Consider the following 114,326-nt stretch of genomic DNA (forward strand, 5'->3'; position numbering starts at 1 on the left):
AACCGGTCGACGTTATCACACCGATGCGAATCACGTGCATGAGCTCGCGCAAATCCGCATGATTCCAGATGATTCCGAGCGATTTTCGAGATGGATCCGGGCGGGTACCCTCGCACCGTCCTCGCCTTGGCGCGCGGCGACGCCGCAGGCCGCGCGGCACGGGCAGGAACGTCGAGGCTGTCGGGAAGCCCCTGAACGCCCCGGAAGACCTCCGAGGCTGCTTGACGCTGCTTGACGCTTTCGGAGCACCGAGCGCGCGCCCGAGGGCGCTTCGCGTCAGGCCCCGTCAGGGCGCGTCTGAAGCCAGAACGTGACGGGCCCGTCGTTCACGAGCGACACGCGCATGTGAGCGCCGAACTCGCCCGTCTCCACAATGGGATGACGCGCTCGCGCCTGTGCCACGAAATGATCGAAAAGCCGCTGGCCGTCGGCCGGGCTGGCCGCCGGCGTGAAGCTCGGACGGGTCCCGCTGTTGGTGTCGGCCGCCAGCGTGAACTGCGAAACGAGCAGCAACCCGCCGGCCGCACCGTTGCCGTCGAGATTCGACACGCTGCGGTTCATCTTGCCCGCGTCGTCGGAGAAGACGCGGTAGCCGAGCAGCTTCGCGAGCAGTTTGTCGGCGCTCGCTTCGGTGTCGCCGCGCTCGGCGCACACCAGCGCGAGCAACCCCGGGCCAATCGCGCCGACGGTGCGCCCGTCGACCGTCACCGCGGCTTCGAGCACACGTTGAATCAACGCGATCATGATTGCGGCCGCAAAGGCAAAGACAACGGCCGAATCGGTGCGGTGCCCACGCTCAGGCGAGCGTCACGCGGGCAAAGCGGCGCTTGCCGACCTGCACGACGTAAGTCCCGGCGTCGATCTTCGCGCCCTTGTCGGAAACGGCTTCGCCGTCGATACGCACGCCGCCCTGCTCGATGTTGCGGTTGGCTTCCGACGTCGAGGGCACCAGACCCGCCTGCTTGAGCAACTGGGCAATGCCCAGGGGGGCGCCTTGCAGGGAAACTTCCGGAATATCGTCCGGCACGCCGCCCTTGGCACGCGCGTTGAAGTCCTCGAGCGCGCGCTCGGCGTCGGCCTGCGAATGGAAGCGCGCCACGATTTCCTGCGCGAGCAGCACCTTCACGTCGCGCGGATTGCGGCCGCCGTCCACGTCGCGGCGCAGTTGCGCGATCTCGTCGAGCGAACGGAACGACAGCAGCTCGTAGTAGCGCCACATCAGCTCGTCCGAGATGCTCATGAGTTTGCCGAACATCTCGCTCGGCTTCTCGCTGATGCCCACGTAGTTGCCCTTGGACTTCGACATCTTCTCGACGCCGTCGAGTCCCTCGAGCAGCGGCATCGTGAGAATGCACTGCGGCTCCTGGCCGTACTGCTTCTGCAATTCGCGACCGACCAGCAGGTTGAACTTCTGGTCGGTGCCGCCGAGCTCGAGATCCGACTCCAGCGCGACCGAGTCGTAGCCCTGCATGAGCGGGTAGAGGAATTCGTGGATGGCGATGGGCACGCCGCTCTGGAAGCGCTTGGTGAAGTCTTCGCGCTCGAGCATGCGCGCCATGGTGTAGCGCGAGGCAAGCTTGATCATGCCGTCGGCGCCCAGCTTCATCGACCATTCGCTGTTGTAGCGAATCTCGGTCTTGCTGCGGTCGAGCACCAGCGCGGCCTGCTCGAAATAGGTCTTGGCATTCGATTCGATCTGCTCGCGCGTGAGCGGCGGACGCGTGCTGTTGCGCCCCGACGGATCGCCGATCAGCGACGTGAAATCGCCAATCAGGAAAATGACCGTATGCCCCAGGTCCTGCAACTGGCGCATCTTGTTGAGCACCACGGTGTGGCCGATGTGAATGTCCGGCGCCGTGGGGTCCAGACCCAGCTTGATGCGCAACGGCTTGCCGGTGGCTTCGCTGCGCGCCAGCTTCTGCAGGAACTCCTCTTCCACGAGCAGCTCGTCGCAACCGCGCTTGGCGATCGCCAGAGCGGCCCGCGTGGCATCGGTGACGGGGTACTTCATTTCCGAGGTGAGTGCGTGTTCACTTGTCATAACATCATTGTCCAGACTGCTTCAGGGGATTCCCTTATTCAGTCAGTAGAGGCGGAGGCCGCGGCGGGTCTGCTATAATCGCCGCTCAATTCTCGGCTCGGGCCGAAGCGACGCCGGGTTGCCCCGGAATTCCGGCAGGCAATCTCGAAGCGTGTCGCTCCGCCCGGGCTTTTTCGTAAGTTGCGCAGAATTTTACGTGATGTGGCCTAAACTCCGTGATTTTTTTGCGCGTGAACTGCTGACCCTGATCGATCCCACGCAGCCCAAGCACCGTCGCAGAAAGGTGCAAATCGTGGCAACGGTCGGTTCGGCCCTGACGTTGGGAATGGTGACTGCATTCGGCGTGGCGCCCATGGTGCCCGAAGCGGCCCGCAACGGTGCGAGCGTGACGCTGCCGCTGACCTTCCCCGACCTGGCCCGGCAAATCCAGCAGCTCGACGCGCAATCCCAGACATTCATCCACCAGGTGGCGCTTCGGCGTGGCGAAACGCTGGGCGACATGCTCTCGCGCCTGTCGATCCAGGACCCCGCCGCCGAGCGCTTCATTCGCGACAATGCCGTCGCCCGACGCCTGATCGGCGTGCCCGCCGGGCAGGTCGTGCAGGCCGAAACCGACGACGACGGCAAGCTGGTCTCGCTCTCCACCGTGCTCTCGAGCGGCGCCACCGCCGCCCAGCAACTGGTGATCGAGCGCGACGACAAGGGCACGCTGCGCGCGCGCATGGAGCAACTGGCCAACGACACCGAATGGGCCATGCGCTCAGGGGCGATCGCCGGCAACTTCTTCACCGCCATGGACGACGCGGGCGTGCCCGATGCCGTCGTCGCGCAGATGGTCAGGATCTTCTCCGGCGTGATCAACTTCCAGCGCGACGTGCGCCGCGGCGATCGTTTCCGCCTCGTGTACGAAGTGATCAAGCAGCAGGACCGGACCGTTCGCACGGGACGCGTGCTCGCCATCGAGTTCATCAACCAGGGCAAGACACATCAGGCCATCTGGTACGCGGACCCGCAGGGCTCGCCCGAGGGGGCGTACTACGGCTTCGACGGCCGTAACCTCAAGCAGGCGTTCCTGCGCACGCCGGTCGAGTTCTCGCGGATTTCGTCGGCTTTCGGCGGACGCGAGCATCCGTTCCAACACCAGTGGAAAAAGCACCAGGGCGTGGATCTGGCCGCACCCATCGGCACCCGCGTGTTCGCCGCGGGCGATGGCGTGGTCACGTTCGTCGGCAAGCAGAACGGCTACGGCAACCTGATCGAGATCGATCACTCCGGCAACTTCCAGACGCGCTACGCCCACCTGTCCGGCTTCGGCCAGGGTGTGAAGGCCGGCATGCGCGTCACGCAGGGCCAGGTCATCGGATTCGTGGGCCAGACGGGCTGGGCAACCGGCCCGCACCTGCATTACGAATTGCGCCTCAAGGGGGTGCCGCTCAACCCGTTCTCGACGGACGTGGCTGCTGTAGCGCCGCTCACGGGCGCTCGCCTGAAGCTGTTCGACATGTACGCGGAGAACCTGCTCAAGCGCATCGACCTGATGCGCACCGTACAGGTCGCCGAGCGCGATTGAGGTATGCTGGAGACCGCACTGTGCGGGTAACGCGACGGGCTGCCGGATAGCCCGCGCGTCGCCCGCTCGGTGCGGCACCGATTTCCCCGGCTCCCATCCGCCCGCGCTTTCCCATGACCGACACCGCTCGTTCCATCGCCGCTTCGGCATCCTCCGGGTCAACGTCCCAATCGCCCTGTTTCATCGGCCTGATGTCCGGCACCAGCCTCGACGGCGTCGACGGCGTGCTCGTCGACGCGTCTGACGGCCGCGTGCTTGCGGAATCGTACCTCCCGTTCCCCCGCGACCTCCGGGAGACGCTGATGGTGCTGCAGGCGCCATCGGAAAACGAGTTGCACCGCGAAGCCCTGGCCGCGAATGCGCTGGTACGCATCTATGCCGACTGTGTCAACGAACTGCTCTCCCGCTCGGGGGTACGCGCCGAGGCTGTCGCCGCGATCGGCGCCCATGGGCAGACGATCCGGCATCGTCCGGGAGAATTCGACGGCGTGGGGTACACGCGCCAGCTCAACGCGCCCGCCCTGCTCGCCGAGCTCACGGGCATCGACGTGGTGGCCGATATTCGCGGCCGCGATGTCGCCGCCGGCGGCCAGGGCGCTCCGCTCGTGCCCGCCTACCACCAGGCCATGTTCGCCCATGCGAGCGAGACGCGCGTCGTCTGCAATCTCGGCGGCATCAGCAATGTGACGATTTTGCCGGCACTGGCGTCTGCGCAGCCGGTCTCGGGCTTCGACTGCGGACCGGGCAATGCGCTGCTCGACGGCTGGGCGGCGCGTCATTTGGGCACGGCCTACGACGATGGCGGCGCGTGGGGTGCGGGCGGACAGGTCGACCCTGCCCTGCTCGCCGCGCTGCTCAACGAGCCTTACTTCGCCCAAAGCCCGCCCAAGAGTACCGGCCGCGACCTGTTCCACGCCAAGTGGCTCGACGCGCATCTGGCGGCCTTCCCCGGCGTCGCGCCGGTCGACGTACAGGCCACGCTCGTTGCGCTCACGGCGCAGTGCGTGGCGAGCGACGTACTCCGCCACGCACCCGACTGCCGGGGCTTCTACGCCTGCGGCGGCGGGACGCGCAATCGCGCGCTCATGCATGCCATTGCGGCCCGACTTCCCGGCATCACGGTCGCGACGACCGAGGCGCTGGGCGTGCCGCCGCAGCAGGTGGAGGCACGCGCGTTCGCGTGGCTCGCGCAGCGCTGCGTGGCGCGGGAGCCCGGCAACCTTCCGTCCGTCACCGGCGCGAAGGGTCCGCGCATTCTTGGCGCGATTTATCCGCGCTGAACCACGGGTCGAACACTGCGTCCGTCATCCGCGGCGGACCGCTTCGCCCGCCCCCGCCCTTGTGAGACGCAGCCCAAACGCCGAAGGACGGCACCCAAATGCGGTGCCGATTTTCGGGGTTCGTGATTCCATGTGCCACTCTTGAAGCGTCATTTCGACATCTTTTTCGATGTCGTCCAGGACGTTCAACCTCAGTGGGCACCCATCATGGCCGAACCCGGTTGGCTTTACCCTTTCGAGGGGCTGAAGGACGGTTACCCCTCGAGCCGACAGTTCGAGGTCTGTCGAACTGCCGGCGGCGAAGGCAACGGCGTGCGAACGCTGGTTCCCTTCGCACGCGGACAACGCATCAGTCGCATGGCAGGACTGCTGTCCAGTCAGCGCAAACTGCACACCCTGCAGGTGAGCGAAACGACGCACCTCTACGATCCCCATTTTTCCGGGTTGCTGCTTCACTCGTGCGCACCGTCGTCCGTGCTGGACATGAAACGACTCGAGATCTTCGCGCTCCGGGATATTTCGGCTGGCGAGTTCCTCACCATCGATTACGCCTGCACCGAGGAGGTACTGGCGCGGCAGTTTTCGTGCGAGTGCGGCGCGCCGAACTGCCGGCGATGGATCACCGGGTTTCGGGAACTGCCCGATCAGGAAGGACAGAAGCGACTGGCGGCGCCTGCGGTAGAGCCCGCCCGGCAGATTTTGCCGTGAACCGCCCACTGTCCACGATGCTGCACGTCGACACCACGGCGGTGATGGGCGACCGCGGCACCACGGACGAATCCGGTGTCGTCCCCGCCATCCACTACAGCGCGGTTTTTGCCGCGGCCGACGAATCCGCCTTTGCGCGGATGTCGAGCACCCCACGGCATCCGAGGAACTACACCCGATACGGGAACCCGGTCCATGAGCGGATCATGGCGATCATGGCCGAGCTCGAAGGGACTGAAACCGCCCTCGTGACGGGCTCCGGCATGGGCGCCATGACCACCACGCTGCTCGCCTTGCTCGGCGCGGGCGACCACGTGGTGGCCCAAACGCAGCACTACATGAGCACGTCGCGAGTACTCGACACGCTGCTCGGCAAGCTCGGCGTGAAACTCACCCTCGTCGACGCGACGGATCCCGCCGCCATGGCCGCCGCACTGCGGGAGAACACGCGTGTGATCGTCATGGAATCGCCCGCCAATCCAACACTCGCGCTCACCGATATCGGGGCGGTCACGGCGCTGGCGCGAGCTAACGGCATTCTGACCGTTGCCGACAACACGTTTGCCACCCCTCTCAATCAGCGCCCCGCCGAGCTGGGGGTCGACGTGGTTGTGCACAGCGCCACCAAATACCTGGGCGGACACCACGATCTCACCGGCGGCGTGATCTGTACCAGCCACGCGCTGGCCGAGCGGATCTGGTTGACGCATTTGAGCGTCGGCTCGGTGCTCTCGCCCATGGACGCCTGGTTGTTGCTACGCGGCCTGCGCACCCTTCCATTGCGCATGGAGCGCGTCAATGCGAATGCACTGGCGCTGGCACAGTGGCTTTGCGATCAGGCGAAGGTGCGCGACGTGGTCTACCCCGGGCTCGAGTCCCATCCGCAATTCGCACTGGCCAGCCAGCAGATGAACGGCTTCGGCGGCGTGCTGACGTTCCGGGTCCGTCGCGGCGAGGCGGCGGCCAAACGCGCGTTGTCGGCACTTCGCATTCCCCTCATCGCGGCAAGTCTCGGAGGCGTCAACTCGCTCGCCATCCACGTGGCGACGCTTTGGCATGGCACCCTGAAAGATGCCGCATCGTCGGAGCGCATGCCGTCCGATCTCATCCGGTATGCGGTCGGCATCGAACATATCGACGATCTGAAGCGCGATCTGATGAACGCGTTACGCAGTGCCTGACGGTCGAGCGTCGCACCGGCAATCCGCGATGAACCAAAAAAAAGCCCCCTCGTGGAGGGGGCTTCCGTCTTGCCGCCCCGATGGGGCAGCCAACGCGTCTGTATCGCTCAGACCGAGAACGACGAGCCGCAGCCACACGTGGTGGTTGCATTCGGGTTCTTGATCACGAACTGCGCGCCGTTGATATCTTCCTTGTAGTCGATCTCGGCGCCCACCAGATACTGGTAGCTCATCGAGTCGATCAGCAGCGACACGCCGTTCTTGTCGAGTACGGTGTCGTCTTCGTTCACGTCTTCGTCGAAGGTGAAACCATACTGAAAGCCGGAGCAACCGCCGCCCTGCACGAAAACGCGCAGTTTCAGCTCAGGGTTGCCTTCCTCGTCGATCAGTTGCTTGACCTTGTCCGCGGCGCTGTCGGTAAAGACCAGGAACGCGGGCATTTCCGTGACGGCGGCCTCAAGCGGTGCGTTCATCGCAAATCTCCATAAATCGGTTCGGTATCATTCTATTCCTAATCCCCAATTTGTGCCGACGCTCGGAAAATCAAGGGGTTAGGGGCGATAAATACCGTTACGGCAGTACGGGAATATGGGTCAGGCCCATGTTTTCCGGCAAGCCGAACATCAGGTTCATACACTGCACGCCCTGACCGGACGCGCCCTTGACCAGATTGTCTTCGACGACGAGGATCACCAGCGTGTCTTCGTTGCCGGGACGGTGGACCGCCATGCGCACATAGTTCGACGCCCGCACCCAGCGCGTCTCCGGCATCGAGCCGGCCGGCAGCACGTCCACGAACGGCTCGCCCGCGTAATACGTCTCGAACAGCGCCTGGAAATCCGTGTCGCGGGCTTCCGGCAGGATCGTCGCGTAAAGCGTCGAATGAATGCCGCGAATCGTCGGCAGCAGATGCGGCACGAACGTCAGGCCCACCTCGTAACCGGCGATGGCTTCAAGCCCTTGCTTGATTTCCGGGTGATGGCGGTGGCCCTTCACACCGTAAGCCTTGAAGTTGTCGGCCGTCTCCGCGAGGATCAGCGACGTCTCGCCCTTACGACCCGCGCCGCTCGCGCCCGACTTGGCGTCGGCGATCAGATGCTTCGGATCCACCAGCTTGCGCCCGCCGGCGAACAACGGCGCATAACCGAGCTGTACGGATGTCGGGTAGCAGCCCGGCAGACCGATCACACGGGCGCGCTTGATTTGCTCTCGGTTGACCTCCGGCAGTCCGTAGACCGCCTCCTCGAGGATGTCCGGGCAAGCGTGCGGCATGCCGTACCACTTCTCGAATGTCGCGATGTCCTTCAGACGGAAATCCGCCGCCAGATCGATCACGCGCACGCCGGCGGCGAGCAACTCGCGCGCCTGCGCCATGGCCACACCGTGCGGCGTGGCAAAGAAGACGACGTCGCATTCGGTCAGGCGGGCGTCGTCGGGTGTGCAAAAGGCCAGGTCGACACGGCCTCGCAGGTTCGGATACATGTCGGCGACCGGCGTACCCGCTTCCTTGCGCGAGGTGATCGCCGTCAACTTCACTTCCGGATGCTGCGCCAGCAAACGGAGCAGCTCCACACCGGTGTAGCCGGTGCCGCCTACGATACCTACCTTGACCATGTCCTACCCCTTTCAATCGGAATCGCGATTCTATCAAGCTTCCACGACGCATGTGGGCCGGTGACGCATCGCACGCAATGCCTTCGCACCGGCGGAAACGCGCCGCACAATGAAAAAAGGCCGCGCGAGGCGGCCTTCTTTTGCACCTGCCGGCAGCAGATGCGAACAAGCACTCGTGCGATTAACGCTTCGAGAATTGCTTGCGACGGCGGGCCTTGTGCAGACCAACCTTCTTACGTTCGACTTCACGGGCATCGCGGGTCACGAAGCCTGCGGTCGACAGCGTCGGCTTGAGCGTCGCGTCGTAGTCGATCAGTGCGCGGGTGATACCGTGGCGAACCGCACCGGCCTGACCCGTTTCACCGCCGCCCGAGACGTTGACCTTGATGTCGAACGTTTCAGCGTGGTTGGTCAGCTCGAGCGGCTGACGGACGATCATCAGCGACGTTTCGCGAGCGAAGTACTCTTTGATCGGCTTGCCATTGACGACGATGTCGCCCTTGCCAGCCTTGATGAACACACGAGCAACAGCGCTCTTGCGACGGCCGGTGCCGTAATTCCAATCGTTTTTGAACATGGCGTGGCCCTTAGATCTCGAGCGACTTCGGTTGCTGCGCTTCGTGCGGATGATTGCCGTCGGCGTACACCTTCAGCTTCTTGATCATCGCATAGCCCAGCGGACCCTTCGGCAGCATGCCCTTCACGGCCTTCTCGAGCGCACGGCCCGGGAAACGCTCTTGCATCTTGCCGAACGTGGTTTCGTAAATACCGCCCGGGTAACCCGAGTGACGGTAGTACTTCTTGTCAGTTTGCTTCGCGCCCGTAACTTTCAGCTTGGCAGCATTGACGATGATGATGTAGTCACCAGTATCAACGTGCGGCGTAAATTCAGGTTTGTGCTTGCCGCGCAGACGGCGTGCCACTTCGCTGGCGACACGGCCGAGGACTTTGTCCGTCGCGTCAATCACAAACCATTCGCGCGTCACCTCTGCCGGCTTAGCGGAAAACGTCTTCATGATCGATCCAAATAAAATGCGTTTGCCCCATTAACACCAACTTCCTGCTTGTCTGCCGGCCGCGTCCTGGCGAATCGAGTCGCATGGCGCAGTCCTGTGCTTGCAGGCTCTCCCTGATGCTTTTTCCGTGGGCATTTCCGGAAAAGCCGTTGATTATACAGAAAAATCCACTCCCCGGTAAACGGCGTTTCCGGGCGCACAAAAAAAAACCCGAACCTCAATGGGTCCGGGTTAAATCCACCAAAGGAGGAGGGTGGAGGAGACACTTGCAGGATTGCTGTGAAGCACAACAACCAATGACTGAAGTGTAGCAAAGGCGATGGTGCAACGCAAGAAAATTTATAGTGCGAAATCAAACACCATAATGTGAAAAGAGAGGCACGGCCGAAGGATTACATAATTTCCATTAAAATCAATTATTTACACCAATTCTCGCCTTTCACCTCACCGTCCTGCGTAGCACCAAGCTTCTAAATTTAGGGTTTATCCCCCTGAAAAGCCGATCAAAAAAGCGCCAATATTGCGACGCAGCATCCCGGGACGCGAAGGTTGGCATTTCAGGGGCGCGAGCGGCGTCGTACGCGCGTCGGCGGAAGCCGCTACAATTTTCAGCTTGAATGAGATATCGGGGTTTCGAATGATGGAATGCAAGGTGAGCTGGATGGGCCAGGACGGCATGGCCTTTGTTGCGCAGACGGGCAGCGGGCACATTGTCGCGATGGACGGCGCACCGGAGGGCGGCGGCCACAATCTTGCGGCGCGCCCGATGGAGATGCTGCTCGTGGGCACCGGGGGATGCACCGCGTATGACGTGGTTCTGATCCTGAAGAAGAGTCGTGCCGAAGTGAAGGGTTGCAGCGTCACGCTCAAGGCCGAGCGCGCCAGCGAAGATCCGAAGGTGTTCACCAAGATTCACTTCCACTTCACGGTAACCGGCCGCAATCTGAATCCGGCAACGGTGGAGCGTGCCGTGACGCTCTCGCACGACAAGTATTGCTCGGCGTCGATCATGCTGGCCAAGACGGCGGAGCTCACGCACAGCGTCGAGATCGTCGAAGGCTGAATCGCCTGAGCAAACGCCGATCTTCGGAAAGACAAAAGGCTCCCTCGGGAGCCTTTTGCATTTGGTTCGGATGCAGAGCCGGCCGATAAGCCGGATTCTGTGAACGCGACTCGCGCCGCGCCTGACAATCATTCCTCTAGGCGACGCATCACTGCGCCGCTCAAGCTTCCTACCCGCAGGCTCCCGGGGGCCCCGTTGCCGGCACACGCACGAGGCGCATGCCGCTCACCTGCCTATTTGGAATTGCTCCGGGTGGAGGTTACCGTGCCGTGTGCGTTGCCGCACGCCGCGGTGCGCTCTTACCGCACCGTTTCACCCTTACCTGATCCACCTGACTTTCGTCAGGGGCCATCGGCGGTCTGTTCTCTGTTGCCCTGTTCCGCGTCTCGCGACGGATGGCCGTTAGCCATCACCCTGCCCTGTGGAGTCCGGACTTTCCTCCCCCTCCCGAAGGGAGGCGGCGATTGTCTGGCCGACTCTGCGGGGCGAAGTGTATCACGCATGCCCGCGCGACTGCCCGGGCGGACCATCGGGAACCGCTTGCGGACGCGCGGCCCGGCGGCGTTGCGCATGCCGTCCCTTTGGGACCTGGATGTGAGGAAAAGTGCCAGGCACGATACCGGGCGGCCCCGGACCTCAGGCAGACGCCTTCGGTCGCCGTCCCGGACGGAACACGACGGTATCGCGATAGAAATCCGGCGCCTCGTTCTCCGGCCACCAGCCCGGAATGCCCAGGACGGGCAGCGGCGCGAAGTCGCGGGTCGACAGCGGCACGTCGGCGAGCACCGGTGCGATCCGGGTGTCGAGCCACGCCCTGCGCGCACCCGGCGCCCACGCGAAATAGGCGGCCGGGACGTTCACGATCCACGCATGCGCCGTGACCGATTTATAGGGCGTGACGAGCTTTTCCAGCAGCGCATGACCGAACGGCTGGACCTCGCAGGCACGCCCCCAGTCGGCGCGACGCGCGACGAACAGCGTTTGCCAGTCGAACCCGCGCAAGGCGGCGGCCAGTGCCGGATCGCTACAGGCGAAGAGCACGGCATTCTCGTCGAAAAGCGTGGCGGCGTCGCGCGTGGCGCCCCGGACAGCCCTCACCCCGTCGCGCGCGATGGCGGCGGCCTGACGACCGTTGAGCGCCGCCTTGCCCTTCGGGTAGGTCAGCCAGATCAATGCATTGAAGAAATCGTGCAGATTCCGACGCGTTGGCACGCCCCCGGTGGCGGCAATGAACGCCTCGTACGCGATGTCCGTCGGCAAGTTCTCCTGCGCGACGAACCGCAGCGCGCGCCCGTGTCCGCTCACCAGTCCGGCGGCGGCGGCCTGCGACGAGACCGCTTCACGCCAATCCCCGCGCGCCAGCGCATCGTATGCACGCTGCGCCACGGACTCGAACCAGGGTTGCCGCCAGTCGATCTCCGGCAACCCCGCGACCGGCATCGACGCGCCCACCGATGCCGTGGCGCCTGACATCACCCCTTGAGCTTCCAGCCGATGGTCTCGCCGCCGCGCAACGGCACCACCGTCGCGTCGCCCATCGGCAGTTCTGCCGGCAGTTCCCAGTCCTCACGCACGAGCGTGATCTTGTCGGCGTTACGCGGCAGTTCGTAGAAGTCCGGGCCGTGCAAGCTGGCGAAACCCTCGAGCTTGTCGAGTGCGCCCGCCTTGTCGAACGCTTCGGCGTAAAGCTCCACCGCATGCAGCGCCGTGTAGCACCCGGCGCAACCGCAGGCGGCCTCCTTCACGCCACGCGCGTGCGGCGCACTGTCGGTGCCCAGGAAGAAGCGTGCGCTGCCCGACGTTGCCGCCTTCACGAGCGCTTCGCGGTGCGTTTCCCGCTTGAGTACGGGCAGGCAGTAGTAATGCGGACGAATCCCGCCGGTAAAGATCGCGTTGCGGTTGTATAGCAGGTGATGCGCGGTGATGGTGGCGGCGATCGGACCTTCGGCACTGGCGACGTAATCGGCGGCGTCCTTCGTGGTGATGTGCTCGAACACGACCTTGAGGCCCGGGAAATCGCGGCGCAGCGGCGACATCACCTTGTCGATGAACACCTTTTCACGATCGAAGATATCGATGTCGGCGCTCGTGACTTCACCGTGAACCAGCAACGGCATGCCGACTTCCTGCATGGCTTCCAGGGCGCCGCGGCATTTGGCCAGATCGGTCACGCCGGCATCCGAATTCGTCGTTGCGCCCGCGGGGTAGAGCTTCACGCCATGCACCAACCCCGACGCCTTGGCGCGACGAATCTCTTCGGCCGGCGTGTTGTCGGTCAGGTACAGCGTCATGAGCGGCTCGAACGTATTGCCGGCCGGACGCGCCGCCAGAATGCGTTCCCGATACGCCGAGGCAAGCTCCAGCGTGGTGACCGGCGGCTTGAGGTTCGGCATGATGATCGCGCGGCCGAACTGGCGGGCGCTGTCGGGCAGCACGCTCTTGAGCACGGCGCCATCGCGCACATGCAGGTGCCAGTCATCGGGACGAGTGATAGTCAGTTCGGTGGTCATGGACGTTTTCCGGGGGCTGGGAAGGCTCCTCGCCGCGGCGGACGGCGCGACCGGGCTCGCGTGGTGACGCGTCGGCGCGACGGACCCGATGGGCGGGAATGTACGTGCACAAGGGCCGGTGCTATGCTTGTGCAACCCCATATTGTAACGGCTGCGGCGCTCCGACACGACGTGCGAAGCCAATCATCGATTTCCCCGTACCATGTGCCAACTTCTCGCGATGAATTGCGCGGAACCGACCGACATCACGTTCTCATTTACCGGTTTCGCGGCACGTGGCGGGGGCACCGACAGCCACGCCGACGGGTGGGGCATTGCATTTTTCGAGGACAAGGCGTGCCGCCTGTTCATCGATCACCTGGCGGCGGCCAACTCGCCCATTGCCGAGTTGGTGAAGAAGTATCCGATCAAGTCCAAGAACGTCATCGCGCACATTCGCAAAGCCACGCAAGGGGTCGTTGAGCTGGAGAACTGCCACCCGTTCCAGCGCGAACTCTGGGGACGGCACTGGATCTTCGCCCACAACGGCGACCTGCACGACTACGACCCGTTCCTCTCCGGCGTCTACCAGCCGGTCGGCACGACCGACAGCGAGCGCGCCTTTTGCGACATCATGCAGGGATTGCGCAAGCGTTTCCCCGGTTCGCAGCCACCGCTCGACGAGCTGTTCCATGCCGTGGAGGACATTGCCCGCACGATCACGCGCCACGGCGTGTTCAACTTCGTGCTCTCGAACGGCCAGGCCCTGATCGCCCACTGCTCCACGCGCCTGCACTTCATCGCGCGTCAGTGGCCGTTCACCAAGGCGCACCTGATCGACGCCGACTGGGAAATCGATTTCGCCAAGTTCACCACGCCGGCCGACCGCGTGGCCGTGATCGCCACGGCGCCGCTCACCGACAACGAGGTCTGGACCACTTTCGAGCCCGGCGAACTGATTCTCTTCGAGAAGGGCGCGCCCACGCTTCGCACGATCGTGCCGATTCCGGAAGCCGTGCGGCTGCGCAACGCGCAGAACACGGCCTGCCTGTAACCGGGGCGCTCGCCGCCCTGGACGGCTTTCGCGGGCCCGCAAACCTCACCTCTGCCGCGCGCATAAAAAAGCGTGCCCGAAGACACGCTTTTTCCTTTGCGACGGCGGCGATCAGTGCAGGATCTTGGCCAGGAAGTCCTTGGCGCGGTCCGACTTCGGATTCGCGAAGAACTCATCCTTCTTGTCGTCTTCGACGATGATGCCCTGGTCCATGAAGATCACGCGGTTCGCAACCTTCTTGGCGAAGCCCATTTCGTGCGTGACCACCATCATGGTCATGCCTTCCTGAGCCAGTTCGACCATCACGTCGAGCACTTCGTTGATCATTTCCGGGTCGAGCGCCGAGGTCGGCTCGTCGAACAGCATGGCGATCGGGTCCATGCACAGCGCACGGGCGATGGCCACGCGCTGCTGCTGGCCGCCCGAGAGCTGGCCCGGGAACTTGTGCGCATGCGCCTTCAGGCCCACACGCTCGAGCAGCTTGAGGCCCTTGTCGCGAGCGGCTTCCTTGCTGCGGCCGAGCACCTTGACCTGCGCGAGCGTCAGGTTTTCCGTGATCGACAGATGCGGGAACAGTTCGAAGTGCTGGAACACCATGCCGACGCGCGAGCGAAGCTTGGCCAGGTTCGTCTTGGGGTCTGCCACCGAGGTGCCGTCGACGATGATCTCGCCTTGCTGGATCGGCTCCAGACCGTTGACGGTCTTGATGAGCGTGGACTTGCCCGAACCCGACGGGCCGCACACCACCACGACTTCACCCTTCTTGACTTCAGTGGAGCAGTCCGTGAGCACCTGGAACTGGCCGTACCACTTGGAGACGTTTTTCAGGGTAATCATTTCGCCAACCTCTTTTGAAGACGTTTAACCAACATCGAAACCGTGAAGCAGATCACAAAGTAGACCGCTCCGGCAAACACAATCATGGCAGGCAGCGTACCGTCGCGCTGACCCACCTGATACGCCATGCCGAAGAAGTCGGCCAAGGCGATCGCGTACACGAGCGAGGTGTCCTGGAACAGGATGATGCCCTGCGTGAGCAGCAGCGGCACCATGTTGCGAAACGCCTGCGGCAGCACCACGAGGCCCATTGCCTGCCAGTACGACATCCCCAGCGCGAACGCGGCGGACATCTGGCCGCGCGACACGCTCTGGATACCCGCGCGGATGATTTCCGAATAATACGCCGCCTCGAACAACGAGAAGGCGACCAGGGCGGAGACCATGCGGATGTCCCACGTCGGCGGCACGTCGAGCAGCGAACGCAGCACCTGCGGCACGATCAGGAAGAACCACAGCAGCACCATCAGCAGCGGGATCGAGCGGAACACGTTCACGTACAGGTCCGCGAACCACTTCAGAACGGTCACGCCCGACAGGCGCATCATCGCGAGCAGGGTGCCCCAGACGATGCCGACGATCACGGCAAGCACCGTGATCTGCAACGTCGTGACCATGCCCTTGATGAGCAGCGGCGCTGCGTCGATGGCGCCGCCCCATGCAAAGATCTCACCCATTATTTGCCCCCGATGTAGCCCGGCAGGCGGGTCTTGGCTTCGATGAAGCGCATGAGCACCAGCACCGCGATATTGATGATCATGTACGCGATCGTCACGGCGATGAACGATTCGTAGCTATGTGCCGTGTAGTCGATGAGCTGCTTGCCCTGACCGGTCAGTTCGAGCAGGTTCACCGTGGAGATCACGGCCGAGTTCTTGAAGATGTTGACGAATTCCGAAGTGATCGGCGGGATCACCACGCGAAAGGCCACCGGCAGCAGCACGAAGCGATACGTCTGCGGCAGCGTGAGGCCCATGGCCAGCCCGGCGTTCTTCTGGCCCTTGGGCAGCGAATTGATACCGGAGCGCACCTGCTCGCACACGCGGGCGGCCGTGAACAGGCCCAGGCCGATCACACCGGTGAGCAGCGAGACATTCGCCGGATTGAGCGAGAACAGCCACTGGCGAACCCCTTCCGGCAGGAAGTCAGGCGCGACGTAATACCAGAAGAACAACTGCACCAGCAGCGGGATGTTACGGAACAACTCGACGTATGCCGTCGCGAAGCCGGAAATCCATTTGTTTGGGATGGTGCGCATGACGCCGAGCACGGAGCCGACGATGAGCGCGATGATCCAGCCGCCGAGGCCCACCTCGAGCGTGAGCTTGAGGCCCGAGAGCAGCCACCCGAAGTAGGTGGTGTCCTCACCGGTCGCCACCGGCTGGAAGAAAAAACTGAAATCGAGACCGAGAGCCATGATCTCCCCTCTTCTACTTGTCTTGCTTAAAAAGAAGCGGAAGGATTGACTCCTTCCGCTTCAGCATTACGCAGATGCAGCGCTGTGAACGTTCAGCGAACGACCTGGCTGGTCCGGCTTACTTGGCGCCCTGAACGTCAGCATTGTCGTTCGGCGCCTTCCACAGGGCGGCCATCTCGGCCGACGGCGGGAAGTCCATGTTCACGCCGTTGAGCGCCGGGATCGGCTTCTGGAACCACTTGGCGTAGTCCTTCTGGGCCTGGCCCGACTTCTGGTAGTCGGCGACAGCCTTGTCCACCACCTTCTTGAAGGCCGGGTCGTCCTTGCGCATCATGCAGCCGTAGGCTTCGTACGATTGCGGCTTGCCGACGATGCTGTAGTCCTTGGCGTCCTTGAACTTGGCGCGCTCGCCCGCGAGCAGGGCGTCATCCATCATGAACGCGACGGCACGGCCCGAATGCAGCGTGATCGCCGCTTCGCCGTGGTCCTTCGCGCTGATGATGTTCATGCCCATGTTGTCTTTCTGGTTCATCTCGCGCAGCAGACGCTCGGAGGTCGTGCCCGCCGTGGTCACGACGTTCTTGCCCTTGAGGTCGGCGAAATCCTTCACGCCCGAGCTGTTCTTCGTCAGCAGGCGCGTGCCGATGATGAAGAACGTGTTCGAGAACGCGGCCTGCTTCTGGCGCTCGGCGTTGTTCGTGGTCGAACCGCACTCGAGATCGATCGTGCCGTTCTGAACCAGCGGAATGCGGTTCTGCGACGTGATCGGGGTCTGCTTGACGTCCAGCTTCGCCAGCTTCAGGTCCTTCTTGACTTCGGCCACGATGGCCATCGCCACGTCGTTGGCATAGCCCACGACATTGTGCTGGTTGTCATAGAACGAGAACGGAATGGACGACTCGCGGTTTCCCAGCGAGATGATGCCCGTGTCCTTGATTTTCTTGAGGGTACCGCTTTCCTGAGCTTGGGCGGCGCCCGCCATCAGGCCCACACAGCACATCGCCAATGCAATTTTCGAGAGGGTCATTCCTTGGTCTCCTTGGCACAAAACGAATGCATTTTAGCACTGCCTTTGCCCATTTTATTATTCCCGAATGTCCGGAACGCACGTCTTTTTTGACGCAATTCGCCCCGAACATTCGGTTTTTACGCATTAATGCGTATTACTACTTAGTTGGGCGGCACTGCCTGATCAGGGGTACAGACCGCGCATCTCACGGGCTTGCAGAATGCGGGTACACGCGACGATGAAGGCCGCCGTGCGCAGCGACACCTTGTGCTCCTGCGCCACGTGCCACACGCCGTCGAAGGCTTCACGCATGATGCGCTCCAGGCGGTGATTGATCTCTTCCTCGGTCCAGAAGAAGCTCGAGAAATCCTGCACCCATTCGAAATACGAGACGGTCACGCCACCGGCGTTGGCCACCACGTCGGGCACCACGAGGATGTTCTTGCTGCGCAGGATGTCGTCGGCGGCGGTCGTCGTCGGACCGTTGGCGCCCTCGACCACGACCTTGGCGCGGATCTTGTCGGCGTTCTTCTCGGTGATCTGGTTTTCCAGGGCTGCCGGGACCAGGAATTCGCAGTCCAGCGACCAGAATTCGTCGTCCTGGATCGTCTCGGCTGCCGGGAAACCGCCCACGCCGCCGGTCTCGGCCACGTGCTTGAGCAGGTTCGGCACATCGAGGCCGTCGGACTTGAAAATGGTGCCGGTATGATCCTGCACGCCGATGACATGCGCGCCGGCCTCATGGAACAGACGCGCGGCGATTCCGCCCACGTTGCCGAAGCCCTGCACGATCACGCGCGCGCCGCGCACGTCCATGCCCAGGCGGCGGGCCGCTTCGCAGCTCACCACGAACACGCCGCGGCCGGTCGCTTCGCGACGGCCGAGCGAGCCGCCCAGCGAGATCGGCTTGCCGGTCACCACGCCGGTGGCGGTGGAACCCTCGTTCATCGAGTAGGTGTCCATCATCCACGCCATGATCTGCTCATTCGTGTTGACGTCCGGCGCCGGAATGTCCTTCGTCGGCCCGATGATGATGTTGATCTCGCTGGTGTAACGGCGCGTGAGGCGCTCCAGCTCGCCACGCGAGAGCTTGCGCGGATCGACGCGGATACCCCCCTTGGCGCCGCCGTACGGCACGTTCACCGCGGCGTTCTTGACCGACATCCAGGCCGACAGGGCCATGACTTCGGACAGGGTCACGTCCTGGTGGAAACGCACACCGCCCTTGCCGGGGCCGCGCGACGTGTTGTGCTGGACACGATAGCCCTCGAAATGGGCGATGGTGCCGTTGTCGAGTTCGATCGGGCAGTCGACGATCAGAATCCGCTTCGGGCGCTTGAGGGTTTCGACCCAGCGCGAGAGCGTGCCCAGATAGGGCGTGACGCGATCGACCTGTTGGAGATAGTTACCCCACGGACCGAGGTGCTCGGCGTCGAGGTAAGAGGGCAAGGCATGTGACGTTTGAGACATCTTTGGATTCTCCGGCTTCAATCGGCGCCGCACGCACATACCGTGCTTGCGACACGAATGGCTCGCACTTTACAAAGAACCGCAGAGAACAATCCAATGCCGAATAAACATGCATCTATGCAAATCGTGCATAGTTTTGTCATCCACCCGGCCGGGCGGTGACGTCTACCCCTTGCACTGATCGCGCACCGCCTGCCAGAACGCCTCGACGGCATCACGCTTGGCCCGCTCGCGACGGTTGCCGGCATCCGCATGGGCGAGCCGGTCGCGGTAAAGCCGGATTTCCATGTCCAGGTGCCACGGGGCGGCCGCCTTGCCCGGCGGCGCGAGATCGATGAGTTCGCCGCGCGCCACGGAGTCGACCACGGCGCTCTCCGGCAGAAACGCCACGCCGTGCCCCGCGAGCACCATCGCCTTGAGCGCTTCGGCCATGTCCGTCTCGTAGACCTTGTCCAGATGCAGCCCGCTCGACGTGTCGCCCGCCAGCAGATCGGCCATGCGCCCGAGATAGGCGTTCGACGTGTAGGCCAGGTAGGGCACCTGCACCTCGCGCGTGCCGGGCAGCCTGAAGCGGGCGCGCTTTTGCGGCGTGGGCGCGCTGTAGGGGCTGAAGCGCTCGCTGCCCAGCACGATCATCTCGTAGCGCGCCGCGTCGAGTTGCAGCGGCTGGCTCGGATGGTAGTAGCACATCAGGAGATCGCAGCCACCGTCGGTGAGCGACATGGCCGCATCGTGGACATTGAGGGCGCGCAAGCGGCTGCGCAGCAGGCCGAGCCGCTTTTCCAGCGTCTTGAGCCAACGCGGGAAGAATGTCATCGACAGCGTGTGCGGCACGGCGAAATCGAGCACCGAGTGATCGGCGGAGCGCTGCTCACGCAGCAGCGCCCGCGCCTCCTGTGCCTGGGAGAGCAACGCCAGCGCCTGCTCGTAGAAGACTTCGCCGGCGGGGGTGAGCCGCGTGGGATAGCTCGAACGGTCGATCAGTTCGCTGCCGAGCCACGCTTCGAGCGACTGGATGCGACGCGAAAACGCCGGCTGCGTCACGTGACGCAACTCGGCCGAACGGCTGAAACTGTTCGTCTTGGCGAGCGACACGAAGTCCTCGAGCCATTTGATTTCCATGCGGCGCTCCCGCGGCTGCCATCCCAGCGCGCTAGTCTACTCAATCGTTCGCCTGGCGCACAGGGCCGGGCGTGGGCGGCCGCGCCCCCTGCGTCCCCCCGCCTCCGCCCGGCAACGACATCCGCCCCGAGCGAGTCGACCTACGACACGACCGTAGCGAAGTGAGACGCCTCGGCATCCCCCTCGTCACCGCGCCGTTGCTGCTGCAACGCCCACATTTGCGCGTAGAGGCCCTCGGCGCGCAGCAGTTCGTCGTGCGTGCCGCGCTCCACGATGCGTCCCTTGTCGAGCACGATGATTTGCGCGGCGTGCACGACTGTCGAGAGTCGGTGGGCGATCACGAGCGTGGTGCGCGAGCGCGCGATATTGCGCAGCTCGGACTGGATCGCCTGCTCGGAGCGTGAGTCCAGCGCCGACGTCGCCTCGTCGAAAATCAGGATGTGCGGATTCTTGAGGATGGTCCGCGCGATCGCCACGCGCTGCTTTTCCCCGCCGGAGAGCTTCAGGCCGCGCTCGCCGACCATCGACTCGTAACCGGCGGGCAGGCTTTCAATGAAATCGTGAATGTGCGCGGCGCGCGCGGCCGCGATCACCTGCTCGCGCGATGCGGACGGATTGCCGTACGCGATGTTGTAGTAAATGGTGTCGTTGAACAGCACCGTGTCCTGCGGCACGATGCCGATCGCCGCGCGCAGCGAATCCTGCGTGACTTCGCGAATGTCCTGGCCGTCGATGGTGATGCGTCCGGCCGACGCGCCCGCAAAGCCGACGTCGTAGAAGCGGAACAGCAGGCGCGAGAGCGTCGATTTGCCCGAGCCGCTATGGCCGACGACTGCGGTGGTCGTGCCCGCCGCGATGCTGAAGTCCACGTCGTGAAGAATCTGGCGCGACGCTTCATAGCCGAAATTCACGTGCTCGAAACGCACCAGACCGCCCTGGCACACGAGCGGTTGGGCGCCGGGCGGATCGGCCACTTCGCGATTGACGTCGAGCAGCGTGAACATGCGATCCATGTCCGTCATCGCCTGCTTGAGTTCCCGGTAGATCACGCCGAGGAAATTCAGCGGAATGTAGAGCTGCAGCATGAACGTGTTGACGAGCACCAGGTCGCCGAGCGTCATCGTGCCGTTCATCACGCCGCGCGTGGCATGCCAGAGGATCAGGATCAACCCGGTAGCGATGATCACCTGCTGACCGAAGTTCAGCACCGAGAGCGAATTCTGCGACCGGATCGCCGCCGCGCGGTAGCGCCGGAGGTTCTCGTCGTAGCGCTGCGTCTCGAACGCCTCGTTGCCGAAATACTTCACCGTCTCGTAGTTGATGAGCGAGTCGATCGCGCGCGCATTGGCTTTCGAGTCGAGCTCGTTCATCGTGCGGCGAAAGTGCGTACGCCACTCCGTCACCTTCACCGTGAAGACGATGTAGCAGGCGAGCGCGACGAGCGTGACGATGGCGTAGAACGCGTCGTAGCGCACGACAAAGAACCCGAGCACGAGCGCCACCTCGATGAGCGTGGGCAGAATGCTGTAGAGCGAATACGAGATCATCGACTGGATGCCGCGCGTCCCCCGCTCGATGTCGCGGCTCATGCCGCCCGTCTGACGCTCCAGGTGAAAGCGCAACGACAACGCGTGAAGATGACGAAACACCCTGAGCGCGATCTGCCGCACGGCGCTTTCCGTGACCTTGGAGAACAGGATTTCCCGAAGTTCGGTGAAAAGCGACGTGGACAGGCGTACCAGGCCGTAAGCGACCACGAGCAGTCCAAGCCCGCCCACCACGATGAGACTGGGATCGTTCGCGGCGCGCGCGGTGCTCGACAGCGTGGCCACCGGGCCGAGCGCGTCGACGATGTGCTTCATGATGATCGGCACGCCGAGGTTCGCCACCTTGGCCAGGATCAGGCACGACAGGGCCAGGGTGACCCGTCCACGGAACTCGAGCAGGTAGGGCAACAGCGATTTGATCACCTGCCAGTCGCCGCGCGGCGACCGGGGCGCATTGGCAGCCGCCGGCGCGGGCTCGGCCGGAGTGAAACGTCTCATGATGGCGTGGGGCGGCGTCCGGCTCGCGCGAGGGCTTTCCGCTAGAATCGTTGATGACGTATTTTCGCAGAACCCGGCGTCTCATGCTGAGCCGACGCCGGGCAGCCTCACCGGCTCACGCAAGGAATCTCATGAGTACCCCGACCCCCGCCCTCACGGCCCTGCCCGACGAAAAAGAACTGGCCCTGCGCGTCATGCCGATGCCCGCCGACGCAAACGCCCATGGCGATGTGTTCGGCGGCTGGATCATGTCGCAGGTCGACATCGCCGGGTCGATCCCTGCCGCCCAGCGGGCCAATGGCCGCGTCGCGACGATTGCCGTCAACTCGTTCCTGTTCAAGGAACCCGTGTTCGTGGGCGACCTCCTCAGCTTTTACGCCACCATCGTGAAGACAGGCAACACATCGATCACCGTCTACGTCGAGGCCTACGCACAGCGCATGCGCCTGTCGCACGAGATCGTGAAAGTCACCGAGGCGATGGTCACGTACGTGGCAACCGACGAAGACCGCCGTCCCCGACAGTTGCCGAAGCTCGACGCAGCGAGCTGAGCGTCACGCCACATCGCGGGCCTCCGGCGGCCGGCGGTCGCCGCCGCCCCCAAAAAGAAACGCCGCACGCCCCGGGCAACGGGACGTGCGGCGTTCGCACATTGCCGGGCGGGCGCCCCGGCAATGCGTGCCTTACGAAAACTGCGTGAAATCCGGTTTGCGCTTCTCGAAGAACGCGGTGAAGGCTTCGCGGGCTTCCGGCGACACCAGGCGCTTGCCGAACTCCAGGGCTTCTTCGCCGATGCGCTCCCTGACGTTGCGCGCGCTGTCGCCCTTCATCAGTTGCTTGGTTACACGCAGCGACCCCGCCGGCATGGCGGCCAGCTGCGCGGCGCGTCTGGCCGCGTATTCCGAGAGCTCCGCCACAGGCACGACACGATTGACGAAGCCCATCGCCACGGCCTCGTTCACGTCGAACGGCTCGCCGAAGAGCAATTTCTCCGCGGCGCGCTGATAACCCGCCACGCGCGGCAGCAACCAGCTCGACGCCGCTTCCGGACACAGCGCCAGTTGCGAAAACGGCAACGAAAACCGCGCCGTCTCGGCCGCGTAGACCACGTCGCAGTGCAGAAGCATCGTCGTGCCCACGCCCACGGCGTTGCCCGACACGGCGGCGACGATCGGCTTGGTGGCCTCGCTGATGGCGTACAGGAACCGAAAGACAGGGGCGTCGCCGTCCGTCGGGGGATGCTTCAGGAAGTCCTCGAGATCGTTGCCCGCCGAGAAGGCTTCGGGGTGCCCCTGGATGAGGATCACGCGCAATGTCGGATCGGCTTCCGCCGCCAGGATGCCCTCGGCCAGTTGGGCGTACATCGCGGCCGTGATCGCGTTCTTCTTGTGAGCGCGATTGAAGCTCAGCACCTGCACGGCGCCCTGACGCTGCACCAATACGTCTTCCATCTCGTCTGTCTCCTTGCGTTGCAAGCGCCCGGGCCGGAGCACCGGGGGCATCGTCCCCTGCCCCGCCGTCGTCAAAAACGCCGGGGTGCGGCCGCGCTCCCGCGAACCCGCACCCCGGCGCCACGAGCCGACGTCGATCCGGCGAGGCGTCTTGCCGGCGACCTTGCGATCACCTGCGACGGACTCGCCGCGCGCGAGCGGCGGCCCACCCGATTACATGCGCTCGAGAATCCCTGCGGCGCCCATACCCGTGCCCACGCACATCGTCACCATGCCGTACTTCAGGTTGTGACGACGCAGCGCATGCACCACGGTCGCGGCGCGAATCGCACCGGTGGCGCCCAGCGGGTGCCCCAGCGCGATGGCGCCGCCCATCGGATTGACCTTGCTCGTATCCAGATCCAGATCCTTGATGACGGCCAGCGCCTGCGCGGCAAACGCTTCGTTGAGTTCGATCCAGTCCATGTCCTGCTGAGACAGGCCGGCGGCACGCAGCGCCGCGGGAATCGCTTCCTTCGGGCCGATGCCCATGATCTCTGGCGGCACGCCGCGCACGGCGAACGAGACGAAACGCGCGAGCGGAGTGAGGTTAAACTGCTTGAGCACCGTCTCGCTCACGACAAGCAGCGCACCGGCGCCGTCCGACGTCTGCGAGCTGTTGCCGGCCGTGACCGAGCCCTTGTTGGCGAACACCGGGCGCAGCTTGGCGAGGCCTTCGAGCGACGTGTCCGGGCGTGGTCCCTCGTCGAGCGAGAGCGTGCGCGTCTTGACCGCCACTTCGCCTGTCGCGAGGTTCGGGAAGCGCTCGACGATCTCGATCGGGGTGATTTCCTGGGTAAATTCGCCGGCCTGCTGGGCCTTGATGGCCTTCTGGTGCGACGCCAGCGCGAAGGCGTCCTGCGCGTCGCGCGTCACGCCCCACTGCTGCGCGACCTTCTCCGCCGTGAGCCCCATGCCGTAGGCGATGCCCACGTTCTCGTCGCGCTCGAAAATCGACGGGGAGAGCGACGGCGTATTGCCCATCATCGGCACCATGCTCATGCTCTCGATGCCCCCGGCGATCATGGCGTCGGCCTCGCCCACGCGGATACGGTCGGCGGCCATGGCCAGCGCCGTCAGGCCCGAGGCGCAAAAACGGTTGACGGTCACACCGCCTACCGTGTTCGGCAGCCCGGAGAGCAGCGCACCGATACGCGCCACGTTCAGCCCCTGCTGGGCTTCGGGAATCGCACAGCCGATGATGGCGTCCTCGATCACCTTCGGATCGAGATCCGGCACCTGGGCGAGCGTGCTCTTGAGGATGGTCGCGAGCAGGTCGTCCGGACGGGTGTTCTTGTAGCTGCCCTTGGGCGCCTTGCCGATCGGCGCGCGCGTGGCGGCAACGATATAGGCGTCTTGCAGTTGTTTGCTCATGTCAGTCTCCGATCGGCTTAGTTGCGCACCGGCTTGCCGGTTTGCAGCATGCCCATGATGCGTTCCTGGGTCTTCGACGTGCCCAGCAGTTCGATGAAGGCGCGACGCTCGAGTGCGAGCAGCCATTCTTCGTTCACGAGGCTGCCGGCTTCCACGTCGCCGCCGCACACGGCCTCGGCAATGCGTGAGGCAATCAGGAAGTCGTGCGCCGAGATGAAGTTGCCGTCGCGCATGTTCACGAGCGAGGCCTTGATCGTCGAGATGCCCGAGCGGCCGGCAACCGGAATGCCCGCCGGCTTGAGCGGCGGACGGTAGCCGGAGATCGCGAGCGCACGCGCTTCGTTGCGGGCAACCGAGAGCAGTTCGTGCACGTTGTAGACGATCGTGTCCGACGGCTTCAGGTAGCCCATGTCGCGCGCGTCGAGCGCCGAGGCCGAGACTTTCGCCATGGCCGCGTTGGTGAACGACTTGGTCAAGAACTGCAGGTACTGCACGCTGCCCGCGGCAGTGGCGGCCTCGGCCGCGCGAATCGCCGCTTCCTTCAGACCGCCGCCGCCGGGCACGAGACCCACGCCGACTTCGACCAGCCCGATGTAGCTCTCTAGCGCCGCCACGCGCCGGGCGCTGTGGAGCAGCAGTTCGCAGCCGCCACCCAGCGCAATGCCCGAGACGGCCGAGACGACCGGCACCTGCGCATACTTCACGCGCATCATGCCGTCCTGGAATTTCTTGATGAAAGGCTCGATGCCCTTCGCGCCGCCCATCATGAACGCCGGCATGGCGGCCTCCAGATCGGCGCCGGCGGAGAACGGACCGCCCGGCGCGCCGAGCTTGAGCGACGTGGGCTGCCACACGACGACACCGCGATACTGCTGCTCGGCGAGATCGATTGCGCGGGTCAGACCGTCGATGACGGCCGGCCCGATCGTGTTCATCTTGGTCTTGAACGAGACGATGAGCACATCGTCCTGGCCCGGCGTCTCGTCGACCCACAGACGCACCGCGTCGTTCTCCTCGATGGTCCTGCCGAACTTGCGCGGATCGGCGCTGGCGTCGCCCACGAGCGAGGCCGGGAATACCTGGCGCTGATACACCGGCAGCGTGCTGCGCGGCACGAAGGCGTCCTTGGCCGGGTTGTACGAACCCTCTGCCGTATGGACACCACCGGCGTCGGCCACCTTGCCGCTCGTGACCCACTTGGGCAGCGGCGCGCTCGACAGGGCCTTGCCCGCGTCGATATCTTCCTGCACCCACTGCGCGATGTCCTTCCACCCGGCGGCCTGCCAGTCCTCGAACGGACCGGTGGTCCAGCCGAAGCCCCAGCGAATCGCGAAGTCCACGTCGCGAGCGTTATCGGCGATCTGCTCGAGATACACGCCGATGTAGTGGAACACGTCGCGGAACACCGCCCACAGGAATTGCGCCTGCGGATGGGTCGATTCGCGCAACAGGCGCAAGCGTTCGGCAGGCGCCTTCTTCAGAATGCGCACGACCATCTCGTCGGCCTTCTTGCCCGACTCCACGTACTCGCCCGACTGCGGGTCGAGCACCTTGATGGCCTTGCCCTCCTTCCGGTAGAAGCCGGCGCCGGACTTCTGGCCCAGCGCGCCCTTGTCCACCAGCGCCTTGAGCACCGGCGGCGTGGCGTACACCGGCGCGAACGGGTCGTCCTTGAGGCCGTCCTGCATCGTCTTGATGACGTGCGCCATGGTGTCCAGACCGACCACGTCGGCCGTGCGGAACGTGGCGGACTTGGCCCGGCCGAGCTTGCTGCCCGTGAGATCGTCGACGACGTCGAAGGCGATGCCGTACTTCTGGGCTTCGGCGAACACCGCGAGAATCGAAAACACGCCCACGCGGTTGGCGATGAAGTTCGGCGTGTCCTTCGCGCGCACCACACCCTTGCCGAGCGTGGACGTGAGGAACGTTTCGAGCTGGTCGAGGATCGCGGGCTCGGTCGTGGCGGTCGGGATCAGCTCGACCAGATGCATGTAGCGCGGCGGATTGAAGAAGTGCACGCCACAGAAGCGCGCCTTCAGATCGGCGTCGAAGCCTTCCGAGAGTTCGGTGATCGACAGGCCCGACGTGTTCGACGCGAAAATGGCGTGCTTGGCCAGGTGCGGCGCGACCTTCTTGTACAGATCGTGCTTCCAGTCCATGCGCTCGGCGATCGCCTCGATCACCACGTCGCAGCTCGCCAGCTTCTCGAGATCGTCCTCATAGTTGGCGACCTCGATGTACTGCGCGTCCGCCTTGTCGGCGAACGGCGCCGGGCTCAGCTTCTTCAGGCCGTCGATGGCACGCGTGACGATGCCGTTCTTCGGGCCTTCCTTGGCTGGCAGGTCGAACAGCACGACGGGCACTTTCGCGTTGACGAGGTGAGCGGCAATCTGCGCGCCCATCACGCCGGCGCCGAGCACGGCGACCTTGCGCACGACCAGGGGTTTGTTGGTTTGACTCACGGTGATCTCCTCCGCTCTCAGAACAGGTCGACGTCGATGTCCATCAGCGTCTTCGCGCCGGCACGGGCCATGCGGATTTGCGACGCGGTCTCGGGCAGCAGCTTGGCGAAGTAGAAACGCGCGGTGGCGAGCTTCGATGCGTAAAACTTGTCGCCGCTGCCTTGCTTGTCCAGCGCAATGCGCGCCATGCGCGCCCAGAAGTACGCGAACACGAGATGACCGACCACGCGCTGGTACGGCACCGAAGCGGCGCCGACTTCATCCGGATTGGCCATCGCCTTCATGCCGATTTCCATCGTCAGCTTCTGCACCTTGTCGCCGATGTCCGCGAGCGGATTGACGAACTCCTGCATCTCTTCCTTCGTGCCTTCGGCTTCGACGAAATCCTGCACGAGCTTGCCGAACTTCTTGAGCTTGGCGCCCATGTCGCCGAGGACCTTGCGACCGAGCAGGTCGAGGGCCTGAATCGAATTGGTGCCCTCATAGATCATGTTGATACGCGCGTCGCGCACGTACTGCTCCATGCCCCACTCGGAAATGAAGCCGTGCCCGCCGTAGATCTGCAGAGCGTGGTTCGTGCACTCGAAGGCGTTGTCCGTGAGAAATGCCTTGATGATCGGCGTGAGCAATGCGACCAGGTCGGCAGCTTCCTTGCGCTCGGCTTCGTCGCCGTGCGAGAGTTCCTTGTCGATGTGCAGTGCCGTCCAGTACGAGAAGGCGCGACCGCCCTCGACGTAGGCCTTCTGCGTGAGCAGCATACGACGCACGTCCGGATGCACGATGATCGGGTCGGCCGGCTTGTCCGGCGCCTTCGGGCCGGTGAGCGAGCGCATCTGGATGCGCTCTTTCGCGTACACGAGCGAGTTCTGGTAGGCAACTTCGGTCAGGCCGAGGCCTTGCATGCCCACGCCTTGGCGCGCGGCGTTCATCATCACGAACATGGCGTTCAGGCCCTTGTTCGGTTCGCCCACGAGCCAGCCCCTGGCGCCGTCGAGGTTCATCACGCAGGTCGCATTGCCGTGAATGCCCATCTTGTGTTCGATGGATCCGCACTTGATGCCGTTGCGCTCGCCCGGAGCGCCGTGGGCGTCAGGGATGAACTTCGGCACGACGAACAGCGAAATGCCCTTGGTGCCCGGAGGTGCATCAGGCAGGCGCGCCAGCACGAGGTGGACGATGTTGGCGGCCATGTCGTGCTCGCCCGCCGAGATGAAGATCTTGGTGCCCGAGATGGCGTACGAACCGTCGCCGTTCGGCTCTGCCTTCGTGCGCAGCATGCCGAGATCGGTGCCGCAGTGCGGCTCGGTCAGGCACATCGTGCCGGTCCACTCGCCCGACACGATCTTCGGCAGATAGGTGGCCTGTTGTTCGGGGGTGCCGTGCGCATGCAGGCATTCGTAGGCGCCATGCGACAGCCCCGGATACATCGTCCAGGCCTGGTTGGCGGAGTTGAGCATTTCGTACAGGGCGTTGTTCACGACCTGCGGCAGCCCCTGGCCGCCGAATTCGGGATCGCACGCCAGCGCGGGCCAGCCGGCCTCGACGTACTGTTGGTAGGCCTGCTTGAAGCCGGTCGGCGTGGTGACCACGCCGTCGCCTTCGTACTTGCACCCTTCGCGATCGCCCACCTGGTTCAGGGGGAAGACCACTTCGCTACAGAACTTGCCGGCTTCCTCGAGCACCTGATTGATGGTGTCTGCATCGATGTCCGCGTGCTTCGGCATTGCCTTCAATTCGTTTTCCACGCCCAGCAGTTCGTGCAGAACGAATTGCATGTCGCGCAGCGGCGCGTTGTACTGTCCCATGACCTACTCCTCCGAACAAATCGACTCGAATCGCGGACGGCTCGCGCCTCACCCGCGCTGATAAGACGAAATCAGCTTTTCCAGTGCCACCCGGGTCATCTCGACGGCGCCCGGCTCCCGAAGGAAGCGCGCGTCGTGATGCAGGCCGAGTGTCAGGCTGTACATTTCGAAGAGCATCAGTCGCGGATCGGTGTCCGCACGCAGATGTCCCTCCTCCTTCGCTTGCGTGATCGCGCGCAGCAGGGCGGCACGCCACAGTCGCACACTCTTCACCAAGGCTTCGCGCACCGGACTGGCCGCGCGGTCGTCGTACTCGACGGCGCCGCTGATGTAGATGCAGCCCGTCGTGACTTCACGAATACGCTTGTCCATCCAGCGATCCACCAGCGCTCTGAGTCGCGGCAAACCGCGCGGTGCTTCCATGCTCGGTGCGAACACCTCGGCTTCGAAGCGCCGGTGGTATTCCATCAGCACCTCGATCTGCAAGTCCTCGCGCGAACCGAAATGCGCGAAAACACCGCTCTTGCTCATGTGCATGCGATCGGCCAGCAAGCCGATCGTCAGCCCCTCGAGTCCATCCCGCCCCGCCAGTTCCAGCGCGGCATTCAGAATGGCGGCACGTGTCTGTTCACCCTTTCGCATGTGTATGGCATCGCTTTGGTTATCCGTTCTCCGATGCTAACCAAAAAATCGAACGGCCGTCCTATTATTGAGGGACGTCCATGGGCGAACAAGGAATTTATTAGATCGGAATACCTAATCGGTATCGTTGCCGAGAGGGGCATCCGGCGGCGCGGCGCAAGGCCCGACGAGTGCGGGCGACGGTGCGGGATCAGTCGTATTTGCCGCGCGTGAGCAGCTTCATCACGAGGCGATAGAGCCGATAGGCGGCCCATTGGCGCAGGCGTCGCCAGCGCGAGCGCCCACCGTAGCGATCGGGGTCGATGCGGCGGGCCTCGCCGAACGCGCGCCGGATATGATCGCGCAGCTGGATCACCAGCGGGTCGTCGAGCACGACCACATTGGCTTCGTGGTTCACGAACAGGGATAGCGCGTCGAGATTCGAGGAGCCGACTGTCGCCCAGACATCGTCGACGACCGCCACCTTGCCGTGCAACTGCCGCATGTCGTACTCGCCGATGTGCACACCGGCGTCGAGCAGCTTCGCGTAAAGCCATGGCACGGCGGCGTCGAGCAGGCGGAACTCCTTGCGCCCGATGAGCAGATGCACGGCCACGCCGCGCGCTGCCGCCTTCGAGAGCGCGCGGCGCAGCCGCCGTCCCGGCACGAAATACGGGTTCGCCAGCCAGACCTCGTGACGGGCGCGCCCCAGGGCGCGCAGATAAGCCTTCTCGACCGCGCGGCGATTATGCAGATTGTCGCGCGCGACGAAGGCCGCCTGTCCAGCGTAAGGGGCGTGGAGGCGCCCTCGCTGCCCCCGGCGCCGATGCCGGAACGGCGTGCCGAGATACCCCGGCGCAAGACGCATCCACTGGATATGGAACGCAATGCCGACCTCGGCCACGAGGGGGCCGCGGCATTGCACGGCAAAGTCCCAGCGCGGATGCTCCATGCGAAGGCCGCCGCCACCGTTGTAGTCGTCGATGACGTTGATCCCGCCCACGAACGCCACTTCGTGATCGACGACGGCGAGCTTGCGATGCGTGCGCGAAAAGCCGAACTTGCCGAACAGGCTGGGGTTGTAGATGCGGTGCTGCACGCCGGCTTCACGCCACTCGGCGAAGCAAGGCAGACGTCGGCTCGTGCCCACGCCGTCGGTAATTACGCGCACATTCACGCCACGCCGTGCCGCCCGTTGCAATGCCGCCGAAACGTTCTGCCCCGCGTCGTCGGCCTCGAAGATGTAGGTCTCGAGCGCGACATCGCGCGTGGCCTTGTCGATCGCGTCGACCAGTGCGGTGAAGTAGTTCTGACCGAGATAGAGCAGCGTCAGATCGTTATCGCGGGAGAACGGCAGATACTTGCTCATTGGCGCGACGTGGCGTGTGCGGCTACCGCACGCGCCGCGGCAATTGCCGGATGGCGTCGCCGTTCGATGGCGAAAAACACCGCGCAGCGGCCTCCTCCCACGGCAGCCACGCATACGCCACATGCTCACGCGGGGCGAGCGTCACGGGTGTGTTCTCGGGCACGCACAGGCCAAACCAGTGCTCCGTATTGCGCGTGACGCCCGGGGCGTACCGATGCGCCCATCGCGGATAGATGTTGTACTGGATTTCGTGCTGCCAATCGATCAGCGCGTCTTCCGGGACCGCTGTACCGTTTGCCACGCGAATGCCCGTCTCCTCGAAGACTTCGCGCGCGGCGGTCTCGAAAAGCGGTTCGTCGAGCCGGTCCTTGCTGCCGGTGACCGACTGCCAGAAATTCTCGGCGTCGGCGCGTTCGATGAGCAGGACGTCGAGCGCTGGCGTGTAGATCACGACGAGGACCGATTCGGGAATCTTGAAAGGCTTCATGCAGGCTGCGGTTGTCGATGGCGGCGCCGACGGCCGGCGCCGATGATGCATTGTATAGGGCACGCACGACATTGCGATACCGACAGGTCGCCCATCGGATAGCCGTGACCGTGCGACGGTCCGACTGTCAGCGCACATCCCGGTCCGTCCCGTCGCGCACGGCCAACTCCAGCGGGATCCGTGTCGATGTCCGCATCGGCACCTGAAAAAAACAAACCCCCTCGCCTTGACGGCAGAGGGGGTTCGAAACGTCGCACCGGGCCGGTGAGCGGCCCCCGGCGCAGGCGTCAGGCCTTCGGAGCTTCGGGCTGGCGCAGACGGATGTGCAGTTCGCGCAGTTGACGCTCGTCGACCGGCGACGGTGCTTGCGTGAGCAGATCCTGCGCGCGTTGCGTCTTCGGGAAGGCGATCACGTCGCGGATCGAATCGGCGCCGGCCATCATCGTGATGATGCGGTCCAGGCCGAACGCGATACCACCGTGCGGCGGCGCGCCGTACTGGAGCGCGTCGAGCAGGAAGCCGAACTTCGCGCGGGCTTCTTCCTCACCGAGCTTGAGCGCACGGAACACCTTGCTCTGCACGTCTTCCTGGAAGATACGAACCGAACCGCCGCCGATTTCCCAGCCGTTGAGCACCATGTCGTAGGCCTTCGCCAGGCACTTGCCCGGGTCGGTCTCGAGGTAGTCGATGTGCTCGTCCTTCGGGCTCGTGAACGGGTGGTGGCAGGCGACCCAGCGGGCGTCGTCCTCGTCGTACTCGAACATCGGGAAGTCGACGACCCACAGCGGGCGCCAGCCGGCTTCGAACAGACCGTGGCTCTTGCCGAACTCCGAGTGGCCGATCTTCAGGCGCAGTGCGCCGATGCCGTCGTTGACGACCTTGGCCTTGTCCGCGCCGAAGAAGATGATGTCGCCGTCCTGTGCACCGGTGCGCTCGAGAATCGAGGCAATGGCGGCGTCGTGCAGGTTCTTCACGATCGGGCTTTGCAGACCGTCGCGGCCCTTGGCCACTTCGTTGACCTTGATCCAGGCCAGGCCCTTCGCGCCATAGATCTTCACGAATTCCGTATACGCGTCGATTTCGCTACGCGAGATCTCGGCACCGCCCGGCACGCGCAACGCCACCACGCGGCCGCCTTCGGTCGTGGCAGGCACCGAGAACACCTTGAAGTCGACGTCGCCCATCACGTCGGTCAGCTCGGTGAATTCAAGCTTCACGCGCAGGTCCGGCTTGTCCGAACCGAAGCGGCGCATCGCTTCCGAGTACTCCATGACGGGAACCTTGGCGTCGAGCTCGACGCCGATGGCTTCCTTGAACACGTGACGGATCATGTTCTCGAACAGATCGCGGATTTCCTGCTCCGAGAGGAACGAGGTCTCGCAGTCGATCTGGGTGAACTCCGGCTGGCGGTCGGCGCGCAGGTCCTCGTCGCGGAAGCACTTGGTGATCTGGTAGTAGCGGTCGAAGCCGGCCACCATCAGCAGCTGCTTGAAGAGCTGCGGCGATTGCGGCAGTGCAAAGAACTGGCCGGCGTTCACGCGGGAGGGCACCAGATAGTCGCGGGCGCCTTCCGGGGTGCTCTTGGTGAGCATCGGCGTTTCGATATCGATGAAACCCTGCGCGTCGAGATACTTGCGCACTTCCATCGCCACCTTGTAGCGCAGGCGCAGGTTGTACTGCATTTGCGGACGGCGCAGGTCCAGCACGCGATGCGTGAGGCGCGTGGTTTCCGAGAGGTTTTCGTCGTCGAGCTGGAACGGGGGCGTGACCGAGGCGTTGAGCACCTGCAGTTCGTGGCACAGCACTTCGATCTTGCCGCTCGTGAGGTTGGCGTTCTCGGTGCCGGCCGGACGGCTGCGCACCAGGCCCGTGATCTGCACGCAGAACTCGTTGCGCAGGCCTTCGGCGACCTTGAACATCTCCGCGCGGTCCGGATCGCACACGACCTGCACCAGACCTTCGCGATCGCGCAGGTCGATGAAGATGACCCCGCCGTGATCACGGCGGCGATTGACCCAGCCACAAAGCTTGACCGTTTGGCCCAGTTGTTGCTCGGTCACCAGACCGCAGTAGGAGGTACGCATGGACATTTTGCTGTTCCGATTTTCAAAAATATGACGCCGACGGATCCCGGTGGCTCACAGGAGCGGACCGGGACGTTGCTGGCGCGGGTTGTGGGCGGGCGCCACCACGCCCATCGATACGATGTACTTGAGGGCGGCGTCGACCGTCATGTCGAGCTCGATCACGTCGCTCGCCCGCATCATCAGGAAGAAGCCCGAGGTCGGGTTCGGCGTCGTCGGGACATAGACGCTCACGTACTCGCCCTGCAAGTGATTGACGACATCGCCGCCCGGCGCGCCGGTCAGGAAGGCGATGGTCCAGGAGTCCGCGTGCGGATACCGCACGAGCAATGCCTTGCGAAACGCGTTACCGTTGCTCGAGAGCAATGTATCGGACACCTGCTTGACGCTGCCGTACAGCGGTCCGACCACGGGAATGCGCGTCAGAATGGCTTCCCACCAGCCGACCAGCTTCTGGCCAATGAAATTATGCGCCAGAAGGCCGACGACGAACACGAATGCCAGCGTGACCACCACCCCGAAGCCGGGCACCCGCATGCCGATGAGGCGCGAGGGCTGCCACTCGTCCGGCAGCAGCAGCAGGGTCTGGTCCATCGTGCCGATGATCAGCCCGAGCACCCACAGGGTGATGGCCAGCGGCACGAGCACGAGCAGGCCGGTCAGGAAAATCGTCTTCAACGCGGGTTTTTTGACGCTCATGGCAGGACTCGTGAATGTGGGCCGGGGGTGTCAGCGGCGGATTCGGATCAGTGGCAGGCGCAGCCGCCACCGCAGGCAGCCGGTGCGCTCGACGATTCGCCGCCCGAAGACGACGACGCGCTGCTCTCGCCCGATGCGGCTGCCGGGGACGACGAAGCGGACGAAGCGGACGAAGCGGCCGAAGCCGACGACGGCGCGCCCGAAGCCGGGGCACTGGCGCCGCCCGATCCGCCACGGAAATCGGTCACATACCATCCCGAGCCCTTGAGCTGGAACCCGGCCGCCGTTACCTGCTTGCGAAACGAGTCCTTGCCGCATTCCGGGCACTGGGTGAGCGGTGCATCGCTCATTTTTTGCAGCACATCCTTGGCGAAACCGCATGTTTCGCAACGATAGGCATAGATTGGCATGATTCTTTCTGACGGAAAAAGGCGCGCAAAGCCTTGAATTATAACCGCTTCACAAGGCTTTCGGGATGAGTCCGCAGATATATGGGGCCGCACCGGGCCAAGATCAAGAGGCGGCGCGCCTCGCCTCGAGTACGGCCGTCCCGCCCGGTGGCACAAGCCCTGCCATCGCGGGAAGTCCGCGGGCCTGCGGACGATGCCGCGGCCCTGCCGACGCCAGATCGGTCAGATCGTCGAGATCTGCTGTTCCGGCGGCTGCCGACGCGCCGAGGCCGGCTGCAGCAACGAACCGACGACCATGCCCGCGATCGAGGCGATCAGGCCGGCCAGTTGCGGCGGCACCATCGCATCCGGGGCAAACGCTTCGCAGGCGAGCCACACGATCAGGCCGCCGAACACGGACAGCGTGCCGCCCAGCGAGCTCGAACGCTTCCAGTAGACACCGAAGGCCAGCGGCACAAAGCAGCACACGAGCGTGACCTTGTAGGCGCTTTCCACCATCTGGAAGATCGACGCGGTCGAATTGAGCGCGTACACCAGCACGAGCGCCGTGAAGCAAAGCACGACGATACGCATCAGGCGCAGCAGGTGCTTGTCGTCGATCCGGCCCTTGAGCATCGGGCGCACGATGTTCTCCGCGAACGTCACCGACGGGGCGAGCAGCGTGGCGGACGCGCAACTCTTGATGGCCGACAGCAGCGCACCGAAGAACATCACCTGCGCCACGATCGGCACGCTGGTGAGCACCAGCTGCGGCAGGATCTGCTGTGGATCGGTGCCGATGTACTTCTGCACCATCGACGGCGCGATCAGCAGCGCGGAGTAGGCCAGGAAAATCGGGATGAACGTGAAGAAGAAGTACAGCACGCCGCCGGTCACCGAACCGGCCACCGCCACGTTTTCGGACTTCGACGACATCACGCGCTGGAACACGTCCTGCTGCGGTATCGAGCCGAACATCATGGTGATGCCCGCCGCGATGAACGCGAGCACGTCGGCGGGGTTCATCTCTGGCAGGAACACGAACTTGCCGGCTTCCGAGGCGTGGGCGATCACGGCGCTCGCGCCGCCCGGCACCATGCCCGAGACGACGACCGCGATGTAGATCAGCCCAACGACGATGATGATCATCTGGATGAAGTCGGTCACGGCCACCGAGATCATGCCGCCCAGCAGCGTGTAGGCCAGCACGGAGATGGCACCGATGATCATGCCGGTGGGTTCCGACATGGCACCGCCCGATACCGTATGGAACACGAGGCCGAGCGCCTTGATCTGCGCGCCCACCCAGCCGAGGTACGAGATCACGATGGCGATGCTCGTCACCACCTCGACCGTGCGGTTGTATTTGAGCTTGTAGAAGTCGCCGATCGTCATGAGGTTCATGCGATACAGCTTGCGGGCGAAGAACATGCCGACGAGCACCAGGCACATCGACGAGCCGAACGGGTCCGAGACCACGCCGCGCAATCCCTCGCCGAGGAACGTGGCCGGAATGCCGAGCACCGCTTCCGAGCCGAACCAGGTGGCGAACACCACGGCGATGACCATGCCATACGGCAGGCGACGGCCGGCGACGGTGAAATCCTTGGTATTGCGGACCTTGAGGGCGGCCAGCAGCCCGATGGCCACCGAAATGACCCAGTACAGAATGACAAACCAAATCAGCATAACGCGGCCCCAGCCAAGCCCCAGGGCGACAGCTCCCGGCAGGCAGCGCCGCGCCGGGGCATGATCCGGCCGCATGTGGCCGCCCGCGCGCTAACGATACCTTGCCATGGGCCGCAGCCTTCCGGGCAACAGAAAATCAGGTCGGTGCATGACGGGGCTGATGCGATTCAGCACTCGGGGGCGCCCGTTTTGCCACCTGGCGAAAAAATTTTCGGCCGATTATAGCGGCGGTGAAGACGCGCGGGGAAAAAATCACAATTCCCGCGGGCAATCGTGGCAAATATCGGGAAATACCTAGTGTCTGGGATGGCGTTGGCCACAGATGACGCTTAACAGAGGGCTTCCGCGTCCCTGCGCTCGCGCGGCCGCTTCAGCGCCGGCGCCAGACCATCCAGTATTCGGCGCCGGCGAAGACCGGTACGGAGTCCTCCACGAGCTGCTTCGTCTCACAGACGAAATCCCGACCCAGCAGTGCATCGAGGGCTTCGGGCGCGATGCCGAACGGCGGGCCTTTCGGCGTCTCGCGCAAAAAGAAATAGCCGGCCAGACGCGCCCCCGGCGCCAGCAACTGCGCCATCCGGTGGGCATAGTCCGGCCAGAGGTGGCGCGGCAATGCGCAGAGAAACGCCCGTTCGTAGATCAAGTCGGGCGCGAACGGGGGCATATAGGTGAAGAAGTCGGCTTGCTCGACGAGCGCGGCGCGCGGGCCGAGTTGCGCCCGGGCCGACTCGACGGCAACCGGTGAGAAGTCGATGGCTCGCACCGGCCAGCCCTGCGCGTCGAGCCACGCGGCTTCGTACGCCGAGCCGCACCCCGGAATCAGCGTGGCGCACGGCGCCGCTTCCTGTGCCACGAACTCCCGAAGCGCACGAGGCGCGCCGGCGGCGTCCCACGGCATGAACGCGTTGGCGAACCGCTCGTCCCAGAACGCGGCACTCGACGGATCGCGATGGGCGAAGGCGGGTACCGCCGGCGCGCCACTGTCCCGCGCACGCGTTTCGCCCGTGCCAGTCGCGGCCTCGGTGTGATCCGCCCCGCCCATGCCGGCCATCTCCGGGCCGTCGCCATCGCGCGGTGCGTGCAGCGGCCAGACCTTGGGGGACCACGACGGGAAGACGGACATGTTCGATTCCTTGGCAGGCGGCTCAGCTGTAGAGCCAGATGAATGCCGCCAGTATTCCGATGGAGATGCCGCCGACCAGGCAGAAGGCGCCGGTCAGCAAGCGATTCGTGCGACGTTGCTCCTGCAACAGCGCGAGCAGCAGCGTATCGTCCTGCGGTCGCGCATGCGCCGCAAGCGCCTGATGGATCAGGCGCGGCAACTGCGGCATCGTCTTGCTCCACTGGGGCGCTTCCGCCTTCAGGCGCTCGAGCCAGCCGCGCGGGCCGATCTGTTCGGCCATCCAGCGCTCGAGGAACGGTTTGGCTGTCTTCCAGAGGTCCAGATCCGGGTCGAGCTGGCGCCCGAGCCCCTCGATATTGAGCAGTGTCTTCTGGAGCAGCACGAGTTGCGGCTGAATCTCGACATTGAAGCGGCGCGACGTCTGGAACAGGCGCATGAGCACCAGGCCGAGCGAGATTTCCTTGAGGGGACGGTCGAAATACGGTTCGCAAACGGCACGGATCGCGCCCTCGAGTTCCTCCACACGGGTATCCGGCGGCACCCAGCCGGACTCCAGGTGCAGCGACGCCACCCGGTGGTAGTCGCGCCGGAAGAACGCCAGAAAGTTCTGCGCGAGATAATTCTTGTCGAATTCGGACAAGGCGCCCACGATGCCGCAATCGAGCGCGATGTAGCGCCCCAGCGTCGATGGCTCGAGGCTCACGAGAATATTGCCCGGGTGCATGTCGGCGTGGAAGAAGCCGTCGCGCAGGAACTGCGTGAAGAAGATCTCCACGCCCTCGCGCGCGAGCTTCTTCAGATCGACGCCGGCATCGCGCAGCACCTCGATCTGGCTGATGGGCACGCCGCGCATGCGCTCCATCACGAGTACCGAGCTCGAGCTGAATTCCCAGTAGATCTCGGGCACCATCAGCATGCCTGAGTCGATGAAGTTGCGGCGCAGTTGCGCGGCGTTGGCGGCTTCACGCATCAGGTCGAGTTCGTCGTGCAGGTACTTGTCGAACTCCGCGACCACCTCGCGCGGCTTGAGGCGCTTGCCGTCTGGCCACAGTCGCTCCACCCAGCCGGCGAGATCGCGCATGAGCGCCAGATCGCTGTCGATCACGACGAGCATGTTCGGTCGCAGCACCTTGACCGCGACCTCCTTGCCGGCGTGCTCGCCCTCGCGAACGCGTGCGAAGTGCACCTGGGCGATCGACGCACTGGCCACTGGCGTGCGCTCGAACTCCACGAACACTTCCTCGAGCGGACGGCCCAGAGACTTCTCGATGCTTGCACGCGCCACGTCCGGATCGAAAGGCGGTACCTGGTCCTGCAGGCGCGCCAGTTCCTGGGCGATGTCGGGCGGCATCAGGTCACGTCGCGTCGACAACACCTGGCCGAACTTCACGAAGATCGGGCCGAGCGATTCGAGGGCAAGTCGCAAACGCTCGCCGCGCGGCGCCTTGAGCCCCGAGCGGCCCAACGTCGCCACGCGCAGCAGCGCGCGCGTGACCGGATGCGGAATACTCGAGAGCACGAGCTCGTCGAGCCCATACCGATAGCAGACGATGAAAATCTTGATCAGACGCAGAAGACGCATTGGTCAGCGGCCTCCGTTGGTGCGCGGGACCGACGGCGCTGCGGCCCCGGGCGCGCCCTTGCGGCGCTCGATCTTCTCGATGCGCTTCTCGAGCCGGGCGAGGTCGTCGCGCAGCGTGCCGATCTCGGTGCGCATGGCATCCAGGCGCGGTCGCGCCACCAGCATCGGATGCTCTTCCACGAGAAAGTCGGCGAGCGAGCGTGCGAGCGTGCCTCCGGTGCGCCGTGCACCGGCGACGGCCGCCTTGCCCGTCTCGGTCACGCGGTGCGCGGCGGCGTCGCCAATCACCTTGCTCAGGTCTTCGGCGACTTCCCAGCGCAGATGTTGAGCGAGATAGGACACGGTGTTGGCGAACTCGGCGTCGCCCTCGATCTTGACGTGACGCATGACGGCGGCCTGTCCACCGCCCGCGAAATCGGCCAGCGCCGCAGGCGGCACCGAGATGCCGACGTCGCAGGCGTGATCCGGTTCGGCGGCGGCGAGATAGCCGTCCTCGCCCACGCGCAGGCGCAGGTCGATCGCGGACATCGCCAGCCGGGCAGACGCGCCGACGTGATGACGCAAACGCTCGCGAGCCCAGGGTTCGCGGGCAAGCAGATGGTTCACGGTGGCGGCAAAGGCTTTGGCGGCTACGGTCATGAGCTTGGCGGCCGGCCGGCGCTGAACACCGGCCGTACCGAAAGACGCCGCCCGGCATGAAACGTTCGGACGGCAAAAACAAAAGAGCCCGCGTGGTGCGCGGGCTCTCATTGTAAGGCAGGTTACGCCAAAATCGTCGCGAGCTTAGCTGAGCTGCTGAATCCCGGCGAGCACCCAGCCGCCGCTGCCGGTCACCGGCTTGGTCAGGTTCCACACCTCGTTGAACGGCTCGGCCGGGGCGCCTTCGGCTTCACGGATCAGACCGGAGAAGCGAACGCTCGCCATGTACTCGGTGGCCGTCTGCTCGATGCCGAGGAGCTCGGCGTCCAGTTGGACCACATCCGTACGGTTGTTCGCCTTGCCGCGCTCTTCGAGATCCATCTTGATTTCCGCGAACATCTGCGGCGTGGTGAACTCGTTGATGTCGGCCTGATCGCCCTTGTCCCAGGCGGCTTGCAGACGGTTGAAGTACACCTTCGCGCTGCGCAGGAAGCCCTCGGTATCGAAACCGGCGGGCACGCCAAACGGCTCGGCGGCGGCAGCGGCGCCAACGGACCCGGCGGCCCCGGCGGCGGCCGGCACGGCCGACAGCGACGGTTGGGTCGAGGACGAACCCGCCTGCGGCGCTTGCTGGCTGTCCCACGACTGGCGCAGCGAAGTGTTCGAGGCGTTCGACGCATCGGCGCCCGCGCCGGCGTAGGCCGGCGTCTGCTGCTGCGACTTGTTGCCGCGCAGACGGCGGATCAGCCAGATCACGGCAAACGCGATCAGCGCGATCACGATGGCATTGGCCATCATGCTGGCGAACGCACCGCCCAGGCCAAAGTGCGAGAGCAGCGCGGCAATGCCGAGGCCAGCGGCCAGACCGGCGATCGGGCCCAGCCAGCGGTTGGCCGGCTTGGCAGCTGCGGCGGCGCCCGCGGCACCTGCACCGGCGGCGGCCGGCGCGGCCTGGTTCGGCGCGGCGCCCGGGGTCGTCTGTGCCGGTTGCTGCGGGGTCGCCTGGCGTTGCGTGACGGTGTTGGACTGCTTGCCGATGCTCCGGCCGCCGCCAACGCGCTTGGCGTCAGCATCGGCGATCGTCATGCCGACCGCGATGACGCCGGCCACTACGCCCAACAACAGCTTGTTTTTCAGGAACTGGAACATCGTTCTGGTCTCTCCGTGGAGTTATCGGTTGCTGTCTACTGACAGGCGTCGACCCGAATGGTTCAGGGCAATTTCATGCACCGAAACCAGGGGACGCGTGAGGGGATCCTGACACAGCAAAATTAGTCAGAAATTAGCGAAGCGCCCCGGTGCGGGAATTTTCCGCGGACCGGGGCGCTTCGGCAACTTCATCGACTTCAGCGCAGCTCAGCGTAAGTGAGCGCTTATCCTCGAGGTATCAGAACTTGCGTCCGATGTGCAGTGCGACCACGCCGGCGGTCATGTTGTGGTATTCCACGCGCTCCAGTCCGGCGTCTTCCATGAGCGTCTTGAGCGTTTCCTGGTCCGGGTGCATGCGGATCGATTCGGCCAGATAGCGATAGCTGTCGGCGTCGCCCGCGATGCGCGAACCGAGCCACGGCAGCACCTTGAACGAGTAGGTGTCGTAGGCCTTCTCGAGCGGCTGCCACACCTTCGAGAACTCCAGCACCATGACCTTGCCGCCCGGCTTGATCACGCGCCGCATCTCCGCGAGCGCGGCATCCTTGTGGGTCATGTTGCGCAGACCGAACGCCACGGTCACCACGTCGAAATAGTTCGACGGGAACGGCAGCTTCTCGGCGTCGCAGAGCAGCGACGGGGTGACGATGCCGGCGTCGAGCAGCCGATCGCGGCCCACGCGCAGCATCGATTCGTTGATGTCGGTGAGCCAGACTTCGCCGGTCGGCCCGGCCGCGCGCGCGAACGCCTTCGAGAGGTCGCCCGTGCCGCCCGCGATGTCGAGCACCTTGAAGCCGGGCCGCACCGCGGCGCGCCCGATCGTGAATGCCTTCCAGACGCGATGCAGGCCGCCCGACATCAGATCGTTCATGATGTCGTACTTGTTCGCGACCGAATGGAACACCTCGGCCACCTTGCCGGCCTTGTCCTTCTCGTCGACGGTTTCATAACCGAAGTGGGTCTGTTGGCCCATTGCACATCTCCCTAATCATATAAGCAGGCGCACACTCGCAGCGCGCGCCCCGCCGGGGCCTCAGTGGTGGTGGCAGCCACCGGCGGCCGGCGACGGCATCGGCGTGTCGCGCTCGACACCTGCCGCCGCGAGCTTGTCCAGGTATTCCTGCCACAGGGCGTCCTGACGCACGCACAGCTCGTAGAGGTAGTCCCACGAATAGATGCCGGTGTCGTGCCCGTCGGAGAAGACGGGGCGCACCGCATAGTTTCCGATCGGCTCCAGGCCGGTGAGTTCGACGTCGCGCTTGCCGGTCTGGAGCGTCTCCTGCCCCGGGCCGTGACCGCGGACTTCCGCCGACGGCGAGAGCACGCGCAGGAATTCGAATGGCAGGCGGTAATGCTTGCCGTCCTCGTAACCGAGTTCCAGCACCTTCGAAGTGCGATGCAGCGTCAGGGAAACGGGAATCGGCGTGTCTTTCTCCAGCCCAGCCATGATCTTGCTCCAGAAGAATCGGTCGGCAGTATAGCCGCTCAGGCGCCGGCGGTCATGCCGGCCATGCGGCAACGCGCTTCAATTCTGCCACGATGGCCTCGCGCAGGGCCGGCAGCCGGGCGATGCGCGGCGCGAGCGCCGCCTCGGGCAGCGCGCGCTGCGGCGCGCTCCAGACCGAGCCGGGGAAATGCACGTCGTCGCGATAGCGGGGAATGACGTGCCAGTGCACATGCGGCACCATGTTACCCAGGCTCGCCACGTTGACCTTGTGCGGCGACAGCACGGCGCGCTGAGCCGTCTCCACGGCAAACACGGCGCGCATCACATGCTCGCGCGCCGCCTCGGGCAGATCGCTCATTTCGGCGACATGCGCGTGCCAGATCACCCTGGCGAACCCCGGGTAGCCGGCTTCGTCGGCCAGCACCACGCGCAGCACCGGATCGCGCCACACGACTTCACCGCCGTCGCCGGCGCAAAACGGACATTCCATGTTCGGTCTCCCTTCGTTGCGCTTCGTTGCGCTTCGGTGCACTTCGTTACGCTTCGTTGCGCTTCATCCCATTGCGTGACGCCAGGCGACGCCACGTGACACGCCGTCGTCCTTCGCCGCCCCTGGTCGCGCGGCGGTGTCCTTCAATGGCGCGCATAACGCCTCAATGCTTCCTGCCCTTCTTGCGCTTGCCGGTCGCCGGATCCACCGGACCGAGCGCCAGTTCGGCGAAATCGATCTCGCTGAGCATCTCGCGCAGCGTCTCGTCGTTGATGCGATGCGTGATGCGCAAGCGCGACAGTTCCACGCGTTCGGCCTGCAGCGCGGCTGCGCGCAAACGCCGCTCCACTTCCACATCGCGCACGGCGCGCGCGCGCATCTCTTCGGTCGCGCTTGCCGCGTTGAGCGCACGCCGGTAGCGCCCCATGACCCGGGCGGCCGCTTCCGCGCACACGGCGGTGTCCAGTTCGTCGCCCGACCTGGCGATCACCTTCTGCAACGACTCGATGGCGCGAATCGCCGCCTCGGACGCCGCCAGCCGAGCTTCGGCCATCTCCCGGTTGCGCGGGTCCTCGACCGGCCAGCGCACACCACGCAGCAGGATCGGCAGGCCGATGCTTCCTCCGATGAGCGACAGCAGGATGACCCCGGCGGCCAGAAAGATCAGCAGATCGCGCCCCGGGAAAGGGGCGCCGCCCGGCAGCGCGAGCGGCACCGACAGGGCGCCGGCCAGCGTCACCGCGCCGCGCACGCCCGAGAGCGCCGTCACGCCGGTAAAACGCATGCCGGGCTTCATCGTGATTTCCCCGCGACGCATGCCGAGGAAGTACATCACTCGCCACGCCGACCACACCCAGCAAAAGCGCAGCACGATGAGCACCGCCGAAATCGCGCCCACATAAGCCATCAACTCGCCGAGATTGAGCAACGTGCCCCACAGATGCTGGTTCGGTCGCAGCGCCGCGCGCACGATATCGGGCAATTGCAGGCCGAGCAGCACGAACACCGCGCCGTTGAACACGAATTCGAGCATCGACCACACGCCGTTGCCGAGAATGCGCGTGGCCGTGCGGCTGTTGAGCAGATCGGTCGAGCTCACGGTCATGCCCGCGGCCACGGCCGCGAGAATGCCCGAGAAGCCGAAATGCTCCGCCAGCAGATAGGCGGCAAACGGCATGAGCAGGAGCAGCAGCACGACCGTGGCCGGTTCCTCGTTGGAGACGTCGAGCACCCGGCGGTGAAATTGCGTGAAGAGCCAAGTCACCGCCCAGCCGGCGAGCAGGCCGCCGAGCGCGATGACGAAGAAGGAAAACGTGGCGTTGCCGATCGAGAACAGGCCGGTGGTGGCCGCCACGATGGCGAACTTGAACGCGACGAGGCCCGACGCATCGTTCATCATCGCTTCGCCTTCGAGCACGTGCATGAGACGCGTGGGCATGCGCAGGCGCCCGGTGAGCGCGGATACGGCCACCGCGTCGGTCGGCGAGAGCACGCCGCCGAGCGCAAACGCCACGGCCAGCGGTATCGACGGAATCATCCAGTGGATGAAGTACCCCACGCCGAGCACCGTGAAGATCACCAGACCGAGCGCCATGGCGATGATCGGCACGCGCAGGTGCCAGAACTCGCGCTTGGGCATGCGCCAGCCGTCGGCGAAGAGCAGCGGGGGAATGAACAGCAGGAAGAAGATCTCGGGGTCGAGATCGATGTGCAGCCCCGCGCCCGGCCAGGCGAGCGCGGCGCCCACGGCGATCTGCACCAGCGGCACCGGCAGGAATCGGACGAAGCTGACCAGCACGCCGGTCAGCGCCACCACGAACAGCAGGATCAGTGCTGTATAGACTACCTCCATGCCACCTCCGTGGTCCGTCGGTCAGGCCTCGGCCGCGTCCCGCGCAGGAGCATCACACCAGCACGCGTTCGATGCCGCCGTTGTTCGCGTCCTTCACGTAGTCCACCAGCCACTCGTCGCCCAGCACGTGCCTGGCGATTTCCACGACGATGTAGTCGGCCGTGACATTGGCGTCCTCGTTATAGCGCGACAGCCCTTGCAGGCACGACGGGCAGCTCGTGAGAATCTTCACGTCATCGACCTTGCCGTCGGCGCGCAGCTTCGCGGCGCCCTTGCGCATCTCCTCCTCCTTGCGGAAGCGGATCTGCGTCGAGATGTCGGGCCGCGTGACGGCCAGCGTGCCCGATTCGCCGCAGCAGCGATCGTTCTTCTCGATCTTGTACCCGTCGTTCTCGCTGCCCATCAGCTGGTTCACGAGCTTGACCGGGTCCATCGTCTTGATCGGCGTGTGGCACGGATCGTGATACATGTAGCGCGTACCGCCCACGCCGTCGAGCTTGACGCCCTTCTCGAGCAGGTATTCGTGAATGTCGACAATGCGGCAGCCCGGGAAGATCTTCTCGAACTCGTAGCCGGCGAGCTGATCGTAGCAAGTCCCGCACGACACCACCACGGTCTTGATGTCGAGGTAGTTCAGCGTATTCGCCATGCGATGGAACAGCACGCGGTTGTCCGTCACGATCTTCTCGGCCTTCTCGCCCTGCCCCGAGCCGCGCTGCGGATAGCCGCAACACAGGTAGCCCGGCGGCAGCACCGTCTGCACGCCCACGTGCCAGAGCATGGCCTGCGTGGCCAGACCGACCTGCGAGAACAGACGCTCCGAACCGCAGCCCGGGAAGTAGAACACCGCTTCCGAGTCCACCGTGGTGGCCTTCGGATCGCGAATGATCGGCACGACCTTGTTGTCTTCGATGTCGAGTAGCGCGCGCGCCGTCTTCTTGGGCAGATTGCCCGGCATCTTCTTGTTGACGAAGTGGATCACTTCCTCGCGCAGCGGCGGCTTGCCGACCGTGGCCGGCGGATGCGCCGTCTGCTTCTTCGCGAGCTTCTTGAAGATGTCGGCGCCGAAACGCTGCGCCTTGTAGCCCCAGTCGATCATCACTTTGCGGGTGATGTTGATCGTCTCGGGGTTGGTCGCGTTCAGGAAGAACATGCCGGCGGCCGAGCCCGGATTGAATTTCTTCTTGCCCATCTTGCGCAACAGGTTGCGCATGTTCATCGTCACGTCGCCGAAGTCGATCTTCACCGGGCACGGCGTCACGCACTTGTGACAGACGGTGCAGTGATCGGCCACGTCGTTGAACTCGTCCCAGTGCTTGATCGACACGCCCCGACGCGTCTGTTCCTCATAGAGGAACGCCTCGATGAGCAGCGACGTGGCGAGAATCTTGTTGCGCGGGCTGTAGAGCAGGTTCGCGCGCGGCACGTGCGTGGCGCACACCGGCTTGCACTTGCCGCAGCGCAGGCAGTCCTTCACGCTGTCGGCAATGGCGCCGATGTCCGACTGCTGCATGATGATCGACTCGTAGCCCATCAGCCCGAAGCTCGGCGTATAGGCATTGCGCAGGTCGGCAGGCAGGTCGGGCATGTCCAGCAGCTTGCCCTTGTTGAAGCGCCCCTCCGGATCCACGCGCATCTTGTAGGCGCGGAACTCGCCGATCTCGGCTTCCGTCAGGAACTCCAGCTTGGTAATGCCGATGCCGTGTTCGCCCGAGATCACGCCGTCGAGCGAGCGGGCGATGTCCATGATGCGGGCCACGGCCTTGTGCGCATCCTGGAGCATCTCGTAGTTATCCGAGTTCACCGGGATGTTGGTGTGCACGTTGCCGTCGCCGGCGTGCATGTGCAGCGCCACGAACACACGGCCATGCAGCACGCGCTTGTGAATCGCCTGCGCCTCGTCGAGGATCGGCTTGAACTCGGCGCCCGAGAAGATCTGGCGCAGTTCGGCGCGGATCTCCTGCTTCCACGACACCCGGACCGTGCGATCTTGCAGCAGGTCGATCAGACGCGTTTCCGGCTGCTTCGTCAGGCGATCGTTGAGCGCCACATTGATGTCGCGAATGCCATGACGATTGAGCAGCGGAATCGCCTCGGCGAGCGGCATCTCGAAGTGATCGCGCAGGAAGACCCAGCGCTCGCGCACATCGCGCAGCAGCGTGAGTGCGGTTTGCACGCGGTCTTCGAGCAGTTCGGCCGACGGGATTTCGTTCGCGTCGTCGGTCTTGCCCAGCGGCAGGTTGCCGGCTTCGAAGAACGCCTCGAGGGCGTCGACCAGCTGGAGCTTGTTCTTGAGCGAGAGCTCGATGTTGATGCGCTCGATGTGGTCGGTGTACTCGCCCATGCGCGGCAGCGGAATCACCACGTCTTCGTTGATCTTGAAGGCGTTGGTGTGGCGCGCGATGGCGGCCGTGCGCGAGCGGTCGAGCCAGAACTTCTTGCGGGCCTCCGCCGACACCGCGACGAAACCCTCGCCGCTCTTGCCGTTGGCCATGCGAATGACTTCCGAGGTCGCCTGGGCGACCGCGTTGTCGTCGTCGCCGACGATGTCGCCGATGAGCACCATCTTCGGGAACGCGTTGCGCTTCGACTTCGTGGCGTAGCCCACAGCGCGCAGATAGCGTTCGTCCAGATGCTCGAGGCCGGCGAGAATCGCGCCGCCCGCGGCCGTCTGCGCGAACATGTAGTCCTTGATCTCGACGATGCTCGGAATCGCTTCCTTGGCCTGGCCGAAGAATTCCAGGCACACCGTGCGGGTGTGCGCGGGCATCTTGTGCAGAATCCAGCGCGCGCTCGTGATGAGACCGTCGCAGCCTTCCTTCTGAATGCCCGGCAGGCCGGCGAGGAACTTGTCCGTCACGTCCTTGCCGAGGCCTTCCTTGCGAAAGCGCTTGCCCTCGATGTCCAGCCGTTCGGTCTTGAGCAGTGCGGCGCCGGGCGCCTGATTGCCGTCGTACCACTTGAGCTCGAAGCGGGCGACCGGAATGTCGTGAATCTTGCCGAGGTTGTGATCGAGGCGCGTGACTTCCAGCCAGTTGCCCTGCGGATCGACCATGCGCCACCAGGCCAGGTTATCGAGCGCGGTGCCCCACAGCACGGCCTTCTTGCCGCCGGCGTTCATCGCCACGTTGCCCCCGATGCACGAGGCATCGATCGACGTGGGGTCCACCGCGAACACCAGACCGGCGCGCTCGGCGGCCTCGGCCACGCGGCGCGTGACCACGCCCGCGCCCGAGAAGATCGTCGGTACCGGTTTGTCCACGCCGGGCAACTGCGAATATTCGACATCGCCGAGCTGCTCGAGCTTTTCCGTGTTGATGACGGCCGAGAACGGCGTGAGCGGAATCGCGCCGCCCGTATAGCCGGTGCCGCCGCCGCGCGGGATCACCGTCAGCCCGAGCTCGAAGCAGCCTTTGACCAGCGACGCCATTTCGGCTTCCGTGTCCGGCGTGAGCACCACGAACGGATATTCCACACGCCAGTCGGTGGCGTCGGTCACGTGCGACACGCGCGACAGGCCGTCGAACTTGATGTTGTCGTGGGCGGTCGTGCGGCCAAGCACCTTCTTCGCGCGACGGCGCAGTTCCGCCATCTTGTCGAACTCCGCGGCGAAGTCGGCCACGGCGCGGCGCGCCGCCGATTCCAGCTGTTCCACGCGCGCGGCGCGCTCGCGGCCGCTCTCGTCGGCGTGTTGCGCCATGTCGGCGCGACGGCGCTTGTCGATCTCGTTGAGCCGGTGCTCGAGGGCATCGATCAGCAGCTTGCGGCGCTTCGGATTGTCGAGCAGGTCGTCCTGCAGATACGGATTACGGCGAACCACCCAGATGTCGCCTAGCACTTCGTACAGCATGCGTGCCGAGCGGCCGGTGCGGCGTTCCGCGCGGAGTTCGTCGAGGATCGCCCAGGCGTCGGCGCCGAGCAGGCGCATGACGATTTCGCGGTCCGAAAACGACGTGTAGTTATAGGGGATCTCGCGCAGTCGCGGCGGTTGGGCGGCTACGGCATGCTTTGCGTCGTGCGGCTCGAAGGCGGGCAAGGGTGCGTTCATCTTGTCGGGCTCGTCATTGCGGCGGTGCGTCCGCCGTCGGCGTTCGTCTCGCGGGACGCGCCGAAAGTCAAAATCGGGTATGCGCTGGGATTGCCGGCGGCGAGCGCGCTGGGGATCAAGGGTGCGCGCTGGCCGACAACGGACGATCTGCGATCAGCGAGATCGACGACTGCCGTGCGAAGACGCCGATGACGAATCGTGTCCGGTCATCGAGCAGAAGCACAGGGGGGTGAGGCAGTTGGTGCGCATGCCCAGATCTTTCTTCCGGCTTGGGAAAGTGTTGGTAGGGGAATGTAGGCCGAATTGTACTTCATTGCACCGCAACACGTCGGCGGCGCACCGAATTCCTCGCTCTGGCGCGTCATTCCCCTCCCTCCCCCCAACTTCCCCCGACCGATTCGCCGTCCGTCGTTGCCGACATCGGCCTCATCGCTGCGTTGACGGCACCTTAACGACCAACCCGGTACCGCTCGCCCCCGACACCTTCCAGTGATTTCCCCGGCCGCTGTATCCGTTTATATACAACGAGTTGCGGCCCACTCCTGCTGTGAAATTTTCAGCGAACCAGAGTATGTTTTGCCGATCCCCGCTCCATCCACCCGACAAGAGGTGTCTCTATGGCTTCGTTTCAACTGAACGGCAAGCCGGTCAAGGTCGACGTCGACCCGGCCACTCCCCTGCTCTGGACCCTGCGCGACGCGCTCAACATGACCGGCACCAAATTCGGATGCGGCATGGCGTTGTGCGGCGCGTGCACCGTCCATATGGACGGCGCGGCCATCCGCAGTTGCATCACCCCCGTCTCCGCCGTGGAAGGCAAGAAGATCACGACCATCGAAAACGTCGGCGCCGACCCGGTCGGCCGTGCCGTGCAGGACGCCTGGGTCAAGCACGACGTGCCTCAGTGTGGCTACTGCCAGAGCGGCCAGATCATGTCCGCCACCGCGCTGCTGCGCGAGAACAAGCAGCCCAACGACGAGCAGATCGACGCCGCGATGTCGGGCAACATCTGCCGTTGCGGCACCTACGCCCGCATTCGCGCGGCCATCAAGGACGCCGCGGCGTCGCTGGCCTGAGGCGAGGAGACACCGACATGCGCGAACTTCGCTTTTCCCAGTATCCCGGCGTCGCCGTGGGCGACTACACCGGCCTGAGCCGCCGCGGATTCCTCAAGACCTCCGCCCTTGCGGCCGGCGGCCTGATGCTTGAAATGTCGCTGCCCGGCGCCATGCGCGGCGCCGCCGCACAGGGCGCCGCGCCGGCGCCCGTCGTGCCGTCCGCGTTCGTGCGCATCGCGCCCGACGACACCGTCACCATCCAGGTCAACCGCCTCGACTTCGGCCAGGGCGTGCAGACCGCGCTGCCCATGCTGGTTGCCGAGGAACTCGACTGCGACTGGGCGAAGGTGCGCAGCGAGCTGGCGCCGGCGGCCGACGTCTACAAAGACCCCTTGTTCGGCATTCAGATGACCGGTGGTTCCGGCTCCGTGGCGCACTCGTGGTTGCAGTACCGTCGCATCGGGGCGTCGGCGCGCGCCATGCTCATTGCGGCGGCGGCGCAGCAATGGAAAGTGCCCGCCGCACAGTTGAAAACCGAAAACGGCGTCGTCCTCGGCCCCAACGGCCAGCGCGCCACCTACGGCAGCCTCGCAGCCAGGGCGCAGGCCATGCCGGTGCCGGCCGATGTCCCGCTCAAATCGCCGTCGGCGTTCCGCCTGCTGGGCAAGCCGACCGGCCGCCTCGACGCGCGGGCCAAGTCGACCGGCGTGCCGATGTACGGCATGGATTTCAAGCTGCCCAACCTCAAGGTGGCGGTCGTGGCGCGCCCGCCGGTGTTCGGCGCCAAAGTGAAACGCTTCGACGCCAAGGCCGCGAAGGCCGTCAAGGGCGTGCGCGACGTGCTGGAGATTCCCGACGATCGGGGCGGCACCGCCGTAGCCGTCATCGCCGACGGCTACTGGCAGGCGAAGACCGGACGTGACGCGCTCAAACCCGAGTGGGACACCAGCGGGGTCGAACACGTCGACACCACGGCGCAGTTGGCCAAATACAAGGAAATGGCCAGGACGCCCGGGACCGTGGCCATCGACGCCGACGTCAGCAAGCTCAAGGGCGCGCCCAAAACGCTCGTGGCGGAATACAGCTTCCCGTATCTCGCGCACGCGCCCATGGAGCCGTTGAACTGCACCGTGCAGCTCTCCGACAAAGGGGCCGAAGTCTGGACCGGCACCCAATTCCAGACCGTCGATCAGGCGGCCATTGCACGCACGCTCGAACTCAAGCCCGAGCAAGTCAAGCTGCACACGCTCATGGCGGGCGGGGGCTTCGGGCGACGCGCGGTCCCCACGTCCGACTATGGTGTCGAGGCGGCGCAGGTCGCCAAGGCATGGCGCAAGGCCGGCCATCGCGAGCCGGTCAAGGTCATCTGGAGCCGCGAAGACGACATCCACGGCGGCTACTACCGTCCCATGTACGTGCACCGCGCCGAAATCGGCCTCGACGACAAGGGCAACATCCTCGCGTGGAATCACACCATCGTCGGTCAGTCCATTCTGGCGGGTACGCCGTTCGAGAAGATGATGGTCAAGAACGGCATCGACGGCACCAGTGTGGAGGGCGTGTCCGGCACGCCGTACGCCGTGCCGCTGCGTCTGACGTTGCACAGTCCCAAGGTCAACGTGCCGGTGTTGTGGTGGCGGTCGGTGGGCAACACGCACACCGCGTACGTCATGGAAACCTTGATCGATGAGTTGGCGAAGCAGGCCGGTCAGGACCCGGTGGCGTATCGCTATGCATTGATGGGTGACAAACATCCGCGACACAAGGAGGCGCTCGCGTTGGCGGTCGAGCGATCCGGCTACGGGAAGACACGGTTGCCGGAGGGGCAGGCGTGGGGCGTGGCGGTGCATGAGTCGTTCGACTCCGTGGTGGCGTACGTTGTCGTGGCCGAGATGCGCAATGGAACCCCGAGGTTGGTGAGTGCGACGGCGGGGGTGCATTGCAACTTCGCGGTCAATCCGCTGACGGTAGCTGCGCAGGTCGAGGGGGCGGCGTTGATGGGATTGGGAACGACGTTGCCGGGTGCGGCGATCACCATGAAGGATGGGGAAGTCGAGCAGAGCAACTTCCATCAGTACATGGTGGCGCGCCTGCCGGACATGCCGGCGATCAGTGTGCACATCGCGAGTTCTGGCGATGCGCCGACGGGGATGGGCGAGCCGGGATTGCCGGCGTTGGCACCGGCGTACGCGAACGCGCTGTTCACGTTGACGGGAAAGCGCCTGCGTTCCTTGCCGTTCGACGTGGCAAAGGCGTGACCTGCGCGCAACGATAAGCAGGAAAACAGGAGGAGGCGCTCTGGACAGCCTGCGGCGGGGCAGGACCGGGGCGCCTTTCCGATGGGGGAATCAGGAACCGGAATGTGTCCATGGGTGCGCCGGTCCGGCCGACCCGGACGTTGCGCGCCGCCGTTGGCGGCAGGGCATCGAGCCTCGACGTCGGGCCATCGAACCTACCCGACCAGTAAATGTTTGAAAGGCGCGAAGATGCCGTGCCAGAACGATTCGGGCACCCGCATCATCAGGTAGGTCACGGCAATGTAGCGCAGCGCCTTGCCCACTGCGATATAGAGCAGGCAGGCGCGCCAGGGAAGGCGCAGCCATCCGGCGAGCGAGCAGAACGGGTCGCCGACCACGGGCAGCCACGAGAGCAGGAGCAGTGGCGGCCCGAAGCGGCGCATCCAGCGGTGATAGCGTTCGTTCATCGGCGCCTTGCCGTCGGCACGCTTGACGGACCGCGACGGCGCATCCCCGAAGGCGGCCGCCCGCTCACCGGCACGGCCCGCCGCCCGCGCATGGGTGCGGCGACGGACTTTGAGGCGAACGAACGCGCGGCGCGCGGCGAACCCCATCCACCAATTGAGCATTCCGCCGGCAGTGTTGCCTGCCGTGGCCACCGCAATGGCGGGCCAGAACATTTGCGGGTTGAGCGTCACATAGCCGAAGAGCGCGGGCTCGGAGCCCATTGGCAGCAGTGTGGCCGAGACAAACGACACCAGAAAAATGGCCGGCAGGCCAACGCCGGGCAGGGCCAGCACGCCGAGCAGCCAGGTGATGAACGACTCCATGCAACTCCGGAAATAGACAGAACAGATCCCGCACGGGCGGGCCACCGGACGACATGACCGACCGGACGGTCGGCGCATGCGTCATGCGCCAACCCGCGTTCGGGCATGCGAGTTTGGCAGAAACGAAAAGTCTGGCGCATAATGCATGTCCATGACCCGACCTTCGACGCCGCCCGTGGCCATTCTACTGGCAGGCGGACTCGGTACCCGCTTCGATGCGGCTGGGCGCCGGAACAAGCTGCTCGCGCCGCTGCCCGGAGATCCCCTGAACCGACCCGTTGCCCTTGCCAGCGCGCATGCGCTGCTGGCCGTATTGCCGCGCGTAATCGCGGTCGTGCGTCCGGATTCGGCCGAGCTCGAGAACGTGCTGCTGCAGGCGGGTTGCGAAGTCGTGATGAGCCACGCCACCAAGCGCGGCATGGGGGCCACGCTCGCGGCCGGCATCCAGTCCGGCGCCGACGAAGCGCCGCCGCCCGGGCTGGAACATCTCGACGGCTGGCTCGTTGCGCTGGCCGATATGCCCTACATCCATCCGCATACCATTCGCGCCGTCGCCGGTGGACTCACCTCGTCCGAGGCCATCGTCGCACCGAGTTATCAGGGACAGCGCGGCCACCCCGTGGCCTTCGGTTCTGCCTTCACGTCACGCCTGGCCGCCCTTGACGGCGACGCCGGCGCGCGCGACCTGTTGATTAGCGAGCACATTACGATCGTCGATGTCGACGACGCCGGAATCGTGCGCGACATCGACACCCCAGACGACCTACGCTAGGGCGCGCACTCCCCTTTCCCGATTTTTCCCGAGAGACCAAGCGCGACCGCCCCGGCGGACGTGCTGGTCTATCATTGTCCTTTTGTTCCTTGATGTGCCTAACCTGAAGAAGCCTTAAATCATGTCCGATGCAGCTCCCGATTATCTGAAGAAGATCCTCACCGCAAAAGTCTACGACGTCGCCAAGGAAAGCGAACTCGAATTGGCACGCACGCTCTCCATGCGGCTGCACAATCGAATTTATCTGAAGCGCGAAGACAATCAGACGGTGTTCTCCTTCAAGATTCGGGGCGCATACAACAAGATGGCCAACCTCAGCGAGGCCGAACGCGAACGCGGCGTGCTCACCGCCTCGGCCGGCAATCACGCGCAGGGCGTGGCATATTCCGCCGCGCGCCTGGGCTGCAAGGCCGTCATCGTCATGCCGGTCACCACCCCGCAGGTCAAGATCGACGCCGTGCGGACACACGGCGGGCGCGCCGTCGAAGTCGTGCTGGCCGGCGATTCCTACAGCGACGCCTACGCCCACGCCATGACCTTGCAGAGCGAACGCGGCCTGACCTTCGTGCCGCCGTTCGACGACCCCGACGTCATTGCCGGCCAGGGCACCATCGGCATGGAAATCCTGCGCCAGCACCAGGGCCCGCTGCACGCCATCTTCGTGCCCATCGGCGGTGGCGGGCTCGCCGCCGGCGTCGCCGCATACGTGAAGGCCGTGCGTCCCGAGATCAAGATCATCGGCGTGCAGTCCGTCGACTCCGACGCCATGGCGCAATCCATCCACGCCGGCGAGCGCGTGCTCCTGAACGATGTGGGCCTGTTCGCGGACGGCACCGCCGTCAAATACGTCGGCGCCGAGACGTTCCGGCTGTGCCAGGCCCACCTCGACGAAGTCGTTCGCGTGGACACCGACCAGCTCTGCGCGGCCATCAAGGACGTCTTCCAGGACACCCGCAGCGTGCTCGAGCCTTCCGGCGCGTTGTCCGTGGCGGGCGCCAAGCTGTACGCCGAGCGTGAAAAGCTCAAGGCCGAGACGCTCGTGGCGATCACCTCCGGCGCCAACATGAACTTCGACCGCCTGCGCTTCGTCGCCGAGCGCGCCGAAGTCGGCGAGGCGCGCGAAGCGGTGTTCGCCGTGACCATTCCCGAGGCGCGCGGCAGCTTCAAGCGCTTCACCGAAGTGGTGGGCAGCCGCAATGTGACGGAGTTCAATTACCGAATCAGCGAGGCGTCCAGCGCGCACATCTTCGTGGGCATCCAGATGCACAATCGCGACGAGGGCGAACGCATCAAGGCGGGCTTCGAGCGTCACGGGTTCCCCACGCTCGACCTGTCCAACGACGAACTCTCCAAGCAGCACATCCGCTACATGGTGGGCGGACGCTCCGCGCTCGCGAGCAACGAAGTGCTCTACCGCTTCGAGTTCCCGGAGCGTCCGGGCGCGCTGATGAAATTCCTCTCGGCCATGAGCCCGAACTGGAATATCAGCCTGTTCCACTACCGGAATCAGGGCGCCGATTACAGCAACATCCTCGTGGGCATTCAGGTGCCGGACGACGAGAAGGCCGCGTTCCGCGACTTCCTCGCCACGCTCGGCTATCCTTACTGGGACGAAAGCGACAACCCGGTCTACAAGCTGTTCCTCGGGTAAGCCGCCGGCTTTCACATCCGCAACGACTCAGGACATCACGCCACCGCCGCCATGCCCATCACGCTCGAGAACAAACTTGTCGTCGCGATATCCTCGCGCGCGCTGTTCGACTTCGAAGAAGAGAACCGCGTGTACGAGGCGGGCGTGGCAAGCGGCGACGACCAGTCCTACATGCGCTACCAGCTCGACCGCCTCGACGTGCCCGCGCGCATCGGCGTGGCGTTTCCGCTCGTGCAGAAGCTCCTCGCTTTCAATCAGGACGGGACCGACAGGCATCGCGTGGAAGTCGTGGTGCTCTCGCGCAACGATCCCGTGAGCGGCATGCGTGTGTTTCGTTCCGCGCGGCAGGTCGACCTCAAGATCGAGCGCGGTGTGTTCACGCGCGGGCGCGAACCGTTCGGCTACCTCAACGCCCTGGGCGCGCACCTGTTCCTCTCGGCCAACGAGCGAGACGTGCGCAGTGCCCTCACGGCCGGCTTCCCGGCGGCGCGCGTCTACCCCGACTCCGCGAAAAAGGCGGAACTGCACCCCGACGAAATCCGCATCGCGTTCGATGGCGACGCGGTGCTCTTCTCCGACGAAGCCGAGCAGGTCTTCCAGCGCAACGGACTCGACGCCTTCCAGCGGCACGAGATCGAGCGCGCCGCCACGCCGTTGCCGCCGGGGCCGTTCAAGCCCCTGCTGCAGGCGCTGCACCGCCTGCAAACGCTCGCGGGACACGAAGTGCCGGTCAAGATCCGCACCGCGCTCGTGACCGCGCGCTCGGCGCCGGCGCATGAACGCGCGATTCGCACGCTCATGGACTGGAAAATCGACATCGACGAGGCGATGTTCCTGGGCGGGCTGGACAAAGGCGCGTTCCTGCGCGAATTCGAGCCCGATTTCTTCTTCGACGATCAGACACGCCACTGCGAGTCGGCCGCGCGGGTCACCCCCACCGGTCACGTCATCAGTGGCATTGCAAATCATGACAACGCCTGACCAATCTCCGCTCGGCAAGGAAGTTGCCTATACCGAGCAGTACGACCCGTCCCTGCTCTTCCCCATCGCCCGTGCGCCGGCGCGCGCGGCGATCGGCGTGCCCGACACGTTGCCGTTCTTCGGCGCCGACATCTGGAACGGCTACGAACTCTCATGGCTCAATGAAAAGGGCAAGCCGCAGATCGCGCTGCTCACCGCGATGGTGCCCGCCGATTCGCCGAACATCATCGAATCGAAGTCGTTCAAGCTCTATCTCGGCTCGTTCGCCCAAACCCGGCTGGCCAACGCCGACGCGGCGCGCGCATTGATTCAGCAGGATCTGTCCGAAGCCGCGGGGGCGCCGGTGCAGGTGCGGCTCATCGAGCCGGGCGGCTTCGGCAAGCTCGAACTCGACGAACTCGACGGCCTGCTCGTCGATCGCCTCGATATCGAGACCGACGTGTACGCGCCCGACGCCACCCTGCTCAAGGCTGCATTCGACGAGCCACACGTCGACGAAACCCTCGTGTCGAACCTGCTCAAGTCCAACTGCCCCGTGACGGGACAACCTGACTGGGGCAGCCTGCAGATCCGCTACGTCGGCCCGCCGATCGATCAGGAAGGCCTGCTCAAGTACGTGATTTCCTACCGACGTCACACGGGCTTTCACGAGCAGTGCGTGGAGGGCATCTTCATGGACATCCTTCGGCAGTGCAAACCCAGCCAATTGGCGGTATACGCACGATATACGCGACGCGGCGGGCTCGACATCAACCCGTTCCGCACCAATTTCACGCTGCCAATGCCGGACAACGCGCGCACGGCTCGCCAGTAAGGGATTGTCGCCCGAGCGGCACGCCAGACGGCGGCGGGATCCGAACCGGTCCCGCCGCCGTGCTCGTTTGAGGGCAGACGCCGAGGCGTCATGCCATGGCCTGCGCCATCGCCATGACGCGCTGCGCGGCGCGGCGCACGGCGGCAAACCCTGGCTGTCCGGCGCAGCGACGCATCGTCTCGCGCATGGCGCTTACGGCCGCTGCGTAATACGCAAGCTCGAACAGACATTCGCCCACCCGATACATCGGCCCGGGTGCCTCCCGATCGATCAGCGCCGCCGCCATGAAAAGCGGCAGCGCCGCCCGCGGCTCGCCAAGACGTTGTGCGCACAGGGCGAGCGCCACGGCATAGTCCGCCTGGTGCGGGCAAGCCGCGAGCAGCGGGGCGAAGCACTCGATCGCCTGCACGTAATCGCCGCGCTCGAACGCGCCGTAACCACGACGGTAGGCGGCGTCGCACCGCGCGGCGTCCCACGTCCCCGGGGACGGCAGGTCCATCGCAGCGCAGCGCGCCTGGGCGTCGCGCACCGCATCGCGGATCGCCGCGATGTCGCTCGCGACATGCCGCGACGGCGGCGTCGTGTCGGCTGGAATCTCAAACGAAGTCACGGCCGTTGGCCTCCCCGGAGCGCGCATCGAAGCGCACGCTCGCGCTCATCGCCTGCATCTCCTGCCGGGCTTCGCGGCGCTTTCTCGCACACACGCAGATCTCGCTCAGGCCGAACGTGATCGACCACGTGGAAAGCAGCGCAACGCTCCCGCCAAACGCATAGCCCAGCCAGCGATGCTCGTCCGCGAAAACCGCTTCGTCGCCCCGCAACGAAGTCTGCATGCAAGCGTAGGCGCTGCACCCCACGCCCATCAGGCCCAGCACGACGAGCGAGAGACCCGACAGGCCCGAATGCCAACCGGCCTGGCTCAGGTGCGACATGCGCTGGTTGTACAAACGGATGTCGTCGGGGGACGGCGGGAAGTCGATGACGACGCGGGCGTCGTCGGCAACGTCGTCCATCCGATGCAATGCCGGGGCGCTCCGGCTGGCGCCCTCCAGTCCATGAAACACGGTCCACCCCCTCTTTGATGAAGAGATTGCAGACTGCGCGCGCCAACATCCCGTTGCCATCGAAGCTCAACCGCAACCTTTGCGAAACGGATACCAAGGTGCCCGTCAAGGCGAGTGCTCAGTACGACGACGACACCCCGATGATCGCGTCCGTGGCGGCCACCACAAAAAAAGCCGGCGAAATCGCCGGCTTCCTCGAACCTGCGCGCGGCATCGCCACACCGGCGACACCGCGCGGATCGCACGCTCACGCCGCGGGCTTCTTGTACGCGACGCAATCCACCTCGACCTTGCAGTCGATGACCATGCTCGACACCACGCAGGCCCGCGCGGGCGGGTGTTCGCCGAAGTACTCCTTGAACACCTTGTTGAACGACGCGAAATCACGCGGATCGTCGAGCCATACACCGACGCGCATCACGTGCTCGGTGCCATAACCGGCCTCCGCGAGAATCGCCAGCATGTTGCGGATCGCCTGATGCGACTGGGCGACGATGCCGCCATCGATCACCTCGCCGTCCTGCATCGGGGTCTGCCCCGAGACGAACAGAAAGCCGTCGGCTTCGGTTGCGCGTGCGAACGGCATGCGCTGGCCACCTGTGCCCTGCCCGCCTTCCACGCCATATCGTTTGATGCTCATCATTGCTCCTTTCGACAATACGGCCGCCACACGCGTGTCGGCCGCAACATTGATCAAAGTACCGGCTGCGGCGTGCCACGCCGCACAAAGCGTCCGGCTCGCGCATGCTGCGTGGGTGCACGGTCCTGCCACGACAGTACGCCATTGACCCACACGGCGGCGATACCGTGGGCCGGCTGCATGGGGTCGGTGAAGGTCGCGGCATCGGCCACGGTGTCCGGATCGAACAGGACCAGATCGGCCCAGTAGCCCTCGCGCACGAAGCCCCGCCCGGTCAGCCCGAAGCGCTCGGCCGACAATCCTGTCATTTTGTGGACGGCCTCGGCCAGCGGGAACAGTTGCTGCTCGCGGCTGTATCGGCCCAGCACGCGCGGGAATGCCCCCCACAGTCGCGGGTGCGGCAGCGGGTCATTGGGCAGACCGTCCGAGCCCACGACCGTCGCGGGGTGACGAAGAATGCGCCGCACGTCGTCCTCTTCCATGCAGTGGTACACCGCACCTGCCGGCTGAAGCCGTGTTGCGGCATCCATCAGACCCACACCCCACTGCGCAGCGATTTCCGCGAGCAGCTTGCCGCCCTGCTCCGGGTGCGGCTGCGACCATGTCACGAGAATGTCGAAGTCGTCGGTGACCTGCTTGAGATCGAGCGTCGACGAACTGGCCGTGTATGGATAGCAATCGCAGCCAACCGGCTGGAAGCGCCGTGCCTTGTCGAGCGCGTCGAGAATCTCGGTGCTGCGTCCCCAGTTGTCGACGCCGGCACACTTCAGGTGCGACACGACCACCGGTACGCGCGCGTGCCGTCCAATGCGGAATGCCTCGTCGAGCGCCTCCAGGATCTCGGCGAACTCGGTGCGCAGATGCGTCGCGTACAGCCCGCCCGCCTCGGCGAGCGGCTCGGCCAGCGCGAGCACCTCTTCCGTGGGGGCGGCGTTCGCATTCGCATAGGCGAGGCCCGTGGACAAGCCCAGCGCGCCGTTGGCCAGCGCTTCGCGCAACTGCGCGCGCATCCCCTCGATTTCCGCTTCCGTCGCGGGGCGGTCGAGGCGGTCCATATGATTGTTGCGCAGCGCCGTGTGACCGATGAGCGCGGCCACGTTGATCGCCGGCTGCGCCCGCTCCAGCGCTTCGACATAGGCCGCGAATGTCGGATAGCGGAAAGCGTCGGCCTCGCCGAGCAGGTTCATCGGATCGGGCGGATCGCCCCCGAGCGTGACCGGCGCGGCGCTGATCCCGCAGTTGCCCACGACCACCGTCGTCACGCCTTGCGAGAGCTTCGGCGTCATGTCCGGGGTGCGTATCACGTTGGTATCGTCATGCGTGTGCACGTCGATAAAGCCGGGACTCAGCACCTGAGCCCGCCCCGCGATCCGCTGCGAGGCCTGCCAGCCGGCAAGCGCGCCGGCCGGCGCCACGGCATGGATGCGGCCGTCGCGCAGCGCGACATCGAAACGCTCGTCGGTGACCGGCGCGCCGGAGCCGTCGGCCAGTCGCACATCGGTGATGAGGGTGTCCACCGTGCGGTTCGCGAGGCAGTCAGTCATGTCAGTCTCCCAGGGGCTGGCGATCGCCGCCGCCCCGATGCGTGTCCAGCACGTACTTGATGCGCCGCAACAGCGCCTGGCTCTGCGGCTTGGCGAGCAACGCCAGTTCCGTGGCCAGCACGTCCATTGCCAGCAGCATCGCGTAGCGCGACGACGACGGTTTGAAAATGAAATCCGTTTCCAGCGCGCGAATCGGCAGCACCTCGTCGGCCAGCGTCGCGAGGGGCGATGCCGTCGCCGTGACCGCGACCACCTGCGCGCCATACTCCCGCGCGATCTCGCACGCCGACACCAGCTCCGGCGTATGGCCGCTCACCGAAAAGGCGAGCACCACGTCGTCCCGACCGAGCGTGCCGGCGACCATGCGGGCGAGCACGGCATCCTGATAGCTCGCCACCGGGCGCCCCAGCCGCACGAGCCGGTAACGGGCCTCGTCGGCCATGAGCGACGACCCGCCCCCCATGCCGAACGCGTAGACCATGCGCGCCGACAGCAACCGCCCCGCGGCACGACGCACCACGTCTGGCTTGATGAGTCCGCGATGCACCTGGAGCGTCGTCTGAATATCGTCGGCGATCCGGTCGATGGTCTCGCCCGAGCCGTCCTGCGCGTTGGCGGCGTTCGCGCCCAGAAAGCGCTGCCCCACCACCGCCGCCTGTGCCAGACGCAGCTTCAGGTCCCGCACATCCCGGCAGCCCATTGCCTTGGCGAAGCGGGTCACGCTGGCCTCGCTCACCCCGGCGCGCTCGGCGAGCACATTGATCGACGCCGCCGCGGCGCCGGCCACGTCTTCGAGCACCACCTGCGCGACTTTGCGCTCCGCCTGACTCAGGTGGTCGCTGCGCTCGGCAACGCGCGTCACGATATCGAAGGTTTCGGCCATATTCCGGTCCATGCGTGCGGTCGGGCGCCCCGGCAATTCGCCGTGACGTCGGTTCAAGTCGTTTTCTCAGTTTTTGTTACTTTATAACAAATTTGTCAAACCCTGGTAATTCAAAGCTATTATACGAACCATCCGGCAGACGTCGGCGCAAGGTCACGCGGAGGATTTTCGATGAATGATACAAACTATCAGCACGGCATGATCGATACCCTGAACAAGGGTCTTGGGGCGATGCCCACGCCGCTGGCGCCGTCGGCGACGGCCGGCCTCGGATGGAATCTGCTCGCCGAAGACCTGAGCCTGCCCACGGCGGTGCTTTATGAAGACAAGATCCGTCACAACCTCGCGTGGATGCAGCGATTCGTGCATGAGTACGGCGTGAAACTCGCCCCGCACGGCAAGACGACGATGGCACCGAAGCTGTTCCGTCGGCAGCTCGAGGGCGGCGCGTGGGGCATCACGCTTGCCACGGCGCAGCAAACTAATGCGGCGTACCACCACGGGGTGCGCCGGGTGCTCATGGCGAACCAGCTGGTCGGCAAGCGCAACATGGCGTTAATCGCCGACTTGCTGAAAGATCCCGATTTCGAATTCTTCTGCCTGGTGGACTCGGCAGAGGCCGTGGTGCATCTAGGCACCTTCTTCCGGGCGCGCGGCCAGTCGATTCAGGTGCTCATCGAGTTGGGCGTGACGGGCGGACGCACCGGCGTGCGCGACGACGCACAGCAACGCGCCGTGCTCGACGCCCTCGCCCGCTACCCGGACGCCGTCAAGCTCGCGGGCGTGGAAGTCTACGAGGGCGTGCTGAGTACCGAGTCGGACATTCGCGCGTTCCTCCAACGTGCCGTGAGCACCACGCGCGAGCTGGTCGCGGCGGGTCGCATCGAGCGCACGCCTGCGGTGCTCTCGGGCGCCGGGTCGGCATGGTACGACGTGGTGGCCGACGAGTTCGCGCACAAGGACGTCGGGGCAGCGCTCGACGTCGTGCTGCGCCCCGGCTGCTACCTTACGCACGACGTGGGCATCTACAAGGCAGCGCAGGCGCAGATCGCCACGCGCAATCCCATCGCAAGGCAGATGCGCTCGCAGTTGCAACCGGCGCTCCAGCTCTGGGCCTACGTGCAATCGATTCCGGAACCGGAGCGGGCGATCATCGCGCTGGGCAAGCGCGACGCCGCATTCGATGCGGGCATGCCCGAACCGGCGCAACAGTTTCGTCCCGGCGAGGACAAGACACCGAAGGCGACGCCGGCGCATTGGGAAGTCACCGGCATGATGGATCAGCACGCATACCTGCGCATTGCGCCGGGCGACGACATCCGCGTGGGCGACATGATCGCGTTCGACATTTCGCACCCGTGCCTGACGTTCGACAAATGGCGTCATCTGCCCGTGGTCGACAGCGACTACAACGTCGTTGACATCGTGCAGACATTCTTCTGACCGGGGATGCGTCGCCGTGCCGACGCCCCCCCCTCCGCAACGCCAGACAGAACCACCTTCACGACCGCCGGCATGACCTGTGCGTCGTGCTTCGACATGACAAAGCCCCGAAGGTCGGACTTACGTCGAGCTTTCGGGGTGACGTTCAGACCCGGTGGCCTATTGCATGCCCGGGAAGACCGCTCATGCCGGATTGCGTGACGACCGTTTGCGCGCCGGTGGCGGCGGATCCGTGTTGACGGGTTCCGCAGGACTGCGTCGCGTGGCGGGCCGGGCGTCCGGCGCGGTCGATTTCGCGCGGACCACCACCGACTTGAACTGTTCCTCGAGATGGCCCAATGCGCTTTCCAGCGTCGCGATCTCGGCGGGCGTCATGCCTTCGAGCGCGTCGTCGAAGAAAGCCTGGCGACGCGGCGTGGCCTCCTCGTACACCTCGGCACCGGCGGTAGTGAGCGTGACATTGGTGAGGCGGTTGTCGTCCGGGTCGGGGGCGCGAGTGAGCCAGCCGAGCGCTTCCATGGACTGCAACTGGCGCGTGAGCGACGCCGGGTCGAGCCGGCAATGTTCGGCCAGATACTTCTGCGAGCAGGTGCCTTGTTCGGCGAGCGTGAGAATGATTCGCCATCTCGGCAACGGGTGTCCGACCTTCGCGTCGAAGGCGAGCATCATCGCGCGATACGTCAGGCTGAGTTGCTGGATGACGTTGCGTTTCTGAGGGGTCGGCATGGCGTCACTCCGCGGGCGGCGGCGACGCCTTGGCGCCGCGCGTCAGACGAATGAGCGGCACGCGCCGCACGAACCACAGGCCGGCGAGTGCCGCGGCGAGCGACATCATCTGCCCGTTGTGAATCGCGGCGACCAGCGACGAGCGCGCCGACTCGATGAACAGGGCGCCGTTCTGGCCCATGTGGGCGAGCGTCATGAGGAAGTCGCTTTGGGCTTGCGAGTTCACGAGGATCTGCGGATCGGTGAGTTGCCCGGTCCATTGGGTGCCATCGTTTGCGGCGAGCGCGTCCTTCACGCGGGCGGTGTAGCTGTGATTCACCAGCGTGCCGACGATGGCCGTGCCGAGCATGCCGCCGATCATGCGCAGCGACTGCATGAGCGCGGTGGCGATGCCCAGATGCGCGCGGCCGGCGACTTCCTGCGCGAAAACCGTGAGATTGGGCATCACAAAGCCGAGGCCGAGGCCGGCGATGAACATGTAGCTCGCGAGCAGCGCGTGCGAGGTGCCGCGATGGGTGGTGATGATGCCGGCACAGGCGAGCGCGAGCAGCAGGAAACCGCCGTAGAGCATCACGTTCGGATTGCGCAAGCGCGTGATGAGGCGTCCGTTGACGATGCTGCCCACGGTGATGCAGACCACCAGCGGCGTGACCAGCAGACCGGTTTCGCGCGGCGACAGGCCGAAGCCGCCCTGCAACATCAGGGGCGCGTAGAAGAGGATGCCGAACATCGTGAAGCCTGCGAAGACCGACAGCACGAAGAGCGGCGCGAGGCTTTTGTCGCGGAACATCTCGAACGGCAGGATCGGGTGAGACGTTCGCTTCTCCCACGCGTAGAGCACGTAGGACGCGACCACGAACACGACGAGCAGCGCGAGCACGCCACGCGACAGGCCGTCCGCCGGCAGCCACTCCACGAGCATTTGCAGGCTTCCGAGTGCGGCGGCGATGAGCAGGGCGCCGAGCCAGTCGAGGCTCGTCTTGCCGTGTTCGTCGGCGCGCATGTGAGGCAGGTGTCGACCGACGAACCATACGCCGAGCAGCCCGACGGGCAGGTTGACGTAGAACACCGAGCGCCAGCCGTAGGCTTCGGTGAGGAAACCGCCGAGCGACGGGCCGATGGCGTTGGCGATGCCGAACGCGGAGCTGAGCATGACCTGCCAGCGCAGGCGCACGTGCGAGTCGGGGAAGAGTTCAGGCACGCACGCGAAGGCGGTGCCGACGAGCATGCCGCCGCCAATGCCCTGCAGGGCACGTGCGATGACGAGGAACGGCATGCTGCTGGCCGCGCCGCACAGCACGGACGCGGCCGTAAATACGATGATGGCCGCCATCACGAAGCGTTTGCGGCCGTAGAAATCACCGAGCCGACCGAAGATCGGCACGGTGATGACGGAGGTCAGGAGATACGACGTTGCGACCCAGGCGTAGTACTCGAAGCCCTTGAGCTCGGCGACGATGGTCGGCAGCGCCGTGCCGACGACCGTCTGGTCGAGCGCCACCATCATCGTGCAGAAACAAAGCCCGAGCATCGCCACGAGCGACTGTCGGAAGGGCAACACCTGCCCCGCCGAGTGCGGGGTGCTGGGACTGGGAGCCATTTTTTTGATGGATCAATGTTTGATCAGTCAAAGATTTTAGCACGATCGGAGGCTCGGAGACGGGGTGGTGATACTAGTAATAAAAACGGTTACCACGACGCGCAGTAACTACTTGAAACAATGGGATGGCCATTCCTGATCCGCCCCCTGCAAACAGTGCCATCCGGAGTCTAGTAAAGTTCGTTTTCGGAGAAGAAGACGAACATGAAGAAGCGATTTGCGGAACAGCAAATCATCGGGTTTCTGAAGGAAGCCGAAGCCGGTATGGCAGTCAAGTAACTATGCAGTCCGCCCGACTCCCGCCGACGTGCGCTCGGGCCGCACCTTACCCTACCGATAGGCCGCCTCGCACAACTCGCGCACATGCGTGCGGAACCAGCGCTGCGCCGGATCGTGATCGAGGCGGGGATGCCAGATCGCCGAAACATGGAAATCGGAGGCTGCCAACGGCAAGTCGAAGGGTTGCAAGCCCATGCTTGCGGCGTGATCCGGAGCGAACGCATTGCCGAGGCAGGAACGCGGGACGATCGCGAGCCAGTCGGAATGGCGCACCAGTTGCATTGCGCTCGTATACGACGGCACCACCACGGGCACGTTTCGCGGCGTTTCGGACGACGCAATCGCCAGATCGACTGGGTTTTCCGGGTCTCCCGTGCGCGAAACCATCACGTGCGCGTAATTCAACCAGCGCGCGGTGCTCACGCGTCGCATGCGCATGAGCGGGTGAGCGCTTCGGCAAATGCCGACATAGCGGTCCCGAAAGAGTCTGCGCGTGCGCACTTCGGGCGCCGACGCCCTGACGATACCGATCTCGAGATCGATCGTGCCGTCCCTGAGCGGTTGGGCATCCCAATCGGCCTTCGGTGCGAAATGAATCTGCACCCCCGGCGCCTCGCACCGAAGGCGCGTGAGCAGTGCGGCACCGAGCAGGTCGATAAACCCTTCACCAGCGCGCACCGTGAAACGTTGCACGAGGGTGCCGGCGTCGAACCGGTGTTCGGCGCGCCCCAGCGTCGCTTCCACGTCGCGTGTCAGCGAAGGCACCCGCTGGCTCAGTTGCTCGGCGTAAGGCGTCAACACCAGCGATCGCCCCGCCTGAAGGAGCAGGCGATCCCCCGTCGCGGCACGAAGCCGGGCGAGCGTACGGCTCATGGCCGACACGCTGATCTTCAGCCGCCGAGCCGCGCCCGTGACGCTTCGTTCGCTCAGCAGCGCGTCCAGAGCTGTCAGTAGATTCAGATCGATGCGCGACATTTGCGCAGCATAATCGAAATCGCACACCTATGGCGTTCGGTGCAACTCATAATTGCAGATAAGGCGTCTGGTGCAACGTTTTCCGAGGGTAGAGAATCGATGCATTCGATCGAACGACGGAGAATCTCATGCCTGAAACCCCAACGCATTTACCCTCCCTCCTCCTGATTGGTGCCTCGCGCGGCCTCGGCCACGCGATGGCCGCGGAGTTCGTCCACAGGGGATGGCGCGTGGTAGGCACCGTGCGCGCCGGCAGCGGCCGGACGCTGCTGCACGATCTGGCCGAAGCGCACCCGGACTGCGTGGAAATCGAGACGCTGGACATCACGCGGTGCGAACAGATCTCGGCCTTGCGCGAGCGCTTGCACGACCGAACGTTCGACATGCTGTTCGTCAATGCGGGCACGACCAATCCCGACCCGACGCAGCACATCGGCGAAGTGTCGACGCAGGATTTCGTGGATCTCATGATCACGAACGCCCTCGGCCCCATGCGTGTCGTCGAACGTCTCTGCGACCGGGTGCGTGCCGCGGGTCTGATCGGTGTGATGTCGTCGGGCCAGGGCAGCATCTCCGACAACGAGTCCGGCCAGCGTGAGCTCTACCGCGGCAGCAAAGCCGCGCTGAACCAGTTCATGCGCAGCTTCGCCGCGCGCCAGGTCCATACCCCACGACCCATGGCGCTCATCGCGCCGGGCTGGGTGCGTACGGAACTGGGCGGCCCCCAGGGGCGATTGTCGATCGAGGAAAGTGTGCCAGGTGTCGTGAACGTGCTGCTCGACAAGCTCGGCCGGCCGGGTCTCGAGTACCTCGACTACCTCGGACGCACCGTGCGCTGGTGAACCTGCGCCCAGTCGCCGACGTGACCGCGATCGCCATCACGATGGCGACGGCGGCCACACGCCCGACGCGAAGCATGCATGAAATCGCCCCCGCGCGTCGCGTCGATGCGACGCCGTCATCCTATCGATCGAAGTCGCCCGCCGCTTCCGGCTGGTAAAGCACCTTCTCGATGCGAATACGGCGAGTCCGGTTCCGAATCCGCCAATCGATCCCATCGCCCGCCTTATAGCCGAGGATCGCGGAGCCAACTTCGGAGAAGATCGACACCTTACCGGCGCTCTCGTCGGCGTCGTGCGGGTAGACGAGGTCCACGTCCACGGTCTCGTCGTCGAGCCTGAGCCGTGCCCTGGCGTTCATCGTGACCACGTCGCTTGCTACCTGCCGTGCGTCGACGACAATGGCCCGCTCGATCTCGTGCTCCAGATCGACCAGTGCCGGGCCCGCCTCCATCGCGACAAGGTGCCTGAGCCGTGTCTGATCGATCTCGGTGATGTGGATCTCGGTCGTGTCGCCCGGCGTGCTCTCGCGCAGATACTGTAGATAGCGCTCGGAGGTCATCGCGAGCGCTTTCATCGTGGGCGTTTCGCCGTGAGGCTCGAATCCGCAGCGCATGAAGGCCCTGAGCGAGCGCGTGTTATCCACGTGAATCCTGGCGACGAGCGTCTCGGCGCGCATCTCGAAGAAGGCGAGCTTCATTCCCGCGCGCAGCGCCCCGGCGCCAAGCCTGCGGCCCCAGTTGTCGCGATCACCAACGACCAGGACAATTTCGCAATCCTTACCTGTCTTGACGAGGCGGACAAAGCCGATCGGGGCGTCATGTCGGTCGTAGGCCATGAAGAACCGGCCGCCCTGGTTGAACAGATGGGTCAGTACCGGCAACTGCACGCGCTCGATGACTTGCTCGATGGATCGGGAAACGTGGCGCGAATCGCTGAGGTAGCGGACAACGTCTTCGTCGTCCAGCCAATCGATCAGATTCAGTGCGTTGGCCCGCGTGATCTCCGGGCACAGGGAAATGAAAGGCGTGCTCATCTTCACCATGGAATGGTTGCAAGAATGAAAGCCTTCCATGGCAACGGCCATGACGGTTCTTTCGACAGAGCCCGTATTCTAAGCCACAGGTCATCCGCGCAACGCGTCGATCGCATGCAGGTGATCTTCGAGCACCGACTGCAACGTTCGAATGAATGCCCGCCCGGCGTGCGACAGCGGTTCGGCCTGCGAGTACACGGCATGCACCCGCAGTTTCCTGGCGGGGCGGATCTCGTGAACATCGATGCGTTGGAACGTCGACGCATCGATGCAGAACGGATCGACGATCGCCACGCCCACGCGCTCCTTCACCAGCACGCGGGCGCTGATCGCCGAGCGCACTTCGACGATGGGCGACGGCCGCCGGTGCCTGCCGAAGATATCGCCCACGATCGCGCCCAACGGCGTGTCGTGTCCGTAGTCGATCCAGGGATGCGACGCGAGGTCGTCCGCCTTGACCACGCCCCCCGGCGCAAGCCATCCGGGTGGGCTGATGCACATCATCGGTCCGTCGGCCAGCGCCTCCATCCTCAGGTTGTTCGAATTCACCGCGAACATCGACACACCAAGATAGTCCTTGCCCAGCAACACGCGCGGGATCAGGTTGTTGTGCGTGAGCGGCTCGAAGTGGATCTGAAGCTCGGGATAGCGCTGATTGAACAGCGCAATCGCGCGCGGCACCAATTCCGCGCCCAGACTCGGACTGCACACGATGTTCAGCTTCCCGCTCTTGCCCTCGATGATCGCGCGCACCAGATCGTCAACGCGCTGCACGCCGGCATACGCCGTCTCCACTTCGTGGTAGATGCGTCGCGCCTCGGGCGTGGGGAATAGCCGCCCCTTCGATCGCTCGAACAACGGGAACCCCACGCGCCCCTCGGCCGCCGCGAGAATTCGGCTGGCTGAAGGCTGTGTGATGAAGAGCATCTTCGCCGCTTCTGTGATCGAGCCGGTGATCATGATCGCGCGGAATGTCTCGATCTGACGAAGGCTCATCGCCAGCGGGCGCGGCATGGGGGTATCCGAGACCACGTCTGCACCTTTCCAATGGAGTCTTGATGGTGCAAAAGCTTACCTCAGGCACCTCCGTGGTGCGAACCCATGCATTGCGTCTATAAGGTCCGAAAATCGTTCTATTGGACCCGTCATCCATGCGGTTGCTATCGTGAATCCATCCAATTTGTCGCGTTACCGGATTCGCGTATGTCGTCCACCCTCCTCGTCATCAACCCCAACTCGCTCACCGGCGTGACGCACAGCATCGCCGCGACGGCGAACGTCCAGTTCCGCGACGCGCCCGTGCGCCTGACCTACGCCACGCTCGACGGGGCGCCTCCCGGGATCGCCACGCAGCGCGACGCCGATCGGGCGGCGGTCCTCGTCGCCGACGCGATCGAAAGGAATCTGCAAGGCACCGATGCCGCCGATGCCTTCGTGCTTGCCTGCTACAGCGATCCCGGACTCGCCGCCGCGCGCGAGATCACCCGACGCCCGGTCATCGGCATCGGACAAGCGGCGCTCGGGGCGGCCACCGCACTCGGCGAACGCGTTGGCGTGGTCGCGATCACCCGGGGCAGCATCGCCCGACATTGGCGCGCCTACCGAGCCTATGGCCTCGCGCAGCACATCGCCGGCGAACGCGCCGTCGACCTGAGCGTTGCCGAATCGGGTGACGAGACGCGCGCGGTACCGCGCATCGTCGACACCGCGCGCGCACTCATCGAGCGCGACGGCGCAGACGTCATCGTGCTCGGTTGCGCTGGCATGGCGGCATTGCGCGAGCGCATCGAAGCCGCCGTGGGGGTACCGGTGGTCGAACCCTGCATGACCGCCATCGCACTCGCCGCCAACGTGCTGAAGGGAAACTCGGGGGTCCTGCGATGAGCGCCGCGCCGACCGTGCTCGGCGTGTTGGGTGGCATGGGGCCCCTCGCCACCGCCGACTTCATGCGCAAGCTCGTGGAATCCACGCCGGCGACAAAGGACCAGGACCACATGCCGGTGTTCGTGCACAGCGTCCCGCAGATTCCCGACCGCAGCGAGTCGTTCCTCGCCGGCTCCGACGCGCCCTGGCCATTCCTGCTGGCCGGTCTGCGCATTCTCGAATCGGCGGGCGCGGGCGCCATTGCCATTCCGTGTAATACGGCGCATCTCTGGCATTCACGCCTCGCGGCGGCCACGCAGCTCGAAGTGCTGCACATCGGACGCGCGAGCGCCGAAGCCGTCACCGCGCATCCCGCGGCACTCCGGCGGGTGGGCCTGATGGCCACGTCCGCCACCATTCAGGGGCGCATCTATCACGACGCCCTGCACGCTGCCGGCGTGGACGTGGTGGTTCCTTGCGCGCGCGATCAGCACGAACGCGTGAGCGCGGGCATCGCGGCCGTCAAGGCCGGCGACCTCGCGCGCGCGGCCGCGATGCTGGACCGCGCCGCGTCGCAACTCGTGGATGACGGCGCGCAGGGCATCATCCTCGGGTGCACCGAGTTGCCGCTGGTGCTCTCCGATCACCCGAGCGGCGTGCCGCTCTTCGACACCACCCATTTGCTGGTGAAGGCTTGCATCGCCTGGTGGCACAAGGCGACGGCAGCCCGACGCCGCAACGAGACCATTTCATCATGAGCGATTTCGATCTGATCATTCGCGGCGGCACCGTCGTCAACGCCGGCGGAACCCAAAGGGCCGACGTCGGCGTGCGGGGCGACAGGATTGCCGCCGTCGGCCCGAACCTGCCCGGCAACGCCGCGCGCATCGTCGACGCCACCGGGCGCCTCGTGATGCCCGGCGGCATCGACACGCATTGCCACGTCGAGCAACTGTCGGGCATGGGCAAGATGGGCGCCGACGACTGGTACTCCGCCAGCGTGTCGGCGGCCTTCGGTGGCACCACGATGATCGTCCCGTTCGCCGCCCAGCATCGCGGCAACTCGCTGCGCAAAGTGGCCAACGACTACGCCGAACTGGCGCGACGCAAGTCCGTCATCGACTACAGCTATCACCTGATCCTCTCCGAGACCGATCCGCAGACGTTGCACACCGACCTGCCGGAACTCATCCGCAGCGGCATCACGTCGTTCAAGGTCTACATGACCTACGACCAGTTGAAGATCGACGACTACCAGTTGCTCGACGTGCTCGCCGTCGCCGCGCGCGAACGCGCCCTGGTGATGGTGCACGCCGAGAACAACGACGTCATTCGCTGGGTATCGCAGCGCCTGCTCGAACGTGGTTACACCGCGCCGAAGTTCCACGGCACGAGCCACGTCGCGCTGGCCGAAGCCGAGGCGACGAACCGCGTCATCCAGCTCTCGCGCCTGTTCGACGTGCCGGTGATGATCGTGCACGTCTCGGCCGTCGAAGCGTTGTCCACGATCCAGGCCGCCCAGAAGATCGGGGCGCAGGTGTACGGCGAAACTTGCCCGCATTACCTGGTGCTGACCGAAGACGACATGGACCTGCCCGGCACCGAAGGCGCCAAATACTGCTGCAGCCCGCCGCTGCGCGACGCCAGGGCGCAGGCCAGCCTCTGGGAGGGTCTGGCCAACGGCACCCTGCAAACGCTCTCGTCCGACCACGCCCCCTATCGCTACGACGAAAGCGGAAAGATTCCCTTCGGCGACAAGACGACGTTCAAGCAAATGGCCAACGGCATGCCCGGGCTGGAGGCACGCTTGCCGCTGCTGTTCTCGGAAGGTGTGGGCGGCGGACGCATTTCGTTGACGCAATTCGTTGCGCTGAGCGCCACCAACCACGCAAGGATGTACGGCATCTTTCCGCGCAAGGGGCATATCGCCGAGGGCGCCGACGCCGACATCGCCATCTGGAATGCCGAACGCGAAGTCACGCTCTCAACGTCGGCACTGCACGACCAGGTCGGCTACACGCCGTACGAGGGGCGCACGGTCAAGGGCTGGCCCGAAATCGTCATCAGCGCCGGGCGAGTGATCGTGAGCGACGGACGCCTGCATGCCGCGCCCGGCAGCGGCCGTTTCATCGCCCGCGGCGCGCCCGAGCCGCACACCGTGGGGCGGGAGATCTCGCCGGGCGCCAGGTTCTTCCGCACGCTGGCGCTGACCAACGGGAAACAGAAAAACTACTGACCCGCAGCATCGCCGATGACACCCGTCGGCGCTACCGATTGCATTTGTTCTTTCAAGAGAGTGGATATGAGCAACAACAGAAAACTCGGTCTGGCCGTCGCACAGATGGGCCCGGTCAACCTGGCCGACGACCGCCGCGCCGTGGTGTCGCGGCTGGTGGAAATGCTGCGCGAAGCGGCAGGGCGCGGTGCGAAGCTCGTCGTCTTCCCCGAAATGGCGCTCACGACCTTCTTCCCACGATATTGGATGAGCGAGGACGAGGCCGTCGCACGCTTTTTCGAGACATCGATGCCCAACGCCGACGTGCAACCGCTGTTCGACGCGGCGAAGCAACTCGGCGTGGGCTTCTATCTCGGGTATGCCGAACTTACCCCGCAAGGCCGGCGCTTCAACACCTGTGTGCTGGTCGGCGCCGACGGCAACATCGTGGGAAAGTATCGCAAGATTCATCTGCCGGGCCATGCCGACCACAAGCCCGACGCACCGTTCCAGCACCTGGAGAAGAAATTCTTCGAAGTCGGAAATTCGGGGATTCCGGTGATCGAATCGTTCGGCACCCGCATCGGCATGTGTCTGTGCAACGACCGTCGCTGGCCGGAGACGTGGCGGGTCATGTCGCTGCAAAGCGCGGAAATCGGACTCGTCGGTTACAACACCCCGTCGATCAACATCCACTGGAACGAGCCGCCGCACCTGCGAATGCACACGCATCTCGTATCGTTGCAGGCAAGCGCCTACCAGAACGCGATGTTCATTGGCGCGGCGGCGAAGTGCGGCAGCGAAGACGGCCATCACATGATCGGCGGTTCGGTCATCGTCGCGCCGACAGGTGAGATCGCGGCACAGACCGTGACCGAAGAGGACGAAGTGATCTTCTCCTCGATCAACCTCGCCGTCACCGAAGGCTTCCGCAACCACGTCTTCAACTTCGCGAAGCATCGCCGTCCGGAGCACTACCGGCTGATCGTCGAGCGCACCGGCGCCGGCGCCCCGCTGCCCCGGGAAGATTTCTGAGACACGCGCGCGCAACTCGTACAGGCAGCACGAAGGAGACATCATGAGCGGCTATGAAAGCAACAGCCTGAGTCCGGCACAAGGGGCTCAAGACCGACCGGCGGCCACGGCGGAACAATCGGGCAATCATCCCATGCGGGCCCTGATCGCCGCCGTATCCGGCTATGCCATGGACGGCTTCGACCTCCTCATCCTGGGCTTCATGATGAGCGTGGTCAGCGCCGATCTGGGACTGAGCGCCACTGAGGGCGGATCGCTGGTCACCGTGACCCTGATCGGCGGCATCTTCGGGGGCATTGGCTTCGGCATTCTGAGCGACTACTACGGACGCGTGCGTGTGTTGACGTACACGATCCTGGTCTTCGCCCTCTTCACGGGACTTTGCGCATTCGCCACGGGCTACTGGGACCTGCTGATCTATCGATTCCTCGCGGGCCTCGGGCTCGGCGGCGAGTTCGGCATCGGCATGGCACTCGCCATCGAGGCGTGGCCGGCGCACAAGCGCGGTCGCGTGTCGTCATACGTGGGCATGGGCTGGCAACTCGGCGTGCTGCTCGCCGCGGTGCTCACGCCCCTGCTTCTGCCGCACATCGGCTGGCGGGGCATGTTCGTCGTGGGCGTGCTGCCGGCACTCGGGTCGTTCGTGATCCGCAAGGTGATCGGCGAGTCGGAGATCTTCCTGAAGTCCGCCCGCAAAAAGCGTGAATTCCCGGTGAAGACACTGTTTCGCGACGCACAGACGACCAAACGCAGTATCGGCGTGATCATTCTGTGTTCGGTGCAGAACTTCGGGTACTACGGACTGATCGTGTGGATGCCCGCCTATCTGTCGAAGATGTTCGGCTACAGCCTGGCGAAGTCGGCGGTGTGGACCGGTGCGTCGATCATCGGCATGTTGGTGGGCATCTGGATCTTCGGGCAACTCGCCGACAGGATCGGTCGCCGCCCGACGTTCATCGGCTACCAGATCGGCGCGCTGATCATGGTGTTCGTGTACTCGCAGCTGAGCACGCCCGAAGCGCTGCTCATCGGCGGCATCGTGATGGGTGTTTTCGTCAACGGCATGATGGGCGGCTACGGTGCGCTGCTCGCCGAGCTCTACCCCACGCATGCCCGCGGCACGGCGCAGAACGTGCTCTGGAGCATCGGGCGCGGCTTCGGGGGGCTGAGTCCGCTGGTGATCGGCGTGATCGCCGCGCATTACTCGTTCGAGATCGCCATCGCGGCGCTGGCCGGCATCTACGTGATCGACATTCTCGCCACGGTGTTCCTCATTCCCGAACTGAAGGGCGTGGAGCTGGAGTGATCCCGCACGGGGGACCCGTCCGGTCCGCCCGCCTTTTCCTGCGACTGGAGCCCTGCGTGGACATCGACTTCGCGACGCTGACACCCTACGAACGCTACAAGCTCATGAGCAGCCTGATCGTGCCGCGCCCCATCGCCCTTATCACGACGCTGGGCGACGACGGCACAGTCAATGCCGCCCCGTTCTCGATGTTCAACATGCTCGGAGAAGATCCCCCGATCGTGATGGTGAGCATCAACCGGCACGACGACGGCGCGCTCAAGGACACGGCGGTCAACATTGGGCGGAGCGGCGAATTCGTGGTGCATCTGTGCGACGAGACGATGGCCGCGAAGATGCATCGGTGCGGCGCGCGATTGCCGTCGCACGTGAGCGAACTTGCCGACGCGGGCCTGACCACGGCGCCAGGCGTCGATGTCAGCCCCCCTCGGATCGTCGAGGCGCCAGTGGCGTTCGAATGCACGGTCTGGGAGACGCTGACGTCCGAGAGCCGCCGGATATTCATCGGACAGGTACTGCGCCTTCATGCGCGCGACGGACTCGTCGACCGCGCCACCTGCCGGATCGCGCTCGACGAGTACACGCCCGTCGGCCGCCTGGGCGGCGGCTTGTACACGACAACCCGGGATCGCTTCACGCTGTAATCACGCTCGCTCTCTTGACGAGGCGATCCGTCCCCCCGGGCGATACCGATACCGGGCCATTCTCATCGGCGCCATCAGTCGATCCGCTTCTGAACGAATGCACACACGGCGCCCACGAGCGACACCCACACGAGTACCGAGAAGCCGTCGAGCGAGCCGAGAAAGCTCGCTTGCTGCACCACCTGGGTATGAATCGTCGACAGCGCCAGCGACGCCGCCTGCTGTGCCGAATATCCCATCGACTCGTAGCCGTGCGACAACTTGCCGAACATCTCCTGAAACGCGGGGTTGAAAAGGGACACCGACTCGTTCAGACGGGTTTCGTGCACGGCAACGCGGTGTTGCTGCAGGATGATCATGGTGGCCGTGGCGAACGAGTAGGTCAGTTGCTTGACGATGTTCTTGAACCGGTAACCGTGATGAAACTCCTCCAGCGCGAAGATGCGGAACGTGACGTTGGCGACCGGCAGCGCGATCATGAGCAGAAGCAGTCCGCGCAGCACAAGCGGCACGATGAGCCACGGTGTGCTCACGTCGGGCGGCATGTGCATCATCCAGATTGCAATGAGCGCCGCCATCAGAAAGCCTGGCACGATCATCCACTTCTTGTGCGTGACGCGCGCGGAGACACGGAAATAGATCAGCGCGCCGGCAACCGAGACGAGCGACGTGAGCCCCACCAGCCGCCCCGCATTCTCCACCGGATAGTGCAACCCACCCTCCAGCAGTCGGGAGACGAGAAACCCCATCGAATTGCTCAGGTAGTAGAACGCGATATAGAGCATGATCCCGGCCTGAAACGTCTTCTCGCGAAGCGCGTGCAGACGAAGCAGCGGGCGCGGATGATGCCACTGCTGCCAGATGAATCCGCCCAGCGCGACCAGTCCGGCGCCCGTGAGGAATATCAGCTCCGGCGATGAGCCGAACAGCTCGAAGCGAACCTGTTGCATCGCGATCTGCAACGCCCCTTGCGCGAACGCAAACAGTAGGTACGGCCAGAAATGCGCTTCGCCGCGATGCTCGTGAAGCACGCGTCCGGCGGACGGAACGGCGAGCACGGCAAACAGCCCGAGCACCACGCCGCCAAAACCGGTGGCCACGAACAACGATCGCCATCCGAAGCGGCCAATCAGGTAGCCGCCTGCGAGCGGAGCAAGCGCACTGCCGATCAGGATCATCAGCAGGAAAACACGAACCGCCACGGGTCGGCGCTGCGGTGTCATTCTCGTCTGGATCAGAATGCGGCAGGCACTCATCATCGGGCCGATAAAGTACCCCTGGAACCCACGGGCGAGCGCCAGCTCGATCGACGACTCGCTCAGTCCCGCGGCCACCGCGCCGGCGGCGAACAGCAGCAGGCTGCCGCCGACATACCGCCGGTACCCCAGGCGCTCCACCCACCATTGCTGCTGGAGGATCCCGAGCACGGACGCGACCGCATACGCGCTCGACGACCAGACGAGTTCGTCCGGCGAAGCGTTGATGCCGCCGGCGATATAGCTGGTAAAGAATGCGAACCCGGCGTTGTCGAAATAGTCCAGCCCGGTCGCGAGCGCGATGGCCCACGGGAAGAATTCGTCCCGAAACCGCGACAGGTATCCGCCCCGCCATGCGGGCAAGGCGCGGGCGACCTCGCTCATTTTTCAGCGGCCTTCCGGGCTTTCGGTGCCCCCTGCCCCTTCCCGCGTTTGGCCAGCGCGCGCTCGCGACGCTCGCGAATCAGCGCGTCCTTGGGCTCGCCGGCAATGCGGCGCCGAATGTACTGAAGGTCGTACTCGATCTCGTCGCGCACCGCCATCGCTTCGCGCATCTCCTTGCGCACGGCCTGAATTCTGGCATCGACAGCCTCTACCTGACGCACCAGCGACGCTTCGACTTCGCGCAGCGACGCCAGCGACACCGCGGTGCTCGTCGGCGTCGACGCCTCGATGGGTTTCGACAGAATCTCGGCGATGGTCTGCAGCGAAAATCCCAGAGAGCGCATGCGCAGGATCCGCACGAACTTCTCGAGATCCTCCTGCGTGTACAGCCGGTAATGACCCTCGCTCCGCGTCGGGACTATCAGCCCCTTCTCCTCGTAATACTTAAGCGTGCGTGGCGTCACGCCGAGCCGCTCGGCAGCCTCGCGAACCGTGACATGACGGGATTCGGCAGCGGACGTTGACATGACGTAAACCTTGCGTGAACAGAATATGGCACGATCATAGCACAACGTGTACGTTCACGTTCATGTTGACCCGCGCCGGGCAGGATTTACCCATGTCAGCAATGTCCGGTAAAGTGGCCACGTCGACCGGCTGCGGTGCCGACGAAGGTTGGCGGTGAACATGGCAGCATGACAAACGACCAAACCGGAGGCAGACGATGGCACGCGTACGCGTTGACGGCTTCACCCTCTCGCTCGACGGATTCGGCGCCGGGCCGGATCAGGACATCGACCATCCACTCGGTGTAGGCGGCACGCAATTGCATCAATGGCTGGTGCCGACGCAGACATTCCAGCGCTCACTCTTCGGCAACGAGGGCGGCACGACCGGCATCGACGACGAATTCGCCGCACGCGGCTTTCAGAACGTCGGGGCCTGGATTCTCGGGCGCAACATGTTCGGCCCGATTCGGGGCGACTGGCCCGACAGCGCATGGAAAGGCTGGTGGGGCGACAACCCGCCGTATCACGCGCCAGTGTTCGTTCTGACCCATTACGCGCGACCCGATGTCGCAATGGATGGCGGCACGACCTTCCATTTCGTCACCGGCGGCATTCACGAAGCGCTCGAGCGCGCCCGTGCAGCGGCGGCCGGCAAGGATGTCCGGATCGGCGGCGGCGCAAGCACCATTCGTCAGTATTTGCGCGAGGGACTCATCGATACGTTGCACATCGCGATTTCGCCGGTATTGCTTGGACGCGGCGAGGCGCTGTTCGCAGGCCTCGACCTGCAGTCACTCGGATACGAATGCGAGACTTTCATCGCATCGGAGAAGGCCACCCACGTGGTGCTTCGACGCAGGGGCACCGACGGCGCTCCCCCGACGACGACGGCCTCCTGAGGCGCAGCCGCCTTCGCACCGGGGGAGGACGGCCGCACCGGTGCCTCACACTTGCGCCAGCATCAGATCGAGATTCTGGACCGCCGCGCCAGACGCCCCCTTGCCGAGATTGTCGAATACTGCCGACAACAGCACCTGACCATGCGCCTCGTTTCGATGCACGCGCAGATGCATGTCGTTCGTACCGTTCAGTGCCTGCGGGTCGAGATGCGTCAGGGCGTCCGACGCCTCCAGCGGCACCACGCTGACATGGGCCGCTTCCGCGTAGTGCCGTGCGAGGCATGCGTGCAAGCGTGCACCGTCCACGCCGGACGGCAAATACCGTAGCGCCAGCGGCACCGTGAGCAGGATGCCCTGGCGGAAAGCGCCATAGGCCGGCGAGAAGATCGGGCGATGCGCAAGCCCGGCATGCAGGGCTATCTCCGGCGTGTGCTTGTGCGCGAGCTGCAATCCATATGCCTGATAGGCCGGTGCGTCGGCGGCTTCCGGCCCCTCGAAGGCTTCCACCCTCGCACGTCCCCCACCGGAATAGCCCGAGACCGCGTGCACGCTGATCGGATAGTCGTCCGGAATGAGTCCGGCCTGCAACAACGGACGTAACAAAGCGATCGCGCCGGTCGGATAGCAGCCAGGGTTGGTCACTCGGCGCGCATTGGCAATGCGCTCTGCCTGCCCCGGCGACATCTCGGGAAAGCCGTAGGTCCAGTCCGGCTGCGTGCGGTGGGCGGAACTCGCGTCGATGACCCGTACGGCCGGATTGACGATGGCTTTCACGGCCTCGCGCGCGGCATCGTCCGGTAGGCAAAGAATGGCGATGTCGCAGTCATTGATGGCCTGCGCGCGCCGCGTCGCGTCCTTGCGTTGCGCGGCGGGAAGCGTGAACAACCGGAGATCCGTGCGGTCGCGCAACCGTTCGTGAATCTGCAGTCCGGTCGTGCCTTGGTCACCATCGATGAAGATTACGGGAGAGCTCATAAGCGCAATGGCCTGCGCGGCGCAGGCTCGAAAAGGGGAAAGGAGCCCTCATGTTCCGCGTGCGGATAGAATAAGGAAAGTTGAATTTCATGACAATAACGTTCAGTTTTCCTGAACCTGGATATCGACATGCGAGAGATCAGCCTGGACCGCCTGCGTACGCTGGTGGCCATTGCCGAGCGGGGTTCGTTCGCGGAAGCGGCGCGCGCCCTGCATCTGGCCGCGCCGACCGTGAGCCTTCACATCGCCGAGCTGGAGGCCCGCATTGGCGCGCCCCTGCTCTCTCGCAAGCGAGCGCAGGTGCGTCCCACGGCCATTGGGGAAGCGCTCGTGGCGCGCGCGCGCCGCCTGCTGGCCGACGCCGAGCAGGCGCTCGACGATATCCAGCGCCAGGTGGAAGGGCTTGAGGGCCGGGTGCGCCTGGGCGCATCGACCGGGGCCATCGCGCACCTCTTGCCACAGGCGCTCGAAGCCTTGCGACGAGACCACCCGGCGATCGACGTTCAGGTGGCGGTACTCACGTCGCACGAGACGCTCGCTCGACTGGGGGACGGCACGCTGGACATCGGGCTGGTGGCGCTGCCGCAACCGCCGGTTGCCGGTCTGGTCATCAAGCCGTGGCGACGCGACCCGGTGATGGCGTTCGTGCCGGCGCACTGGCAGTGTCCGGCGCGCATCACGCCGGAATGGCTGGCGGCGCAGCCGCTGATTCTCAATGACGCCACCACCCGCCTCTCGCGGCTGACCTCGGAGTGGTTCGCCACGCGCGGGCACCGCCCCGTGCCGCGCATCGAGCTGAACTACAACGACGCGATCAAAAGCCTAGTGGCCGCCGGATATGGCGCGGCGCTGTTGCCCAATGAGGCGACGACACCGGTGCCCGACAACCGTGTCGTCATGCGCCCGTTGCGACCCGCGCTTTGGCGTCGTCTCGGCATCGCCCATCGCGCAGGTCATGTGGAGCGTGCCACGCAACACGTGCTGGACGTGCTCTGGGACTTGCGCGTGGCATAGACACGCCGGTGCAGGCATCTCGCCACGTCGTCCGTCGGGCAGTCGCGGAACTTCGAAGCCGCCGACGCCCGACGGAGACCAGCGCCCCCCCCTGCGGCGATCAGTCGTCGAGCGGCAGGCCGCTGCGATCCTTGGCGAAGGCGACCGCCACGATCGACACCAATGCGCACGCCATCATGAAGACGACCACCGGCACGTAGCTGCCGCCGAAGTAGGCGACCAGCGCCGTGGCGATCAGCGGCATCGGCCCGCCCACGAGCGCCGCGCCGATCTGGTAGCCCAGTGACATGCCTGTGTAGCGAATGCTTGCCGGAAACGCCTCGGCCAGCAGCGTGCCGATCATCGAGCCGTAGGTCGTCCAGATCACGCTGAGGCCGACACCTACCGCAAGTGCCGCCAGCACGATCGATTTCTGGTTCAGCAGCCAGAAGAACGGCCCGATCCACGCTATGAAAGCGAGACTGCCGTAGATGAAGACCTTCTTGCGGCCGATCCTGTCCGAGAGATGCCCGAAATACAGCATGAACGGGAAGGCAATCAGGGCGCAGACCAACACGATGTTCAGAATGTCCGAGCGCTGGAAGCCGTGACCGATCATGTACGAGACCGTGTATGTGGCGTACAGGAAGAAGGTCGAGGTCTCCACCACCTTGGCGCCAATCGCGATCAGCACGACGCGCCAGTGGTCCTGGAGCGTCTCCTTGAGCGGAATGCGCGCGTGGCTGCGCGTGGCGAGAATCTTCTTGAACGACGGCGTCTCCCCGACGGCGTTGCGAATCCACATCCCGATCAGCACCAGCACGATCGAGCCGACGAACGGAATGCGCCATCCCCAGCTCTGGAAGTCCGCGTCGCTCATCGTATTGCTCAGCAGCGACGTGATGATGTTGCCCAGCGCCAGCCCGAGCACGGCGCCGGTTTGCGGCACCGCACCGAAGAAGCCACGGCGATGGCGCGGCGAATACTCCACGGCCAGCAGCACACCGCCACCCCACTCGCCGCCCAGCGCCAGGCCCTGCATCAGGCGCAGCACCGAGAGCAGGATCGGCGCCCACACGCCGATCTGGTCGTAGTTGGGCAGCAATCCCATGCACACCGTCGACATTCCCATCATCGACAACGTGATGGCCAGCGTCTTCTTGCGCCCGACGCGGTCGCCGACGTGCGCGAAAATCACGCCGCCCAACGGACGAATCACGAAGGCCAGCGCGAACGCGGCGAGCGCCAGCAACTGGCTGACCAACGGATCGGTGCTCGGGAAGAACTGCTTTGCGAAGATGATGGACGCCATCGTCCCGTACAGGAAGTAGTCATACCATTCGATCGTGCTGCCCACCGCGCTGCCGAGCAACGCGCGCCGACGCTCGGCATCGGGAACCATCGTTTCCTTGATATCAGCCGTCAGCCCGGCATGTCCGGCGCTGTTGGGCGCAATTCCGCTCATTGTCTCCACCTCGTTATTTTGCGAACGAACGAAGTCTACAAAGGCGGATCGCAACCGTACACTGAGGGTTGGCGTTAGCGATATAACTTTTCGCTATGCCAACGAACGGCCACGCCGAACGCTGGCATGCGAGACACACATACTCCGATCCTCGTCAGGCGACGCGGCGGTTCCGTCAGGCGTCATGGGTCGCGCCGCGCGCGACGATCGCGTCCATGAGCATCCGGGCCCCGTGCGACACCGGTGCGCCGCGCCGGGTCACGAGTTCGTAAGGCTCGCTGAGCGACGACAGCTGCAGTGGCAACGTGCACGCCACGCCGTGCGCCGTATGAAAGCGCGCCACGTCGATGGACACGAGCGCCACGAGCGACGGATTCTTCTGGAGCAGCGAAACCGTCGCGAAGGCGGAAGTCGTTTCCAGCAGATGAGACGGAAAACGCAGCCCGGCGTCGTGAAACTCCCGCTCGAGCAACCGTCGCATCGGCATGTTCGCGCGATAGACGACCCAGCGGTAGTCGGCCAGATCGCTCAGCGAAACGCCTCCGGCGCGAGCCAGCGGATGCGCCGCGTTGGCGATGACCGCAAGCGTCTCGTCCTGTACGAACGCGCTGTCGTAGAGGTAGGGCGTCTGGCTCACGCTCGTGCGGCAGATGGCGAGATCGAGGCGCCCGGCGTCGATCAGGCTGAGCAGCGTCGCGCTCGTGTCTTCCACGATCTCGATGGACATGTCGGGCTGGGCCTCGCCCACGGCGGTGATCGCGTCGGTCAGCAGCGGCACCGCGCCCATGATGACACCCACCGACACCCGGCCGCCATGACCGCGCATGATGCCGACCATCTCTTCGCGCAGGTGCGCCAGATCGGACTGGATGAGCCGCGCGTACCGGATCACGCAATGCCCGACGGCATTCGGTTCCAAACCACGGTTCGAACGCTCGAAGAGCGATGCGCCGAAGGTCGTCTCGATCTCATGCAACGCCTTGCTCGCGCCGGGCTGCGTCATGGCGAGTTGCCTGGCCGCGCCAAGCAACGAGCCGTGCTCTTCAATGGCGATCAGCAATCGGAGCTGTTTGACGTGCAGGCGGGAGATGATCGAGTTGAGCGTTGGGGGCATCTTGGATTGATGAAAAGTTATATCACTATCAAATGCTTTCAATATCGGCGCGATGCAACGCGCCATAAACTGCTACATCCTCGCAGGAGCTTAGCCCCTCTATAACTTTTCGTCATCCACCATGTCTCTCATCAACTACATCACGCAGATCCAGTTTGGCTTCGACGCGATTCGCCTTCTGGCGGGCGAATGCGAGCGGATCGGCATTCGTCGCCCGCTGATCGTGACGGACACGGGCATTCGCGCGGCGGGCCTGCTCGACACCGTGCTCGACGCACTGGGGGCCTCCGCGCCCGTGCCGGTATTCGATCGGACACCGCCCAACCCGAACGAGTCGGTGGTACGAGACGCCGTTGCGATGTACAAGGCCAGCGGCTGCGACGGCGTGATCGCGCTGGGCGGCGGCTCGTCGATCGATCTGGCCAAGGGGGTGGCGGTCTGCGCCACGCACGACGGCCCGCTGCAGCAGTTTGCCGTCATCGAAGGCGGCGCGGCGCGCATTACGTCGGCGACAGCCCCGGTCATCGCCATCCCGACCACGGCCGGCACGGGGAGCGAGGTCGGGCGCGGCGCGATCCTGATTCTCGACGACGGGCGCAAGGTGGGCGTCATCTCGCCTCATGTCGTGCCGCGCGTGGCCATTTGCGATCCCGCGCTCACACTCGGCCTGCCGCCGGGCCTCACCGCCGCCACCGGCATGGACGCCATCGCGCACTGTATGGAGACGTTCATGGCGCCGGCGTTCAACCCGCCAGCCGACGGCATCGCGCTCGACGGCCTGTGGCGCGCCTGGCGCCATATCGAGCGCGCCACGCGCGAACCGGGCGACCGCACCGCGCGACTGAACATGATGAGCGCCTCGATGCAGGGAGCGCTCGCGTTTCAGAAAGGATTGGGCTGCGTGCACAGCCTGAGCCACTCGCTCGGCGGCCTGAATCCGCGCCTGCACCACGGCACGCTCAACGCCATCCTGCTGCCTGCGGTCATCGCGTTCAACCGCGCGTCGCCGTCGATGCAGCAGGACGCCAAACTCGATCGCATGGCTCAGGCCATGGGACTCGCAACGGGCGACGAGGTCGGCCCGGCGATCGCCGACATGACACAGCGACTGGGGCTGCCGCGCGGCCTGAGGGAACTGGGGGTGACAGAGGATTTATTCCCGCGCATCATCGACGGCGCGCTGAAGGATCACAGCCACAAGACCAATCCGCGCGACGCCAGTGCGCAGGACTACCGCACGATGCTCGTCGCATCGTTGTAAAGTGGCGAGGTACGCGGCCGGTGTCGACACCGGCCGCGTCTCGCTCTGGATCCCCCTCTCACTTACATTGTGTCTTCATTCCAGGAAATTCGACCATGGTCACATCAGGTTATACCGACACCCGCCTGCTGATTAACGGCGAGTGGTGCGATGCTGCGAGCGGCAAGACGATCGACGTCATCAATCCGGCTACCGGGAATCCGATCGGCAAGGTCGCGCATGCGGGCATTGCCGATCTCGACCGGGCGCTCGAAGCCGCGCAGCGCGGCTTCAACGCCTGGCGCAAGATTCCCGCCGTCGAGCGCGCCACGACGATGCGCAAGGCGGCCGTACTCGTACGCGAGCGTGCCGACGCCATTGGCCGGTTGATGACGCAGGAGCAAGGCAAGCCGTTTGCCGAGGCCCGCATCGAAGTGCTTGCTGCCGCCGGCATCATCGAGTGGTTTGCCGACGAGGGCATGCGCGTTTACGGCCGTGTCGTCCCGTCGCGCAACCTCAGCGCCCAGCAGATGGTGCTCAAGGAGCCGATCGGTCCGGTGGCGGCGTTCACGCCGTGGAACTTCCCGGTCAACCAGGTAGTGCGCAAGCTGAGTGCCGCGCTGGCCTGCGGTTGCTCGTTCCTCGTCAAGGCACCCGAGGAGACCCCGGCCTCCCCCGCCGCGCTGCTGCAGGCGTTCGTGGACGCGGGCGTTCCGGCCGGTACGGTGGGCCTCGTCTTCGGTGACCCGGCCGAGATTTCCAGCTACCTGATCCCGCACCCGGTGATCCGCAAGATCACGTTCACCGGATCGACGCCGGTCGGCAAGCAGCTCGCCTCGCTGGCGGGCCTGCACATGAAACGCGCAACGATGGAACTGGGCGGCCACGCGCCGGTGATCGTGGCCGAAGACGCCGACCTAGCGCTCGCCGTCAAGGCAGCCGGTGGCGCCAAGTTCCGCAATGCCGGTCAGGTTTGTATCTCGCCCACGCGTTTTCTCGTGCACAACAGCATCAAGGACGCGTTCGCGCAGGCCCTCGTGAAGCACGCCGAAAGCCTGAAGCTCGGCGACGGCCTGGCCGAGGGCACGACCCTGGGGCCGCTCGCCAACGCCCGTCGTCTCACCGCGATGAGCCACGTGGTCGAGGACGCACGCAAGACCGGCGCAACGGTGGCAACCGGTGGTGAGCGCGTGGGCACGTCGGGCAACTTCTTTGCGCCCACGGTGCTGACCGACGTGTCGCTCGAGGCCGATGTGTTCAACAACGAACCGTTTGGGCCAGTGGCCGCCATTCGTGGCTTCGACAAGCTCGAAGACGCCATCGCCGAGGCCAACCGTCTGCCGTTCGGGCTCGCGGGCTACGCGTTCACTCAGTCGTTCCGCAACGTGCATCTGCTCTCGCAGCAACTCGAGGTCGGCATGCTGTGGGTGAACCAACCGGCCGCCCCGTCGCCCGAAATGCCGTTCGGCGGCGTGAAGGATTCGGGCTACGGCTCGGAAGGCGGCCCGGAGGCCATGGAAGCCTATCTCGTGACCAAGGCCGTGTCGGTCATGGCCGCGTGATCATGGCCGCTTGAGCGTGACCGCCTGATCCGGGCGATCACGTCGCCGGTCCGGTGCTCGTAACGACCACCGGACCGGCGAGCCGCACGCCTTCAATCCCCGGCCCCGGAGCGGCGCACCGCGCGCCCCCGGTTTCGGGTGGCCAGCCAGCAAAGCAGCGAACCGCCGCAAACCATTGCCGCGCCTTGCCAGAACGTGTAGGGCAGTGCAGTGCGCAGCAGCGCGGCCGAGAGCACCGCGGAGAACACGGGAATGAAGTACGAGGCCCCCGCGAGCAGCGTCACGTTGCCACCCAGAATGCCGACGTTCCAGGCCGCATACCCGAAACCCATCGCCCCGGCCGCCAGCAACAGATAGATAACGCCGGACATGCTCACGCGCATCGGCGCCGGTTCCCCGAGCCAGTACTTCGCCCATAGCGCGATCGCCACTAGCATGAAAAAGAACGTCACACCGTTCTTGCCGTCGGCGTAGCGCGCGGTCAACGTGCAATAAGCGGCCCAGATCACCGCCCCGGCGAACGCGAGTGCGTAGCTCAGCGGATTGTCGAGCACATTGCCGGCCATCCGCGCGACGTCGAACCCCTGGTCGCCGCCGAGCACCCAGCAGATGCCGAGCATGGACAGCAGAAATCCCGGCACCACCCAGAAGCTGGCGCGCTGCCGGTTGAAGACGATTGCCGCGAGCATCGTGAACGTCGGCCACAAGTAATTGACCATGCCGACTTCGATGGCCTGACGCGCTGTATTCGCGTAGCCGATGGACAGCGACAGGCACAGCTCGTAGACGACGAACAGCAGCGTGCCCGGGTACAGATAGCGTTTCGGAAATGTCTTCAGGTCGGGGAAGCCGACGCTGAGCAACAGGAACACGGACGCGACCGTGTACATCATCGCGGCGCCGCCGGTCGGCCCAAAGCTTTCGCTGACCCCGCGAATCAACCCGACAATCGCGCTCCACAGCACCACTGCCACCAACCCGACGAGCGTCGCCCGATTCCTTCGCTTGCTGTCCATGCCCTGCCTGCTTTCGTTGACGAAGCGGCCCGGCTGGCGCCTGTGCGTCGCCAGCCGGCCGTGGGCAGCAGTATAGCGATCGCGGCGCCCCGTGCGGGGTGGTGGCCCCAACGATCACGAAGTCGCGGACACCCCATGCCTTGTGCGCGCTCCGCGAGTTCGACGTGCGAGATACGGGCCGTCATACGCCACCGACCAGGGTCAGCCCGCTCAACGCAGCACGCTTCGGAGAAACTGCTGCGTACGCGCTTCACGCGGCGCACCGAAAAGCGATTCCGGTGGGCCACTCTCCACGATGCGCCCATGGTCGAAGAACACGACACGATCGGCGACCTCTCGCGCGAATCCCATCTCATGCGTGACCACGATCATCGTCATGCCGTCGCGCGCCAGATCCTTCATCACCGCAAGCACCTCGCCCACGGTTTCGGGGTCGAGCGCCGACGTCGGCTCGTCGAACAGCATCAGTTTCGGCTTCATCGCCAGTGCCCGCACGATGGCCACACGTTGCTGCTGGCCGCCCGAAAGCGACGCGGGATGCGCATTCGCCTTGTGCGCCAGTCCCACACGTTCGAGCAGCGCATGCGCCGTGCGCTCGGCGTCCGCCAGCGTCATCCGCCCAAGCTTCACCGGCGCCAGCGTGATGTTTCGCAGAATGGTCAGGTGGGGAAAGAGGGTGTAGTCCTGGAATACCATGCCCACGTCTTCCCGCAACTTCGCCATGGCGCGGTGATCCTTCACGTCCGTGGCGGCGTCGCCCAGCGTGACGGTGCCGTCGGTTGGCGTCTCGAGGCTGTTCAGGCAACGGATCAGCGTCGATTTGCCCGAACCGCTCGGACCGATCACGACCACGACTTCGCCAGGGTAAACGTCGAGATCCACACCGTTGACCACCTGGTGCGGGCCGAAGTGCTTGTGCAACCCGCGAATCGAAAGCAGCGCGCCCATCAGAGCCCCGCCAGTGCGCGCGTGGCGCCTTGCAGCGTCGCCCGGGCGTCAGCCAGGCGCGCCTGCCAGCGAGCGACAAGCGCGTTCGTCTGCTCGACGCGCTCGCGTGCCGCGCGCACATGCGCGCGCAGCGTGTCCGGACTCGGACCGCCGGGCGACATGCGCGACGCCACATTGCTTTCCGGATCGAGGCAGGCACGGATTGCGTCGGCGTCGATGCCGAGCGGCGCGCCGAGTTGCTCGGTGGCCGCCGCCTCGACCATCGCTGCGTCGATCCGGTCGGCCGGTACGCCACGGTCCATCGCATCGCGCACCACGGCGCCCACGACGTGGTGCGCCGCTCGGAACGAGAGGTCGTGTCGGCGCACCATGTGGTCTGCCAGCGCGGTCGCCGTGGAAAAGTCCTCTGCCGCCAGACGCTGCGCGCGGGCAGCGACCGGACGCGCCGATCGCAGCACGAGTTCGAGCAGGTTGAGGCAACGCACGCTCTCTCGGGCGGCCTCCCAGAAACCGTGCGTGCCTTCCCGATTGGCGTCGCCCGTATGCGTGAAGTGGGTCCCCTTGATGGCCATCGAGCAGGCGAGAAGCGCGGCGACGATGTGCCCGGTTCGCCCCTTGAGGTACTCGAGCACGACCGGATTTTTCTTCTGCGGCATGATGCTCGACGTCGCCGCCACGCTGTCGGGAAATTCGATCATGCCGAACTCATGGGTGGTCCACACGAAGTAGTCCTGCGCCACTCGGCTCCAGAACACCGCGAGCAGGCTGAGGTCGGCAATGCCCTCGAGCATGAAATCGCGCGAGCCCACGGCGTCGAGTGCGTTGTCGACGAAGGTGTCGAAGCCCAGCAGCTCGGCCGTACGCTGTCGATCGATGGCGAACGGCGTGCCGGCGAACGCCGCGGCGCCCAGCGGCGAGACGTTCATGTTGGACAGCGTGTCCGTCAGACGGCGACTGTCGCGCTCGAGGGCCTGCGCCACGCCGGCCAGGTAGAAGCCGTAAGTCATCGGCTGCGCGGGCTGCAGGTGGGTGTAGCCGGGCATGACCACGTCGGCATGACGCTCGGCCTGTTCGAGCGCCGTCGCGCGCACCCGCACCAGCGCACCGATCAGATCGAGCAACGTGGCACGGCCGCGCAGGCGATCGAGGGTGGCCAGAATGTCGTTGCGACTGCGACCGGTATGCAGGCGTCCGCCCACGTCGGCGCCGACCTGTTGCATCAGGTGCGCCTCGTAGTTGAAATAGGCATCCTCGCGGCTCGGGTCGAGCGGCACGGCGCCGGGGCCCTGCGCCTCCATGTCGAGAATGCCTCGCGCGAGCGCCGCGGCATGTTCGGTGCGAATCAACCCCTGCTCGGCGAGCATCACCACGTGCGCCTTGTTGATGTCGCCAAGCGGCACGAAGGTTTCGTCGAAGCCCGCCAGGCGCGGCTTGAAGATGATGTCGTTGACTTCCGGGGCGAGGGCTTCGGTGAGCCGCCGACTGACTTTCGAGATGGACATGTTCAACCTTGTGTGGAGAGCGGACGAACGCGTTCGCGTTGCAGCCGGCGTTCGAGGTGACGTGACAGCGCGCTGAGCGCGGAACAGATGACGAAATAGACAGCGAGTACGAGGCCGTACACTTCGAAGGCCGGGTTCTGGCCCTGCATGATGGTGGTGCGCTCGATGATGTTCTGATTGACCTTGAGGAACTCGCTCACGCCGATGAGCGCGCCGAGCGACGTCGACTGCACGAGCAGGGTGAGCAGACCGGTATAGGCCGGAAGAATCGCGCTCACCGACTGCGGACCGATCACGTAACGGTAGATCTGCCAGCGGCGTAGCCCGAGCGCCGCCGCACTCTTCCACTGGTGCGACGCCACCGACAGAATGCCCCCGGAGACGACCACCGTGCCGTTCGCGCCGCCCCAGAGCGAGAGTCCGACCGTCGCCGCCAGGAAAGGACTCAGATCGAGACCGAACATCGGCGCAACGAAGAACACGCAAAAGACATTGACGATCAGCGGAATCGAGCGGAACAGTTCGACATAGCCGTGGATGATCCACCGGAGCGCGCGATTGGGCAATGTCGCGAGCACGCCGAGCACCAGCGAAATCAAGGTCGTGCAGATGAGCACCGCGCCGGCAAGCGCCAGCGTCATGCGCAGCCCGTGAACGATCACGAGCCAGTTTTCAAGAATGACGTTCATGGTCGGCGACGGAGATCAGTGAGTCTTGAACGGTCGCTGCAACCAGGCCGAAAGCCGATGCGCGAGCAGGGCGAGCACGGCGACCATGCCCAGGTACAGCACGAGAATCGCGCCGAACATCTCAAGCGGGCGAAAGTCCGTGGCAATGCGGTCGACGGCGACGAACGTGAGTTCCATCAAACCGATGGCCTGAAGATAAGACGAGTTCTTGAGAAGCGAGATCGCCGTGTTCAGCATGCCGGGCAGCGCGTGGCGCAGCGCGATCGGCAGCGCAACCAGCGTAAAGTAATGCCACGGCCGCAGCGACAACGCGTGACACGACTCGTACATGCGTCGACCGACACCGGCCATCCCACCGCGCAAGTTCTCGATCTGGTAGGCCCCGGCCCACAGCGACAGGCAAAGCACCCCCGAGGCGAACAACGACAGGCCGCATCCGATCGCCGGCAATCCATAGAAGATGAAGAACAGCTGCACGAGAATGGGCGTGTTTCGCATCAGCTCCACGTAGCCGGTCACGATCTGGGAGAGCACCGGCACGCGGAAGATGCGGATCGCGCATCCGGCCACGCCAATGAGCGCCGAGCAAACGATGGCAATCACCGAGACTTCCAGCGTCATCAATGCGCCGCGCCAGAGCGCGGGCCATTGCGCGATCAGATAGGCAACGTCGAAGTCCATGACGGCCGCCCGATTACAGGACTTCCTTCGGACGTCCCTGCTGGAACACCGAGAGGTAATAGCTGCGGATCGACTCGGGCACGCTTTGCTTGACCCACTGGACGAAGCGCCCTTCATAACGCATGCGTGCGATCGCCGCCGTCAGATAGTCGCGCCACGCGGTCTCATGCTTGCGCACACCGATGGCGGCATCTGATATCTGGAAATACTGCCCCAGCAGTTTCGCTCCGGGGTCCTTCGCCGCCGCCACGACGAGGGTCGCGGCGTCGTGCGTGTAGGCGTCGGCGCGGCCCTGACGGAAGGTTTGCATGGCGTCGGCAGCCGTGTTCAGGCGCAGCATCTTCACGTCTGGCATGTGATCCTCGAACCACTTCGCCTGCACCGAACCCTTGAGCGCGACGAGCGTCTTGCCCTTGAGGTCGGAGAGTGTCTCGATACCGCTGTCGCGGCGCACCACCACGTCGCTGGCGCCCCAGCGGTAGGGCTTCGTGAAATCGATCACGCGCGCGCGTTCCGGTGACACGCCGAGGGTGGCAATGAGCAGGTCGACCTTGCGGCCAAGCAGTTGCGGCACGCGATTCTCGGCCGTCACGCAAGTAAACACCGCCTTGTCCTTCGAGCCGAACGCCCACTCGGCAATCTGGCGGCCCATCTCGACTTCCACACCGGCAAACGCGCCGGTACTGTCCTGGTACCCGTAAGGCGGCTGGTCGCAGCGCACGCCGACGCGCAGTTGACCCTGTGACTTGATCTCCTCCGGCAATGGCGGCAGATCGCCAGGCGCGGCCAGCACGGGTCGCGCGCCCAGCGTCATGGTGACGACAACGGCACACGCAGCCAGGGCGGAAGTGAATACGAACGAACGACGCAGGCTTGACATCGATGGCTCCCGAATGCGGAACGACACGAAAGGAGGCCGGGCGCCGACAGGCGGGCGATGCTGTTTTCCTGAGAGCGCTGCGACCGGATACCCAAGACTGTAGCTGCGCCGGGGCATTCTTAAAAATCACAATACAATACGAGCTCATACATTATTGATATACCCCCGCCCTTCGCGGCGAGCGGGTCAGCCGAGAACCGACGACGATGAAGTTCAAGCAGGTGGAAGCGTTTCGCGCCGTGATTCAGACGGGGTCCATGACCGCGGCGGCCGACGCGCTGCATACGTCGCAGCCCAACATTAGCCGGCTGATCGGGCAATTGGAGGACAGCGCGGGATTCCGGCTGTTCGAGCGCATCAACGGCCGTCTGCAGCTCACGGACGAAGGCGCCGAGCTGTTCCGCGACGTCGAGCGCGCGTTCGTCAGCCTGAAGAGCCTCGAGGATTCCGCCGAGCAGATCCGCCGCTCGGGCACTGGCCGTCTGAGAGTGGGTGCCGTCCCCTCGATTGCGCTCACGCAGATGCCTGAAGTGATCCGGCAGTTTCGCGAGACGCATCCCGGTGTCGCCGTTTCGTTGCTCACCAACGATTCGCCGCGCGTGGCGCACTGGGTGGCGTCGCAATTCTGCGATCTTGGCGTGGTGTCCTACGTGAGCCGCGACGTCTCCGGTATCGAAGCGACGACCATCAGCGAAATTGCCGGCGTCTGCGCGTTTCCGGGCGGTCACCGGCTCGGGGCGCATGACGTGATAACGCCGGCCGATCTCGAGCACGAGCCGTTCATCGCGCTCTCGCTCGTCGACGGCACACGCATGAAGATCGATCAGCGGTTTCGCGAAGCCGGCGTGGAACTCCGGCACAAGGAGCTCGAAACCCCGTATGAAGCGACCGTGTGCGCGCTGGTCGCCGGCGGGCTTGGGGTGAGCGTGGTGAGCCGAGCGGTGGCGCAGGCGTACGCGGGGCCCCATCTCGACTATCGCCCGTTTTCGCCGGATGTCCTGTTCACAACGCATCTGCTGCGTCCGCGGCATGGGCCGCAGAGCCTGCTCGCCCAGCGCTTCGCCGCCACGCTGCGCGACGTCGTCAGCGGCGTGCGTTGACGCACGGCGCCACGGGTCAACCGATTGGCACCGGGCGAGCTTCGTACATGGCGCGCGATCGCGCCCACTTCCACACGCGGCGCGAAAGACCAAAATGCTTCATCATGTGAGCTTTCCGGCGCGGCGGCGCCCCTTGTCCAGCGCCTTTTGTACCGCCTCGCCCTCGCCGCGAGATGGCGCGGCGCGCCCGTGCTCCCTATCGGCCCGATGCTCGCGCCCCAGGGGGCGCTGATGTTTGATTCTTTCCCGGCGTTTGGTAATGCGCTGGCTGGTTTGACCCGGAGTCGATGATGAAAAGGCTGTTGCGCCTCGTTCCCCTGCTTGCCCTGGCATGCACCGTTTGGCTGCCGACCTCGCGTGTCGCGCAGGCCGAAGAAATCTCCGTCACACAATGGGGAAGCAGCCTATACGGGCTGCCCTATGCGATGGCGATGGATCGCGGCCTGTTCAAAAAGTCGGGCGTCGACATCACGGGCATTCTTGGCTCGGGCGGCGGCGGCACCACCGTGCGCAACATTCTCGCCAGCAAGACCCCGTACGGCGAAGTGGCCGTATCGGCCGCACTCGCCGCGGCGCGCCAGGGTCTGGACATCGTGATCGTCAACGTGGGCACGCGCAGCGTGGCCGAAGCGTCGATGGTCACGATGCCCGACAGCCCGGTCCGCTCGATCAACGATCTCGTCGGCAGGAAAGTGGCGATCACATCGCCCAAGAGCGTGTCGGAAATGCTCTTCCTCATGGTGCTGCGCGAAAAGGGGGTCGATGCCTCGAAGATCACCCGTGTGGCCTCCGGCGGATACGTCAACGGCATGACGATGCTCGAACAGGGCGCCGTGGCCGGTGCGGTTGCCATCGAGCCGCTCTCCCTCGTGCGCAAGGCAAAGTACCGCACGCTGTATCGCGCGGGCGACATCCTCAAGCCGATGACCACGTCCGTGGGGATCACCACGCGCGCGTTCGCGCAATCGCATCCCGACACACTGCGCGCCATCATCGCGGGGCGCCGCGCCGGGGTGGACGCAACCTACGCCGACCCCGCGGGCGCCGCGAAACTGCTGGCCGCGCAATTCAAGCTCCCGCCCGACATCGCCCGGGAAGCCGTCGACAACATGATCCGGGCGCGCATGTGGAGCCCGGGACAATTCGACCGCGCGGAGCTCGATCGTGTGGCCGACGGGCTCAGGCTCATCGGCGAGATTCGTGACGACGTGGACTGGACGAAGCTCATCGACACCCGCTTCCTGCCGGCCGACCTCCGCGCGAAGGGTCAGCCATGACTTCCCATGGAACGGGCCCGCACCTGCATCTGGTAGACGTCGCTGGCGCAACGTTGACCGGCCACGAGCCACACGCCGTGCTGTCGGGTGTGACCAAGGTGTTCGACACGCCGAGCGGGAATACACAGCGAAAAGTGAAGATGCAGGCGCTCGGCCCCATCGATCTGACGCTGCGTCGCGGGGAATTCTTCTCGGTCGTCGGCCCGTCGGGATGCGGCAAGTCGACACTGCTCGAAGTGATCGCGGGACTCGCGGCGCCGACCACCGGCACCGTGCTGTTCGAAGGGCGACCGGTGAACGGCGGCGTGCCCGACGGGGTCGGCGTCGTCTTCCAGGAGGACGCCTCGTTCCCGTGGCTCACCGTGCGCGAGAACATCGGTTTCGGGCTTCGCATGGCCGGGGTCGACAGCGCGGAGATCGCTCGTCGCGTGGACTACGCCCTCGGCTTCATGGGGCTGCGCGACTTCGCCAACGCCCGCCCCGCCCAGCTCTCGGGCGGCATGCGTCAGCGCATGTGCATTGCACGAACGCTCGTCATCGCCCCGCGCCTGATCCTGCTTGACGAGCCATTCGGCGCGCTCGATCAGCAAACACGCATGCTCATGGGCGACGAGTTGCTGCGGTTGTGGCGCGAAACGTCCGCGACCGTCTTGCTCATCACGCACGCGCTCGACGAGGCGGCGGTACTCTCGGATCGCGTCGGCGTGATGTCGTCGCGTCCGGGCCGCTTCATCGACATCGTCGAGACCGGCTGGGACCGTCATCGCGACAGTCGCGGCGTGGCCGCGCCGCGTTTCGGCGACATTACCGCCCGCCTCTGGGCGACGTTGCGCGACGAGTCGCTCAAGGCGATGCAGGCCGGCCAGCCCCCGCGCGACGGCGGCGTACGCCGCCCCGGCCTTCGCGGTCGCTGAGCGAGCCGCGCAGAACGTGGAAACGCCGTGGTCATGATTCACACTGAACGCCTCATCCGCATGGGCATCGTCGCCGGCCTGATCCTGCTGGTGGAATGGCTGTGCCGCAGCGGCACGATTCCGGGCACCGTCCTGATTGCCCCGAGCGCCATGGCCCGGCATGCCATCGATCTGTTGCGCGAAGGCCGCTTCGCGGGCGACATCGCGACGAGCTTCGCGAGCATCGCCGTCGCTTCGCTGTGCGCCGTCGTTCTCGGTTTCGTTGCCGGGCTCGCCATCCACGCGATGCCCGGCGTGCGCCGCGCACTCGAGCCGCTCATCGCGAGTTATTACGCCGTACCGACATTCGCGTTCTATCCCGTATTCATCGTGCTGTTCGGCGTGGGCGTGCTGCCGATCATTGTCATTGCCACCCTGCTCGCCGTCGTCTCGATGGTGACCGCAACGATGAACGGGCTCGATCGCATTCCTCGCGTGTACGCGAAAACCGCGCGAACGATGCGGCTGTCCCGCTGGCAGGCCGTGTGGCATGTGAAGCTGCCGGCCGCCCTGCCGCACCTGTTCGGTGGGGTGCGACTCGCGGTCTCGCATGCCTTCATCGGGGTGATCGCGTCCGAGTTCATTCTGTCGGGCGCGGGCATCGGATACGCCATCGGCTACGCCTACAACAACTTCGAGAATGCCGACATGTATGCGCTGATGCTCATGGTGCTGATTGCCGTGACACTGGTCAACGGCGTGCTCGACCACGTCGACGCGCGCTTTCGGGCGCGACGCGGCAACGTCGCCAGTCCGCGACGCTGACAGGGCCATCGCATGGAAACGAAGCAAGCCAATCCCCTCGGTACGCTGGCCGTCCTGCTCGGGCTCCTGGTTCTGTGGCTGGCCGTGCACCAGCTCAACCCCGCGGCCCTGGGTTCGCCCGCCACGACCGTGCAGGGGCTGTGGCGCATGATGAGCACGGCGGCGTTCTGGGACGATGCCGCGCAAACCGGTCGGGCGCTCGTCTACTCGCTGGCGATCGCCATCGCCGGGGGCGTTGCGCTGGGCCTCGTACTCGGCGCGAATCGACTTGCGGCAAACGTGGCGGAGCCGATTCTCGTCAACCTGTACGCGTTGCCCAAGGTCACGCTGTACCCGCTGGTGCTGCTGATCTTCGGCCTGGGGCTCGCGGCCAAGGTGGCGTTCGGGGTCATGCACGGCCTGATGCCGGTGCTGATCTTTACGATGAACGGCATCCGGCAGATCCGTCCCGTGTATTTCCGTGCGGCGCATGCCATGCATCTCTCGCGCCGACAGATCGCGTTGCACGTTGTCCTGCCCGCGGTGCTACCCGAGGTGTTCGCCGGTGTACGGCTGGGGTTTTCACTGTCGTTGCTAGGGGTGCTGATTGGCGAGATGTTCGCTTCGCAGAAGGGGCTGGGCCATCAGATCGCCAACGCAATGAACCTCGGCGACATCGACACGATCATGGCCGTCGCACTCTTTCTCGTGCTCTTCGCCGTGGCCGGCAACGCGCTGCTCATGGCCATGAGCCGGCGATACGGCACGCCCACGGCTTGACCCGCGGGCCTGCCGTATGGCCCGCAGCCGTCAGGGCCGCGAAGCCGTCTGCTGCGATACCGCGCCGGTCAGGCCATCGATGTACTGCTCCATCAACGGATAGAACGGATTCGACGAGAGCCGCACAAAGGTGTCCGAGCCAATCACGAGGAACCCCACCTCGCCACGCACCGACATCGCGCCGAGATGCACGCCGTAGTTTTCAGGCTCGTCCGGGTGCAGGCCATACAGCGTGTCGGACATGGGAAATGGCAATGCCACGTGCGACAACGAGAAGATCTCCGGCGGATATTGGAACGGGATCGCCCGGGCGGCGGTCTCGCTGCTGCCCGGCTCTGTCACTTGCGCCACCATGTCCGGCGAATCGTTGCCAGCGTTGGTAATGACCGTCGTGCGATAGGACCGGCGTCCCGAAGGCAGCAGGCGAAGCATGGCATCGGACGCCGCCGTGCGAAAAAACGGCGTCATCTTCGCCGAGCGGTTGATGTCGAACAAGACCAGCTCGCTGCCGTTCGCCGGCAAATGCTCGTATAGCGCGCTGACCACGGCGCGCGTGCTGACCGTGAAGTCGAGTACGGAGTGAAACGTCAGCACCGGCGGGAGCGCACCGTCGAGCACGCCTTGGCGCGACATGCGCGCGATCTGCGCCTGAAGTGCCTGCGTGAGCGCGTACGACTGGCGCGCACCGTTCACGGGAAACGAGTTGTATTTGAACGGATTGAACTCGGGCACGATGCCAAGCCAGGCCGCTTTCGCAAACGGCGGCAGGAACGCGGGCAAGGCGGCCAGCCCGGCAAAACGCGCGAAGCGGGTGATGCCGATCATCGGAGAGATCAGCACCAGCCGGTCGGGCCGTGCGAGCGTGTCGTTCTCCAGTGCGTCGAGTGCGAACTGCATCGCGAGCGCACCGCCGTTCGAGAACCCGACGAGATGCAGCGGCGCGGGCGCGGGCACGAGCGCGCGCGCCTCGCGGACCGCCAGCCGGGTAGCCGCGCGCCAGTCCTCCCACGTCGCATCGGTCAGCCCGGCCGGTACCGTGCCGTGACCGGGCAAGCGGATCGCCACCACCGCGAAGCCGTCACGCCGATAACGCCGACCGATGTGCCGCAGACTGTAAGGCGAATCCGTCAGGCCGTGCAGCAGCACCACCACGCCACGCGGCGTGCCCTGCGGCATCAGCGTGTAGGAACGGTTCCAGTCCTGCTTGAAATGCTCGGGATAGATGGCACTGCGCGGATTGAACCGGTTGCTCGCGACCCGCTCGTCGGGCGGCAGTTGGTCGCTCACATGCTCGCGAACATCGTCGAACAACGCGTTCTCATGGTCGAGATAGGCGCCCCATGTGGCGTGATCGATCTGCGCCGCATGCCAGTCTGGCGGCACATAGGTGTGCCACAGCGACAGCCCCGGACCACGTTGGGTGTCGTAGATGCGAAGTGCCAGAAGCGTTCCGAGGACCAGCAGCAACGCCACCAGCCCTCGCTTGCTCCACTTCCAGACCCTACCGCGAACGTTTGCCTGCATGACGACTCCCCGGCGTGTTGTGTCGCGCGCGCATCCCCCGGGCAGGTCCGCCCGGATCGCCGTGCACGCCGCTTCGGTGAAATATTAGACGTGCGAAGCGCCGAAGGCGACGTATTTCGGCGTTGGGACGTCGGCGACCGGCTCGCGCGAAGGCGCCGCGACGCTCGCCGTCATGACGCCGTCCATGATTTGCCCTTGCCTTGCGTCGCCGGCTCGCCGAGCGCGGCCACCAGATAATCGACGAACGACGCGATTCGCGACGATATTGCCGTGTTTCGGTAATAGACCGCCTGAACCGGCTGGCGCACGTCCAGGGTCTGACGCGCGAGGATCTGCACAAGACGGCCTGCCTCGCGATCACGCACCGTCATGAAATCCGACAGACTCACGATTCCCGCGCTTTCGAGCGCCAGCTGGCGCAGTGTTTCGCCGCTCGACGACACGATGTCCGGCACGATCCGGTGCGGCGCGCCGTCGGCGCCGGCGCCGGCAATCGGCCATGCGTTGAGCGATTCGGGTTGACTGAATCCCAGCAGCGAATGCCTTGCGAGGTCCTCTGCCTTACGTGGGGTTCCGTGAGCTTGCAAATAGGCGGGGCTCGCGAGGATTCGCACGCGACTGTGACCGATCAGACGGCTGTGCAACGTGGAATCCTTGAGATGCCCGATGCGAATCGCCACGTCGGTCCGCCGCTCCAGCAGGTCGATGATGCCTTCGTTGCTGTGGAGCTCGAGCTCCACCTCCGGATAGCGTTCGCGATAGCCCGCCACGAGCGGCACGATCACATGGAGCATGAACGGCGTGGCGGCGTCGACCCGCAAGCGTCCCGATGGCTTTTCCCGCCGGGTGAGCATTTGCGCTTCGGCGTTCTCGACGGCGTCGATGATCGAGCGGGCATTTCGCAGAAACGCCTCGCCCTCGTCCGTGAGCGCCAGGCGCCGTGTCGTGCGGCGCAGCAGCGTTGTCTTCAACTTCTCTTCCAGACGCCCGAGCGTGCGGCTCGTCGCCGACACGGTAAGGCCGAGCTGCTGCGCGGCGGCCGTGATCGAGCCGGTGTCGACCACGGCGGCAAACGCCTGAAGTTCGTCTAGCGTGACCTTCATTATTGATTTGAAATCAAAATAATTTCGCTTATACGCTACTTTTTCATCAAAAGTAAAGGCGGCAAACTACGCGCTACCCTCAAGGAAATCGGGATTCCACCTCACGCGCCGCGACAGTAATCCCCGATGCTTGAGCGCATCACTCAACACAGGAGTTACAGGATGAACCACATTCCTCCATTTGGCCTGGGCACCTTCCGCCTGAAGGATCGGGTCGTGATCGATTCCGTACGAAACGGTCTCGACCTTGGCTATCGCGCGATCGACACCGCGCAGATCTATGGCAACGAAGCGGAGGTCGGACAGGCGATCGCAGAGTCGGGCGTCTCCCGCGGCGACCTGTTTCTGACCACCAAGATATGGGTCGACAACTACGCCCGCGAAAAGCTCGCGCCAAGCCTGGAACAGAGTCTCGCCAGGCTGCGCACCGACTACGTCGACCTCACGCTGATTCACTGGCCCGCGCCCAACAACGGTGTACCTCTCGAGGAATTCATGCACGCGCTGGTCGAGGCCAGGGCCCGTGGGTTGACACGCCGTATCGGCATATCGAACTTCAACATCGCGCTGACGAAGCAGGCCATCGCCGCCGTCGGCAAGGACGCCATCGCGACCAACCAGATCGAGCTGAGCCCCTACCTGCAGAACGCCCGGTTAGTCGAATTCCTCGCGCAGGAAGGCATTCACGTGACTTCGTACATGACGCTCGCCTACGGCAAGGTGCTGGGCGACCCCGTGATCGGCGACATCGCACGGCGCCACCAGGCCACGCCGGCGCAGGTGACGCTCGCCTGGGCGATGCAGCGCGGCTTCTCGGTGATTCCATCGTCCACCAAACGGGAGAACCTTGCGAGCAACCTGCTGGCCCAATCGCTGCGGCTTACCGACGACGACATGGCTCGCATCGCCGCGCTCGAGCGCAACGGCCGCGAGGTCAACCCGGACGGTCTGGCGCCGCGGTGGGACTGATGGCGAGCGTGCACGGACGCAACGGCACGCCCTGACGCCGGTCTGGCGCTACTGCGCCGCCAACGTCTCGCGCATCACCTCGGCAAGTGCGACGATGCCCGCCTCGATATGTTCGAGGCGAATCGACGAGAAACCCAGTCGGAATGTGTTGCGCGGCGGCGCATCGCCCATGAAGAAGACGTCGCCCGGTTCGATGAGAATGCCTCGCGATTTCGCCCGGGCGGCCAGCACATTGGCGTTGAGCGCCTCCGGCCCGCGCACCCAGCACGACGCCCCGCCCTTGACCTGCACGAACGACACTTCCGGCATATGCGTGGTCAGCGCCGCGCTCAGCACCTCGGCGCGCTTCGCATAGGTGTCGGCCAGACGCCGCAGCAGCGCGTCGTGATGCCCCAGTGCCAGGAACATCGAGAACGAGCGCTGGATGAAGGCCGAAGGGTGGCGAATCATCAGGCGCCGCAGCGCGCGCAACTCCGCCACCAGCGCCGCCGGCGCCACGATGTAACCCAGCCGCAACCCCGGCGCGAACGATTTCGACAGACTGCCGATGTAGATGACCCGGTCGCTGCGATCCAGGCTCTTGAGCGCCGGAATCGGGATGTCCGAATAGCTGTTCTCGCTCTCGTAATCGTCCTCGATCACCACGAAATCGTCGGCTTCGGCGCGGCGCAGCAACGCCTCGCGATGCGCCAGCGGCATGGTCGTGGTCGTGGGGCACTGGTGCGACGGCGTGACGTAGACGTAGTCGCATTGCGACAGCCGCTCGTCGACCGGCAGCCCGTGTTCGTCGACCGGCAGGCCGACCAGGTTCGGCGTGCGGATCGCAAAGATGTTGCGCGCATCCGGATAACCCGGGTCTTCGATACCGACGGTCGTACGTGCCCCGACGAGCAGGTCCGCCAGCAGATACAACGCCTGCTGCGCCCCGTTGGTCAGCACGATTTCGTCGGCGTCGGCCCACACCCCACGACGCGGCAACACCCGGGTGCGAATCTGCTGGATCAACGTCTCGTCGTCGCGGGCGATCATGTCCGGCGCCCAGTCGCGAATCTCCATGACGGTCAACGCCTTGTGACAGCACTCGCGCCAATCGGCCGTGGGGAACATCGACGGATCGAACTGCCCGTAAATGAAAGGGTACTGGTACTGCTGCCAGTCGATGGGCTTGACGATGTTGCGCTGGCCCGACGGCCGCACCACGTAGCGCCCCTCCCAGTCCGGCGTGGCGGGATCGAGCGGCGCGATGGTGCCAGCGGCAGGCTCTGGCACGTCCCGTGCGGGCGCGACCTGAGATCCCACGCGCGGCGCCAGGATGTCGCCATTGACGAAGTAACCGCGCCGCTCCCTTGCGATCAGGTAGCCCTCGTCGACCAGTTGCTGATAGGCCAGCACCACCGTGTTGCGCGCCACCCCCAGTCCTTCGGCCAGCTCGCGCGACGACGGCACCGCGGCGCCACGCATGAGCCGCTCGTCCAGAATCGCCGAGACGAGCATCTGGCGTATCTGGCTTTGCAGGCTCATGCCGGCGCGCGCCGACATCAGAAACAACTGGTTCCACATCGCCGCTGAAATCCGGCTCGACATCGCGCCACCTCATCCTGTCACTTCCAGAACGTCAATTATTACTCATCAGGCGGTGACGTTAATTCCGAATTGGGGTTTATCCGCAGTTCCGCCGAATTGTGGCCGATTCGAGCATCCATGCGGGTTGCGGACGGGTGATGGGGTCACTGGACCAGTTGGCATCATCAAATGCGGCCAACTGGCTCTAACGAACAAAAATGCTGGCGGCAATGATGCAGACACTTGACGCCGATTCGACACGCCAATTGCGTCAACCCCGAGTGTTCCATCGAAAAACTTCCCGACTAGAGGTGAACCATGAATGGACTTCCGAACCGGCTGCGACGGGTGTTCGCCGCCACAGCACTGGCGGCGGCGGCCTTGCCCGCGGCGCTTACGCTCGGATTGACGCTGCCGGCCACGGCGCAGGCGCAGGAGAAGGAGGTGACGATCGCGTACCAGCAGATCGTCGACCCGTGGCTCACGGCCATCGCCAGCGGCGAGTTCGAAAAGGCGACGGGCTACAAGATCCACTGGCGCCAGTTCGAATCCGGCGCCAAGGTGGCCACGGCGCTGGCGTCGGGCGATATCAAGATCGGCGTACTCGGCTCGAGTCCGATGGCGGCGGCGGTGTCCCAGGGGCTGGATCTGCAACTGTTCTGGATCCTCGACGACATCAACCAGGCCGAGGCGATGGTCGTGCGCAATGCGTCGAACATCAAGACGCCGGCTGACCTGAAGGGCAAGAAGATCGGTGTACCGTTCGTCTCCACGACCCACTACCACACCATGTTTGCGCTGCAGCAATGGGGGATCAAGCCCACGGAAGTGCAGGTGCTCAACATGCAGCCGAACCAGATCGTCGCGGCCTGGGAGCGAGGCGACATCGACGCGGCCTACGTGTGGGATCCGGCGCTCGCGCAGATCAAGCAAAGCGGCCACGTGCTCATCACGTCCGGCGAGCTGTCGAAACAGGGCAAGCCGACGTTCGACGGCATTGCCGTCGACCGCAAGTGGGGCGAGGCGAACGCCGACTTCATGGCGAAGTTCGTCAAGGTAATCGCCGACGCCGACGCGGCGTACCGTCAGAACCATGCCGCGTGGACGCCCGCGTCGCCGCAGGTCAAGGCCATCGTGAAGATGATCGGCGGCAAGCCGGAAGACGTGCCGGGCGCGCTCTCGCTGTACGCGTTCCCGTCCGCCCAACAGCAGGCGTCGTCGGAATGGCTGGGCGGCGGCAAGGACAGCCGCGCGGCCAAGGCGCTCAAGGACACGGCCGAGTTCCTCAAGGGCCAGCAGAAGATCAACGCCGTCAAGGCGGATTACACCCCGTACGTCACGTCGCGCTATGTCGACGCCGCTCTCAAACTGAAGTAAGCCGTATCGGGGCCGTGGCGCCGACAGGGTTCGGCGCGACGGCCCCTCCCCGATCGCTCGATCGACAGGAGAAGGGCTTCATGGAACAACTCATCGTCAACGACGTCAGCGTCGTATATCCCGGCCGGCGGCCCGGCGAGCAGGTGCAGGCGCTCGCGCACGTCGATCTGACCATCGCACCCGGCGATTTCGTCGTGGCGCTCGGTGCCTCGGGCTGCGGCAAGACCACGCTGCTCAGTCTGATGGCCGGCTTCATCGCACCCACGTCGGGGGAACTGCTGCTCGGCAACGCGCCCATCGAAGGCCCCGGCGCCGACCGCGGCGTGGTGTTCCAGAAGCATGCGCTGCTGCCGTGGCTGAGCGTGATGGAGAACACCGAATTCGGCCTCAAGCTGCAAGGCGTGCCGAAGACAGCGCGTCGCGAGCGCGCGGCGCGCAACCTGGCGCTCGTCGGGCTGCAGGACTTCCACAACCACATGATCTACCAGCTCTCCGGCGGCATGCAGCAGCGCGTGGGGATTGCACGCGCACTCACGTGCAATCCGTCGATGCTGCTCATGGACGAGCCGATGGCCGCGCTCGATGCCCTCACGCGCGAGACCATCCAGGAGCTGCTGCTCGACGTGTGGCGCGAGACGCAGAAGATGATTTTCTTCATCACCCACAGCGTGGAAGAAGCGCTCTTCCTGGCGAGCCGGCTGATCGTGATGTCGCCGCGCCCGGGCCGGATCACGCACACCTACGAACTCGACTTCAACAAGCGCTACCTCGAGTGCCGCGATGCACGCGCGATCAAGTCGAGTCCCGATTTCATCGCCATGCGCGAGACCGTGCTCAGCATCATCTACGGCGACGAGCGCGCGGGACAGACGGCGACGTCTGGCGCCAGCGCGGTTGCGGCCTGATTCGGAGACGTTGCCATCATGATGACCAAACCTGTCACCACCCCCGGCACCGGCGTGCAACGCCCGGCGTCGCTGTCGCCCCAATCGCCCCGGCCGCCGCGCCAGCGCGGCCTGTTCGCCAGAATGTTCGCCCCGCGCCCGGTCAAGGCGGGCGAATCGTTCGGCGCGCCCGGCCAGGGTCCGAGCCTCGTCATCAGCATCGTGACGGTTGCCGCGCTCCTGCTCCTGTGGATCGCCATCACCTCGTCGGGCATGATCAAGCCGCTGTTCCTGCCGGGACCGCGCGCGATCGTCGAGAAATTCCTGCAGGTCTCGACGGAAGGCTTCGCGGGTTCGACGCTGTGGCAACACACGCTCGCGAGTCTGTACCGTGTGTTCGGCGCGTTTGCGCTCGCCTGCGTCACCGCCATTCCGGTCGGCATTCTGATGGGCGTGTCGCGCATTGCGCGCGGCGTATTCGATCCGCCCATCGAGTTCTATCGTCCGCTGCCGCCGCTGGCTTACCTGCCGCTCGTGATCATCTGGTTCGGCATTGGCGAGTTCTCGAAAGTCTTCCTGATTTACCTGGCCATCTTCGCACCGCTGGCGATCGCGGCGCGCGCCGGCGTTCGCTCGGTATCGATGGAACAGATTCACGCGGCGTACTCGATGGGCGCATCCCCGCGCCAGATCGTGATGCACGTGATCGTCAAGTCCGCACTGCCGGAGATCTTCACCGGCATGCGAATTGGCATCGGCGTGGGCTGGACCACGCTGGTGGCCGCCGAAATGGTCGCGGCTTCGAGCGGCCTCGGCTTCATGGTGCTCAACGCGGCGGAGTTCCTCGCGTCGGACATCGTGATCATGGGGATCATCGTGATCGGCTTCTTCGCCTTCGGGTTCGATCTGATCATGCGCTATCTCGAGCGCGTGCTGGTGCCCTGGAAAGGCAAGGTCTGACAAGGCAGTCGCGGTCCGTTGGTCATCACAAGAGACGCAGGGCGGCTTCCCCCGGCCGCACCTGACGTCAAACAAGGCATTCAGGAGGTTGTGTGGTAGTCGAGACAAGCGTTGTAATCCCGCGCATTTGCACGCGCATTCCCTCGCGCACTTTCCCGCGTATTTTCCCCCGTATCGTTTCGTCCCCCCGCTTGCACCGCGTCATCGACGCATTGCGCGCCACGGCGACGCTCATCACCGGAGGTCGCCATGACCAGTCGTGACAGCGGCGCCCATCTCCAGTCGAGCCTCAAGCAGCGGCACATGAGCATGATCGCGCTGGGCGGCGTGATCGGTGCGGGTCTATTCGTCGGGAGCGGCGTGGTGGTGCATGCGGCAGGCCCCGCTGCCGTGCTGTCGTTTCTGATCACCGGGGCGCTGGTGGTGCTCGTCATGCGCATGCTCGGCGAGATGGCCTGCGCCCTGCCGGCCGTCGGGTCGTTTTACGAGTATGCGCGTCTGGCGTGGAACGACAAGCCCGTGGGCGGCGAGCTCGCCGGCTTTTTGACCGGATGGATGTATTGGTACTTCTGGGTGATCGTGGTGGCCGTCGAGGCCGTCGCGGGCGCCAACCTGATCCAGTTCTGGCTGCCGGACATCCCCGCGTGGGCCATCAGCCTGACGCTGCTGGTCGTGCTCACGCTGACGAATCTGGTGTCGGTGGCATCGTACGGCGAATTCGAGTTCTGGTTCGCCTCGATCAAGGTTGCCGCCATCGTGGTGTTCCTGTTCCTCGGCGCGCTCTTCGTGTTCGGCATGTGGCCGGGCGCGGTCGCGAGCACGGGGCATCTGCTCTCGCACGGTGGATTCATGCCCAACGGCATCGGCCCGGTCATGGCGGGGGCGGTGGCCGCCACCGGCTTCTACTTTGGCGCGGAAATCGTGACGATCGCCGCCGCCGAAGCCGCCGAACCGCAGCAGGCCGTGGCACGGGCAACCAACTCGGTCATCGGCCGCGTGCTGTTCTTCTACATCGGCTCGATCCTGCTGGTGGTGATGCTCGTGCCCTGGAATTCGGCAAGCATGGCCACGCCGTACGTGAGCGCACTCGAAGCGATGCGCATACCGGCTGCAGCGCACATCATGAATGCCGTGGTACTCACGGCGGTACTCTCGGCGTTGAATTCGGGTCTGTACGCGTCGTCGCGCATGCTGTTCGCGCTCACGCGCCGGGGCGACGCCCCCCGCTCGCTCGCCAAGCTCAACGCGCGCGGCGTGCCGGTTCGCGCCATTCTCGTGGGCACGCTGTTCGGCTACGCGGCAGTGGTGATGTCGTACGTGTCGCCGGATACGGTGTTCGCCTTTCTCGTGAATTCCTATGGGACGGTAGCGATTTTCGTATACGTGCTGATCGCCTTTTCGCAATTGAAGCTGCGCAAGCGGCTGGAGCGCGAAGCGCCGGGCAAGCTCAAGGTGCGCATGTGGGGCTTTCCGTATCTCACGTGGGTCGCGATCATCGGCATGCTGTCGATCGTCGGCGCGATGGCGTTCATCCCCGACCAACGCACGCCGCTTGCCCTGGGCGTGGTCAGCCTGACGGTATTGCTCGTGGCGTTCACGGTTCGTTCGATCTGGCGCAAGTTGCGCTCGCCTGATCCGGGATTCGAGATTTGACGGAAGGCGGTTGAACCTGGCGACGGAGCTCCATCGGCAAATCGAGCCCCGTCGCCTGAGCGATTCGCATCGCTTCCGGCACCATGGCGCGCCGCGCATAGTGCCGGAGTAGCGCGCGTCCCGTCGTCACCATCGCCGAGGGATCGGGCGCCGCCGCGAAGGCGTCGAACGCCGAGGCGAGCAAATGCATCTCGGCGCTGTATGCGGGGTCCGCCGCCTCGTTGGCCGCCGCAACGAACGCCGCGCCCGCGCAACCTTGCGCGACACGCGCCGCGTCGAAGTCGCCGGCAGCCCGATGATGTCTGGCGACTTCCCGCCACATCTGCGCCTCACTCGCGAAGCCCCGGGCGGAATGGTAGGCCGTCGCGCTCGCCGTCAACGCGGGAATCAGCGGCAGCGTACGGCGCCGCGGATTTGCCAGCGCGCCTTGCGCCAGTTCGCGGAAGGCCGCCCCCATGTCGGTCAGATGCGCGTGGATGTGTGCCAGATCCTGCCCGGAGAGGCCGTCTCTGCCTCGCCGCAGCAGCGCATACCAAGACGGCAGGACGAGGGCAGCGTCCGGATCGTACGGAATCCCCCTGAGCTCGACGACGAAGCGATTGAGCAAGGTTCGCCCTTCAGTGTCGCAGTGCAGCAGCAATCTCGCGGCTTCGGCCGCGCTGATCGCCCCCTTGCCGTCGCCGAAACATGCCGCGCCGATCGGCACGCGCAAGCCCGACAGCGGAACGATCAGCACGATCTGTCCGCCATCACCAAGTACGGCCGTATCGAGAATCACCTGCCGGGCCTCGGGCGCAATCGCGGCGATCAGCGACAACGCATCTCCGCTCACGCGCTTGATCAGTTTCTGCGCCGCCAGATACGCGCGGCCTGAACGGTACGATCCCACGTGGCAGTACGCCGCACACGTCAGAAGATCCGCCTTGACGCCCCCTCGACAGAACTTGTCATAGAAGATGTCCAGTGGACCCATGTACCGAAACTTGTCGAGAAATGCGTTGAAAATCGTGTCGGAAGGAGCCGCATTGTCGGCAAGCGCCCGGTCCAGCTCGTCGAGTCGGCTCAGCCGACGCTCGCTCAGGCACGCGCCGGGGTAATCGGCAACGGGGAAATTGGGGTGGGCGATGGGGGCAGTAGGGGCAATGGCGGGCATCGTGGTCACTCGGGCGAAATCGCGCGACGCTCCCATTTCCGGGTCTCGTCGCCGTTCCCCAACACGTGGTGTGGCGCGATCATCTGCCGCGCGATCGCCTGCGCCTGGTCAGGCCATCCGGCAGTCCGGTATTGCGCGTAGAGCGTTGCGCCGATATGCGCGGCGGACAACCAGTTGGCGCTCGTCATCGCGCCATCGAACAAAATGCGCACGCGGCCGAGGCACGCGCGGACATCCTCCGTTTCCCCACATTGCAGGAGAAGATTGGCCGCCTGTAGAAACGCGTCGGCCGTCTCGCGTCGCAATTGCTCCCGCAGTTCACGGCATGCGCCCGCGCCCCTCCCCGCTTCGCCCGCGACACCACGCACAACGACTTTTGACGCCGAGGACAGCGACGCCTGCCAGGCACGTGGGGCAGGTTCCTGCAACCCCGGATCGGTCCGCCACGTTTCGAGAAATTCACCAAGGCGACACCAGGCCTGCGCGGCTTTGCGCGGTGATCCGGAATCGGTGTGCTGGCGGGCACAGGCGACCAGCATGCGCTTGGCATCGTCCTGGCAATCCGCCATTTTCGACAGATGCAGGAAGCCGCTCGCGAGGTCCGCGTCGATATCGAATGTATCGAACCCGACCTCCGCCCCGTGTTCCTTGTCCCGATGGCTGGCCGCTTGCGCCGCCTCGAGCAGCGCGCGCCAATCGCGGAAATTCTGCTTGCCCGGCAGATCGCCGGAATTCTCCGGCATCAGCGTGACGAGTCGACCGATCAACGTTTGCAGTGTGTCATCGCGCGTTTGCAGCAAGGCGAGCGCTTCTTCGCTCGTGATGGCCCCGTCCCCCGTGCCGAAACACGTTGCATCCAGCGCAAGCCGCAGGCATGAATCAGGAAAGCAGAGTACGACCCGCCCGCTCTCGGACAACGCCGGGTTCGCCAGCATCGCGCAGCGTGCTTCGCTGCCGAGTTGATCGAGGAGATAGCGCGACGCATCGAAGCGTCGATCGGGATCGCGAAGCAGATAGGCCTGTCCGGCGGTATACGACGCGATGTGGGACTGCGCCGCGGCCAGGAGACTGATGCGTTTTCCGCCCCCTCGCGCAAGACCGTCGAGTGCACTGTCCCGGCACCCCATGCTGGTGAATTCCCGGACGAATGTCCGAAACACCTCGTCGGGTACGGGCGCCGCGGCGGACGTCATGCGCTGCTCGAAGGCTGAGAGCGCTGCCAGGCGCCGCTCGCTAAGACGCTGCGCGGGATAGGCCACCAGTGGAAAATTCGTGGCAGTCGTCGACGTGATCGATGGCATGGGCGTTCGGTTCGAAGACGTGGAGGTTGCGCAGAGGATGCGCATTGGGTGCGAAGACGCAGCAGGCGCGCGACGGCGTCGGGACGGCGCTGCCAACGTGGCCCGACGCGGGTTCGCACGGCCCGCTCTACATCGGGTGCGCAGGCTATTCGTTCCGCGCCACTTGCCCGGCGTTCGAGGGCTCCGCCCCCATGGCTTCCCAACCGACAGCCTGCCCCGGGAGTCCGTTGCGGCGCATGACGGCAGCGATCCGCCTGGCGACTTCCGCCGCCGCTTCCGCTTGCCCGCCGTCGCAGAGATGACGATGCAGTGTCATCCCTGTCCAGAGCGCCGAGTCATATGCGCCGGCGTAATCGAATGCGTTGAAGGCATCGCGCAGCACTCGTATGCCGCGATCGGTCTGGCCGCCATCCATCTCGTCGAACTGACGCGTGAACGCGTAGCCCGCGTTGCGCGATGCCGTTTTGGCCGATTTCTCGTCGTGCGCTCCGCTGAACACGCTCGCCGCATTGACGAACGCGCGCGCCGCGTTCTCGTGGCTGTCCGCCTCGCAGAACGCCTCGGCGGCGTGTCGGTACCACAAGGCGCCCAGTGCCGACGATTCGGCCTGGCTGGAGATATGCTCGCAGACGAAGCCGACGCGCTCGACATTCTCTGGCGTCATGGCTTCTTTCCAGCCATTCTCGTGCCGCGCTCGTTCGAGCAGATCGCGCCATACGGTCAGGAACCTGCTGCTTCGCTCGCTGGCGATGAACTGCGCAAGCAGCGGCCCGGCGTCTTCGACACCTTGCGTGAGAACACCCACGGCTTCCGCGCGGGTGAGCGCGCCGTCACCGTCGCCCAGACAGGCCGTGCCGAGCGGCACGCACAACGACGTGCCCGGCAGGAAGAAGTGAATCTGCTGGTTCACCCCCAGCGTGGGACTCGCCAGAATGGCGCTTCTGACGTCCGGGTTCAGTTCGCGCAACACCGTGAGCGAATCCACGTTGACGCTATCGCGATCGTCGCCTCCCGCAAAGAAGCATTGTCCCTCCTCGAACGATGCCACGTGGCATCGGGCAACGGCCACGAGGACGTCCTGCTTCGTACCGCCGTGCGCGAACCAGTCCTTGAAGCTGTCCCATGGCCCCATGGACGTGAACGACTTCAGAAAGGTTTCGATCGCGTGGCGGGGTGCCGCGCCGGTATCCATTGCCGCGTCGAACTCATCGAGCACCGCGAGACGGCGCGCGCTCAGCTGGGACGCGGGGTAGCCCTGAAACGGGAACGTCGAGACGGACTGTACGTCGGCATTGATCATGCGGAGATCCTCGGGAGAGCGGGAGATGTCCAGTCTCTGCCGGATGCCGAAGGACCGATTGCAGGAATGATCCGGCAACGTCTGCGATTTCCCCCAACCGAACTCACCGCAGGCGGTTCGTCAGGCGGCGGCGTCGCCGGGAAGTGTCGACGCCCGAAATGCCGATCGCAATTGCACGATCTCCTCGTCGGTCAGCACGCCGATGACGACGATATGCGACGGGCGGCGCGACATCTCCGGTCGTCGTGTGAACGCCACGCGGGCGCCGACCGCATGCATCTCGCTCATGCGCTCGCCAGGGAGCGCCACGAACCCCTTGGCCCGCAGGAGCTTGCCCGGGCACAACGCCAGCGCCGCCTTCAATCGCTCGCGGTCGATCAGGCCGTCCGTCTGCCAGTCGAAGGCGCGCAATCCCTCGGGCAGCGCGTCGCGGGACCGGCGCAATGGCCGTGGGGTGAGCAGACCAGGTATCGTGAGCGCGTCGTCCGGAAACAGAATCGCGGGCGAGACCACGCCATTGTCCGCCGTCACGACGATCTGCGTCGCCCCGAGCGATGACAGTCGCGCCCTCACTCGCTGCTGATCGTCCGGCGTGACGAGATCGGCCTTGGTCAGCACGAGCGTACTCGCCGCCGCGATCTGCCTGCGCGCGATATCGCCCACATAACGGTCGTCGAGCGTGTCGTCAATGCCGCTCGCATCCACGGCCACGACAATGCCGTGCAGGCGAAAGGCGCGATCGAGCAACCCCACCTGCGCAATACGCATCGGGTCGGACACGCCGCTCGCCTCGATCACGAGCAGATCGGGGCGCACCTCGCGCTCGCCAAGCGCGATCAGCGTTTCGACGAGGCGTCCGCCGATGGTGCAGCAGACACAGCCGTTCTCGAGACCGATCACGTCGTCGCCGCGCTCACGAATCAGCGAGGCATCGATGTTGATCGCGCCGAAGTCGTTCACGAGCACCGTCACGCGCAAGCCGTCGGCGTTGCGCAGCAGTGCATTGACGATTGTCGTCTTGCCCGCGCCAAGATAGCCGCCCAGCACGATCATCGGAATGGGCGGGCGCGGGGCCCTCGCTCCCGGATCGGCGGCCTGTTTCGCGGCCGCCGACGCCATCCCCGCACGGTCATCGTGTCGCATCGGCCTCACGCCGGCGCGCGGAAGATCTCGCCGCCGAGCACGGTGCCCCATACGGGCATCTGTCGCAGGTCGTCGAGCGGAACTTCGTAAGGATCTGCGTCGAGCACCGCGAAGTCCGCATATTTCCCGACTTCGATGCTGCCGATCAGATGGTCCATTCCCAACGAAAACGCCGCACCCATGGTGATGGCGCGCAACGCGTCGTCGACCGGCAGCCGCAGCGATTCGCCGAGCAAGCGGCCCGACGACGTCTCGCGCTTTGCCGCGCACCACGCAGTGAACAGCGGGCTGAGCTGCGTGATCGGTGCGTCGGAATGCAATGCGAAGGGCAAACCGATCCGGCGGGCGATCTCTGCCGCGTCCATGCGGTTCGCACGGTCCGGTCCCATCGTCTGCTGGTAGTGAGCATCGCCCCAATAGTAGACGTGGTTCGCGAAGAAGTTCACGCACAAGCCGAGGCGTTGCGCACGGGTGAGCTGCGCCAGGTCCGCCATCTGGCAGTGCTGCAACGTGTGGCGATGATCGGTGCGCGGATGCAGCGCGAGCAACTTTTCGAGCGCATCGAGCACGACTTCCGTCGCCTCGTCGCCATTCGTGTGGATGTGCAATTGCAGGCCTGCCGCATGAAACGGCATGAATGTCTCGACGAGTTGCGACGGTGGGATCAGCCACAGGCCATTGGGCTTGCCGTTGTGATAGCCGGGCCATCGCAACCTCGCCGTGAATCCCTGGATCGATCCGTCGACGATGAACTTCACCGGGCCGTAATGCAGTTTGTCGGTGTTGGCCTCGCGGGCTTCCAGCACCCGTTGCGGTCCGCCCTCCGGACAGCGCTGCGGCGCGAACGCGGGCACGATGCGGATCGGGAACGCCGGGTCCCGGGTGACTTCGTGCAGGTTGGCGTTACCCGTGGGCGTGAGATCGTTGACCAGATCGGTCGCGGTCGTCACGCCGGCGAGCTGCGCCACGCGCCCGAAGTTCCAGATGGCGCGCGTGCTCTCGCTCGCCGCAATCGACAACCCCTCGCCGATCACGCGATACACCGGGAACATGGCGGCGAACTCCTGGAGCTCGCCGGTCGGCTCGCCGTCCTCCCCCATCACGACGCCCTCGACGTCAGTGTCGCCGTCGATGCCCGCGAGCTCGAGCATTGCCGTGTTGACGTTCATCAAATGCACGCTGGCATGCAGGATCGCGATCGGACGCGTGACCGACACGCCATCGAGATCGCGCGCGACCAGTGGCGTGTCTTCGAAGAAGATCGGATCGTAACCCCAGGCGAGCAACGGCTTGTGGTCATCGGTCATGCGTTGCAGCGCCGCCCTGAGGCGGTCGAGCACCGCCACGGGCGTCTTCAGCCCCTCCCAGAGATGCCCATCGGGGCCGCGCCGGTCGTAGTAGCCGACATAAACCGCGTCCCACATCGCGCCTTCCATCAAATGGCAATGGCCCTCGACCAGACCCGGCATCAGCACCTTGTCGTGCAGCGTCTCGATGGGCGCGGCGTCGGTCCAGCGACGCATTTCCTGCAATCCGCCCACGGCGAGGATGCGACCGTCGCGCACGGCCACGTGCGTCGCGACGGGCTGCGCAGGGTTCATCGTCAGGATCTTGCGCGCCACGTAGACGCGGATATCGTCTCGGCTCGCCGTGACGTCCTGCGCTGCGCCGGCGTCTCTGTCTGCTCTGTCTGTCATCTTCACTTCTTGTAGGTGGAAAGCGTGCCCACGCGAGCGTCCATCGATTCGGCGCGGCGGCCGCCGAGGATCACGTTGAGCACCGACATCACCACGACGTTGACCACCAGGCAGATCAGCCCGAGGTTCACCCCGCCGAGGTCCGGATTCTTGTAGTAGAGCACGAGCGCAAGCCCCTGCCCGGCCAGCACGCCCGCCGCGACGGCCGTCGCCCGCACGCGCATGCGGAAGACCACCGCGATCACGCCGGGCAGGAACTGCGTCACCCCGTAGTACGCCATGTTGATGAGCGTGAGCATGAGATTCGGCGTGAGCAGCGTCAGCACGATCGAGCCGAGCAGATACAGCACGATCACCACCTTCGAGCTGGCCTTCTGACGGTGCTCGGGCATGCCGGACAGGATGTTTCGCGTGACGATGGGCCCCAGCGCGAGGCAGATGCCCGCAAGCACCAGCAGGCCCGACAGCGCCGCACCGGCGGCAACGAGTCCGACCAGCCACGACGGCAACAGCTGCGTCACGGCGGCGAAGAACGCTTCGTTTGGCGAAGCGAGCGTAATGTTCTGCGCGATCGCGTAGTACGACGCGAGCACGAGGAACGGATACATCAGCATGTAGAGGGGCATGGCGATCTGCGTGCGACGGATCGTCGAAGCGCTTTTGGCCGTGAAGAAGTTCTGCACGCCGAAAGGCATCACGTACATGCCCAGCGACTGGAACACGATGGTCGTCATGGCAAACGTGAGCTGCTGCGTGCTCATCGCGTTGCTCACGTGCTGGCTCGCGGCCTGGAATACCGGCGTCACGCCCGACTCCCACGCCACGGCCACGCCGGTGATGACGATCGCCGCGACCATCAGCACGTCCTTGAGCACCGCGATATAGGCCGATGCCCGCACCCCGGCAATCGCGATATAGACGAACGCCAGCATGGCGGAGAAGCAGATCAGCCACAACGGCTGGAAATTCCACCCCAACCCCTTGAGCGCGGCGACCAGGCCGGTGAACTGCAACTGGCCCCACGGCAGCAGGAACACGATCGCCGTGATCGCCACGACCAGTTCGAGGAAGCGGTTGTTGAAGTGCCCCTTGAACAGATCGGGCAGCGTGATGGCGTTGTAGCGCTTGCCCGCGTCCCAGATCTTCGGGCCGAGGAAGTAGCCGACCGGGTACGCCAGCAGAATGTAGCCGAGGAACCACACGCCATAGGTCGGCCCCTTGGCATAGATGCCGCCCGGGAAGCCGACCATGGTGCCGATGCTGTAGATTTCGCCGGCCGCGAGGAAGAACACCAGCCACGCGCCGAACTGGCGCGACGCCACGAAAAAGTCATGGACGCTTTGCGGACCGCGTCCACCGCGCGCACGCAAAGCAAGATAGACCGACAACAGAATGAAGCCGGCAAAGATGAGGGTTGCCATTGACGCAATCTCCGGAATCTCGGAACGGGGCGCGCTCGATTGCGGTCGGGCGCGCCATCGGCGACATCACGCCGGTCGGCGTGTGCCGGGAATTCGCCGCGCGAAGACGGCCGCGGACCGTCAGGCGGGTTCCTCGGCGGTGTGCCGGTCGAAGAGCGTCC

101 protein-coding genes, 1 other RNA gene and 2 pseudogenes (1 of these 104 running past the window's edge) are annotated in these 114,326 nt (G+C 65.0%); 35 read left to right on the plus strand and 69 right to left on the minus strand.

The annotated features are described in order from the left end of the window. Positions 1–276: 276 nt before the first annotated feature. Together dtd and tyrS are read right to left on the minus strand one after the other, a co-directional pair. Positions 277–744, minus strand: a complete 468-nt coding sequence (gene dtd / locus LV28_RS44275; protein ID WP_023597493.1) for a D-aminoacyl-tRNA deacylase — start codon at positions 742–744, stop codon at positions 277–279. Positions 745–796: 52 nt separating this feature from the next. Then, positions 797–2,041: a tyrosine--tRNA ligase gene (gene tyrS / locus LV28_RS44280; protein ID WP_023597494.1), complete on the minus strand. Its 1,245-nt coding sequence runs from the start codon at positions 2,039–2,041 to the stop codon at positions 797–799. A gap of 199 nt (positions 2,042–2,240) precedes the next feature. Here tyrS and LV28_RS44285 point away from each other — a divergent pair, with 199 nt between their 5' ends. From LV28_RS44285 to LV28_RS44300, 4 genes are all read left to right on the plus strand, one after another. Continuing rightward, positions 2,241–3,611, plus strand: coding sequence for a M23 family metallopeptidase (locus LV28_RS44285; protein ID WP_023597495.1), 1,371 nt, complete (start codon positions 2,241–2,243; stop codon positions 3,609–3,611). Between the two features lie 113 nt (positions 3,612–3,724). Continuing rightward, on the plus strand, positions 3,725–4,891 hold the full coding sequence (locus tag LV28_RS44290) for an anhydro-N-acetylmuramic acid kinase (protein ID WP_081326955.1): 1,167 nt from the start codon (positions 3,725–3,727) through the stop codon (positions 4,889–4,891). A gap of 357 nt (positions 4,892–5,248) precedes the next feature. Continuing rightward, the gene (locus LV28_RS44295) at positions 5,249–5,599 is read left to right on the plus strand and encodes an SET domain-containing protein-lysine N-methyltransferase (protein WP_235210131.1); all 351 of its coding nucleotides are present in this window, start codon (positions 5,249–5,251) and stop codon (positions 5,597–5,599) included. After that, the gene (locus LV28_RS44300) at positions 5,596–6,780 is read left to right on the plus strand and encodes a trans-sulfuration enzyme family protein (RefSeq protein WP_025249807.1); all 1,185 of its coding nucleotides are present in this window, start codon (positions 5,596–5,598) and stop codon (positions 6,778–6,780) included. The genes LV28_RS44295 and LV28_RS44300 overlap by 4 nt, the downstream gene beginning before the upstream one ends. A 107-nt stretch (positions 6,781–6,887) precedes the next feature. On the opposite strand, the gene erpA is transcribed toward LV28_RS44300, so the two are convergent. The 4 genes from erpA to rplM all read right to left on the minus strand — a co-directional run bounded on the left by erpA (position 6,888) and on the right by rplM (position 9,410). Continuing rightward, entirely contained in the window at positions 6,888–7,253 is a 366-nt protein-coding gene (erpA, locus tag LV28_RS44305) for an iron-sulfur cluster insertion protein ErpA (RefSeq protein ID WP_023597499.1), read from the minus strand. 97 nt (positions 7,254–7,350) lie between these two features. Then, positions 7,351–8,394, minus strand: a complete 1,044-nt coding sequence (gene argC / locus LV28_RS44310) for an N-acetyl-gamma-glutamyl-phosphate reductase (protein ID WP_023597500.1) — start codon at positions 8,392–8,394, stop codon at positions 7,351–7,353. Positions 8,395–8,575: 181 nt separating this feature from the next. Then, on the minus strand, positions 8,576–8,971 hold the full coding sequence (gene rpsI / locus LV28_RS44315; RefSeq protein ID WP_010805092.1) for a 30S ribosomal protein S9: 396 nt from the start codon (positions 8,969–8,971) through the stop codon (positions 8,576–8,578). Positions 8,972–8,981: 10 nt separating this feature from the next. Then, on the minus strand, positions 8,982–9,410 hold the full coding sequence (gene rplM, locus LV28_RS44320; RefSeq protein WP_023873145.1) for a 50S ribosomal protein L13: 429 nt from the start codon (positions 9,408–9,410) through the stop codon (positions 8,982–8,984). 640 nt (positions 9,411–10,050) lie between these two features. Between rplM and LV28_RS44325 the strand changes: the two genes are divergently transcribed. Beyond that, positions 10,051–10,473: an OsmC family protein gene (locus tag LV28_RS44325; RefSeq protein WP_023873144.1), complete on the plus strand. Its 423-nt coding sequence runs from the start codon at positions 10,051–10,053 to the stop codon at positions 10,471–10,473. 70 nt (positions 10,474–10,543) lie between these two features. On the opposite strand, the gene rnpB is transcribed toward LV28_RS44325, so the two are convergent. The 3 genes from rnpB to pyrC all read right to left on the minus strand — a co-directional run bounded on the left by rnpB (position 10,544) and on the right by pyrC (position 12,983). Further along, positions 10,544–10,953: RNase P RNA component class A (gene rnpB / locus LV28_RS44330), an RNA gene on the minus strand. A gap of 156 nt (positions 10,954–11,109) precedes the next feature. Beyond that, positions 11,110–11,946 carry a DUF3025 domain-containing protein gene (locus tag LV28_RS44335; RefSeq protein ID WP_052408624.1) on the minus strand — a complete coding sequence of 279 codons (837 nt, stop codon included), beginning with the start codon at positions 11,944–11,946 and terminating at the stop codon, positions 11,110–11,112. Continuing rightward, on the minus strand, positions 11,946–12,983 hold the full coding sequence (gene pyrC / locus LV28_RS44340) for a dihydroorotase (RefSeq protein WP_023597503.1): 1,038 nt from the start codon (positions 12,981–12,983) through the stop codon (positions 11,946–11,948). The genes LV28_RS44335 and pyrC overlap by 1 nt, the downstream gene beginning before the upstream one ends. Positions 12,984–13,185: 202 nt before the next feature. Here pyrC and LV28_RS44345 point away from each other — a divergent pair, with 202 nt between their 5' ends. Further along, positions 13,186–14,016, plus strand: coding sequence for a class II glutamine amidotransferase (locus LV28_RS44345; protein ID WP_023597504.1), 831 nt, complete (start codon positions 13,186–13,188; stop codon positions 14,014–14,016). A 111-nt stretch (positions 14,017–14,127) separates the two neighbouring features. Here the strand turns inward: LV28_RS44345 and LV28_RS44350 are convergent, their stop codons facing one another. The 7 genes from LV28_RS44350 to LV28_RS44380 all read right to left on the minus strand — a co-directional run bounded on the left by LV28_RS44350 (position 14,128) and on the right by LV28_RS44380 (position 21,916). Then, positions 14,128–14,853, minus strand: a complete 726-nt coding sequence (locus LV28_RS44350) for an amino acid ABC transporter ATP-binding protein (protein WP_023597505.1) — start codon at positions 14,851–14,853, stop codon at positions 14,128–14,130. Then, positions 14,850–15,530: a glutamate/aspartate ABC transporter permease GltK gene (gltK, locus tag LV28_RS44355; RefSeq protein WP_023597506.1), complete on the minus strand. Its 681-nt coding sequence runs from the start codon at positions 15,528–15,530 to the stop codon at positions 14,850–14,852. Before gltK ends, LV28_RS44350 begins: the two co-directional genes overlap by 4 nt. Further along, complete coding sequence (locus tag LV28_RS44360; RefSeq protein WP_023597507.1) at positions 15,530–16,270, minus strand: amino acid ABC transporter permease; 741 nt, start codon at positions 16,268–16,270, stop codon at positions 15,530–15,532. Before LV28_RS44360 ends, gltK begins: the two co-directional genes overlap by 1 nt. A 118-nt stretch (positions 16,271–16,388) precedes the next feature. Next, positions 16,389–17,297, minus strand: coding sequence for a glutamate/aspartate ABC transporter substrate-binding protein (locus tag LV28_RS44365; protein ID WP_023597508.1), 909 nt, complete (start codon positions 17,295–17,297; stop codon positions 16,389–16,391). A 165-nt stretch (positions 17,298–17,462) separates the two neighbouring features. After that, on the minus strand, positions 17,463–18,749 hold the full coding sequence (locus LV28_RS44370) for a Glu/Leu/Phe/Val family dehydrogenase (RefSeq protein ID WP_023873140.1): 1,287 nt from the start codon (positions 18,747–18,749) through the stop codon (positions 17,463–17,465). A gap of 165 nt (positions 18,750–18,914) precedes the next feature. Next, positions 18,915–19,871: a LysR family transcriptional regulator gene (locus LV28_RS44375; protein WP_038619823.1), complete on the minus strand. Its 957-nt coding sequence runs from the start codon at positions 19,869–19,871 to the stop codon at positions 18,915–18,917. A gap of 140 nt (positions 19,872–20,011) precedes the next feature. Further along, the gene (locus LV28_RS44380) at positions 20,012–21,916 is read right to left on the minus strand and encodes an ABCB family ABC transporter ATP-binding protein/permease (protein ID WP_038619820.1); all 1,905 of its coding nucleotides are present in this window, start codon (positions 21,914–21,916) and stop codon (positions 20,012–20,014) included. Positions 21,917–22,047: 131 nt separating this feature from the next. Between LV28_RS44380 and LV28_RS44385 the strand changes: the two genes are divergently transcribed. Beyond that, complete coding sequence (locus LV28_RS44385; protein ID WP_023597512.1) at positions 22,048–22,467, plus strand: acyl-CoA thioesterase; 420 nt, start codon at positions 22,048–22,050, stop codon at positions 22,465–22,467. Positions 22,468–22,599: 132 nt separating this feature from the next. On the opposite strand, the gene LV28_RS44390 is transcribed toward LV28_RS44385, so the two are convergent. The 21 genes and pseudogenes from LV28_RS44390 to LV28_RS49630 form a co-directional block, all read right to left on the minus strand. Beyond that, positions 22,600–23,367 carry an enoyl-CoA hydratase gene (locus LV28_RS44390; protein ID WP_025249810.1) on the minus strand — a complete coding sequence of 256 codons (768 nt, stop codon included), beginning with the start codon at positions 23,365–23,367 and terminating at the stop codon, positions 22,600–22,602. A 213-nt stretch (positions 23,368–23,580) separates the two neighbouring features. After that, complete coding sequence (locus LV28_RS44395; RefSeq protein ID WP_038619815.1) at positions 23,581–24,780, minus strand: acetyl-CoA C-acyltransferase; 1,200 nt, start codon at positions 24,778–24,780, stop codon at positions 23,581–23,583. Between the two features lie 17 nt (positions 24,781–24,797). Then, complete coding sequence (locus LV28_RS44400; protein ID WP_115344459.1) at positions 24,798–27,242, minus strand: 3-hydroxyacyl-CoA dehydrogenase/enoyl-CoA hydratase family protein; 2,445 nt, start codon at positions 27,240–27,242, stop codon at positions 24,798–24,800. Positions 27,243–27,259: 17 nt separating this feature from the next. Next, the gene (locus LV28_RS44405; protein WP_023873135.1) at positions 27,260–29,047 is read right to left on the minus strand and encodes an acyl-CoA dehydrogenase C-terminal domain-containing protein; all 1,788 of its coding nucleotides are present in this window, start codon (positions 29,045–29,047) and stop codon (positions 27,260–27,262) included. Positions 29,048–29,095: 48 nt separating this feature from the next. Next, entirely contained in the window at positions 29,096–29,689 is a 594-nt protein-coding gene (locus LV28_RS44410) for a TetR/AcrR family transcriptional regulator (protein ID WP_023597517.1), read from the minus strand. A gap of 190 nt (positions 29,690–29,879) precedes the next feature. Then, the gene (clsB, locus tag LV28_RS44415) at positions 29,880–31,124 is read right to left on the minus strand and encodes a cardiolipin synthase ClsB (protein WP_371328147.1); all 1,245 of its coding nucleotides are present in this window, start codon (positions 31,122–31,124) and stop codon (positions 29,880–29,882) included. Beyond that, entirely contained in the window at positions 31,060–31,524 is a 465-nt protein-coding gene (nudB, locus tag LV28_RS44420; RefSeq protein WP_023597519.1) for a dihydroneopterin triphosphate diphosphatase, read from the minus strand. Before nudB ends, clsB begins: the two co-directional genes overlap by 65 nt. 287 nt (positions 31,525–31,811) lie before the next feature. Continuing rightward, positions 31,812–33,614, minus strand: a complete 1,803-nt coding sequence (gene aspS, locus LV28_RS44425) for an aspartate--tRNA ligase (RefSeq protein WP_023597520.1) — start codon at positions 33,612–33,614, stop codon at positions 31,812–31,814. Positions 33,615–33,662: 48 nt separating this feature from the next. Next, positions 33,663–34,307 (minus strand): DUF502 domain-containing protein, encoded by a 645-nt coding sequence (locus LV28_RS44430; protein WP_023597521.1) that lies wholly within the window; start codon positions 34,305–34,307, stop codon positions 33,663–33,665. 47 nt (positions 34,308–34,354) lie between these two features. Further along, on the minus strand, positions 34,355–34,717 hold the full coding sequence (locus LV28_RS48550; protein WP_081326957.1) for an FmdB family zinc ribbon protein: 363 nt from the start codon (positions 34,715–34,717) through the stop codon (positions 34,355–34,357). 222 nt (positions 34,718–34,939) lie between these two features. Further along, positions 34,940–36,385: a high affinity choline transporter 1 gene (locus LV28_RS44440; RefSeq protein WP_023597523.1), complete on the minus strand. Its 1,446-nt coding sequence runs from the start codon at positions 36,383–36,385 to the stop codon at positions 34,940–34,942. 370 nt (positions 36,386–36,755) lie between these two features. Next, positions 36,756–37,427, minus strand: coding sequence for a methyltransferase domain-containing protein (locus LV28_RS44445; RefSeq protein WP_048806826.1), 672 nt, complete (start codon positions 37,425–37,427; stop codon positions 36,756–36,758). Positions 37,428–37,530: 103 nt separating this feature from the next. Then, entirely contained in the window at positions 37,531–39,090 is a 1,560-nt protein-coding gene (gene ubiB, locus LV28_RS44450; protein WP_023873131.1) for a ubiquinone biosynthesis regulatory protein kinase UbiB, read from the minus strand. Positions 39,091–39,093: 3 nt separating this feature from the next. Further along, complete coding sequence (locus LV28_RS44455; RefSeq protein ID WP_023597526.1) at positions 39,094–39,729, minus strand: ubiquinone biosynthesis accessory factor UbiJ; 636 nt, start codon at positions 39,727–39,729, stop codon at positions 39,094–39,096. Between the two features lie 144 nt (positions 39,730–39,873). Next, positions 39,874–40,878, minus strand: a complete 1,005-nt coding sequence (locus LV28_RS44460; protein ID WP_023597527.1) for a Tim44 domain-containing protein — start codon at positions 40,876–40,878, stop codon at positions 39,874–39,876. A gap of 238 nt (positions 40,879–41,116) precedes the next feature. After that, the gene (gene ubiE, locus LV28_RS44465) at positions 41,117–41,851 is read right to left on the minus strand and encodes a bifunctional demethylmenaquinone methyltransferase/2-methoxy-6-polyprenyl-1,4-benzoquinol methylase UbiE (RefSeq protein ID WP_023597528.1); all 735 of its coding nucleotides are present in this window, start codon (positions 41,849–41,851) and stop codon (positions 41,117–41,119) included. Between the two features lie 60 nt (positions 41,852–41,911). After that, positions 41,912–42,325, minus strand: coding sequence for a gamma-butyrobetaine hydroxylase family protein (locus tag LV28_RS44470; RefSeq protein ID WP_023597529.1), 414 nt, complete (start codon positions 42,323–42,325; stop codon positions 41,912–41,914). Positions 42,326–42,377: 52 nt separating this feature from the next. After that, positions 42,378–42,815, minus strand: coding sequence for an HIT family protein (locus LV28_RS44475; protein ID WP_023597530.1), 438 nt, complete (start codon positions 42,813–42,815; stop codon positions 42,378–42,380). A 163-nt stretch (positions 42,816–42,978) separates the two neighbouring features. Then, the gene (locus LV28_RS44480) at positions 42,979–44,667 is read right to left on the minus strand and encodes a Na+/H+ antiporter (RefSeq protein ID WP_023597531.1); all 1,689 of its coding nucleotides are present in this window, start codon (positions 44,665–44,667) and stop codon (positions 42,979–42,981) included. Between the two features lie 52 nt (positions 44,668–44,719). Next, positions 44,720–46,663: pseudogene (locus LV28_RS49625) on the minus strand (DUF3400 domain-containing protein); the annotation flags it as partial. A gap of 86 nt (positions 46,664–46,749) precedes the next feature. Next, positions 46,750–48,715 (minus strand): annotated as a pseudogene (locus tag LV28_RS49630) (DUF3683 domain-containing protein); the annotation flags it as partial. A gap of 617 nt (positions 48,716–49,332) precedes the next feature. Here LV28_RS49630 and LV28_RS44490 point away from each other — a divergent pair. After that, positions 49,333–49,791, plus strand: coding sequence for a (2Fe-2S)-binding protein (locus tag LV28_RS44490; RefSeq protein WP_023597533.1), 459 nt, complete (start codon positions 49,333–49,335; stop codon positions 49,789–49,791). A 17-nt stretch (positions 49,792–49,808) separates the two neighbouring features. Continuing rightward, positions 49,809–52,031 (plus strand): xanthine dehydrogenase family protein molybdopterin-binding subunit, encoded by a 2,223-nt coding sequence (locus tag LV28_RS44495; RefSeq protein ID WP_024788520.1) that lies wholly within the window; start codon positions 49,809–49,811, stop codon positions 52,029–52,031. Between the two features lie 194 nt (positions 52,032–52,225). Here the strand turns inward: LV28_RS44495 and LV28_RS44500 are convergent, their stop codons facing one another. Next, a complete protein-coding gene (locus LV28_RS44500) occupies positions 52,226–52,840 on the minus strand; it encodes a YqaA family protein (RefSeq protein ID WP_038619803.1) in 615 nt (204 codons plus the stop codon). A gap of 151 nt (positions 52,841–52,991) precedes the next feature. On the opposite strand from LV28_RS44500, the gene LV28_RS44505 reads away from it, so the two are divergent. From LV28_RS44505 to queF, 4 genes are all read left to right on the plus strand, one after another. Then, a complete protein-coding gene (locus tag LV28_RS44505; RefSeq protein WP_115344458.1) occupies positions 52,992–53,612 on the plus strand; it encodes a nucleotidyltransferase family protein in 621 nt (206 codons plus the stop codon). A gap of 121 nt (positions 53,613–53,733) precedes the next feature. Further along, the gene (gene ilvA, locus LV28_RS44510; protein WP_023597537.1) at positions 53,734–55,263 is read left to right on the plus strand and encodes a threonine ammonia-lyase, biosynthetic; all 1,530 of its coding nucleotides are present in this window, start codon (positions 53,734–53,736) and stop codon (positions 55,261–55,263) included. A 51-nt stretch (positions 55,264–55,314) separates the two neighbouring features. Then, positions 55,315–56,244, plus strand: a complete 930-nt coding sequence (locus LV28_RS44515; RefSeq protein WP_023597538.1) for a 5'-nucleotidase — start codon at positions 55,315–55,317, stop codon at positions 56,242–56,244. Further along, positions 56,231–57,058: an NADPH-dependent 7-cyano-7-deazaguanine reductase QueF gene (gene queF / locus LV28_RS44520; protein WP_023873127.1), complete on the plus strand. Its 828-nt coding sequence runs from the start codon at positions 56,231–56,233 to the stop codon at positions 57,056–57,058. The genes LV28_RS44515 and queF overlap by 14 nt, the downstream gene beginning before the upstream one ends. An 88-nt stretch (positions 57,059–57,146) precedes the next feature. On the opposite strand, the gene LV28_RS44525 is transcribed toward queF, so the two are convergent. The 5 genes from LV28_RS44525 to LV28_RS44545 form a co-directional block, all read right to left on the minus strand. Next, the gene (locus LV28_RS44525) at positions 57,147–57,668 is read right to left on the minus strand and encodes a hypothetical protein (protein WP_038619796.1); all 522 of its coding nucleotides are present in this window, start codon (positions 57,666–57,668) and stop codon (positions 57,147–57,149) included. Then, positions 57,655–58,071 carry a hypothetical protein gene (locus LV28_RS44530; RefSeq protein ID WP_023873124.1) on the minus strand — a complete coding sequence of 139 codons (417 nt, stop codon included), beginning with the start codon at positions 58,069–58,071 and terminating at the stop codon, positions 57,655–57,657. The genes LV28_RS44525 and LV28_RS44530 overlap by 14 nt, the downstream gene beginning before the upstream one ends. A gap of 298 nt (positions 58,072–58,369) precedes the next feature. Next, positions 58,370–58,762, minus strand: coding sequence for a RidA family protein (locus LV28_RS44535; protein WP_369798649.1), 393 nt, complete (start codon positions 58,760–58,762; stop codon positions 58,370–58,372). 53 nt (positions 58,763–58,815) lie between these two features. Then, on the minus strand, positions 58,816–60,306 hold the full coding sequence (locus tag LV28_RS44540) for an N-acyl-D-amino-acid deacylase family protein (RefSeq protein ID WP_023873121.1): 1,491 nt from the start codon (positions 60,304–60,306) through the stop codon (positions 58,816–58,818). A gap of 1 nt (position 60,307) precedes the next feature. Continuing rightward, complete coding sequence (locus LV28_RS44545; protein WP_023597544.1) at positions 60,308–61,189, minus strand: MurR/RpiR family transcriptional regulator; 882 nt, start codon at positions 61,187–61,189, stop codon at positions 60,308–60,310. A gap of 171 nt (positions 61,190–61,360) precedes the next feature. On the opposite strand from LV28_RS44545, the gene LV28_RS44550 reads away from it, so the two are divergent. Further along, positions 61,361–62,632 carry an amino acid deaminase gene (locus tag LV28_RS44550; RefSeq protein ID WP_023597545.1) on the plus strand — a complete coding sequence of 424 codons (1,272 nt, stop codon included), beginning with the start codon at positions 61,361–61,363 and terminating at the stop codon, positions 62,630–62,632. Between the two features lie 183 nt (positions 62,633–62,815). Here LV28_RS44550 and LV28_RS44555 read toward each other — a convergent pair whose 3' ends face one another. The 3 genes from LV28_RS44555 to LV28_RS44565 all read right to left on the minus strand — a co-directional run bounded on the left by LV28_RS44555 (position 62,816) and on the right by LV28_RS44565 (position 66,212). Further along, complete coding sequence (locus LV28_RS44555) at positions 62,816–63,358, minus strand: MarR family winged helix-turn-helix transcriptional regulator (RefSeq protein ID WP_023597546.1); 543 nt, start codon at positions 63,356–63,358, stop codon at positions 62,816–62,818. A 4-nt stretch (positions 63,359–63,362) separates the two neighbouring features. Then, positions 63,363–64,958, minus strand: coding sequence for an MDR family MFS transporter (locus LV28_RS44560; protein ID WP_038619791.1), 1,596 nt, complete (start codon positions 64,956–64,958; stop codon positions 63,363–63,365). Between the two features lie 330 nt (positions 64,959–65,288). Next, on the minus strand, positions 65,289–66,212 hold the full coding sequence (locus LV28_RS44565) for a LysR family transcriptional regulator (protein WP_038619788.1): 924 nt from the start codon (positions 66,210–66,212) through the stop codon (positions 65,289–65,291). Positions 66,213–66,340: 128 nt separating this feature from the next. Between LV28_RS44565 and LV28_RS44570 the strand changes: the two genes are divergently transcribed. Further along, entirely contained in the window at positions 66,341–67,054 is a 714-nt protein-coding gene (locus tag LV28_RS44570) for an SDR family NAD(P)-dependent oxidoreductase (RefSeq protein WP_038619785.1), read from the plus strand. Positions 67,055–67,175: 121 nt separating this feature from the next. On the opposite strand, the gene LV28_RS44575 is transcribed toward LV28_RS44570, so the two are convergent. Both LV28_RS44575 and LV28_RS44580 read right to left on the minus strand, forming a co-directional pair. Beyond that, the gene (locus LV28_RS44575; RefSeq protein WP_038619783.1) at positions 67,176–68,138 is read right to left on the minus strand and encodes a bifunctional GNAT family N-acetyltransferase/nucleoside diphosphate kinase regulator; all 963 of its coding nucleotides are present in this window, start codon (positions 68,136–68,138) and stop codon (positions 67,176–67,178) included. A 39-nt stretch (positions 68,139–68,177) separates the two neighbouring features. Next, positions 68,178–69,101: a LysR family transcriptional regulator gene (locus tag LV28_RS44580; RefSeq protein ID WP_023597549.1), complete on the minus strand. Its 924-nt coding sequence runs from the start codon at positions 69,099–69,101 to the stop codon at positions 68,178–68,180. Between the two features lie 189 nt (positions 69,102–69,290). Between LV28_RS44580 and LV28_RS44585 the strand changes: the two genes are divergently transcribed. The 6 genes from LV28_RS44585 to LV28_RS44610 all read left to right on the plus strand — a co-directional run bounded on the left by LV28_RS44585 (position 69,291) and on the right by LV28_RS44610 (position 75,150). Continuing rightward, a complete protein-coding gene (locus LV28_RS44585; protein WP_023597550.1) occupies positions 69,291–69,971 on the plus strand; it encodes an aspartate/glutamate racemase family protein in 681 nt (226 codons plus the stop codon). Beyond that, entirely contained in the window at positions 69,968–70,708 is a 741-nt protein-coding gene (cuyB, locus tag LV28_RS44590) for a cysteate racemase (protein WP_024788518.1), read from the plus strand. Before LV28_RS44585 ends, cuyB begins: the two co-directional genes overlap by 4 nt. Continuing rightward, entirely contained in the window at positions 70,705–72,186 is a 1,482-nt protein-coding gene (gene hydA / locus LV28_RS44595) for a dihydropyrimidinase (protein WP_038619778.1), read from the plus strand. Before cuyB ends, hydA begins: the two co-directional genes overlap by 4 nt. 66 nt (positions 72,187–72,252) lie before the next feature. Continuing rightward, positions 72,253–73,200, plus strand: coding sequence for an N-carbamoyl-D-amino-acid hydrolase (locus LV28_RS44600; RefSeq protein ID WP_023597553.1), 948 nt, complete (start codon positions 72,253–72,255; stop codon positions 73,198–73,200). Positions 73,201–73,243: 43 nt separating this feature from the next. Continuing rightward, positions 73,244–74,506: an MFS transporter gene (locus LV28_RS44605; protein WP_023597554.1), complete on the plus strand. Its 1,263-nt coding sequence runs from the start codon at positions 73,244–73,246 to the stop codon at positions 74,504–74,506. Between the two features lie 56 nt (positions 74,507–74,562). Continuing rightward, positions 74,563–75,150 carry a flavin reductase family protein gene (locus LV28_RS44610; protein ID WP_023873109.1) on the plus strand — a complete coding sequence of 196 codons (588 nt, stop codon included), beginning with the start codon at positions 74,563–74,565 and terminating at the stop codon, positions 75,148–75,150. A gap of 74 nt (positions 75,151–75,224) precedes the next feature. Here the strand turns inward: LV28_RS44610 and LV28_RS44615 are convergent, their stop codons facing one another. Both LV28_RS44615 and LV28_RS44620 read right to left on the minus strand, forming a co-directional pair. Further along, positions 75,225–76,790, minus strand: a complete 1,566-nt coding sequence (locus LV28_RS44615) for an MFS transporter (RefSeq protein WP_023597556.1) — start codon at positions 76,788–76,790, stop codon at positions 75,225–75,227. Next, the gene (locus tag LV28_RS44620) at positions 76,787–77,317 is read right to left on the minus strand and encodes a MerR family transcriptional regulator (RefSeq protein WP_025249825.1); all 531 of its coding nucleotides are present in this window, start codon (positions 77,315–77,317) and stop codon (positions 76,787–76,789) included. Before LV28_RS44620 ends, LV28_RS44615 begins: the two co-directional genes overlap by 4 nt. A gap of 197 nt (positions 77,318–77,514) precedes the next feature. Here LV28_RS44620 and LV28_RS44625 point away from each other — a divergent pair, with 197 nt between their 5' ends. Beyond that, entirely contained in the window at positions 77,515–78,198 is a 684-nt protein-coding gene (locus LV28_RS44625) for a dihydrofolate reductase family protein (protein ID WP_038619773.1), read from the plus strand. A gap of 45 nt (positions 78,199–78,243) precedes the next feature. On the opposite strand, the gene argC (LV28_RS44630) is transcribed toward LV28_RS44625, so the two are convergent. Continuing rightward, a complete protein-coding gene (gene argC, locus LV28_RS44630) occupies positions 78,244–79,173 on the minus strand; it encodes an N-acetyl-gamma-glutamyl-phosphate reductase (protein WP_023873103.1) in 930 nt (309 codons plus the stop codon). 129 nt (positions 79,174–79,302) lie between these two features. Here argC (LV28_RS44630) and LV28_RS44635 point away from each other — a divergent pair, with 129 nt between their 5' ends. Then, complete coding sequence (locus LV28_RS44635) at positions 79,303–80,187, plus strand: LysR family transcriptional regulator (RefSeq protein ID WP_023597560.1); 885 nt, start codon at positions 79,303–79,305, stop codon at positions 80,185–80,187. Positions 80,188–80,287: 100 nt separating this feature from the next. Here LV28_RS44635 and LV28_RS44640 read toward each other — a convergent pair whose 3' ends face one another. Together LV28_RS44640 and LV28_RS44645 are read right to left on the minus strand one after the other, a co-directional pair. Next, the gene (locus tag LV28_RS44640; protein ID WP_038619770.1) at positions 80,288–81,631 is read right to left on the minus strand and encodes an MFS transporter; all 1,344 of its coding nucleotides are present in this window, start codon (positions 81,629–81,631) and stop codon (positions 80,288–80,290) included. A 175-nt stretch (positions 81,632–81,806) separates the two neighbouring features. After that, positions 81,807–82,745, minus strand: a complete 939-nt coding sequence (locus LV28_RS44645; RefSeq protein WP_023597562.1) for a LysR family transcriptional regulator — start codon at positions 82,743–82,745, stop codon at positions 81,807–81,809. A 121-nt stretch (positions 82,746–82,866) separates the two neighbouring features. Between LV28_RS44645 and gbd the strand changes: the two genes are divergently transcribed. Then, positions 82,867–84,006, plus strand: a complete 1,140-nt coding sequence (gene gbd / locus LV28_RS44650; protein ID WP_038619768.1) for a 4-hydroxybutyrate dehydrogenase — start codon at positions 82,867–82,869, stop codon at positions 84,004–84,006. Between the two features lie 95 nt (positions 84,007–84,101). After that, entirely contained in the window at positions 84,102–85,547 is a 1,446-nt protein-coding gene (locus LV28_RS44655; RefSeq protein WP_023873100.1) for an NAD-dependent succinate-semialdehyde dehydrogenase, read from the plus strand. 92 nt (positions 85,548–85,639) lie between these two features. Here the strand turns inward: LV28_RS44655 and yddG are convergent, their stop codons facing one another. From yddG to LV28_RS44685, 6 genes are all read right to left on the minus strand, one after another. Next, entirely contained in the window at positions 85,640–86,563 is a 924-nt protein-coding gene (yddG, locus tag LV28_RS44660) for an aromatic amino acid DMT transporter YddG (protein ID WP_023597565.1), read from the minus strand. A gap of 210 nt (positions 86,564–86,773) precedes the next feature. Next, entirely contained in the window at positions 86,774–87,511 is a 738-nt protein-coding gene (locus tag LV28_RS44665; protein ID WP_023597566.1) for an amino acid ABC transporter ATP-binding protein, read from the minus strand. Next, positions 87,511–89,013: an argininosuccinate lyase gene (gene argH / locus LV28_RS44670; RefSeq protein ID WP_023597567.1), complete on the minus strand. Its 1,503-nt coding sequence runs from the start codon at positions 89,011–89,013 to the stop codon at positions 87,511–87,513. Before argH ends, LV28_RS44665 begins: the two co-directional genes overlap by 1 nt. 2 nt (positions 89,014–89,015) lie before the next feature. Beyond that, positions 89,016–89,702, minus strand: a complete 687-nt coding sequence (locus tag LV28_RS44675) for an amino acid ABC transporter permease (protein ID WP_025249830.1) — start codon at positions 89,700–89,702, stop codon at positions 89,016–89,018. A gap of 15 nt (positions 89,703–89,717) precedes the next feature. After that, positions 89,718–90,383 (minus strand): amino acid ABC transporter permease, encoded by a 666-nt coding sequence (locus tag LV28_RS44680; protein WP_023597569.1) that lies wholly within the window; start codon positions 90,381–90,383, stop codon positions 89,718–89,720. A gap of 13 nt (positions 90,384–90,396) precedes the next feature. Then, positions 90,397–91,263: a transporter substrate-binding domain-containing protein gene (locus LV28_RS44685; protein ID WP_023597570.1), complete on the minus strand. Its 867-nt coding sequence runs from the start codon at positions 91,261–91,263 to the stop codon at positions 90,397–90,399. 206 nt (positions 91,264–91,469) lie between these two features. On the opposite strand from LV28_RS44685, the gene LV28_RS44690 reads away from it, so the two are divergent. The 5 genes from LV28_RS44690 to LV28_RS44710 all read left to right on the plus strand — a co-directional run bounded on the left by LV28_RS44690 (position 91,470) and on the right by LV28_RS44710 (position 96,117). Further along, a complete protein-coding gene (locus tag LV28_RS44690) occupies positions 91,470–92,363 on the plus strand; it encodes a LysR substrate-binding domain-containing protein (protein WP_023597571.1) in 894 nt (297 codons plus the stop codon). 290 nt (positions 92,364–92,653) lie between these two features. Beyond that, entirely contained in the window at positions 92,654–93,640 is a 987-nt protein-coding gene (locus LV28_RS44695; RefSeq protein ID WP_023597573.1) for an ABC transporter substrate-binding protein, read from the plus strand. After that, positions 93,637–94,554, plus strand: coding sequence for an ABC transporter ATP-binding protein (locus LV28_RS44700; protein WP_080685130.1), 918 nt, complete (start codon positions 93,637–93,639; stop codon positions 94,552–94,554). Before LV28_RS44695 ends, LV28_RS44700 begins: the two co-directional genes overlap by 4 nt. A 33-nt stretch (positions 94,555–94,587) precedes the next feature. Next, positions 94,588–95,358, plus strand: coding sequence for an ABC transporter permease (locus tag LV28_RS44705; RefSeq protein WP_023597575.1), 771 nt, complete (start codon positions 94,588–94,590; stop codon positions 95,356–95,358). Between the two features lie 12 nt (positions 95,359–95,370). Then, positions 95,371–96,117, plus strand: coding sequence for an ABC transporter permease (locus LV28_RS44710; RefSeq protein ID WP_023597576.1), 747 nt, complete (start codon positions 95,371–95,373; stop codon positions 96,115–96,117). Positions 96,118–96,147: 30 nt separating this feature from the next. Here the strand turns inward: LV28_RS44710 and LV28_RS44715 are convergent, their stop codons facing one another. Both LV28_RS44715 and LV28_RS44720 read right to left on the minus strand, forming a co-directional pair. Continuing rightward, positions 96,148–97,641: an alpha/beta hydrolase gene (locus LV28_RS44715; protein ID WP_023873092.1), complete on the minus strand. Its 1,494-nt coding sequence runs from the start codon at positions 97,639–97,641 to the stop codon at positions 96,148–96,150. A 170-nt stretch (positions 97,642–97,811) separates the two neighbouring features. Beyond that, positions 97,812–98,744 carry a LysR family transcriptional regulator gene (locus LV28_RS44720; protein ID WP_023597579.1) on the minus strand — a complete coding sequence of 311 codons (933 nt, stop codon included), beginning with the start codon at positions 98,742–98,744 and terminating at the stop codon, positions 97,812–97,814. A gap of 162 nt (positions 98,745–98,906) precedes the next feature. On the opposite strand from LV28_RS44720, the gene dkgB reads away from it, so the two are divergent. Continuing rightward, positions 98,907–99,713, plus strand: a complete 807-nt coding sequence (gene dkgB / locus LV28_RS44725) for a 2,5-didehydrogluconate reductase DkgB (protein ID WP_038619764.1) — start codon at positions 98,907–98,909, stop codon at positions 99,711–99,713. 48 nt (positions 99,714–99,761) lie between these two features. On the opposite strand, the gene pdxR is transcribed toward dkgB, so the two are convergent. After that, positions 99,762–101,297: a MocR-like pyridoxine biosynthesis transcription factor PdxR gene (pdxR, locus tag LV28_RS44730; RefSeq protein ID WP_023597581.1), complete on the minus strand. Its 1,536-nt coding sequence runs from the start codon at positions 101,295–101,297 to the stop codon at positions 99,762–99,764. Between the two features lie 297 nt (positions 101,298–101,594). Here pdxR and tauA point away from each other — a divergent pair, with 297 nt between their 5' ends. From tauA to LV28_RS44750, 4 genes are all read left to right on the plus strand, one after another. Next, positions 101,595–102,653, plus strand: a complete 1,059-nt coding sequence (gene tauA, locus LV28_RS44735; protein WP_023597582.1) for a taurine ABC transporter substrate-binding protein — start codon at positions 101,595–101,597, stop codon at positions 102,651–102,653. Positions 102,654–102,733: 80 nt separating this feature from the next. Further along, a complete protein-coding gene (locus LV28_RS44740; protein WP_023597583.1) occupies positions 102,734–103,558 on the plus strand; it encodes a taurine ABC transporter ATP-binding protein in 825 nt (274 codons plus the stop codon). Positions 103,559–103,681: 123 nt separating this feature from the next. Next, positions 103,682–104,497, plus strand: coding sequence for an ABC transporter permease subunit (locus LV28_RS44745; RefSeq protein WP_024788517.1), 816 nt, complete (start codon positions 103,682–103,684; stop codon positions 104,495–104,497). A 249-nt stretch (positions 104,498–104,746) separates the two neighbouring features. Beyond that, entirely contained in the window at positions 104,747–106,150 is a 1,404-nt protein-coding gene (locus LV28_RS44750) for an amino acid permease (protein WP_023597585.1), read from the plus strand. Here LV28_RS44750 and LV28_RS44755 read toward each other — a convergent pair. The 7 genes from LV28_RS44755 to LV28_RS44785 form a co-directional block, all read right to left on the minus strand. Continuing rightward, positions 106,092–107,339, minus strand: a complete 1,248-nt coding sequence (locus tag LV28_RS44755) for a hypothetical protein (protein ID WP_025249834.1) — start codon at positions 107,337–107,339, stop codon at positions 106,092–106,094. The genes LV28_RS44750 and LV28_RS44755 overlap by 59 nt on opposite strands. Further along, a complete protein-coding gene (locus tag LV28_RS44760) occupies positions 107,309–108,604 on the minus strand; it encodes a hypothetical protein (RefSeq protein ID WP_023873088.1) in 1,296 nt (431 codons plus the stop codon). Before LV28_RS44760 ends, LV28_RS44755 begins: the two co-directional genes overlap by 31 nt. A 145-nt stretch (positions 108,605–108,749) precedes the next feature. After that, positions 108,750–109,904: a hypothetical protein gene (locus LV28_RS44765; RefSeq protein ID WP_038619761.1), complete on the minus strand. Its 1,155-nt coding sequence runs from the start codon at positions 109,902–109,904 to the stop codon at positions 108,750–108,752. Between the two features lie 120 nt (positions 109,905–110,024). Beyond that, the gene (locus LV28_RS44770) at positions 110,025–111,047 is read right to left on the minus strand and encodes a CobW family GTP-binding protein (protein ID WP_024788514.1); all 1,023 of its coding nucleotides are present in this window, start codon (positions 111,045–111,047) and stop codon (positions 110,025–110,027) included. 5 nt (positions 111,048–111,052) lie between these two features. Continuing rightward, positions 111,053–112,648 carry an amidohydrolase gene (locus LV28_RS44775; RefSeq protein WP_235210185.1) on the minus strand — a complete coding sequence of 532 codons (1,596 nt, stop codon included), beginning with the start codon at positions 112,646–112,648 and terminating at the stop codon, positions 111,053–111,055. 98 nt (positions 112,649–112,746) lie between these two features. Continuing rightward, on the minus strand, positions 112,747–114,165 hold the full coding sequence (locus tag LV28_RS44780; protein ID WP_023597591.1) for a sodium:solute symporter family protein: 1,419 nt from the start codon (positions 114,163–114,165) through the stop codon (positions 112,747–112,749). 120 nt (positions 114,166–114,285) lie between these two features. Next, positions 114,286–114,326 carry the 3' portion of a DUF3311 domain-containing protein gene (locus LV28_RS44785; protein WP_023597592.1) on the minus strand. It continues 160 nt past the right edge of the window, so the window shows 41 of its 201 coding nt (coding positions 161–201); its start codon lies beyond the right edge, outside the window; its stop codon occupies positions 114,286–114,288.

This window comes from Pandoraea pnomenusa (genome assembly GCF_000767615.3).
GTDB classification, from domain to species: domain Bacteria; phylum Pseudomonadota; class Gammaproteobacteria; order Burkholderiales; family Burkholderiaceae; genus Pandoraea; species Pandoraea pnomenusa.

What these genes read in the sequence shown, in the direction of transcription:
- dtd (WP_023597493.1), bottom strand. Translation starts at nt 744, where the DNA reads ATGATCGCGTTGATTCAACGTGTGCTCGAAGCCGCGGTGACGGTCGAC.
- tyrS (WP_023597494.1), bottom strand. Translation starts at nt 2,041, where the DNA reads ATGACAAGTGAACACGCACTCACCTCGGAAATGAAGTACCCCGTCACC.
- LV28_RS44285 (WP_023597495.1), top strand. Translation starts at nt 2,241, where the DNA reads ATGTGGCCTAAACTCCGTGATTTTTTTGCGCGTGAACTGCTGACCCTG.
- LV28_RS44290 (WP_081326955.1), top strand. Translation starts at nt 3,725, where the DNA reads ATGACCGACACCGCTCGTTCCATCGCCGCTTCGGCATCCTCCGGGTCA.
- LV28_RS44295 (WP_235210131.1), top strand. Translation starts at nt 5,249, where the DNA reads ATGGCAGGACTGCTGTCCAGTCAGCGCAAACTGCACACCCTGCAGGTG.
- erpA (WP_023597499.1), bottom strand. Translation starts at nt 7,253, where the DNA reads ATGAACGCACCGCTTGAGGCCGCCGTCACGGAAATGCCCGCGTTCCTG.
- argC (WP_023597500.1), bottom strand. Translation starts at nt 8,394, where the DNA reads ATGGTCAAGGTAGGTATCGTAGGCGGCACCGGCTACACCGGTGTGGAG.
- rpsI (WP_010805092.1), bottom strand. Translation starts at nt 8,971, where the DNA reads ATGTTCAAAAACGATTGGAATTACGGCACCGGCCGTCGCAAGAGCGCT.
- rplM (WP_023873145.1), bottom strand. Translation starts at nt 9,410, where the DNA reads ATGAAGACGTTTTCCGCTAAGCCGGCAGAGGTGACGCGCGAATGGTTT.
- LV28_RS44325 (WP_023873144.1), top strand. Translation starts at nt 10,051, where the DNA reads ATGGAATGCAAGGTGAGCTGGATGGGCCAGGACGGCATGGCCTTTGTT.
- LV28_RS44335 (WP_052408624.1), bottom strand. Translation starts at nt 11,946, where the DNA reads ATGTCAGGCGCCACGGCATCGGTGGGCGCGTCGATGCCGGTCGCGGGG.
- pyrC (WP_023597503.1), bottom strand. Translation starts at nt 12,983, where the DNA reads ATGACCACCGAACTGACTATCACTCGTCCCGATGACTGGCACCTGCAT.
- LV28_RS44345 (WP_023597504.1), top strand. Translation starts at nt 13,186, where the DNA reads ATGTGCCAACTTCTCGCGATGAATTGCGCGGAACCGACCGACATCACG.
- LV28_RS44350 (WP_023597505.1), bottom strand. Translation starts at nt 14,853, where the DNA reads ATGATTACCCTGAAAAACGTCTCCAAGTGGTACGGCCAGTTCCAGGTG.
- gltK (WP_023597506.1), bottom strand. Translation starts at nt 15,530, where the DNA reads ATGGGTGAGATCTTTGCATGGGGCGGCGCCATCGACGCAGCGCCGCTG.
- LV28_RS44360 (WP_023597507.1), bottom strand. Translation starts at nt 16,270, where the DNA reads ATGGCTCTCGGTCTCGATTTCAGTTTTTTCTTCCAGCCGGTGGCGACC.
- LV28_RS44365 (WP_023597508.1), bottom strand. Translation starts at nt 17,297, where the DNA reads ATGACCCTCTCGAAAATTGCATTGGCGATGTGCTGTGTGGGCCTGATG.
- LV28_RS44370 (WP_023873140.1), bottom strand. Translation starts at nt 18,749, where the DNA reads ATGTCTCAAACGTCACATGCCTTGCCCTCTTACCTCGACGCCGAGCAC.
- LV28_RS44375 (WP_038619823.1), bottom strand. Translation starts at nt 19,871, where the DNA reads ATGGAAATCAAATGGCTCGAGGACTTCGTGTCGCTCGCCAAGACGAAC.
- LV28_RS44380 (WP_038619820.1), bottom strand. Translation starts at nt 21,916, where the DNA reads ATGAGACGTTTCACTCCGGCCGAGCCCGCGCCGGCGGCTGCCAATGCG.
- LV28_RS44385 (WP_023597512.1), top strand. Translation starts at nt 22,048, where the DNA reads ATGAGTACCCCGACCCCCGCCCTCACGGCCCTGCCCGACGAAAAAGAA.
- LV28_RS44390 (WP_025249810.1), bottom strand. Translation starts at nt 23,367, where the DNA reads ATGGAAGACGTATTGGTGCAGCGTCAGGGCGCCGTGCAGGTGCTGAGC.
- LV28_RS44395 (WP_038619815.1), bottom strand. Translation starts at nt 24,780, where the DNA reads ATGAGCAAACAACTGCAAGACGCCTATATCGTTGCCGCCACGCGCGCG.
- LV28_RS44405 (WP_023873135.1), bottom strand. Translation starts at nt 29,047, where the DNA reads ATGGGACAGTACAACGCGCCGCTGCGCGACATGCAATTCGTTCTGCAC.
- LV28_RS44410 (WP_023597517.1), bottom strand. Translation starts at nt 29,689, where the DNA reads ATGCGAAAGGGTGAACAGACACGTGCCGCCATTCTGAATGCCGCGCTG.
- nudB (WP_023597519.1), bottom strand. Translation starts at nt 31,524, where the DNA reads ATGAAGCCTTTCAAGATTCCCGAATCGGTCCTCGTCGTGATCTACACG.
- aspS (WP_023597520.1), bottom strand. Translation starts at nt 33,614, where the DNA reads ATGTCCATGCGTACCTCCTACTGCGGTCTGGTGACCGAGCAACAACTG.
- LV28_RS44430 (WP_023597521.1), bottom strand. Translation starts at nt 34,307, where the DNA reads ATGAGCGTCAAAAAACCCGCGTTGAAGACGATTTTCCTGACCGGCCTG.
- LV28_RS48550 (WP_081326957.1), bottom strand. Translation starts at nt 34,717, where the DNA reads ATGCCAATCTATGCCTATCGTTGCGAAACATGCGGTTTCGCCAAGGAT.
- LV28_RS44440 (WP_023597523.1), bottom strand. Translation starts at nt 36,385, where the DNA reads ATGCTGATTTGGTTTGTCATTCTGTACTGGGTCATTTCGGTGGCCATC.
- LV28_RS44445 (WP_048806826.1), bottom strand. Translation starts at nt 37,427, where the DNA reads ATGGGCGGGGCGGATCACACCGAGGCCGCGACTGGCACGGGCGAAACG.
- ubiB (WP_023873131.1), bottom strand. Translation starts at nt 39,090, where the DNA reads ATGCGTCTTCTGCGTCTGATCAAGATTTTCATCGTCTGCTATCGGTAT.
- LV28_RS44455 (WP_023597526.1), bottom strand. Translation starts at nt 39,729, where the DNA reads ATGACCGTAGCCGCCAAAGCCTTTGCCGCCACCGTGAACCATCTGCTT.
- LV28_RS44460 (WP_023597527.1), bottom strand. Translation starts at nt 40,878, where the DNA reads ATGTTCCAGTTCCTGAAAAACAAGCTGTTGTTGGGCGTAGTGGCCGGC.
- ubiE (WP_023597528.1), bottom strand. Translation starts at nt 41,851, where the DNA reads ATGGGCCAACAGACCCACTTCGGTTATGAAACCGTCGACGAGAAGGAC.
- LV28_RS44470 (WP_023597529.1), bottom strand. Translation starts at nt 42,325, where the DNA reads ATGGCTGGGCTGGAGAAAGACACGCCGATTCCCGTTTCCCTGACGCTG.
- LV28_RS44475 (WP_023597530.1), bottom strand. Translation starts at nt 42,815, where the DNA reads ATGGAATGTCCGTTTTGCGCCGGCGACGGCGGTGAAGTCGTGTGGCGC.
- LV28_RS44480 (WP_023597531.1), bottom strand. Translation starts at nt 44,667, where the DNA reads ATGGAGGTAGTCTATACAGCACTGATCCTGCTGTTCGTGGTGGCGCTG.
- LV28_RS44490 (WP_023597533.1), top strand. Translation starts at nt 49,333, where the DNA reads ATGGCTTCGTTTCAACTGAACGGCAAGCCGGTCAAGGTCGACGTCGAC.
- LV28_RS44495 (WP_024788520.1), top strand. Translation starts at nt 49,809, where the DNA reads ATGCGCGAACTTCGCTTTTCCCAGTATCCCGGCGTCGCCGTGGGCGAC.
- LV28_RS44500 (WP_038619803.1), bottom strand. Translation starts at nt 52,840, where the DNA reads ATGGAGTCGTTCATCACCTGGCTGCTCGGCGTGCTGGCCCTGCCCGGC.
- LV28_RS44505 (WP_115344458.1), top strand. Translation starts at nt 52,992, where the DNA reads ATGACCCGACCTTCGACGCCGCCCGTGGCCATTCTACTGGCAGGCGGA.
- ilvA (WP_023597537.1), top strand. Translation starts at nt 53,734, where the DNA reads ATGTCCGATGCAGCTCCCGATTATCTGAAGAAGATCCTCACCGCAAAA.
- LV28_RS44515 (WP_023597538.1), top strand. Translation starts at nt 55,315, where the DNA reads ATGCCCATCACGCTCGAGAACAAACTTGTCGTCGCGATATCCTCGCGC.
- queF (WP_023873127.1), top strand. Translation starts at nt 56,231, where the DNA reads ATGACAACGCCTGACCAATCTCCGCTCGGCAAGGAAGTTGCCTATACC.
- LV28_RS44530 (WP_023873124.1), bottom strand. Translation starts at nt 58,071, where the DNA reads ATGGACGACGTTGCCGACGACGCCCGCGTCGTCATCGACTTCCCGCCG.
- LV28_RS44535 (WP_369798649.1), bottom strand. Translation starts at nt 58,762, where the DNA reads ATGAGCATCAAACGATATGGCGTGGAAGGCGGGCAGGGCACAGGTGGC.
- LV28_RS44540 (WP_023873121.1), bottom strand. Translation starts at nt 60,306, where the DNA reads ATGACTGACTGCCTCGCGAACCGCACGGTGGACACCCTCATCACCGAT.
- LV28_RS44545 (WP_023597544.1), bottom strand. Translation starts at nt 61,189, where the DNA reads ATGGCCGAAACCTTCGATATCGTGACGCGCGTTGCCGAGCGCAGCGAC.
- LV28_RS44550 (WP_023597545.1), top strand. Translation starts at nt 61,361, where the DNA reads ATGAATGATACAAACTATCAGCACGGCATGATCGATACCCTGAACAAG.
- LV28_RS44555 (WP_023597546.1), bottom strand. Translation starts at nt 63,358, where the DNA reads ATGCCGACCCCTCAGAAACGCAACGTCATCCAGCAACTCAGCCTGACG.
- LV28_RS44560 (WP_038619791.1), bottom strand. Translation starts at nt 64,958, where the DNA reads ATGGCTCCCAGTCCCAGCACCCCGCACTCGGCGGGGCAGGTGTTGCCC.
- LV28_RS44565 (WP_038619788.1), bottom strand. Translation starts at nt 66,212, where the DNA reads ATGTCGCGCATCGATCTGAATCTACTGACAGCTCTGGACGCGCTGCTG.
- LV28_RS44570 (WP_038619785.1), top strand. Translation starts at nt 66,341, where the DNA reads ATGCCTGAAACCCCAACGCATTTACCCTCCCTCCTCCTGATTGGTGCC.
- LV28_RS44575 (WP_038619783.1), bottom strand. Translation starts at nt 68,138, where the DNA reads ATGGCCGTTGCCATGGAAGGCTTTCATTCTTGCAACCATTCCATGGTG.
- LV28_RS44580 (WP_023597549.1), bottom strand. Translation starts at nt 69,101, where the DNA reads ATGCCGCGCCCGCTGGCGATGAGCCTTCGTCAGATCGAGACATTCCGC.
- LV28_RS44585 (WP_023597550.1), top strand. Translation starts at nt 69,291, where the DNA reads ATGTCGTCCACCCTCCTCGTCATCAACCCCAACTCGCTCACCGGCGTG.
- cuyB (WP_024788518.1), top strand. Translation starts at nt 69,968, where the DNA reads ATGAGCGCCGCGCCGACCGTGCTCGGCGTGTTGGGTGGCATGGGGCCC.
- hydA (WP_038619778.1), top strand. Translation starts at nt 70,705, where the DNA reads ATGAGCGATTTCGATCTGATCATTCGCGGCGGCACCGTCGTCAACGCC.
- LV28_RS44600 (WP_023597553.1), top strand. Translation starts at nt 72,253, where the DNA reads ATGAGCAACAACAGAAAACTCGGTCTGGCCGTCGCACAGATGGGCCCG.
- LV28_RS44605 (WP_023597554.1), top strand. Translation starts at nt 73,244, where the DNA reads ATGAGCGGCTATGAAAGCAACAGCCTGAGTCCGGCACAAGGGGCTCAA.
- LV28_RS44615 (WP_023597556.1), bottom strand. Translation starts at nt 76,790, where the DNA reads ATGAGCGAGGTCGCCCGCGCCTTGCCCGCATGGCGGGGCGGATACCTG.
- LV28_RS44620 (WP_025249825.1), bottom strand. Translation starts at nt 77,317, where the DNA reads ATGTCAACGTCCGCTGCCGAATCCCGTCATGTCACGGTTCGCGAGGCT.
- LV28_RS44625 (WP_038619773.1), top strand. Translation starts at nt 77,515, where the DNA reads ATGGCACGCGTACGCGTTGACGGCTTCACCCTCTCGCTCGACGGATTC.
- argC (WP_023873103.1), bottom strand. Translation starts at nt 79,173, where the DNA reads ATGAGCTCTCCCGTAATCTTCATCGATGGTGACCAAGGCACGACCGGA.
- LV28_RS44635 (WP_023597560.1), top strand. Translation starts at nt 79,303, where the DNA reads ATGCGAGAGATCAGCCTGGACCGCCTGCGTACGCTGGTGGCCATTGCC.
- LV28_RS44640 (WP_038619770.1), bottom strand. Translation starts at nt 81,631, where the DNA reads ATGAGCGGAATTGCGCCCAACAGCGCCGGACATGCCGGGCTGACGGCT.
- LV28_RS44645 (WP_023597562.1), bottom strand. Translation starts at nt 82,745, where the DNA reads ATGCCCCCAACGCTCAACTCGATCATCTCCCGCCTGCACGTCAAACAG.
- gbd (WP_038619768.1), top strand. Translation starts at nt 82,867, where the DNA reads ATGTCTCTCATCAACTACATCACGCAGATCCAGTTTGGCTTCGACGCG.
- LV28_RS44655 (WP_023873100.1), top strand. Translation starts at nt 84,102, where the DNA reads ATGGTCACATCAGGTTATACCGACACCCGCCTGCTGATTAACGGCGAG.
- yddG (WP_023597565.1), bottom strand. Translation starts at nt 86,563, where the DNA reads ATGGACAGCAAGCGAAGGAATCGGGCGACGCTCGTCGGGTTGGTGGCA.
- LV28_RS44665 (WP_023597566.1), bottom strand. Translation starts at nt 87,511, where the DNA reads ATGGGCGCGCTGCTTTCGATTCGCGGGTTGCACAAGCACTTCGGCCCG.
- argH (WP_023597567.1), bottom strand. Translation starts at nt 89,013, where the DNA reads ATGTCCATCTCGAAAGTCAGTCGGCGGCTCACCGAAGCCCTCGCCCCG.
- LV28_RS44675 (WP_025249830.1), bottom strand. Translation starts at nt 89,702, where the DNA reads ATGAACGTCATTCTTGAAAACTGGCTCGTGATCGTTCACGGGCTGCGC.
- LV28_RS44680 (WP_023597569.1), bottom strand. Translation starts at nt 90,383, where the DNA reads ATGGACTTCGACGTTGCCTATCTGATCGCGCAATGGCCCGCGCTCTGG.
- LV28_RS44685 (WP_023597570.1), bottom strand. Translation starts at nt 91,263, where the DNA reads ATGTCAAGCCTGCGTCGTTCGTTCGTATTCACTTCCGCCCTGGCTGCG.
- LV28_RS44690 (WP_023597571.1), top strand. Translation starts at nt 91,470, where the DNA reads ATGAAGTTCAAGCAGGTGGAAGCGTTTCGCGCCGTGATTCAGACGGGG.
- LV28_RS44695 (WP_023597573.1), top strand. Translation starts at nt 92,654, where the DNA reads ATGAAAAGGCTGTTGCGCCTCGTTCCCCTGCTTGCCCTGGCATGCACC.
- LV28_RS44700 (WP_080685130.1), top strand. Translation starts at nt 93,637, where the DNA reads ATGACTTCCCATGGAACGGGCCCGCACCTGCATCTGGTAGACGTCGCT.
- LV28_RS44705 (WP_023597575.1), top strand. Translation starts at nt 94,588, where the DNA reads ATGATTCACACTGAACGCCTCATCCGCATGGGCATCGTCGCCGGCCTG.
- LV28_RS44710 (WP_023597576.1), top strand. Translation starts at nt 95,371, where the DNA reads ATGGAAACGAAGCAAGCCAATCCCCTCGGTACGCTGGCCGTCCTGCTC.
- LV28_RS44715 (WP_023873092.1), bottom strand. Translation starts at nt 97,641, where the DNA reads ATGCAGGCAAACGTTCGCGGTAGGGTCTGGAAGTGGAGCAAGCGAGGG.
- LV28_RS44720 (WP_023597579.1), bottom strand. Translation starts at nt 98,744, where the DNA reads ATGAAGGTCACGCTAGACGAACTTCAGGCGTTTGCCGCCGTGGTCGAC.
- dkgB (WP_038619764.1), top strand. Translation starts at nt 98,907, where the DNA reads ATGAACCACATTCCTCCATTTGGCCTGGGCACCTTCCGCCTGAAGGAT.
- pdxR (WP_023597581.1), bottom strand. Translation starts at nt 101,297, where the DNA reads ATGTCGAGCCGGATTTCAGCGGCGATGTGGAACCAGTTGTTTCTGATG.
- tauA (WP_023597582.1), top strand. Translation starts at nt 101,595, where the DNA reads ATGAATGGACTTCCGAACCGGCTGCGACGGGTGTTCGCCGCCACAGCA.
- LV28_RS44740 (WP_023597583.1), top strand. Translation starts at nt 102,734, where the DNA reads ATGGAACAACTCATCGTCAACGACGTCAGCGTCGTATATCCCGGCCGG.
- LV28_RS44745 (WP_024788517.1), top strand. Translation starts at nt 103,682, where the DNA reads ATGTTCGCCCCGCGCCCGGTCAAGGCGGGCGAATCGTTCGGCGCGCCC.
- LV28_RS44750 (WP_023597585.1), top strand. Translation starts at nt 104,747, where the DNA reads ATGACCAGTCGTGACAGCGGCGCCCATCTCCAGTCGAGCCTCAAGCAG.
- LV28_RS44755 (WP_025249834.1), bottom strand. Translation starts at nt 107,339, where the DNA reads ATGGGAGCGTCGCGCGATTTCGCCCGAGTGACCACGATGCCCGCCATT.
- LV28_RS44760 (WP_023873088.1), bottom strand. Translation starts at nt 108,604, where the DNA reads ATGCCATCGATCACGTCGACGACTGCCACGAATTTTCCACTGGTGGCC.
- LV28_RS44765 (WP_038619761.1), bottom strand. Translation starts at nt 109,904, where the DNA reads ATGATCAATGCCGACGTACAGTCCGTCTCGACGTTCCCGTTTCAGGGC.
- LV28_RS44770 (WP_024788514.1), bottom strand. Translation starts at nt 111,047, where the DNA reads ATGCGACACGATGACCGTGCGGGGATGGCGTCGGCGGCCGCGAAACAG.
- LV28_RS44775 (WP_235210185.1), bottom strand. Translation starts at nt 112,648, where the DNA reads ATGAACCCTGCGCAGCCCGTCGCGACGCACGTGGCCGTGCGCGACGGT.
- LV28_RS44780 (WP_023597591.1), bottom strand. Translation starts at nt 114,165, where the DNA reads ATGGCAACCCTCATCTTTGCCGGCTTCATTCTGTTGTCGGTCTATCTT.